The organism is Pseudomonas sp. CNPSo 3701 (genome assembly GCF_028674975.1).
GTDB lineage: Bacteria > Pseudomonadota > Gammaproteobacteria > Pseudomonadales > Pseudomonadaceae > Aquipseudomonas > Aquipseudomonas straminea.
This window is the reverse complement of the sequence record NZ_JAQZSI010000001.1, coordinates 852,066-967,408: the sequence shown is the minus strand read 5'-3', so window position 1 is coordinate 967,408 and position 115,343 is coordinate 852,066. Positions and strand designations below refer to the sequence as shown.

97 protein-coding genes and 4 tRNA genes (2 of these 101 cut by a window edge) are annotated in these 115,343 nt (G+C 62.3%); 51 read left to right on the top strand and 50 right to left on the bottom strand.

All coding sequences use genetic code 11. The features are described 5' to 3' along the window. The 6 genes from PVA39_RS04365 to rtcR form a co-directional block, all read right to left on the bottom strand. On the bottom strand, positions 1-463 hold the 5' end (the start) of the coding sequence (locus tag PVA39_RS04365; protein WP_274122991.1) for a TonB-dependent receptor. The gene continues 1,760 nt to the left of window position 1, outside the view; 463 of the gene's 2,223 nt are visible here — the first part of the coding sequence; the start codon lies at positions 461-463; its stop codon lies beyond the left edge, outside the window. Positions 464-606: 143 nt separating this feature from the next. After that, the gene (locus PVA39_RS04360) at positions 607-1,701 is read right to left on the bottom strand and encodes an alpha-hydroxy acid oxidase (RefSeq protein ID WP_274122990.1); all 1,095 of its coding nucleotides are present in this window, start codon (positions 1,699-1,701) and stop codon (positions 607-609) included. 2 nt (positions 1,702-1,703) lie between these two features. Continuing rightward, positions 1,704-2,384, bottom strand: a complete 681-nt coding sequence (locus tag PVA39_RS04355; RefSeq protein WP_274122989.1) for a Fe2+-dependent dioxygenase — start codon at positions 2,382-2,384, stop codon at positions 1,704-1,706. Between the two features lie 149 nt (positions 2,385-2,533). Then, positions 2,534-2,998, bottom strand: a complete 465-nt coding sequence (locus PVA39_RS04350) for a hypothetical protein (protein ID WP_274122988.1) — start codon at positions 2,996-2,998, stop codon at positions 2,534-2,536. A 134-nt stretch (positions 2,999-3,132) separates the two neighbouring features. After that, a complete protein-coding gene (gene gdhA, locus PVA39_RS04345) occupies positions 3,133-4,467 on the bottom strand; it encodes an NADP-specific glutamate dehydrogenase (protein WP_274122987.1) in 1,335 nt (444 codons plus the stop codon). A 194-nt stretch (positions 4,468-4,661) separates the two neighbouring features. Then, the gene (gene rtcR, locus PVA39_RS04340) at positions 4,662-6,266 is read right to left on the bottom strand and encodes an RNA repair transcriptional activator RtcR (RefSeq protein ID WP_274122986.1); all 1,605 of its coding nucleotides are present in this window, start codon (positions 6,264-6,266) and stop codon (positions 4,662-4,664) included. A gap of 275 nt (positions 6,267-6,541) precedes the next feature. Between rtcR and PVA39_RS04335 the strand changes: the two genes are divergently transcribed. The 6 genes from PVA39_RS04335 to rtcA all read left to right on the top strand — a co-directional run bounded on the left by PVA39_RS04335 (position 6,542) and on the right by rtcA (position 12,112). Then, complete coding sequence (locus tag PVA39_RS04335) at positions 6,542-6,931, top strand: zinc-ribbon domain-containing protein (protein WP_274122985.1); 390 nt, start codon at positions 6,542-6,544, stop codon at positions 6,929-6,931. A 4-nt stretch (positions 6,932-6,935) separates the two neighbouring features. Then, complete coding sequence (locus PVA39_RS04330; protein ID WP_274122984.1) at positions 6,936-8,162, top strand: RtcB family protein; 1,227 nt, start codon at positions 6,936-6,938, stop codon at positions 8,160-8,162. A 5-nt stretch (positions 8,163-8,167) separates the two neighbouring features. After that, complete coding sequence (locus tag PVA39_RS04325) at positions 8,168-9,520, top strand: HEAT repeat domain-containing protein (RefSeq protein WP_274122983.1); 1,353 nt, start codon at positions 8,168-8,170, stop codon at positions 9,518-9,520. 47 nt (positions 9,521-9,567) lie between these two features. Beyond that, positions 9,568-10,146 carry a hypothetical protein gene (locus tag PVA39_RS04320; RefSeq protein WP_274122982.1) on the top strand — a complete coding sequence of 193 codons (579 nt, stop codon included), beginning with the start codon at positions 9,568-9,570 and terminating at the stop codon, positions 10,144-10,146. 16 nt (positions 10,147-10,162) lie between these two features. Next, complete coding sequence (locus PVA39_RS04315) at positions 10,163-10,951, top strand: nucleotidyltransferase domain-containing protein (protein WP_274122981.1); 789 nt, start codon at positions 10,163-10,165, stop codon at positions 10,949-10,951. Positions 10,952-11,086: 135 nt separating this feature from the next. Beyond that, positions 11,087-12,112: an RNA 3'-terminal phosphate cyclase gene (gene rtcA, locus PVA39_RS04310; RefSeq protein ID WP_274122980.1), complete on the top strand. Its 1,026-nt coding sequence runs from the start codon at positions 11,087-11,089 to the stop codon at positions 12,110-12,112. A gap of 328 nt (positions 12,113-12,440) precedes the next feature. On the opposite strand, the gene ettA is transcribed toward rtcA, so the two are convergent. Continuing rightward, positions 12,441-14,105 (bottom strand): energy-dependent translational throttle protein EttA, encoded by a 1,665-nt coding sequence (gene ettA, locus PVA39_RS04305; RefSeq protein WP_093499824.1) that lies wholly within the window; start codon positions 14,103-14,105, stop codon positions 12,441-12,443. Positions 14,106-14,497: 392 nt separating this feature from the next. On the opposite strand from ettA, the gene PVA39_RS04300 reads away from it, so the two are divergent. After that, positions 14,498-18,667 carry a sensor domain-containing protein gene (locus PVA39_RS04300; RefSeq protein ID WP_274122979.1) on the top strand — a complete coding sequence of 1,390 codons (4,170 nt, stop codon included), beginning with the start codon at positions 14,498-14,500 and terminating at the stop codon, positions 18,665-18,667. Positions 18,668-19,023: 356 nt separating this feature from the next. Further along, positions 19,024-20,277 carry a serine hydroxymethyltransferase gene (gene glyA, locus PVA39_RS04295; RefSeq protein WP_274122978.1) on the top strand — a complete coding sequence of 418 codons (1,254 nt, stop codon included), beginning with the start codon at positions 19,024-19,026 and terminating at the stop codon, positions 20,275-20,277. Between the two features lie 308 nt (positions 20,278-20,585). Here the strand turns inward: glyA and PVA39_RS04290 are convergent, their stop codons facing one another. Further along, entirely contained in the window at positions 20,586-20,969 is a 384-nt protein-coding gene (locus tag PVA39_RS04290; RefSeq protein WP_093499829.1) for a hypothetical protein, read from the bottom strand. A 187-nt stretch (positions 20,970-21,156) separates the two neighbouring features. On the opposite strand from PVA39_RS04290, the gene PVA39_RS04285 reads away from it, so the two are divergent. Then, positions 21,157-22,788: a hybrid sensor histidine kinase/response regulator gene (locus PVA39_RS04285; protein WP_274122977.1), complete on the top strand. Its 1,632-nt coding sequence runs from the start codon at positions 21,157-21,159 to the stop codon at positions 22,786-22,788. A 148-nt stretch (positions 22,789-22,936) separates the two neighbouring features. Here PVA39_RS04285 and PVA39_RS04280 read toward each other — a convergent pair whose 3' ends face one another. The 5 genes from PVA39_RS04280 to PVA39_RS04260 all read right to left on the bottom strand — a co-directional run bounded on the left by PVA39_RS04280 (position 22,937) and on the right by PVA39_RS04260 (position 27,216). Further along, a complete protein-coding gene (locus tag PVA39_RS04280) occupies positions 22,937-23,590 on the bottom strand; it encodes a LuxR C-terminal-related transcriptional regulator (protein WP_274122976.1) in 654 nt (217 codons plus the stop codon). Positions 23,591-23,756: 166 nt separating this feature from the next. Then, complete coding sequence (locus PVA39_RS04275; RefSeq protein ID WP_274122975.1) at positions 23,757-24,356, bottom strand: acyltransferase; 600 nt, start codon at positions 24,354-24,356, stop codon at positions 23,757-23,759. A 126-nt stretch (positions 24,357-24,482) separates the two neighbouring features. Further along, entirely contained in the window at positions 24,483-25,445 is a 963-nt protein-coding gene (gene egtD / locus PVA39_RS04270) for an L-histidine N(alpha)-methyltransferase (protein WP_274122974.1), read from the bottom strand. 2 nt (positions 25,446-25,447) lie between these two features. After that, positions 25,448-26,731 (bottom strand): ergothioneine biosynthesis protein EgtB, encoded by a 1,284-nt coding sequence (egtB, locus tag PVA39_RS04265; protein WP_274122973.1) that lies wholly within the window; start codon positions 26,729-26,731, stop codon positions 25,448-25,450. 296 nt (positions 26,732-27,027) lie between these two features. Then, complete coding sequence (locus PVA39_RS04260; protein ID WP_274122972.1) at positions 27,028-27,216, bottom strand: hypothetical protein; 189 nt, start codon at positions 27,214-27,216, stop codon at positions 27,028-27,030. Between the two features lie 382 nt (positions 27,217-27,598). Between PVA39_RS04260 and PVA39_RS04255 the strand changes: the two genes are divergently transcribed. Beyond that, the gene (locus PVA39_RS04255; RefSeq protein WP_274122971.1) at positions 27,599-29,668 is read left to right on the top strand and encodes a hypothetical protein; all 2,070 of its coding nucleotides are present in this window, start codon (positions 27,599-27,601) and stop codon (positions 29,666-29,668) included. 89 nt (positions 29,669-29,757) lie between these two features. Here the strand turns inward: PVA39_RS04255 and PVA39_RS04250 are convergent, their stop codons facing one another. After that, positions 29,758-30,528, bottom strand: coding sequence for a nuclease-related domain-containing protein (locus tag PVA39_RS04250; RefSeq protein WP_274122970.1), 771 nt, complete (start codon positions 30,526-30,528; stop codon positions 29,758-29,760). A gap of 800 nt (positions 30,529-31,328) precedes the next feature. Here PVA39_RS04250 and PVA39_RS04245 point away from each other — a divergent pair. Genes PVA39_RS04245 through PVA39_RS04210 form a run of 8 tightly spaced genes read left to right on the top strand, consistent with a single transcriptional unit; the run spans position 31,329 to position 39,153 of the window. Then, positions 31,329-32,567, top strand: a complete 1,239-nt coding sequence (locus tag PVA39_RS04245; protein ID WP_274122968.1) for an urea ABC transporter substrate-binding protein — start codon at positions 31,329-31,331, stop codon at positions 32,565-32,567. Positions 32,568-32,577: 10 nt separating this feature from the next. Beyond that, positions 32,578-33,447 (top strand): ABC transporter permease subunit, encoded by an 870-nt coding sequence (locus PVA39_RS04240; protein ID WP_274122967.1) that lies wholly within the window; start codon positions 32,578-32,580, stop codon positions 33,445-33,447. After that, entirely contained in the window at positions 33,447-34,472 is a 1,026-nt protein-coding gene (locus PVA39_RS04235) for an ABC transporter permease subunit (protein ID WP_274122966.1), read from the top strand. The genes PVA39_RS04240 and PVA39_RS04235 overlap by 1 nt, the downstream gene beginning before the upstream one ends. Next, entirely contained in the window at positions 34,469-35,191 is a 723-nt protein-coding gene (locus PVA39_RS04230) for an ATP-binding cassette domain-containing protein (protein ID WP_013792829.1), read from the top strand. The genes PVA39_RS04235 and PVA39_RS04230 overlap by 4 nt, the downstream gene beginning before the upstream one ends. After that, on the top strand, positions 35,184-35,888 hold the full coding sequence (locus PVA39_RS04225) for an ABC transporter ATP-binding protein (RefSeq protein WP_013792830.1): 705 nt from the start codon (positions 35,184-35,186) through the stop codon (positions 35,886-35,888). Before PVA39_RS04230 ends, PVA39_RS04225 begins: the two co-directional genes overlap by 8 nt. Positions 35,889-35,898: 10 nt before the next feature. After that, the gene (locus PVA39_RS04220; RefSeq protein WP_274122965.1) at positions 35,899-37,413 is read left to right on the top strand and encodes an amidase; all 1,515 of its coding nucleotides are present in this window, start codon (positions 35,899-35,901) and stop codon (positions 37,411-37,413) included. Next, entirely contained in the window at positions 37,410-38,534 is a 1,125-nt protein-coding gene (locus PVA39_RS04215; RefSeq protein WP_274122964.1) for a transporter substrate-binding domain-containing protein, read from the top strand. Before PVA39_RS04220 ends, PVA39_RS04215 begins: the two co-directional genes overlap by 4 nt. A 16-nt stretch (positions 38,535-38,550) precedes the next feature. Continuing rightward, entirely contained in the window at positions 38,551-39,153 is a 603-nt protein-coding gene (locus PVA39_RS04210; RefSeq protein ID WP_274122963.1) for an ANTAR domain-containing response regulator, read from the top strand. Between the two features lie 501 nt (positions 39,154-39,654). Here the strand turns inward: PVA39_RS04210 and PVA39_RS04205 are convergent. The 8 genes from PVA39_RS04205 to PVA39_RS04170 form a co-directional block, all read right to left on the bottom strand. Beyond that, positions 39,655-40,548, bottom strand: a complete 894-nt coding sequence (locus tag PVA39_RS04205) for a DMT family transporter (RefSeq protein ID WP_274122962.1) — start codon at positions 40,546-40,548, stop codon at positions 39,655-39,657. Positions 40,549-40,634: 86 nt separating this feature from the next. After that, a complete protein-coding gene (locus tag PVA39_RS04200; protein ID WP_274122961.1) occupies positions 40,635-42,014 on the bottom strand; it encodes a glutamine synthetase family protein in 1,380 nt (459 codons plus the stop codon). A 27-nt stretch (positions 42,015-42,041) separates the two neighbouring features. Next, the gene (locus tag PVA39_RS04195; RefSeq protein ID WP_274122960.1) at positions 42,042-43,421 is read right to left on the bottom strand and encodes an aspartate aminotransferase family protein; all 1,380 of its coding nucleotides are present in this window, start codon (positions 43,419-43,421) and stop codon (positions 42,042-42,044) included. A gap of 132 nt (positions 43,422-43,553) precedes the next feature. Continuing rightward, complete coding sequence (locus PVA39_RS04190; protein WP_274122959.1) at positions 43,554-44,993, bottom strand: aldehyde dehydrogenase family protein; 1,440 nt, start codon at positions 44,991-44,993, stop codon at positions 43,554-43,556. 33 nt (positions 44,994-45,026) lie between these two features. Beyond that, complete coding sequence (locus PVA39_RS04185) at positions 45,027-45,785, bottom strand: SDR family NAD(P)-dependent oxidoreductase (RefSeq protein WP_274122958.1); 759 nt, start codon at positions 45,783-45,785, stop codon at positions 45,027-45,029. A 35-nt stretch (positions 45,786-45,820) separates the two neighbouring features. Continuing rightward, a complete protein-coding gene (locus tag PVA39_RS04180; RefSeq protein ID WP_274122956.1) occupies positions 45,821-47,227 on the bottom strand; it encodes an aminotransferase in 1,407 nt (468 codons plus the stop codon). Further along, positions 47,224-47,952 (bottom strand): aspartate/glutamate racemase family protein, encoded by a 729-nt coding sequence (locus tag PVA39_RS04175; protein ID WP_274122955.1) that lies wholly within the window; start codon positions 47,950-47,952, stop codon positions 47,224-47,226. Before PVA39_RS04175 ends, PVA39_RS04180 begins: the two co-directional genes overlap by 4 nt. Further along, positions 47,939-48,955 (bottom strand): 3-hydroxyacyl-CoA dehydrogenase NAD-binding domain-containing protein, encoded by a 1,017-nt coding sequence (locus PVA39_RS04170; RefSeq protein WP_274122954.1) that lies wholly within the window; start codon positions 48,953-48,955, stop codon positions 47,939-47,941. The genes PVA39_RS04175 and PVA39_RS04170 overlap by 14 nt, the downstream gene beginning before the upstream one ends. 76 nt (positions 48,956-49,031) lie before the next feature. On the opposite strand from PVA39_RS04170, the gene PVA39_RS04165 reads away from it, so the two are divergent. Next, positions 49,032-49,721 carry a GntR family transcriptional regulator gene (locus PVA39_RS04165; protein ID WP_274122953.1) on the top strand — a complete coding sequence of 230 codons (690 nt, stop codon included), beginning with the start codon at positions 49,032-49,034 and terminating at the stop codon, positions 49,719-49,721. 337 nt (positions 49,722-50,058) lie between these two features. On the opposite strand, the gene PVA39_RS04160 is transcribed toward PVA39_RS04165, so the two are convergent. Both PVA39_RS04160 and PVA39_RS04155 read right to left on the bottom strand, forming a co-directional pair. Beyond that, positions 50,059-51,327, bottom strand: a complete 1,269-nt coding sequence (locus PVA39_RS04160; protein ID WP_274122952.1) for an SLC13 family permease — start codon at positions 51,325-51,327, stop codon at positions 50,059-50,061. Positions 51,328-51,443: 116 nt separating this feature from the next. After that, positions 51,444-52,502 (bottom strand): tartrate dehydrogenase, encoded by a 1,059-nt coding sequence (locus tag PVA39_RS04155; protein ID WP_274122951.1) that lies wholly within the window; start codon positions 52,500-52,502, stop codon positions 51,444-51,446. Positions 52,503-52,630: 128 nt separating this feature from the next. Between PVA39_RS04155 and PVA39_RS04150 the strand changes: the two genes are divergently transcribed. Beyond that, entirely contained in the window at positions 52,631-53,548 is a 918-nt protein-coding gene (locus tag PVA39_RS04150; protein ID WP_274122950.1) for a LysR family transcriptional regulator, read from the top strand. Between the two features lie 141 nt (positions 53,549-53,689). Here PVA39_RS04150 and PVA39_RS04145 read toward each other — a convergent pair whose 3' ends face one another. The 3 genes from PVA39_RS04145 to PVA39_RS04135 form a co-directional block, all read right to left on the bottom strand. After that, entirely contained in the window at positions 53,690-54,115 is a 426-nt protein-coding gene (locus PVA39_RS04145) for a hypothetical protein (RefSeq protein WP_274122949.1), read from the bottom strand. Positions 54,116-54,178: 63 nt separating this feature from the next. After that, a complete protein-coding gene (locus PVA39_RS04140) occupies positions 54,179-54,421 on the bottom strand; it encodes an MBL fold metallo-hydrolase (RefSeq protein ID WP_274122948.1) in 243 nt (80 codons plus the stop codon). 349 nt (positions 54,422-54,770) lie between these two features. Further along, positions 54,771-54,847: transfer RNA gene (locus PVA39_RS04135), tRNA-Ile, on the bottom strand. 283 nt (positions 54,848-55,130) lie between these two features. Here PVA39_RS04135 and PVA39_RS04130 point away from each other — a divergent pair. From PVA39_RS04130 to argE, 5 genes are all read left to right on the top strand, one after another. Further along, complete coding sequence (locus PVA39_RS04130) at positions 55,131-56,618, top strand: sensor domain-containing diguanylate cyclase (RefSeq protein WP_274122947.1); 1,488 nt, start codon at positions 55,131-55,133, stop codon at positions 56,616-56,618. A gap of 165 nt (positions 56,619-56,783) precedes the next feature. Next, positions 56,784-58,085 (top strand): flavin-containing monooxygenase, encoded by a 1,302-nt coding sequence (locus PVA39_RS04125; RefSeq protein WP_274122946.1) that lies wholly within the window; start codon positions 56,784-56,786, stop codon positions 58,083-58,085. Then, entirely contained in the window at positions 58,085-58,510 is a 426-nt protein-coding gene (locus PVA39_RS04120; RefSeq protein ID WP_070884426.1) for a RidA family protein, read from the top strand. The genes PVA39_RS04125 and PVA39_RS04120 overlap by 1 nt, the downstream gene beginning before the upstream one ends. 10 nt (positions 58,511-58,520) lie before the next feature. After that, a complete protein-coding gene (locus PVA39_RS04115; RefSeq protein ID WP_274122944.1) occupies positions 58,521-59,198 on the top strand; it encodes a DUF1028 domain-containing protein in 678 nt (225 codons plus the stop codon). After that, on the top strand, positions 59,191-60,354 hold the full coding sequence (argE, locus tag PVA39_RS04110) for an acetylornithine deacetylase (protein ID WP_274122943.1): 1,164 nt from the start codon (positions 59,191-59,193) through the stop codon (positions 60,352-60,354). Before PVA39_RS04115 ends, argE begins: the two co-directional genes overlap by 8 nt. Positions 60,355-60,566: 212 nt before the next feature. Here argE and PVA39_RS04105 read toward each other — a convergent pair whose 3' ends face one another. Further along, positions 60,567-61,490 carry a LysR family transcriptional regulator gene (locus PVA39_RS04105; protein WP_274122942.1) on the bottom strand — a complete coding sequence of 308 codons (924 nt, stop codon included), beginning with the start codon at positions 61,488-61,490 and terminating at the stop codon, positions 60,567-60,569. A 556-nt stretch (positions 61,491-62,046) separates the two neighbouring features. Between PVA39_RS04105 and PVA39_RS04100 the strand changes: the two genes are divergently transcribed. Then, positions 62,047-63,099, top strand: a complete 1,053-nt coding sequence (locus PVA39_RS04100) for an ABC transporter substrate-binding protein (RefSeq protein ID WP_274122941.1) — start codon at positions 62,047-62,049, stop codon at positions 63,097-63,099. Between the two features lie 60 nt (positions 63,100-63,159). Here PVA39_RS04100 and PVA39_RS04095 read toward each other — a convergent pair whose 3' ends face one another. From PVA39_RS04095 to PVA39_RS04080, 4 genes are all read right to left on the bottom strand, one after another. Continuing rightward, positions 63,160-64,008 (bottom strand): ureidoglycolate lyase, encoded by an 849-nt coding sequence (locus PVA39_RS04095; protein WP_274122940.1) that lies wholly within the window; start codon positions 64,006-64,008, stop codon positions 63,160-63,162. Positions 64,009-64,036: 28 nt separating this feature from the next. Continuing rightward, a complete protein-coding gene (locus PVA39_RS04090) occupies positions 64,037-64,780 on the bottom strand; it encodes an SDR family oxidoreductase (protein WP_274122939.1) in 744 nt (247 codons plus the stop codon). Continuing rightward, positions 64,777-66,171, bottom strand: coding sequence for an MFS transporter (locus PVA39_RS04085; RefSeq protein WP_274122938.1), 1,395 nt, complete (start codon positions 66,169-66,171; stop codon positions 64,777-64,779). Before PVA39_RS04085 ends, PVA39_RS04090 begins: the two co-directional genes overlap by 4 nt. A 257-nt stretch (positions 66,172-66,428) precedes the next feature. After that, positions 66,429-67,370 carry a LysR family transcriptional regulator gene (locus PVA39_RS04080; protein WP_027909883.1) on the bottom strand — a complete coding sequence of 314 codons (942 nt, stop codon included), beginning with the start codon at positions 67,368-67,370 and terminating at the stop codon, positions 66,429-66,431. A gap of 115 nt (positions 67,371-67,485) precedes the next feature. On the opposite strand from PVA39_RS04080, the gene PVA39_RS04075 reads away from it, so the two are divergent. Continuing rightward, positions 67,486-68,664, top strand: coding sequence for a fumarylacetoacetate hydrolase family protein (locus PVA39_RS04075; protein ID WP_274123415.1), 1,179 nt, complete (start codon positions 67,486-67,488; stop codon positions 68,662-68,664). Positions 68,665-68,718: 54 nt separating this feature from the next. Further along, positions 68,719-70,503, top strand: coding sequence for an IlvD/Edd family dehydratase (locus PVA39_RS04070; RefSeq protein ID WP_274122937.1), 1,785 nt, complete (start codon positions 68,719-68,721; stop codon positions 70,501-70,503). Positions 70,504-70,576: 73 nt separating this feature from the next. Here the strand turns inward: PVA39_RS04070 and PVA39_RS04065 are convergent, their stop codons facing one another. Together PVA39_RS04065 and PVA39_RS04060 are read right to left on the bottom strand one after the other, a co-directional pair. Beyond that, entirely contained in the window at positions 70,577-71,989 is a 1,413-nt protein-coding gene (locus tag PVA39_RS04065) for an amino acid permease (protein WP_274122936.1), read from the bottom strand. A gap of 1,033 nt (positions 71,990-73,022) precedes the next feature. Further along, the gene (locus PVA39_RS04060) at positions 73,023-74,972 is read right to left on the bottom strand and encodes a DNA topoisomerase III (protein WP_274122935.1); all 1,950 of its coding nucleotides are present in this window, start codon (positions 74,970-74,972) and stop codon (positions 73,023-73,025) included. Positions 74,973-75,110: 138 nt separating this feature from the next. On the opposite strand from PVA39_RS04060, the gene PVA39_RS04055 reads away from it, so the two are divergent. The 4 genes from PVA39_RS04055 to PVA39_RS04040 all read left to right on the top strand — a co-directional run bounded on the left by PVA39_RS04055 (position 75,111) and on the right by PVA39_RS04040 (position 80,571). Further along, complete coding sequence (locus PVA39_RS04055) at positions 75,111-75,353, top strand: exodeoxyribonuclease VII small subunit (protein ID WP_013792851.1); 243 nt, start codon at positions 75,111-75,113, stop codon at positions 75,351-75,353. After that, the gene (gene ispA, locus PVA39_RS04050; protein ID WP_274122934.1) at positions 75,350-76,237 is read left to right on the top strand and encodes a (2E,6E)-farnesyl diphosphate synthase; all 888 of its coding nucleotides are present in this window, start codon (positions 75,350-75,352) and stop codon (positions 76,235-76,237) included. Before PVA39_RS04055 ends, ispA begins: the two co-directional genes overlap by 4 nt. Before the next feature lie 119 nt (positions 76,238-76,356). Beyond that, entirely contained in the window at positions 76,357-78,243 is a 1,887-nt protein-coding gene (gene dxs, locus PVA39_RS04045) for a 1-deoxy-D-xylulose-5-phosphate synthase (RefSeq protein ID WP_274122933.1), read from the top strand. A gap of 99 nt (positions 78,244-78,342) precedes the next feature. Further along, entirely contained in the window at positions 78,343-80,571 is a 2,229-nt protein-coding gene (locus tag PVA39_RS04040) for a methyl-accepting chemotaxis protein (protein WP_274122932.1), read from the top strand. A gap of 117 nt (positions 80,572-80,688) precedes the next feature. Here PVA39_RS04040 and PVA39_RS04035 read toward each other — a convergent pair whose 3' ends face one another. From PVA39_RS04035 to PVA39_RS04020, 4 genes are all read right to left on the bottom strand, one after another. Continuing rightward, on the bottom strand, positions 80,689-81,699 hold the full coding sequence (locus PVA39_RS04035; protein WP_147174758.1) for an AI-2E family transporter: 1,011 nt from the start codon (positions 81,697-81,699) through the stop codon (positions 80,689-80,691). Positions 81,700-81,844: 145 nt separating this feature from the next. Next, positions 81,845-82,258 (bottom strand): MFS transporter, encoded by a 414-nt coding sequence (locus tag PVA39_RS04030; protein ID WP_274122930.1) that lies wholly within the window; start codon positions 82,256-82,258, stop codon positions 81,845-81,847. Continuing rightward, positions 82,255-82,872: a GTP cyclohydrolase II gene (ribA, locus tag PVA39_RS04025; protein WP_274122929.1), complete on the bottom strand. Its 618-nt coding sequence runs from the start codon at positions 82,870-82,872 to the stop codon at positions 82,255-82,257. The genes PVA39_RS04030 and ribA overlap by 4 nt, the downstream gene beginning before the upstream one ends. A gap of 111 nt (positions 82,873-82,983) precedes the next feature. Further along, positions 82,984-83,412, bottom strand: coding sequence for a DUF192 domain-containing protein (locus PVA39_RS04020; protein ID WP_274122928.1), 429 nt, complete (start codon positions 83,410-83,412; stop codon positions 82,984-82,986). A 165-nt stretch (positions 83,413-83,577) separates the two neighbouring features. Here PVA39_RS04020 and PVA39_RS04015 point away from each other — a divergent pair, with 165 nt between their 5' ends. Continuing rightward, entirely contained in the window at positions 83,578-85,161 is a 1,584-nt protein-coding gene (locus tag PVA39_RS04015; protein ID WP_274122927.1) for a peptide chain release factor 3, read from the top strand. 85 nt (positions 85,162-85,246) lie between these two features. On the opposite strand, the gene PVA39_RS04010 is transcribed toward PVA39_RS04015, so the two are convergent. From PVA39_RS04010 to PVA39_RS03995, 4 genes are all read right to left on the bottom strand, one after another. Continuing rightward, complete coding sequence (locus PVA39_RS04010; RefSeq protein ID WP_274122926.1) at positions 85,247-87,652, bottom strand: membrane-bound PQQ-dependent dehydrogenase, glucose/quinate/shikimate family; 2,406 nt, start codon at positions 87,650-87,652, stop codon at positions 85,247-85,249. Between the two features lie 296 nt (positions 87,653-87,948). Next, complete coding sequence (locus PVA39_RS04005) at positions 87,949-88,404, bottom strand: pilin (RefSeq protein WP_274122925.1); 456 nt, start codon at positions 88,402-88,404, stop codon at positions 87,949-87,951. A gap of 75 nt (positions 88,405-88,479) precedes the next feature. After that, a complete protein-coding gene (locus PVA39_RS04000) occupies positions 88,480-89,925 on the bottom strand; it encodes an O-antigen ligase family protein (protein WP_274122924.1) in 1,446 nt (481 codons plus the stop codon). Positions 89,926-89,935: 10 nt separating this feature from the next. Further along, the gene (locus tag PVA39_RS03995; protein WP_274122923.1) at positions 89,936-90,379 is read right to left on the bottom strand and encodes a pilin; all 444 of its coding nucleotides are present in this window, start codon (positions 90,377-90,379) and stop codon (positions 89,936-89,938) included. A 260-nt stretch (positions 90,380-90,639) separates the two neighbouring features. Between PVA39_RS03995 and pilB the strand changes: the two genes are divergently transcribed. The 7 genes from pilB (at position 90,640) to PVA39_RS03960 (ending at position 97,471) form a co-directional block, all read left to right on the top strand. Further along, on the top strand, positions 90,640-92,340 hold the full coding sequence (pilB, locus tag PVA39_RS03990; protein ID WP_274122922.1) for a type IV-A pilus assembly ATPase PilB: 1,701 nt from the start codon (positions 90,640-90,642) through the stop codon (positions 92,338-92,340). Between the two features lie 2 nt (positions 92,341-92,342). Further along, positions 92,343-93,566: a type II secretion system F family protein gene (locus PVA39_RS03985; protein WP_274122921.1), complete on the top strand. Its 1,224-nt coding sequence runs from the start codon at positions 92,343-92,345 to the stop codon at positions 93,564-93,566. 3 nt (positions 93,567-93,569) lie between these two features. Beyond that, the gene (locus PVA39_RS03980) at positions 93,570-94,442 is read left to right on the top strand and encodes a prepilin peptidase (protein ID WP_274122920.1); all 873 of its coding nucleotides are present in this window, start codon (positions 93,570-93,572) and stop codon (positions 94,440-94,442) included. Between the two features lie 116 nt (positions 94,443-94,558). Further along, the gene (coaE, locus tag PVA39_RS03975) at positions 94,559-95,167 is read left to right on the top strand and encodes a dephospho-CoA kinase (RefSeq protein WP_274122919.1); all 609 of its coding nucleotides are present in this window, start codon (positions 94,559-94,561) and stop codon (positions 95,165-95,167) included. After that, positions 95,164-95,364, top strand: coding sequence for a DNA gyrase inhibitor YacG (gene yacG / locus PVA39_RS03970; RefSeq protein WP_013792874.1), 201 nt, complete (start codon positions 95,164-95,166; stop codon positions 95,362-95,364). The genes coaE and yacG overlap by 4 nt, the downstream gene beginning before the upstream one ends. Positions 95,365-95,399: 35 nt before the next feature. Beyond that, a complete protein-coding gene (locus tag PVA39_RS03965; protein ID WP_274122918.1) occupies positions 95,400-95,927 on the top strand; it encodes an MOSC domain-containing protein in 528 nt (175 codons plus the stop codon). A 245-nt stretch (positions 95,928-96,172) separates the two neighbouring features. After that, positions 96,173-97,471 carry an NAD(P)/FAD-dependent oxidoreductase gene (locus PVA39_RS03960; protein WP_274122917.1) on the top strand — a complete coding sequence of 433 codons (1,299 nt, stop codon included), beginning with the start codon at positions 96,173-96,175 and terminating at the stop codon, positions 97,469-97,471. A 144-nt stretch (positions 97,472-97,615) separates the two neighbouring features. On the opposite strand, the gene PVA39_RS03955 is transcribed toward PVA39_RS03960, so the two are convergent. The 3 genes from PVA39_RS03955 to PVA39_RS03945 all read right to left on the bottom strand — a co-directional run bounded on the left by PVA39_RS03955 (position 97,616) and on the right by PVA39_RS03945 (position 97,858). Then, positions 97,616-97,691: transfer RNA gene (locus PVA39_RS03955), tRNA-Lys, on the bottom strand. A gap of 5 nt (positions 97,692-97,696) precedes the next feature. Next, a tRNA-Pro gene (locus tag PVA39_RS03950) sits at positions 97,697-97,773 on the bottom strand. Between the two features lie 9 nt (positions 97,774-97,782). Continuing rightward, positions 97,783-97,858, bottom strand: a tRNA-Asn gene (locus PVA39_RS03945). 190 nt (positions 97,859-98,048) lie between these two features. On the opposite strand from PVA39_RS03945, the gene PVA39_RS03940 reads away from it, so the two are divergent. From PVA39_RS03940 to PVA39_RS03915, 6 genes are all read left to right on the top strand, one after another. Next, entirely contained in the window at positions 98,049-100,304 is a 2,256-nt protein-coding gene (locus PVA39_RS03940; protein ID WP_274122916.1) for a DUF1631 domain-containing protein, read from the top strand. A 9-nt stretch (positions 100,305-100,313) separates the two neighbouring features. Then, complete coding sequence (locus PVA39_RS03935; protein ID WP_274122915.1) at positions 100,314-100,646, top strand: PilZ domain-containing protein; 333 nt, start codon at positions 100,314-100,316, stop codon at positions 100,644-100,646. 165 nt (positions 100,647-100,811) lie between these two features. After that, positions 100,812-101,645 carry a formate dehydrogenase accessory sulfurtransferase FdhD gene (gene fdhD, locus PVA39_RS03930; RefSeq protein WP_274123414.1) on the top strand — a complete coding sequence of 278 codons (834 nt, stop codon included), beginning with the start codon at positions 100,812-100,814 and terminating at the stop codon, positions 101,643-101,645. Beyond that, entirely contained in the window at positions 101,642-103,963 is a 2,322-nt protein-coding gene (locus tag PVA39_RS03925) for an FdhF/YdeP family oxidoreductase (protein ID WP_274122914.1), read from the top strand. The genes fdhD and PVA39_RS03925 overlap by 4 nt, the downstream gene beginning before the upstream one ends. Before the next feature lie 310 nt (positions 103,964-104,273). Beyond that, positions 104,274-104,993, top strand: coding sequence for a TorF family putative porin (locus PVA39_RS03920; RefSeq protein ID WP_147174743.1), 720 nt, complete (start codon positions 104,274-104,276; stop codon positions 104,991-104,993). 204 nt (positions 104,994-105,197) lie between these two features. After that, the gene (locus PVA39_RS03915) at positions 105,198-105,629 is read left to right on the top strand and encodes a glycine zipper domain-containing protein (protein ID WP_147174742.1); all 432 of its coding nucleotides are present in this window, start codon (positions 105,198-105,200) and stop codon (positions 105,627-105,629) included. Between the two features lie 42 nt (positions 105,630-105,671). On the opposite strand, the gene PVA39_RS03910 is transcribed toward PVA39_RS03915, so the two are convergent. Together PVA39_RS03910 and PVA39_RS03905 are read right to left on the bottom strand one after the other, a co-directional pair. After that, positions 105,672-106,106 carry an acyl-CoA thioesterase gene (locus PVA39_RS03910; RefSeq protein WP_274122913.1) on the bottom strand — a complete coding sequence of 145 codons (435 nt, stop codon included), beginning with the start codon at positions 106,104-106,106 and terminating at the stop codon, positions 105,672-105,674. Between the two features lie 71 nt (positions 106,107-106,177). After that, the gene (locus PVA39_RS03905; protein WP_274122912.1) at positions 106,178-107,341 is read right to left on the bottom strand and encodes an iron-containing alcohol dehydrogenase; all 1,164 of its coding nucleotides are present in this window, start codon (positions 107,339-107,341) and stop codon (positions 106,178-106,180) included. A 412-nt stretch (positions 107,342-107,753) separates the two neighbouring features. Between PVA39_RS03905 and PVA39_RS03900 the strand changes: the two genes are divergently transcribed. Further along, positions 107,754-108,257, top strand: a complete 504-nt coding sequence (locus PVA39_RS03900) for a hypothetical protein (protein ID WP_274122911.1) — start codon at positions 107,754-107,756, stop codon at positions 108,255-108,257. A 118-nt stretch (positions 108,258-108,375) separates the two neighbouring features. On the opposite strand, the gene PVA39_RS03895 is transcribed toward PVA39_RS03900, so the two are convergent. After that, positions 108,376-108,795: an HPF/RaiA family ribosome-associated protein gene (locus PVA39_RS03895; protein ID WP_093499922.1), complete on the bottom strand. Its 420-nt coding sequence runs from the start codon at positions 108,793-108,795 to the stop codon at positions 108,376-108,378. Between the two features lie 106 nt (positions 108,796-108,901). Further along, positions 108,902-109,504 (bottom strand): nitroreductase family protein, encoded by a 603-nt coding sequence (locus PVA39_RS03890; protein WP_093499924.1) that lies wholly within the window; start codon positions 109,502-109,504, stop codon positions 108,902-108,904. Positions 109,505-109,710: 206 nt separating this feature from the next. On the opposite strand from PVA39_RS03890, the gene PVA39_RS03885 reads away from it, so the two are divergent. The 4 genes from PVA39_RS03885 to PVA39_RS03870 are packed head-to-tail and all read left to right on the top strand — an operon-like array spanning position 109,711 to position 113,161. Then, positions 109,711-110,841, top strand: coding sequence for an ABC transporter permease (locus PVA39_RS03885; RefSeq protein WP_274122910.1), 1,131 nt, complete (start codon positions 109,711-109,713; stop codon positions 110,839-110,841). Further along, on the top strand, positions 110,838-111,617 hold the full coding sequence (locus tag PVA39_RS03880) for an ABC transporter ATP-binding protein (RefSeq protein WP_274122909.1): 780 nt from the start codon (positions 110,838-110,840) through the stop codon (positions 111,615-111,617). Before PVA39_RS03885 ends, PVA39_RS03880 begins: the two co-directional genes overlap by 4 nt. Then, positions 111,618-112,535 (top strand): MlaD family protein, encoded by a 918-nt coding sequence (locus PVA39_RS03875; protein ID WP_274122908.1) that lies wholly within the window; start codon positions 111,618-111,620, stop codon positions 112,533-112,535. Further along, complete coding sequence (locus PVA39_RS03870; protein ID WP_274122907.1) at positions 112,532-113,161, top strand: ABC-type transport auxiliary lipoprotein family protein; 630 nt, start codon at positions 112,532-112,534, stop codon at positions 113,159-113,161. The genes PVA39_RS03875 and PVA39_RS03870 overlap by 4 nt, the downstream gene beginning before the upstream one ends. Before the next feature lie 166 nt (positions 113,162-113,327). On the opposite strand, the gene clpB is transcribed toward PVA39_RS03870, so the two are convergent. Continuing rightward, positions 113,328-115,343, bottom strand: the 3' portion of a protein-coding gene (gene clpB, locus PVA39_RS03865; protein ID WP_274122906.1) for an ATP-dependent chaperone ClpB. The gene runs 549 nt beyond the window's last position; 2,016 of the gene's 2,565 nt are visible here — the last part of the coding sequence; the start codon falls outside the window, past its right edge; it ends in the stop codon at positions 113,328-113,330.

The following is a 115,343-nucleotide window of genomic DNA, read 5'->3' as shown; positions in this document are numbered from 1 at the left end:
CCACCTGGTCGATGTTGAAGGTGTCGGTACGGCTGGTCTGGGCGCTGTCGCGCAGGCCGTCGATCTGCATGTTGGCATTGGCGCTGAAACCGCGGATGTTGATGCTGTCGCCCGAACCACCACCGCCCTCGCCGGCATTGAAGGTGATACCCGATACGTTGGACAGCACCTGGCGCAGGCTCAGGGCCTGTTGCTCTTCGATGACCTTCTTGGGTACCACGGTGATGGTCTGCGGAGTATCGAGCAGCGGCGCCGTTATCTTCGCGGAAGCGGACTGTTCGACCTTGGAGCTTTCTGCTTCCTGGGCCTGGATCTGTATGTCCCCCAGCTGCAGCGAACCGGTCCGCGCAGTGGTTTCGGCAGCCAGGCTGGCAAGGCTACAGGATGCCAGTGCCAGGCCGATGGCCGAGGCGAGCAGGCAGGGTTGTGGACGACGTGTCAGCGCTTTTTTTGTGTGTTGCATGGTATGTCTCCCCAGAAAGCCGGGAAGAATAATTGATAATTATTATCATGCAACAACAATAATCATTCATATCCGTATGTATAGCGGCCGCGCTTCGACCTGCCAGCTCCAGCACCAATTTCTTCGAATGAAATGCCCCGCGGTCAGCGGGCCAGCACGCGCTTGTCGATGGCCGCCAGGTCGCGACACCCTGTCAGGGCCATCGCCACCTCCAGCTCGGCGCGCAGCAGTTGAATGACATGCGCCACCCCCGCCGCGCCGGCTGCCGCCAGCCCATGGATGTAAGGCCTGCCAATCAGCACCGCATCGGCGCCGAGAGCGAGGGCCTTGAGAATGTCGGTACCGCGACGAATGCCGCCGTCGAACAACAGCGGCAGGCGCCCCTGCAGCGCATTGGCAATCGGCTCCAGGCAGTCGAGGCTGGCCGCCATGCCGTCGAGCGTGCGGCCACCGTGATTGGACACGATCAGCCCGTCCGCGCCCTGCTCCAGCGCTTCGCGGGCGTCCTCCAGTTCGGTCACGCCCTTTAGCAACAACGGCAAGCGGGTGATCGAGCGCAGCCAGCGAATGTCCGCCCAGGTTGGCGCCGCGGCGAGCAGGCTACCGCCCATCAGCAGAGCGCCATTGCTTGCCGTCGGCTGCGCGGCGGGCGCGCGCATGCCCTGCAGATTGACCGCCTGCACGTCGGCCGGCAGCACGAAGCCGGCACGTTGCTCGCGGTTGCGCACGCCGTTGACCGGCGCATCCACGGTCAGTACCAACGCGCGATAGCCGGCCGCTTCGGCGCGCCTCACTAAAGCTTCGGTGAAGTCACGATCAGGCTGGACGTACAACTGGAACCACAGCGGATTGCTGGCCGCAGCGGCGATGTCCTCGAGGCTCGTGCTGGCCTGGGTGCTGACGATCATCCCGGCCTGCAGAGCATCGGCGGCCATCACCGTGGCCAGTTCGCCGTCCGGGTGGGCGAGCTTCTGGAAGGCCACCGGCGCCAGCAGAATCGGAAAATCGTGGGTCACCCCGAACAATTCCCGGCGCGTGTGCCCACCGCTCAGGTCGCGCAATACCCGGCTGCGCAAACGCAGGCGCTGGAACGCCTCCAGATTGGCCTGAAGAGTCAGCTCATCGGCCACACCACCGTTGACGTAGGCCCAGGCCTGCTCGCTCATGCGCGCCTGGGCGTAGGGTTGGTAATCGCTGACCGAGGCGATGCTCGGGGGAATCTGCTGCAGCTTCTCCATGCTCAGGTGTTCGCCCAGTGCCGCAGCAGGTTGTGGTACACGCCGGTCAGGCGAACCACCTCGGGGCTTTCCGGCAACTGCTGGCTGATGCCCTGGATGGCCTGATCCAGCTCGAACAGCATGCTGCGCTGGCCATCCTCGCGCACCAGGCTCTGGATCCAGAAGAACGAGGCGAAGCGTACGCCACGGGTCACCGGCATCACCCGGTGCAGGCTGGTGCCGGGATACAGCACCAGGTGCCCGGCCGGCAGCTTGATGCTGTGGCTGCCGTAGGTGTCCTCGATCACCAGTTCGCCGCCGACGTACTCATCCGGCTCGCTGAAGAACAGGGTGGCCGACAGGTCGCTGCGCACCCGGTGCGGCGTGCCGGGCACGCTAAAAATGGCGTTGTCCACATGATTGCCATAGGTGCCGCCGCCGGCATAGCGGTTGAAACGCGGTGGCAACACCTTGAGCGGCAGCGCGGCGGCGACGAAGCGCGGGTTGGCACCCAGGCAATCGACGATGAAATCGCCGATCTGTACCGCCAGCGGATCATCCTGGGCCAGTTGCTGGTTGTCCTTGGCGCGCTGGGCGACATGCCCGGCCGTGCCGCGACCATCCTGCCAGGCCCCCTGCTCCAGCGCGACACGGCACTGGCGCAGCTGCTCGGGCGCCAGCACATCGGGGATGGTCAACATCATGAACGGACTCTCGCGAACGCCTAGTAGAGAATGATTCTAAGGCGCAACAAGTAGGCGAGAGAAGCCAGCCCGTGAAAAATAAAACACCTGCACCGAATCCAGAGCAGGCGTAGCGGTATCAAGGAAGGAAAAACAGCGCTCTCGGTGGCTCAGCGCAAACGCCACATTTCGAACGGCCTGGCCAACACGAACAGATCGCGAGCGACGCTTTCCGGGTACTGGTCGAGCGGCGGCGCATCGGGCAGGTACAGCGCGGCGGCGTCGAGGGTCGACAGCGAGAACTCCAGCTCCATACCGCCGGCCTGGAACAGCGCGATGATCGCTTCGACTTCCGCCGCACAGCTGCAATTGACCCGGCGCCCGGCGTAGAAGACGTTGAGCTGGTCGCAGACCTTTTCGGCAGCCAGGCCGGTGGCCTCGGCTTCGAGCAGCGACAGGCCGAGATCTTCCTCACAGGCCGCATCCAGGGTGATGGGGCTGACCGTCGGTTTGACGATGGCGGACATGCTCCTGCCTGGCACCGCGGCACCGACTTCGATGGGGAAAGGCCCCTGCACGCTCTGGTAGAAGCGAACGGCCATGGCGCCTTCGAGCATTCCTGGGATCTGTTTCACGACTCCACTCTCATCATCGACTCAACGAGCGCGGCACCATCCTGCGCCGCAACGGGACGGCATTGTCGGCGCCTGATGTTTAAGCAATGTGACAGTGGCAGCGCAGCCGAATTGCCCGGCTGCGCATGCGGGCGTCAGACCACGCCCTGGGCCAGCATGGCGTCGGCCACCTTGACGAAGCCGGCAATATTGGCGCCCTTGACGTAGTTGATGCCGCCATTCTCGTCGCCGTGACGCACGCAAGCGTTGTGGATGGACTGCATGATGCCGTGCAGCTTCTCGTCCACCTCGCCTTCGCTCCAGTGCAGGCGCATGGCGTTCTGCGACATTTCCAGGCCGCTGACCGCCACGCCACCGGCGTTGGAGGCCTTGCCCGGGGCGAACAGGGTGCCGTGCTCGATGAACAGGTCCACCGCATCCAGCGTGGTCGGCATGTTGGCGCCCTCGGCCACGCACACGCAGCCATTGCCGAGCAGCGCGCGGGCGTCGTCGAGGTTCAGCTCGTTCTGGGTCGCGCAGGGCAGTGCGATGTCGCACGCCAGGCCCCAGGGGCGCTGGCCGGCCTGGAAGCGCAACGCACCGCCGTCGAGTTCGCTCAGGCGGCCACGCTTCTGGTTCTTCAGCGCCATCACGTCCTGCCAATGCTGCTCGCTGAAGCCCTCTTCGACATACAGCGTGCCTTCGGAATCGGAGAAGGAAATCACCTTGCCACCCAGATCCATCACCTTGCGCGCCGCATACTGCGCCACGTTGCCGGAGCCCGAGATGGCCACGCGCTGACCGTCGAAGTTGCGCCCGCGGGTCTTGAGCATTTCTTCGGCGAAGTACACACAGCCGTAGCCGGTGGCTTCCGGGCGGATCAGGCTGCCGCCGTAAGTCAGGCCCTTGCCGGTCAGCACCGAGGTGAACTCGTTGGCCAGGCGCTTGTACTGGCCGAACAGGTAACCGATCTCGCGGCCACCGACGCCGATGTCACCGGCCGGCACATCCAGGTTGGCGCCGATGTGGCGGTAAAGCTCGGTCATGAACGATTGGCAGAAACGCATCACCTCGGCGTCGCTCTTGCCCTTGGGGTCGAAGTCCGCACCGCCCTTGCCGCCGCCCATGGGCAGCGAGGTCAGGGAATTCTTCAGGGTCTGCTCGAAGGCCAGGAACTTGAGCACGCTCAGGTTTACCGAGGGGTGAAAACGCAGGCCGCCCTTGTACGGGCCGATGGCGCTGTTCATCTGGATGCGGAAGCCACGGTTGACCTGCACGCGCCCGGCATCGTCGACCCACGGCACGCGGAACAGCACGGCACGCTCCGGCTCGACCATACGCTCCACGATGCCCGCCTCCAGATAACGCGGATTGGCCTGCAGGAACGGCCACAGGCTACGCAGCACCTCCTCCACCGCCTGGTGGAATTCGGGCTGATGAGGATCGCGTTGTTTCAGGCCTTCGAGGAAATGATCGACGGACATGCTCATGCAGGCTCCCTGGCGTCTTGCTGCGCCGCGCAATGAAAAGTGGCGGGACTCTAGCAAGAACGCCACGCCCTTAAAAAGGGCAAAATGACGCCTTTATGAAACTTTTTGGTGCTTTGCTATAAATACACCTTCAAAAACAGGGCTTTCAACAGCCCTCATGACGCACCAAACAAGCCTCATCGCGCACCATAAAATCACCCCTCGCGAATGGACTGCCAGCTCAAGCCGAAACGCGCCAGGTACTTGCGCAGGCGATCCGCGTCGTTGGGCTGGGCCTTGGCCTGGCGACTGATGTCGAACAAACGCCTGCCCGCCTCGGACAGGCTGCCCGCCTGTCGACAGATATCGATCACCGCCTGCAGTTGCAGACGGTCGAACAGGTCGATATCACCTGCGGCCTCGCCCAGCAGAGTCGCCAGGTCATCCTCCGCTCCCGAAACGCCCCAGGCGCGCCGCAGCCGCTCGATCTCTTCCTGTACCTGACCCTCGTCGATGCGCCCGCTGTCGGCCAGGGTCGCCATGCGCGTGATCGAGGCCGACAGCTCGCGGAAGTTGCCCTGCCAGGCGGCTTCGCCGGAGCTGGCGAAGGCCAGGTAGCGGCGCCGCGCCTCCAGGTTGAAGCGCACCATTCGCCCTTGTTCGCGCGCATGGCGCTCGAGCTCGAAATCGATGTTCGGCTCGATGTCTTCGCGGCGCCCGGCCAGGCCCGGCAGCTCGAAGGTCCACAGATTGATGCGCGCATACAGGTCTTCACGAAACAGCCCTTCGGCGACCCGGGCGCGCAAGTCGCGATGGGTGCCGGCGATCAGCAGGAAATCGCTGCTCACCTCCTTGTCCGCGCCCATGGGAAAGAAGCGCTTTTCCTCGACGGCCTTGAGCAGCATGGCCTGCTCGTCCAGGCCCAGTTCACCGATCTCGTCGAGAAACAGCATGCCGCCATCGGCGGCGCGCAGCAGGCCGTCGCGGGCGTTCTGCGCACCGGTGAAGGCACCCTTGATATGACCGAACAACGCCGACATGGCGCCGTCGCCGCGCAGGGTCGCGCAATTGACCTCGACGAAGCGGCCATCGACCAGATGACGGCTGCGCTTGAGCTCGTAAACGCGCCGGGCCAGGAACGACTTGCCCGCTCCGGTCGGGCCGATCAGCAGCATCGGTGCCGAGGAACGCACGGCGACCCGCTCGATCTGCTCGATGGAGCGGTTGAACGCCGCGTTGCGCGTGGCGATGCCGGACTTGAGAAACGCCAGCCCCTCCAACCGCTCATGCTGGAAGCGCGTGGCGATACGGTCATAGCGCGACAGGTCGAGGTCGATCAGCGCATGGGTGCCGGTGACCTGCGCCTGTTCATCACGTTTGCGCGCCGGCGAGGTCTGCACCAAGCGCGCCGGCAGGTAGCGCGCCTCGGTGAGCAGGAACCAGCAGATCTGCGCCACATGGGTCCCGGTGGTGATGTGCACCAGGTAGTCCTCACGCTCGGTATCGAAGGTATAGCCGCTGGTGAAGTCATGCAGCGCGCCATACACCTCCTCGAAATCCCAGGGGTTACGCAGGTGCATCGGCTTCAGGCGCACCTCGGTTTCCGGGGATATCTGCTCGATGTCGGCGCGGATGCGCTCGGCCAGGCTGATATCCCGTGCGTCGGTGCCGTGGATCAGCTCCAGGCGATCGATCAGCAAATCCGGCTGCTGACACAGCCCGATACTCGGCCGCCATTTGTTCCAGCGATTGGCGCCTTTGCCGACCCGATCCAGAGTGGCCCCGATAAAGCCGATGGCGACGGTTTTCTTTGCTCTCATAGTTTATCCATAGAGATAAATCCTGATAACAGAATATCAAAAACTCAGACCAGACCAGCTCACGATCACTTCATGAGAATCCTTAAATAGATAAAAATATATAAATATCAATAACTTAAAAATAAATAACTGCATCCGCAAAAAACTGGCACAGCTATCGCTATATCCATACTGAGCGAATCACTGATGCAGCCTGCAGAAAGCTGAATCGGCAAGAAACACGGGAACGCTTTAGCAGGCCTGGAAAGAACCTGCGCAGCGCAGGAGAAGACGCCGTGAAAAGCAACAAGCAACGCCGCCGGGAAATCCGCGAGGCACGCGCAAAACGCAAGCTGCGCCAGGCTGCATCGGCCAGCTGGCCTGCGAGCCAGATGCCGCCACCCGGCAGCATTGCGGTCAACCGCGCCAGCCTCGCGCCTTACTACAGCTATGACGAACCACTTTTCGTCCAGCGCGGTTGGTACCAGGACCTGCCATTCACCTGCCGCGATTGCGGCGCTGGGCAGATCTGGACGGCAGCTCAGCAGCGCTGGTGGTACGAGGTGTGTAAAGGGCAGGTATTTTCCACGGCAATACGCTGCCGTGCCTGCCGATTGAACAAAAGGATTCGCGATGGCCGGGAACGTCCCGACGCCGACCGGGCCATAACGCAAACAGGAGCATGACGAGATGAACGAGAAAACCTACAACCTGCTGGAAGTCGCCAATGGCAAGCCGATCAAACTGTGGACGCAAGGCGTTCCGGTCGAGGAAGACGCCAAGCAGCAGTTGATGAACACCGCGAAGATGCCCTTCATCTTCAAACACCTGGCCGTGATGCCGGACGTGCACCTGGGCAAGGGGTCGACCATCGGCAGCGTGATTCCCACGGTCGGCGCGATCATCCCGGCAGCGGTCGGGGTGGATATCGGGTGCGGGATGATCGCCGCGCGCACCTCGCTGATGGCTCACGACCTGCCGGACAACCTGGCCGGCCTGCGCGCCGCCATCGAGAAGGCCGTACCCCACGGGCGTAGCAATACCCGTGGAGGTCGCGACCGGGGCGCCTGGGAAAACGTGCCGGAGATGGCCGACCATGCCTGGTCGGCGCTGAGCGAGCGCTTCAAGACGATCACCGACAAGTACCCGTGGCTGGAGAAGACCAACAACCGCAAGCACCTGGGAACCCTGGGAACCGGCAACCACTTCGTCGAGGTGTGCCTGGACGAAGCGAACCGGGTCTGGTTCATGCTGCACAGCGGATCGCGCGGCGTGGGTAACGCCATCGGCAACCTGTTCATCGAACTGGCCCAGGCCGATATGCGCCAGCACATCGCCAACCTGCCGGACCGTGACCTGGCCTACTTCGAGGAAGGCAGCCAGCACTTCGCCGACTACGTGGAAGCGGTGGGCTGGGCCCAGGACTTCGCCAAGCAGAACCGCGCGCTGATGATGCACGCGGTGATCAAGGCGGCCCGCGGGGTGATCGCCAAGCCGTTCGAGGTGGCCCTGGAAGCGGTGAACTGCCACCACAACTACGTGCAGAAGGAACGTCACTTCGGTGAAGAGGTGCTGGTAACGCGTAAAGGCGCGGTGTCGGCGAAGAAAGGCGAACTGGGCATCATCCCCGGCTCAATGGGTGCCAAGAGCTTCATCGTGCGCGGCCTGGGTAACGAGGAGGCGTTCTGCTCCTGCAGCCACGGCGCCGGTCGCACCATGAGCCGTACCAAGGCGAAGAAGCTGTTCACCGTGGAAGACCAGATCAAGGCCACGGCCCACGTCGAGTGCCGCAAGGACGCCGACGTGATCGACGAAATCCCGATGGCCTACAAGGACATCGACCAGGTCATGGACGCCCAGCGCGAGCTGGTGGAAGTGGTGCACACCCTGCGTCAGGTGGTGTGCGTGAAAGGATAGCGATTATGAAATATCTGAAAGAGTGGCTGCAGCGGTTGAGAAGCCGCCCGGTCTCCGGCGACTACTGGGAAGACCGTCGCCATCACGAAGCATTGGAAGCCCTCGCTGACTGTAAGGGTGAAGGCGACTGGCTCACGCTGAGCTGTCATGGCAACGGTTTCGTGCGCGAGGTGGCGGTGCGTGAACTGAGTGAGTTGCCTTCACCAGACGCCCTGGCTGCCTTGCTCGAACGAGTCAACGATTGGGTACCGCAGGTGCGTCAATTGGCCAATGCTGGTTTGCAGCGCTATTTCACGTCCGAGCAGGCGCCAGCGTTGCTGCATGCCCTACAACCGCTGATGGCGCTTGCCGAACGCCAGCGCGCCGACCACGGCCAGACACTTGGGGCAGCCCGTACCGTGTTGCAGGGTACCGAAGTACGCGATGCGGTGCTGACGGCATTCCTCGCGCAACAAGGCAAAAGCGCTCGATTTCTGTTCGACCTGCTGCTGGAGGCGAGCGATGAGCCGACCGAACTGCTCGGCAAGGCATTGGCTCACCGTGAGATGACGGTGCGCCAGATGGCGGTTTCGGCCTGCCAGAAGCTGCCCGTGGAACAGGCCGTGCCGCTGTTGCAGCACGCACTGGCCACGCCCGGCGCCAGCGTGCGGGTCAAAGCCCTGCATGCGCTGCTGAGCAAGCTCGACGACCCACGCGAGATGCTACGTGGCGCCCTGCTGGACGCCTCGCCCGCGGTGCGCAGCCTGGCTCGCTGGGCGGCGCCGCGCTGGCAGCTCGACGCACGGGAAGTGCTCGCAAAGCGACTGGACGCCGCCCTGCCAACGTCCAAGCGCGAATGGCTGGGCGTACTTGGCCTGGCCAGCGAACTGCAGGTCAGTCTGGATGAGCGCTGGCGCGCTGCGGCGCTACGCTCGCCCATGGCCAGCGTACGCCTGGCTGCGCTGATGAGCCCCGGCGACGAGTACCTGAGCGAGCAGTTGGTGATGCTGGACGATCCGGCCGACAAGGTTTTCGCCAAAGCCTGCGAACGTCTGAGCTGCCAGCCCTGGGATGCATTGCAAGCTGAGCTCGACGGCCGCCTGGATCGTGACTGGCAGAGCCTGCCGGACCACCGCCGGGCCGCCCTGATGGCGCTGCGGCCACGCTGGCAACAACTGGCCTACCTGCTGCGTCGCCTGGATAGCGATATCCAGCAGCGCGACTACTGGCTGGTCTGGATCGCCAACTGGTGCCAGCAGCAATACCTGATGGTCGACCCGAGCACCGCGCCAGCCGAACGCCGCAGGTTGCTTGCCTGGGTTAGCGAATTGCAGGACAGCGGCGCCCTGCCGCCAGGTTGCGTGACGCGCCTGACGTGAAAAAACCGCCTGTTCGAGGCATGCGAATAACGGGATGAGGTGAGGCCATGCTGCAAACGATGCAAAGCCAGCGACTCGATGAACTGCGCACCCGCCTGGAAGAGGCGGGCTGCATGTTCGATTTCGTGGTGACCATGCTCGACCCGACCGCCACACCTGGCGAGGCGGAGCATCGGCAGGCCCTGGAGTTGCTGTTCGAGACCATCCAGGCGCGCGCTCGGATCTGGCAACAGAACCTGATCGCCCAGGATGCTAGTTACGCAAACCACCGCTGGTCCGAATTGACGGCGGATCTGGCTCAGGCACGCCCGCAGCCGCTCACGGCCGATGCCATTCGGGAGCTGGCCAGCGAAGATGGTTCGCTGTGCCGCAACTTCCGCGACCCGCCCTACGGCACCCAGCTGCAAGTGGCGGACTTCCGCGAATGGCTGCACATGCTGCGGCTGTATCCCGATGAACAGCTGCAGGTGCTCGATTGGGTCGGCGATGCGCAAGAAGATCCGCAGCGCAGCGCCTGGAGCGACTATTTCGACGACGGCAAGGAATGGTGGGGCATCTGGTGCCTCACCCTGTACAACCCGCGACGTCGGACATTGTCCGCGCTGGCCGCCAGCGCGACAGACTAAACAAGGATGCAAAGACATGGACATGCAACAACGCCACCCACTCAGCGACGCCATGCGCGCGCGGGTGCTGGCTGAACTCGAACGGGTCGAGCGCGAGCGCAACGTGAAGGTGCTGTATGCCTGCGAGTCGGGCAGCCGCGCCTGGGGCTTCGCCTCGACGGATAGCGATTACGACGTGCGCTTCGTCTACGTGGAAAAACCGGACTGGTTCGTCCAGGTAGATGAAGGCCGCGACATGATCGAGCGCCCGCTGGACGACGAGTTGGACGTCAGCGGCTGGGAGTTGCGCAAGACCCTCGGCCTGCTGCGCAAATCCAACCCTACGCTGCTGGAATGGCTCGACTCGCCCCTGGTGTACCGACAGGAAGATCAAGCCACGGCGCGCCTGCGCGAGCTGGCCGAGCATTTCTACAGCCCGCCGGCGGCGCGCAATCACTACCTGTCGATGGCCAGGAAGAACTTTCGCGGCTACCTGCAGGACGAGACGGTGCGCTTCAAGAAGTACTTCTATGTACTGCGCCCGCTGCTCGCCGTACTGTGGATAGACCAGGGTCGTGGCCGGCCGCCGATGACCTTCGCCGATCTGTTGCAGACGGTTGACGATGCGCCGCTGCTGGCCGAAGTGGACGAGTTACTGGCCCTCAAGCGCAGCGCCGACGAGTCCGCCTACGGCCCGCGCCGCCCTGCCCTGCACGCCTTTATCGAGGCGCAGCTGGAGCGGCCGGTGCCGGCGCTGCCGCGTACCCAGGCGGACAGCGGCCTGCTTGACGCCTACCTGCGCGAAATGGTCAGCCGCTACGCCTGAGCCACGTTCGTAGCCCGGGTCGAGCGCAGCGACACCCGGGACGATCTCCCGACCTACTACAGAGAGGGACGCGGAGCGTCCCGATGGGCGTTCCCACGCAGAGCGTGGGAACGATCAACGATCAAAGGATTCACCATGAACAAGGATATTCTCGAGTTCGACGGCGCCATCGGCGGCGGGCAGGTGCTGCGTACGGCGCTGAGCCTGTCGATGATCACCGGCACGCCGTTTCGCATCACCAACATTCGCGCCAGGCGTAGTCGCCCGGGTCTGCTGCGCCAGCACCTGACCGCCGTGCTCGCCGCCGCCGAAATCAGCGGCGCCGAGGTCGAGGGCGCCGAACTGCACGCCACCCGCCTGGTGTTTCGCCCCGGCCCGATCCACGGTGGCGAGTACCGTTTCGCCATCGGCTCGGCGGGTAGCTGCACCCTGGCACTACAAACCGTTCTGCCAGCCTTGCTGCAGGCCGCCGAACCTAGCCGTGTACAGATCAGCGGCGGCACCCACAACCCGGCCGCGCCGCCGTTCGACTTCCTCGACCGAGCCTGGCTGCCGCTGCTACGGCGTATGGGCGGCCGGGTCGAGTTGCAGCTGCATCGCCATGGCTTCGTACCAGCCGGTGGCGGCGCGCTGGAAGCCTTCATCCAGCCGTCGTCGCTGATGCCCCTGCACCTGCCCGAGCGGGGCGCACTGCTGGAACAACGTGCCGACGTGCTGCTGGCCGGCATTCCCGGCCACGTGGGCGAACGTGAACTGGCGCGGGTCGGCAAGCGCCTGCTTTGGCCGGACGCCGACCTGCACTGCACTTGGCTGGACCAAGAGCACGGCCCGGGCAACATCCTGACCCTCACGGTGGCCTGCGAGCAGCTCACCGAGCAGTTCTGCGCCTTCGGCCAGAACGGCGTACGTGCCGAGGCGGTGGCCGACCGCGCCATCGAGCCGTTGCGCCGGTGGCTTGCCAGCGGCGCGGCAGTGGCCGAGCACCTGGCCGACCAGTTGCTGCTACCGATGGCGCTGGCCGGCAGCGGCAGCTTCACTACCACGCACCTGAGCGAGCATCTGCAGAGCAATATTCAGGTGATCGAAGCCTTCTGTCCGGTGGCGGTTCGTTGCACGCCGGCGGGCAAGGCGTTGCGGGTTGAAGTCGGCGGCAGGGCCTGACGATCATTTTTATGTGAGAGCTGGTGGGCTGAAGCCCACCCTACATGGGGCGCGCGAAATGTAGGATGGGCGCCAGCCCATCAATTGACTGCACTCGGAAGGTGAAAACGGGCGCTGACCTGCTTTTGTGGGAGCGGGCGCGGACGCTTAGTCCATGCCCGTGATCTTTCGCGGGCAAGGCCCACTCCCACAGGGCAGACTCCAATGCCTGGCGCTCACTCTGCGGCCGCTGCACTTCAGATTGAATCGAAAGGCCGGAACAGGCTCCAGGCTCGAAATGTACGCATAAAAAAACGGAGCCCTGAGGCTCCGTTTTCCATAGCAGCGCTTACTGCGCCAGCTTCTTGTGCCGTACCCGATGCGGCTGGGCGGCGGCGTCGCCGAGGCGCTTCTTGCGGTCGGCTTCGTACTCGGTGTAGTTGCCTTCGAAGAAGATCACGCCGTCATCCTCGTAAGAGAGGATGTGGGTCGCCACGCGGTCCAGGAACCAGCGATCGTGAGAGATCACGATGGCTGCGCCAGGGAAGTCCAGCAGCGCTTCTTCCAGCGAACGCAGGGTTTCCACGTCGAGGTCGTTGGACGGTTCGTCGAGCAGCAGGACGTTGGCGCCCTCCTTCAGGGTCAGGGCCAGGTGCAGACGGCCACGCTCACCACCGGAGAGGTCCTTGACGAACTTCTGCTGGTCGGCGCCCTTGAAGTTGAAGCGGCCTACGTAACCGCGGGACGGAACTTCGTAGTTGCCGATCTTGATCATGTCCAGGCCATCGGACACCGCTTCCCAGACGGTCTTGCTGCCGTCGAGGTCTTCGCGACTCTGGTCGACGCAGGCCAGTTGCACGGTTTCACCGATCTCGATGCTGCCCGAGTCCGGGGTTTCCTTGCCCATCAGCATGCGGAATAGGGTCGACTTACCGGCACCGTTACCGCCGATCACGCCGACGATGGCGCCCTTGGGTACGCTGAACGACAGGTCTTCGACCAGTACGCGGTCGCCGTAGCCCTTGGTGACGTTCTTGAACTCGATGACCTTGTCGCCCAGGCGCGGGCCGGCCGGGATGTAGATCTCGTTGGTCTCGGCGCGTTTCTGGAATTCCTGGGACTGCATTTCCTCGAAGCGCTGCAAGCGAGCCTTGGATTTCGACTGGCGGGCCTTGGCGCCTTTGCGCACCCACTCCAGCTCTTCCTTCATGGCCTTCTCGTGGGCCGACTGCTGCTTGGACTCCTGGGCCAGACGGTCGGATTTCGCTTCCAGCCAGCCGGAATAGTTGCCCTCGTACGGAATGCCCGCGCCGCGGTCGAGTTCCAGGATCCAGCCGGCGACGTTGTCGAGGAAGTAACGGTCGTGGGTGATCGCCACCACGGTGCCCGGGAAGTCGTGCAGGAAGCGCTCCAGCCAGGCCACCGAGTCGGCGTCCAGGTGGTTGGTCGGCTCGTCGAGCAGCAGCATGTCGGGGGCCGACAGCAGCAGGCGGCACAGGGCCACGCGGCGCTTCTCGCCACCGGACAGGTGCTCGATCTTCGCATCCCAGGCTGGCAAGCGCAGGGCGTCGGCGGCGACTTCCAGCTGACGCTCCAGGTTGTGGCCGTCGCTGGCCTGCAGGATGGCCTCGAGCTTGGCCTGCTCGGCAGCCAGCTTGTCGAAGTCGGCATCCGGCTCGGCATAGGCGGCGTAGACTTCGTCGAGGCGCGCCTGGGCGTCCTTGACCACGCTGACCGCTTCCTCGACCACTTCACGCACGGTCTTGCTCGGGTCCAGCTGCGGCTCCTGGGGCAGGTAACCGACGTTGATGTCCGGCATCGGCCGGGCTTCACCGTCGAATTCCTTGTCCACGCCCGCCATGATGCGCAGCAGGGTCGATTTACCGGCGCCGTTGAGGCCCAGCACACCGATCTTGGCGCCCGGGAAGAACGACAGGGAGATGTTCTTGAGGATCTCGCGCTTCGGCGGCACGACCTTGCTCAGCCGATGCATGGTGTAGACGTATTGAGCCAAAATTCAGACCTCACTAATAAATGGCGACGATGGCGCGCACCCTATGCCAAGACGCCGCCTCACGCAAACGGATAAATGCCGCACTGGCTGGGGCGTCGAGCTGCAACGCGCAACGGCATGCACGGCAATGACCGGCACAGACTACAGTACAGCGATGACCGGGTATTTTCGGCGATCTGCACGCGACTAGGAAGAGCCTCCAATGCAGGACATTCGTCGCTTTGGCTGGCACTTAGCCACATTTATGGCATGCTAGCCGACTTGGGAAGCGGACGTCCCTGTTTAACCTTTATTAGCGCATAACCTGCTTACCCGACCTCGCCGTTGCAGGACGTCATCACGTGTCAGCTGCCGAAACCATTCGCCCTCAACGCGATACCACGATCACGCCCATGCGTCGCTCCCTCAAAGGCGCCCTGGTGGTGCTGGTGCTCGGCCTGCTGGTACTGCTGTTCTGGCAGCTGCAATTCGAATTTCGTCAGCTCAAGGACAACCAGCGCGCCCTCAGCCTAGCGGTCAGCGAACAACTGGCCAAGCAGCTGAGCCTGAACATGGCGTCGATGGCCAATGCCGGCTCCGCCGTACTGCAGGCCACCCGCGGGCCAGCCGATTCCTTTGAACAGCAACAGCGCTACCTGGACAACCTGCGCGTGGTGTTTCCCACCCTGCAGCGCCTCGCACATCTGGATGCCAGCGGCCAACCGCGCCCCGGCAGCCCCATGCCGCCGGCCGAACAGGCGCTGCTGGCCGAGCTGATCGCGCGCCTCGGCCAGCACCGCTACTACTACATCTTCGACCCCATCGACGGCGGCCACCTCGATCTGATGCTGCGCGAGGCCGATGGCTACTGGGTGGTGCGGCTGCATGCCGGCGCTCTGGGCAACTGGCTGCCCCACACCCCTCAGCAGGATGTTTCCTGGCAGTTGGAAGACATTACCAACCAACGCGTGATCGCCGACTCACGCAGTGCCATGAGCCCCGAACGCAGCTTCCCACCGATCACCGCGGCCAACCAGGCGCAAACCATCGTGCTGCAGGACCTGCCAGGCTCCGACTGGCAATTGCGTGCCATGTACGACGAGAACAAGGCACAGGCCCAGGTGCTGCCGGAAATGGCCGGCAAGATCCTGCTGTTCAGCCTGTGCAGCCTGCTCACCCTGTTCGCCCTCTATCGCCTGGTGCGTGAACAGGGCCAGCTGCACGCGCTCAACGCCGCCTCACGGCGCTCCCTGCACCAGGCTGCCAGCGCTCTGGGCGCCATTGAGGAGCGGGTGCTGGTCACCGACGTCACCGGCCGGCTGACCTACCTCAACCCCCAGGCCGAAACCATGTTCGGCGTAAGCGCCCCGGACGCCGGCCAGTGGCACCTGTTCGAACTGCTGCCGAGCCTCAATCCGCTGCTGCTGCACGCCACCGCCTTTCGCAATGACGAAGGCCCCGACCTGGTGGAAATCCGCCTGCACAACCAGAGCCGGCTGTTCACCGTCACCCGCAGCGACCTGCGCGACGCGTCGCGCCTGCTGGGCTTCGTATGGGTGCTGCGCGACGTCACCGAGCAGCAGCAGGCGACCCGCGTGCTGCAGGAAACCCGTCGCCGCTATCAGGACATCTTCGATGGCACCGGCACCGCGCTATGCGTGCTGGATCTGGCCGGTCTCTACCATTACCTGCGTGACCAGGGCCTGAAGAGCGGCGCCGACCTGACACCCTGGCTGGAGGCCAACCCGCAGCGCCATGGCGAGCTGCTGCAGCACATGCGCTTTACCGAGACCAACCAGATCGCCCTGCGCCTGCTTGGCGTCAGCAACACCGAGCAGGCGTGGGAGCAGCTGATCAACCGCGGTTCGGTGCGCGCCCAGGGCTTCCGCGCTCAGCTCAGCGCCGCCCTGCTCGACGGTGGCGGCCATCTGGAACTGGAAAGCCATATCGAAGGCGACAACGGCATCACCCGCCACCTGTGGCTGGTGATGCGCCTGCCGGAAAGCCCCGAAGATCTGCACGCCGTCGCCCTGAGCATCAGCGACATCAGCAGCCGCAAACGCATGGAGCTGTCGCTGGTCGAGCGCGAGCGCTTCTGGGCCGAGGTGGTGCGTGCGGTACCGGACACCCTGTATGTCACCGACCTGACCACACAGACGATTCTGTTCAGCAACCACGACATCGCCAGCCGCCTGGGCTACGAAGACGGCAGGCTGAGCAACCAGATCGACCAGTGGTGGAAACAGGTCATCCATCCCGATGATCATGAGCAACTCGAACGTGCGCGCAATATGCAACGCGTGCTTGCCAACGGCGTACCGCTCGAGTCCCAGGCCCGCGTACGCCACCGAGACGGCTCCTGGCGCTGGTTCAGCATCAGCGAGCAAGCCCTGGCCCGTGATGCCAATGGCTGGGTCAGCCGCCTGATCAGCGTGGCCCGCGATATTACCGGGCAGATCGCCCGCAACGAATCGCTGCGCGAGAACGAGCACCGTTACCGCATGCTCGCCGAAAGCATCAGCGATGTGATTTTCTCCACCGACAGCCAGCTGAACCTCGATTACGTCAGCCCCTCGGTGCAGACCGTGCTGGGCTACCCGCCCGCCTGGGTGCAGGCCCATGGTTTCGGCAGCCTGGCTACCAACCCGCAGCAACTCGGCGCGGTCTACGCGCTGCTCGGGCGCATCCGCAGCGCCCTTGGCGTGCATCAGCAAATGCACGAGCTGCGCCAGACCCTCACACCGCAACTGTTCATCGTCGACTTCCTGCGTGCCGACGGCCGCAAGATTCCCATGGAGCTGCGCCTGGTGCCAATGTGGGACGACAACGGCAAGTTCGAAGGCCTGCTCGGCGTGGGCCGCGACGTGGCCCAACAACGCCGTGCCGAGAAAGACCTGCGCATGGCCGCGACGGTCTTCGAGCACTCTACGGCGGCGATTCTGGTCACCGACCCGGCGGGCTACATCGTGCAGGTCAACAACGCCTTCAGCCGGGTCAGCGGCTACAACGCCGAGCAGGTGCTCGACCAGTTACCGGGCATGCTCACGGCCGACAGTCAGCAGAGCACCCACCTGCATTACGTGCTTACCCAGCTGCGCCAGCGCGGCACCTGGGAGGGCGAAATCTGGCTCAAACGCCGCGATGGCGAGAACTTCCCGGCGTGGGTCGGCATCACCGCTGTCCATGACGAGGAAGGCGACCTGGTCAGCTACGTGTGCTTCTTCAGCGACATCAGCGAGCGCAAGGCCAGCGAACAGCGCATCCATCGCCTGGCCTACTACGACGCCCTGACCCAGTTGCCCAACCGCACGCTGTTCCAGGATCGTCTGCACACCGCTCTGCAGCACGCCGAACGGCACCGCGAGTGGGTGGTGCTGATGTTCCTCGATCTGGACCGCTTCAAGCCGATCAACGATTCCCTCGGCCACGCCGCCGGCGACCGCATGCTCAAGGACGTGGCCGTACGCCTGGCCGCCTGCGTCGGCGAGGACGACACCGTGGCGCGCATGGGCGGCGACGAATTCACCCTGCTGCTGCGCTCCAGCGCCAGCCGCGATGCGGCCCTGCACCGCGCCATCCACGTCGCCGAACAGATTCTCGACAGCCTGGCCCAGGCCTTCGTGCTCGAAGGCCGCGAGTTCTTCGTCACCGCCAGTATCGGCATCGCCCTCGGCCCGCAGGACGGCAACGAGCCGAGCCAGCTGATGAAGAACGCCGACACCGCCATGTACCACGCCAAGGAGCGCGGCAAGAACAACTTCCAGTTCTATCAGGCGGCCATGAACGCCAGCGCCCTGGAACGTCTGGAGCTCGAAGGCGACCTGCGCCACGCCCTGGAACAGGGCGAATTCCTGCTTCACTACCAGCCGCAGTTTTCCGGCAACGGCAAGCGCCTGACCGGAGTCGAGGCGCTGCTGCGCTGGCAGCACCCCAAGCGCGGCCTGGTGTCGCCCAGTGCGTTCATCCCGGTGCTCGAAGAACTCGGCCTGGTGGTACAGGTCGGCGACTGGGTGCTGACCGAGGCGTGCCGTCAGCTGAACATCTGGCACCACAACAAGATCCGCGTGCCCAAGGTGTCGGTGAATCTCTCGGCGCGCCAGTTCAGCGACGGTGACCTGCGCCAGCGCATCGAACGCATCCTCGTCGAGAGCCGTATTCCCGCCGCGTGCCTGGAGCTGGAGCTGACCGAAAGCATCCTCATGCAGGACGTTGGCGCCGCGCTGCAGACCCTCACCGACCTGAAGAACCTCGGGGTATGCATCGCCATCGACGATTTCGGCACTGGGTACTCGTCGCTCAATTACCTCAAGCAATTCCCCATCGACGTACTGAAGATCGACCGCAGCTTCGTCGACGGCCTGCCCCACGGCGAGCAGGACGGGCAAATCGCCCGCGCCATCATCGCCATGGCCCACAGCCTGAACATGTCGGTGATCGCCGAGGGCGTGGAAACCCAGGAACAGCTCGATTTCCTGCGCACCTACGACTGCGACGAGGTGCAGGGCTACCTGCTGGGCCGGCCCATGCCCGCCCACCGCTTCGAGGCGCAGTTCTGCGGGCGCAGCCTGTTCATGCTCGAGTGACGGCACGGCAAGCGGCGTCGAGAACCTGCTCACGATCTTTTTAGGCGACATTACAGAGGCTGCTACTAGGCAGAAGCGGCCGTTCGCGTAACCCGTAGGAGGGGGGTAAGCCCCGCGCGTTTTTTCAAGGCAAACAAAGAGCTCGGGGCTGAAGCCCCTCCTACAAATACTCCGTTCACCGACCGCTCCCGCCACTTTGCAATCAAAGCGCTGAAGTCGAGCCGAAAGATCGTGAACAGGCGCAGCGTGAGCGCCACTTGTCCCGCTCATGACCACGCCTCATATGCCTGGCCAGCCTGGATGCGGTAGAATCCGCCCCCTCTTTACTCCGCCCAGCTGACTTTCAGGGGATTGCCATGTTCAGCCGTGATTTGACCATTGCCAAGTACGACGCCGAGCTCTTCGACGCCATGCAGCAAGAAGCTCTGCGCCAGGAAGAGCACATCGAGCTGATCGCCTCGGAAAACTACACCAGCCCAGCGGTGATGGAAGCCCAGGGCAGTGTGCTGACCAACAAGTACGCCGAGGGCTACCCGGGCAAGCGTTACTACGGTGGTTGCGAGCACGTCGACGTGGTCGAGCAACTGGCCATCGACCGCGCCAAGCAGCTGTTCGGCGCCGACTACGCCAACGTCCAGCCGCACGCTGGCTCGCAAGCCAACGCGGCGGTGTACCTGGCCCTGCTCAGCGCCGGTGACACCATCCTGGGCATGAGCCTGGCCCACGGCGGCCACCTGACCCACGGTGCCAGCGTTTCCTCCTCCGGCAAGCTGTACAACGCCGTGCAGTACGGCATCGACGGCAACGGCCTGATCGACTACGACGAAATCGAGCGCCTGGCCGTCGAGCACAAGCCGAAGATGATCGTTGCCGGTTTCTCGGCCTACTCCCAGGTGCTGGACTTCGCACGCTTCCGCGCCATCGCCGACAAGGTAGGTGCCTATCTCTTTGTTGATATGGCGCATGTTGCGGGCCTGGTTGCCGCTGGTGTGTACCCGAACCCGGTGCCGTTCGCCGACGTGGTCACCACCACCACCCACAAGACCCTGCGCGGCCCGCGCGGCGGCCTGATCCTGGCGAAGAAGAACGAAGAGATCGAGAAGAAGCTCAACTCCGCGGTCTTCCCGGGTGCCCAGGGCGGTCCGCTGGAGCACGTCATCGCCGCCAAGGCGATCTGCTTCAAGGAAGCGCTGCAGCCTGAGTTCAAGGCTTACCAGCAGCAGGTGGTGAAGAACGCCCAGGCGATGGCCGAAGTGTTCATCGAGCGCGGCTTCGACGTGGTGTCCGGCGGCACCCAGAACCACCTGTTCCTGCTCTCGCTGATCAAGCAGGACATCTCCGGTAAGGACGCCGACGCCGCGCTGAGCAAGGCCTACATCACCGTCAACAAGAACTCGGTGCCTAACGACCCGCGTTCGCCGTTCGTGACCTCGGGCCTGCGCTTCGGTACCCCGGCCGTCACCACCCGCGGCTTCAAGGAAACCGAGTGCCGCGAGCTGGCTGGCTGGATCTGCGACATCCTCGCCGACCTGAACAATGACGCGGTGATCGACGCCGTGCGCGAGAAGGTCAAGGCCATCTGCGCCAAACTGCCGGTTTACGGCAAGTAAGCGCCAGCGCTGCGATAGAGAGCCCGGCTGATGCCGGGCTTTTTTATGCCTGCGGGAAAATGTGCTGGCGACAAGCCCACTCCCGCGTAGCCCCCCGCCCGGAGGCGAATGCTGGCCACGCCGCAATACCGCTACGTGCCAACCATCGCTTCGCGCCGCAGGCGGCGCTCCCACAAAAAAGCGGCCACCCCACCATTGCGCAGGAGCCACGACCCGGGGCGAATGGCGGCCACAACGAAAAAACCGCGCAACGGCGCGGTTTTTTCGGCGGGTCTTTCCAACGGGGTTGCGCAGCTAGGCCGCTTCCATCAACGCGATGCTGCAGCCGGTGCAGCCGCCGCCGTGCACGGCGACCCGGCACCCAGGCCAGCGGTCATGCTCTCGACGTTGTTGAGCACGTTGTTGCCCTGGTTGACGCGCTGGGCCTTCTCGGCGGCGTCGACGCGCTGGGCATAGGTGGTGGAGGTGCCTTGCAGGCTCTGCTGGGTTTCCAGCACCGAGTTGGCGATGCTCAGCAGGCTACGCCCCGAGGCGATCAGGCTGTCCGACGTGCTCGGCGTGCACGGCGCGGCGCCGTTGGCCACCTGGGAGCTGTGCAGGCCCTGGCTTTGCGTGTTCTGTGGCAGGCAGCCGGCGAGCGTCGCCAGCATTGGCACGACGAGCAGAGCTCCAATCGTTCCGTTGATGTTCATCTAGAATCCCTCGGTCACTGGGCTCCGGCCCGTGCCGAAGCGATGGCGGGATTCTAGGAAGCGGGTTGGCACACCGAAATAGCACAGGTGTGCTAGAGGCACTTTGCTCCCTGGCTCGCGCCTTGCACACCCACACCGCCGCGGCCTAAGGTGGCCGGATATCCGCATTAGCACACAGGGAACCGTCATGCTGGCCAGCGCCTCGCCCACCTACGACGTCGAACGCGCCCAGGCCGTGGTGCGCCTGATCATCGCCCCCATCGCGCTCGGCTATACCCTGCTGATGCACCTGCGCTCGGCCATCGACAACGTCCTGGCCGGCTCGATCATGGTGCTCGGGGCGCTGTTCATGACCGCCTCCCTGGCCCTATGGATCGACATCCGCCGGCGCCCAGGACACTACCCGGTTCGCCGCGTGCTGACCATGCTCAACGACTACGCCTGCATCACCGTGGCCATCGCCTTTGGCGGCGAGCCGATGCTGCCGATCTACGCGATTCTGATCTGGGTGACCGTGGGCTATGGCCTGCGCTACGGCTCCAGCTACCTACTGCTGGCGACCATTCTCGCCACCCTGTCGCTGGCGATCATCGCCAGCGTCTCGGCCTACTGGCAGTCGCAGCCCTACCTGATCATCACCCTGCTACTCACCACCCTGATGGTGCCGGCCTACATGAACGCCCTGCTCAAGCGCTCGCGCCTGGCCGCCGAAGCCGAGCAGGCCGCCAACCGCGCCAAGTCGCAGTTCCTCGCCCAGGCCAGCCACGACCTGCGCCAGCCCATCCACTCCATCAGCCTGTTCACCGCCTGCCTGCGCGACAGCAGCCTAGATGGCGAGCAGCACCGCCTGGTGGAGAACATCGACAAGTCCCTGAACAGTGTCGCCCGGCTGTTCCGTACGATTCTGGACATGTACTCGCTGGACAGCGGCAAGGTGGTCGCCCATATGGAGCCGCTGCCGCTAAGAGGCCTGCTACGCCAGCTGATCCAGCAAAACACCGAGGCGGCGCGCTGGGCCGGCGTGGAGATCCGTCTGCACTGCCCGGACGTGTACGTGCATGCCGACCAGAGCCTGCTGACCACCATGCTGCAGAACCTGCTCACCAACGCCCTCAAGTACGCGCCCGGTCAGCCGGTGCTGATCGGTTGCCGGCGGCGCGGCACGGCGCTCTCCATCGAGCTGTACGACAAGGGCCGCGGCATCGCCGAGGCGCATCTGGAAAACATCTTCGAGGAGTTCTACCGCGTGAGGCAGACCCGCGACAGCGACGTGGAAGGCATGGGCCTGGGGCTCACCATCGTGCGCCGCCTGGGCAAACTGATGGACCTGCAAGTGCGCATCCGCTCGGTGGAAGGCAAAGGCACCCTGGCGGCCATCGACGGCCTGCAGCTGGCCAGCGCGCCGGTTCAGCAGGCGACAGCGCAAGCGTCCAAGCCGCAGGCGCCGAGCATGCTCAACGGCCTGCGCATCTGCCTGATCGAGGATGACCACAACGTGCTGCTGGCCACCGCCACCTTGCTGAAGAAATGGGGCTGTGTGGTCGACACCTACACCTCGCTGCCCGACGTGGCGGCGGATATCGACCTGGTGGTGACCGACTTCGACCTCGGCCTGGAAGCCTCCGGCGCCGACTGCATCGCCCACGTGCGCGCCCTCGCCGCCCGCCAGGTGCCGGCCATCATCATGACCGGCCACGATGTGCGCCGCGTGCAGGAAGCGGTGGGTGACGACCAGATACCGATTCTGTCCAAACCCGTACAGCCGGCCGAACTGCGCTCGCTGCTGGTGGCGCTGAAGCTCAAGGCCCAGGCGGCCTAGGACGCCTAGGCTCCGTACGAAAAGTTGCCGAGCTAAGGTCAGGCAAGGCGAAATGGCTCGAAGAAGCGCAGTTTACGTGTTGTAAATGAGCATTCTGAGAGACATTTCAACGCAGCATCACAGAGCGCAGGCACTTTCCGTAGAGAGCCTAGCGCAGCCCGGCCTTGGCACCCATGGCCGCTGCAGCCGCACGGCTGCCCACATCCAGCGTGCGCATCAGTGCCGACACATGGATACGCACGGTAAAGGGCGAGATATCCAGCTCGCGGGCGATTTCCTTGTTGGCCAGGCCGCGCACCAGCAGGCGCAGCACGTCCTGCTGCCGTGGAGTGAGCTGCTCCAGCAGGTGCCGCGCCTCGGCGAAGGCCGGCACCCCAGCCGGCCCCAGGGTCAGCACGAAATCACCGTCACGCACCGCCTGCAGCGCCTCGGCGATCTCGTCGGGCGGCGTCGCCTTGCCGATAAAGCCATCGGCACCGGCCGCCATCACCTCGTCGATCAACTCGCGGTTGTCGACCATCGACACGATCACGATGGAGCTGCGCGTGAAGCGCTGGCGCAACGCGCCGATGGCCTCCGGCGACTGCCCGGGGAACAGCAGGTCGAGCATGAACAGGCTCGGCGGTGCGCCGGCAACGGCCAGGGCCAGCACCTCGTCCATATCGCCGGCTTCGAGGATGCAGGCGTGGGGGAACACCCGCTGCGCGATGCGGCTCAGCCCCTCACGGAACACCGGATGATCATCGGCCACGATGATGCGCTCTTGTGGCGGGCGTTCGAGGATGGGGGAAGTGTCGTTCATGGGCTCAGACTAAGGTCATCCAACCGCGCGTGCCAGCACTGGTTCACAGACTGAAGCGATGAGGCGACGGATCGCTCGCAACGAGCGCGCGCCGAAAGCACAAAAGGATGCCTTCGCCCCCAGTGAAACCTGGCGAACCCCATGAGTGGTTCGCCAGATTGCCGCGTTACCAGCCCATATTGAAATGGATGCCAGGGCTGAAGCTGAACGTCGGGTCAGCGACGATCAGTTCGTCCTTACCCTTTTCCCTGGCCACCCGCACGTTGAAGGATTGTGGCTCGGTGATCTTCTCCAGCGAGGCACGGCTGGCCGCCTGAATGATCTGCGGGTTCTTCACCCACTCATCGACGTTGGCCGGGGCCACGGTGAAGCTCACGGTCCAGGCGCCAGAAAGGGCCGGCGGCAGATCGCTCTCGGCCTCTTCGTCGATGACCTTGATATCGCTTAGCTGGTAGCTGTCCGTGTAGCAGAACCCGGAGCGCTCGGCGTCGTATTCGGCCTGGCCCTTGTCCGTCAGCTGGTAGCCATCGGCGCTCTGGGCGATGAAGCCGATGTCTTCGAACGGCCGGGTGATCGCGCCGTTCTTGCTGGCCATGTCGGGCGGAATCGGGAAGCTCTTGAACAGCGTCGAGGTGGCGCAACCTTTGCGGGAAATACTGTCGGCCAGCGTTTTGGAAATTTCCGACTCCGACGGCGCGCTTTGCCCACAGGCGGAGATCAGGGCAGACAGGGTGACGAGGGTTATCAAACGTTGCAAAGCTGGCATCCTTTTCGAGGGGTGTGCAATCGGCGCGGCGCCTGAAGAGGTTCAGGTCTGCCACGCCGATGCTACAGACACCATCGCACTGCAATTGTTACCAAGATTTGCTGCGGGGTTATTGACCGCGCGCCCTCACTCGCGCCGCAGAAAATGCACGCTGAACAGCTGGGCGGGGTCGCGCCACATGGCCACCGAGGCGAAGTCGCACTCGCTTGCCAACGCCCGGAAGGTGCCGGGTGTGTACTTGTAGGAATTCTCCGTGTGCAGGGTTTCGCCGGCAGCGAAGTCGAACACGCGGTCTTCGATACGCACCCGCTGCTTCTCGCGGCTGACCAGGTGCATCTCGATGCGCGAGGCCTGCTCGTTGTAGAACGCCCGGTGCTCGAAGCGCTGCGGGTCGATGTCGCTGTCCAGTTCGGTGCGGATGCGCTCGAGCAGGTTGAGGTTGAACAGCGCGGTGACCCCGGCCGCGTCGTTGTAGGCGCGCTCCAGCACCTGGCGGTCCTTGACCAGATCCACGCCGATCAGCAAGCCACTGCCGGCCGGCAGCGCCTGGTGCAGATTACGCAGAAAGGCGCGCGCCTCGATCGGGTCGAAATTGCCGATGCTCGACCCCGGAAAGAACGCCAATGGCCGTTGCCCCAAAGCCTCGGCGGGCAGTTTCAACGGCTGGCTGAAATCGGCGCACAGCGCGTGCACGTCCAGCCAGCGGTAGTCGGCGGCCAAACGCCGCGTGCAGATATCCAGGAATTCGCGGGAGATATCGATGCCCAGGTAACGCGCCGGGCGCAGGGCTTCGAGCAGCAGGCGAATCTTGCGGCTGGCGCCACTGCCCAGTTCCACCAGGCTGGCGTTGCGCCCGGCCAGTTCGGCGATGGCGTCCGCCGCCAGGCGCAGGATGGTTTCCTCGGTGCGCGTCGGGTAGTACTCCGGCTGCTGGCAGATCAACTCGAACAGTTGCGAGCCGCGGTGATCGTAGAAGAACTTCGGCGACATCGCCTTCGGGCTGGCCGCGAAGCCGCGCAGGGCCTCGTCACGCAGCGCCTGCTGTTCGAGGTTCTGGGGTTGTTCGTGGGTACGGATTGCCAGTGCCATGCTCAGAGCTCCTTGGCCAGACGCAGGCCGGAAAACTGCCAGCGCATGGTGGGGTAGAAGAAGTTGCGATAGGTGGGGCGCACGTGGTCTTCCGGCGTGGCGCAGCTGCCGCCGCGCAATACCATCTGCCCGGACATGAACTTGCCGTTGTACTCGCCCAGGCTGCCGCCCAATGGACGAAAGCCGGGGTACGGCCGGTAGGCGCTGGCGGTCCATTCCCACACATCACCATACAGCTGCTGCAGGCCATCAACGGCCCCCGCCGCTACCGGCTGCAGGTGATCGTTCTCGACGAAGTTGCCCCACACAGGCTCGTCCTGGGCGGCGATTTCCCATTCTTCCTCGCGCGGCAATCGCGCCTGGGCCCAGGTGGCGAAGGCCTCGGCCTCGAAGTAGCTGAGGTGGCAGACTGGCGCAGCCAGATCCAGATCCCGGGGCCCGCCGAGGGTCAGCTCCAGCCAGTCGTCACCCTCGCGCTGCCAGTACAGCGGTGCCTGCCAGCCAGCGCGCTGGATGTGGTCCCAACCGTCCGCCAGCCACAGCGCCGTGCTGCGGTAACCGCCATCGCGGATGAACTCCAGATACTCGCCATTGCTCACCGGTCGATTGGCCAGCTGAAAGGCCTCGGCAAACACCCGGTGCTGCGGCCGCTCGCAATCGAAGGCAAAGCCCTCGCCGCTAAAACCGACCTGGCGCAGCCCGGCGGGAAACTCGATCCAGCGCAGTTCGCTGGCTGCCGCGCCGCCCGGTTTGAGGTCATGGCGATAAACCGGCCGCAGCGGGTTCTGCGCCAGGATGTGCTTGATATCCATCAACAGCAGCTCCTGATGCTGCTGCTCGTGCTCCAGCCCCAGCTCGATGCGCTGCAACACCTCGTCGGGCAACTCAGCACCGCGCTGGCCGAACAGCTGCTCCATGGCCAGATCGACATGGCTGCGATAGGCATACACCTCGCTCACCGTCGGCCGCGACAACAACCCCCGCCGCGCCCGCTCGAAGGGCGTGCCGTGGGTCTTGTAGTAGGAGTTGAAAAGATGGTCGTAGCGCTCGTCCAGCGGGCGATAGCCCGGCAGGAACGGCTGCAGCACGAAGGCCTCGAAGAACCAGGTGACATGGGCCAGATGCCACTTCGGCGGGCTCACGTCCGGCATGCTCTGGATCACATGATCCTCGGCCTCCAGCGGCTCGCAAAGCCGCTCACTGGCGGCGCGTACACGCTGGTAACGCTGCCAGAGCTGTTCGACGTGCAGTGGTGAAGTGGCGATCCTGCTGGTGCGGTCTCGCATAACACGCATCCTGTGCCGGCGCCGCGAAACGCGACGGTTCTAGAGCCGACTGGATAGAGATGGGAAAGGTTCAGGGAAAGTGGCTGGGTGGTGCGGGTTTGAGATACGGCTCAGAACGATAAGCACAAAAAGCCGCGCAGTGCGCGGCTTTGAAGGTGGTGGTCCACACGGGCTCGAACTGTGGACCAAAGGATTATGAGTTGCTGGGTTGCTGGATGGTGGTGTCAGCAGTGAGCGCAGCGGGAATAGAGTCGCCAAGCAGCTAGAAATAGCTTCCAGCTGCCCGGGAGGAAGGGCTAGCGACGATTGCTGTTGAAGCCGAGCCGCGACAGACGCTCCTCGACAGCTATCTGCATCAGGACCCGGACCTCATCCAGGGAGGTCGGATTGTAAGCTTCATCGATGCCGTTGGAATTGATAGCCTCACCCCAAGATCCGTTTACGATGACCCCAACTCCCTCGGTGTTGCTGCGTCCGTCGTCCATAACGAAGAACCGCTTTTCCATCTTTGAAATTTCGAAGTGAAGCGGTGAGGAGCCAAGAAAGTCCAGGACCAGAGCACCGAGCGTGATTTCATCCGGCGTGCATTTTCATCATAGTGATCTGGGCGGTAGATCCCGCAGACCACACGATTGGACGTGGTGGGCAGTACGCTTTTCACCATCGCAGATTTGATCGTTCCCAGGTGAGCAAATCGTCCTGGTGCTAGTTCATAAGCAGTCGCCTCGGTACTGTGGATCTCACTGACGGGCGATGGCGAGAGGGGGCTGGCTTGTAGTAAAGATTGTTAGTTGGTTTTACAGGGAGAGTGTCATGGTGTACGCGTAAACTTCATGACTCGTTTGTTCTAGCTAACTTGGTGCCAAAGTGAAGCAGTCTATAAGTCCAGTTGTATCTCTAGCACGGAATAAAAAACTTACTCATCCGACTGAGCGGAAGCCATTCAATACGGAGCAATGGCTTGACGCTTACAAAAAGCACAGCAACGGTAATCCTATTGATAAATCGTTGTGTGAAGGAGCTGGGTGGCTAGCAACGCATTTCTCCAGAGTGCGTGCAACGCGAGATTATTATAAATTACATTCTGGCGACAGTATATCTGGCAAGGAACTATTGCATGCGCACTTAGCAGGTGCAAATTTTTCATTTGCGCTGTTGGCTAAGAAACAAATGCGTGATCTTCCGCCCGAAGCTGTGCCAACAATGGAAAAGTTCTTGGATTACAGAACTGATCTTACACTGAGTGGGGTCGAGGTTAACGCAAACCAATTGAATATGTTCAGGCTGGATAGTTTATGTTCCCCTATCTATGAGGTCCTGCACGAGCGCAAGGATTTGGATGTATCAGTACATGGCGATGCGGAGCCATCTTCAGGCTTGCCAAAACTAGACTTCATGGTGAATGAATTTCGTTGTTCCCAGCTGTATCACAATGGGGTGGTAATGTGGCAGCAATTGCTTTACGGGGACGCGATATTTGCTTATGACTTGCAGCGTAACAGAATTCTTATGTCACAGTTGAATGACATAGGAAAAATGAAGGCTATTTGTGATTACCGTAGGGAGCATCATCACGCGGCAATGGCGCTAGAAACACAAGGTGCTGCACATAACCTGCTGCTTTGGCTTGGTTTGAATTATCCAAAAAAGTTGTTGAAATCCGATGGTTTGTCGGGAGTTTCTATAGTCACAGCCGAAGACCTTGGAGATGACGCGGACCGCTTTATTAAATATAAATGGGCGGAGCCTTATTTTGTCCTTGAACCTCATCTTTTCGAGCTGGCAAAAATTCAGTGTTCTAAAAACGTTGAGGGTCAAGGTTATTCTGTACGTGATGTGCTTGTAGTATGGTTTCATTTAGCGGTGCTAGCTCGGCAGAGTGTCCAGGCTTCTACTGAAGAAAATCCAGATAGCTGGGGCCAGTTGCTCCAACATTGCACGTGGTTTGATCGTGAAGGCCTTGTTGTTGCACTGTCAATTGTGACTGAGATGTCAGAGCAGAGTATCGGGGCGATTATTGGCTTTATGACGTTTGAAGCTAAGGAAAGGCAGGATGATCTTTGGACGAAGCCTATCCTTAAAGTGGGTGGGGAGGTTACGTTTTCGGTATCTGCATTGCTTAGTGCAAACCTGCGCAGAAATGTAGATACTTGGATTAGGCTTGTTGACCCCAAGTCACATTTGAGAGGCAAGCATTTTGAGAAGCACTTAGAGAGTGTAATGGAGGAGTGCAGGTCCGCAAATGAAATCATGCGCTCTAACTTGAGCTGGACTGGTTCTCTAATGCTGAAGTACGATGGAGAGCAAGCGCGAGAAGAAATTGATCTGACATTCAGTTTTGGTAACACTCTAGTGGTTGCAGAGCTTCGCAGTCGTCGCACACCAATCACACCGCTTGACTATCACAATGCGCTCTACGAAGACGGAGGGATTTTCACAAAGGTCGAGCAGGCCGAAAGGAAGGCCGCGCACGTTCGTAAGCATCTAGCTGATTTTTGTCGGGACTACTATCCGAGACTGAGCGAGAATTTAGATGCTGTCATGGTATATCCGTTAGTTATTGTAAATGATCAGTTTCACGCGGGCTTTCCATGCGGTGATACTCCGGTTTTAGATGAGCATCTATTGAAGCATTTCTTGAAGGACGGTATGGCTAAATTCTGTGGCTCGCATCACGATCCTTCTAATTATCGTTTTGGAGTCGTGCTCTACGAAAATATAGAAGAGGCGGAGCGCAATTTCTTAAGCTATGCGATGCGACCAACCATAATTGAAACGTATCAGGCCTCTGTTGAGCAAAAGAGCACTCTCTATTCTTTGATGCCCGGTGAGCCGGGAATCAACTGGTTAAGTTATGAGGTCAAGGAATCAAGCAGCGAGAAGCAACTGAGGATCCTAAAGAACGTCAGCGTCGGTAAATTTATCCAACGATACTGAACCGGGAAGCACCCAAGCGGAGGCTGACCTCCGTTTGGGTTAATACCTGGAAAAATGGGACAGATTTATTTTCTGCACAAGAAATCCTTTCAAAGACTCTGCATGGTTTTGCATCTGGGGAAGGTTGAGCAGCCCCAAAACTGCTGCCCCGCTTTCGCTCCTGATTTCACAGTACGAATCAGCAGCGCACTGCCACATTTCGGACACTGCCTCTCGGCTGTCGGATCACTTCTGCGTTTAAGGTTTTGCACATGCTCGCGGTGGGTGGCGAGTGTCGGCGCGCGGCGGCCGGTTTGCAGGGCTTGCAGCATCGCGTCGACTTCAGCCTCGCTGAAGACCGCCTGCTGGAACGACTTGATATAGCGGATAAAGCCGATGCCCTGAGTCACGTTGGCCGGCACTTCGGTCTTGAAGGTGCTGCCGCCGATAAAGGTGATCACCGATTGCAAATGCTCGGGGCTGACGCCAAGGGTGGCTTCCAGGGCTTTGAGGTGCTTGTAGTTCTGCCTCAGTGGGTTCTGGAATTTAAAGGTGCGCTTGTAGAGCTTCTGCGTCCACTGCGCCTGCCTTTCGGTGCCGAAGATCCAGCCGCTCATGTTCTTCGTTTCCAGCACGAAGATACCGTAGGGCGAGAGGAAGACGTGATCGATCTGCGTGGTGCCGTCCGGCGTGTTCAGGGTGACGTTGTGCAGGCGGCGGTAGGTGCGCTCATCGAGTTGCCTGTGCGCGAAGAAGCGCACCAGCAGTTCGCCGATATGGCCTTTGGCCCATGGCGATTTGAGCAGGCCGATCAGCAGGGCCGCGGGGATGAACCAGGCCAGCATGCCCCAGACCTGGCCGATAATCGGGCTGTAATCCATTTTCTTCCTTGAGCCGAGCGACTTGCAGAGCGCCCGGTTGCAGGGCGTGCAGGTGTGCCGAAATCCAATAGCCTGGCACTGACCCGAATAATGGCTAATTGCCGCCAATGACTCAAGAGGATGCGACCATAGTTCTAGGGCAAACGGCTCTGGCTCTACCGCGGCGTGAGCCGATTAGGCGTGTTATTCGGCTCATCTGGTGAGCCGAATAAGCCAGCGCGTGCAGCAACAGCGAGGGGCGTCAGGTGCTGTGCCACCTCAGCACGGCCTGACCCAAGCGTGCGCTCGGCCAATCGCCAGGCCGCCTCTGATCGCTGACGATCTTGCAGCGTGAATCAGCCATTGGGTCGTTCATCACGTTGGCAAACAACGATGCCGTCTCAAGAGATACATTTGGAAACACGCGGCAGAAAAACTGCCCCGATGTTGTGCAGAAGACTGTGTCGACTCTACACAGACGCCCCTTTCCAGGGCGGGCGGGGGATCCTGGAATCCGCAAAAAACCAGGCCAATCATTCACTTACAGAAATTGGCCGGCAAATTGCTTCATCGAAAAGCCGCTTCTCGCGGTATTCGTTTCCCCCCTTCCAGTGCGAGGGGTGGCCCAGCCTCAACGACGCGGCTGGCGCCTTCAAGTGAAGCGACTCATACATCCAGCCGACAGCGCCGTCGGCCTCTGAAATCCGGTCTCCCTTCTCACCGGCATTTCTTTTCAGACCTCCGCCCCTTTCGCCGCCCCGTCCTGGTACTGGCTACCGGACTGTGGCCGTCGTGCAGGTCTGTTTTCAGGAGTATCCCAAATGGCTATGAATCGTCGTGCTTTCCTGCGTACGTCCGCGATCTCCGCTGCTGCGTTTTCCACCTTGAGCCTGAAGAGTTTCTCGGCGTTCGCCGCTGAAGACGCGATCAATATCGCCTCGCTCTACGACAACTCCGGTGGCCTGGACATCTACGGGAAGCCCATCGTCGACGCCCTCACCTTCGCCGTCGAAGAGCTCAACGGCGCCGGCGGCCTGCTTGGTCGCCCGCTGAACCTGATCAAGTACGACACCCAGTCGAACATGCAGCTCTACGCGCAGTACGCCCAGCAGGCCGCGCTGAAGGACCGCGCGGCGGTGGTGCATGCCGGTATCACCTCGGCCTCGCGTGAAGTGGTACGCCCGGTACTCGGTCGCTACAAGACCCTGTACTTCTACAACAACCAGTACGAGGGTGGCGTGTGTGACCGCAATGTTTTCGCCACCGGCGTCACACCGGGCCAGACCGTGGAAAAGCTGGTGTCCCACGTCACCAAGAAATGGGGCAAGAAGGTCTACATCGTCGCGGCCGACTACAACTACGGACAGATCGTCACGGCCTGGGTGAAGAAGTATGTGGAACAGGCTGGTGGCGAAAGCGTGGGCATCGAGTTCTTCCCGCTGGATGTCACCAACTTCGGCGCGACCATCTCGAAGATCCAGGAAGCCAAGCCGGACTTCGTCTGGTCGGCCCTGGTGGGTGGCGCCCATATGTCGTTCTACCGTCAATGGAAAGCCGCCGGCATGAGCGGCAAGTTGCCGATCGCCTCGACCACCTTCGCCGGTGGCAACGAGCACATCGTGCTCTCGCCGGAGGAGTGCAACGGCATCCTCATCTGCCAGAACTACGTGCAGGAACTGGCCACTCCGCAGAACCAGGCCTTCGTCGAGCGTTTCCACAAGCGCTTCGGTGCCGACTACCCCTACATCACCGAGCTGGCGATGGGTGCCTACCAGGGCATGATGCTCTGGGCCGAAGGCGTGCGGCAGGCAGGCTCGATCGAGCGCATGGCGGTGACCGAGGCCCTGGAAAAAGGCATCAGCCTGGAGCTGCCCAGCGGCAAGGTCAGCGTCGATCCGGCCACTCATCACTGCGTGCTCGACGTGCACATCGCCGAGGTGCGCGACCGCCGCCTGGAAGTGGTGGAAAGCTTCGCCCAGCAAGCACCGTCGGATACCGCCGCCGTGTGCGACCTGGTGAAGAACCCGCGTGACGCCAAACAATACAGCATCGTGCAGTAAGGGGGCTGTCATGGATTGGGCAGCCATTTTTTCCCTGCAAATCGTGGGCGCCATCGCCACGCTGGTGCTCCTGAGCATCGGCCTGGCGGTGGTGTTCGGGATGATGAAGATCATCAACCTGGCCCACGGTGAATTCATGATGCTCGGCGGTTACGTCGCCGTGCTCGCCACTCACCATCTGCATGTGCCGATCTGGATCTCGATTCTGGTATTGGCGCCGCTGAGCGTGGGCGTGTTCGGCATGCTGGTGGAGCGCCTGCTGGTGCGTCACCTGTATGGCCGAATGATCGACACCATGCTCGCCACCTGGGGCCTGAGCCTGGCCCTGACCGGCGCAGCCACCATGCTGTTCGGCAACACGACAGTGGGCATCAGCTCGCCGTTGCCGGGCATCAGCATCGGGGCTTATCAAACCAGTGGCTACGGCCTGTTCGTGATTGCCGTGGCAGTAGCCGTGCTGCTGGGCATGTGGGCCTTGCTGCGCTTCACCCACTTCGGCCTGTGCGCCCGCGCCACCATGCAAAACGCCAAGATGGCGGCAGCGCTGGGCGCCAATCCGGGGCGCATCTACAGCCTGACGTTCGGTCTCGGCGCGGCGCTGGCCGGCCTGGGCGGCGCTGTTCTGGTCCCGCTCACCGGGGTGATTCCCACACTCGGCGCCAGTTACATCGCCAAGGCCTTCATTACCGTGATCGGCGGCGGCAGTGCGGTCATTACCGGCACCCTCAGCGCCGCGGGCGGCTTCGGCGTGATCAGCCAGGTAGTGACCTTCTTCAGTACGCCGGTATTCGGTGAAGTGGCGCTGCTGTTGGCAGCCATCGTGTTGATCCGCGTATTGCCCCAGGGCATTACCGGTCGTTTCTTTCGGAGGGCGTTCTGATGTCTGTTGATATCCGTACCCTGCTGCCCGTACTCGGCTGCGCGTTGGCGGCCGTGCTGGTGGCGATCCTGCCGCAGTGGCTGGACCTGTTCACCCTGCTGTCCCTGACCATCTACCTGGTGATGGCGCTGTTGGCCCTGAGCCTGGCCTTCATCTGGGGCTTTGGCGGCATTCTGTGCTTCGGCCAGGCGGCGTTCTTCGGCCTCGGGGCCTACGCCTATGCCATCGGCGTGATCAACCTGGGCGACAGCACCTGGCCGGTAGTACTGGCCATCGCGGTGCCGGCGCTGGTAGCGGCGGCCATGGGCTACTTCATGTTCTATGGCGGCATCAGCGATGTCTATCTAGGTGTGATTACCCTGGCGTTCACCCTGATTCTGTTCAACGTGATGAACTCCACGTCCGGTTCCGAGTACCACATCGGCAGTGCCCTGCTCGGTGGTTTCAACGGCATTCCGGCGATTCCCACCCTCAACGTTCCGTTCAACCCCGAGCGGGTGCTGGAACCGGAAACCCTGTTCCAGGTGATCGGCGGTGCTTTGATCCTCTGTTATCTGGGGCTGCGCGTACTGCTTGCCAGCCGCTTCGGCAAGGTGGTGGTGGCGATCCGCGAGAATGAACAACGCGCCGGGCTGCTGGGCTATGACACGCGGCTGCACAAGCTCATCGTGTTCAGCCTCGGCGGAGGCATCGCCGGGCTGGCAGGCTGCCTGTTCGCCAACTGGGGAGCCTTCGTCAGCCCCGGCGTATTCGGGCTGGCACAGTCGGCGCAGATCATCATCTGGGTAATCGTCGGCGGGCGCGGCACCTTGTTCGGCCCCATCCTGGCGTGCATCGGCATCCAGGCCCTGATGGCCCAGCTGGGTGAGCAGCAGCACGTGGACTCGGGCTTCGTGCTGGGCCTGATCCTGCTGGCCTTCGTCATGCTGCTGCCACGCGGTTTGATGCCGACCTTGAGCAGCGGCGTAGCGCGCGCTTTCCAACGTCGCCCACGACCGGCCACCACCCAGGAGCGCGCACTATGAACCTGCTGCAAACTCAAGGTCTGGGCGTCAGCTTCGGCGGCGTGCACGCGGTGAAAGAGGTGGACTTCACACTGGAGCGCGGCGAACTGCGCTGCCTGATCGGCCCCAACGGCGCCGGCAAAAGTACCTTTTTCAAGATGCTCAGCGGCCAACTCAAACCCACCCGAGGCGTGTGCCACTTCAAGGGCCAGCGTATTTCCGGGCTGGCACCACACAAGGTTGCCCAGTTGGGAATTGGTATCAAGACTCAGGCTCCCAGTGTGTTCGACGGCCTGGACGTGCTGGAAAACCTTCGCCTGGCCGCCAGCCGCAAACAATCCCCGAGCGCCGCCCGTGACACCGCCGAGGAAACCTTGCAGCGCATCGGCCTCAGCGAACTACGCACGAGCCTGGTGGGGAACCTGGCCCATGGCCAACGCCAATGGGTAGAGCTGGGCATGATTCTCGCCTCACGCCCGGAACTGGTCCTGCTGGACGAACCCGCCGCCGGCATGACGTACCAGGAAGTGCGCAAGACCGCTGCGCTGATCAAGGAAATCAACCTCCACAGCACCGTGGTGGTGGTCGAGCACGACATGGAGTTCATCCGCCTGATCGCCGGCACCGTCACCGTGTTCAACCAGGGCGCGATCCTGGCCCAGGGCAGTTTCGCCGAGGTGACCCAAGACCCGGCCGTTCGCGAAGCGTATCTGGGCAAGCAGGAGATCAAACATGCTTGAAGTGATCGGTTTATCCTCCGGCTACGGCCGTATTCCCGTACTGCGCGACATTCGTCTGAGCTGCGCCGCCAACACCTGCGTGGGCGTGCTGGGCCGCAATGGCATGGGCAAGACCACCCTGCTGCGCGCGCTGATGGGCGAACTGCCCGCGATGGCCGGCACCCTGCACTTCGCCGGTGAAGACTTGAGCAGCGCCGCCGCCCATCAGCGTGCCCGTGCCGGTATCGGCTACGTGCCGCAGGGCCGGCAGATCTTTCCGTTCCTGAGCGTGCGGGAAAACCTGCGCATGGGCTGCGTGAAGGACTTCGCCAAGGCAGACGCCACCATCGAGCGCATCCTCGCGTACTTCCCACGCCTGCACCGCCTGCTCGACCAACCGGGCGGCGCACTATCCGGCGGTGAGCAACAATTGCTGGCCCTGGCCCGCTGCCTGTGCGGCGAGCCAAAAATCATTCTGCTGGACGAACCCACCGAAGGCATCCAGCCCTCGATCTGCGACGAAATAATCGAAACCCTGCAGCGCTTGCGGGTGGAACAGAACCTGGCGGTGATCCTGGTGGAACAGGACATCGAATTTCTCAGCGCCCTGTCCGACCGCATCCTGATCATCGAGAACGGCAAGCTGGTGGACGAGGTCGACCCGGCCCACACCAGCGCCGAGGCCATCGCTGAGCGCTTCATGGGCTTTCATGCATAAGGAACCTGTCATGTCTATTCAACGCCCTACCCTGGCCGACCTCACCGAAGTCGGCCATAGCCTTGGCCTGCAAATGAGCGAGCCGCTGCTTACCGAATACGCGCACATCCTCGAAGCCGTGTGGCAGGACTACGACCGCCTCGACGCCATCTCCACACCGCCCGCGCCGCCGCGTTACCCGCGCGGCCCCGGCCAGATACCCGCAGACAACCGCTACAACGCCTGGTACGTGCGCACCGAAATCCAGGGCGCCGCAACCGGCAAACTGGCCGGCAAGCGTGTGGCACTCAAGGACAATATCTGCCTGGCCGGCGTGCCGATGATGAACGGTGCCTCGACCCTGCACGGCTACGTGCCGGATATCGACGCCACCGTCGCCACCCGCGTGCTGGACGCGGGTGGACAGATCCTCGGCAAGGCTCACTGCGAGTTCTTCTGCGTGTCGGGCAGCAGCCACACCAATGCCACCGGCGCGGTGCACAACCCACGTAACCCGGGCCACTCCACCGGCGGTTCATCGTCGGGCTGTGCGGCGCTGATCGCCGCGGGCGAAGTGGACCTGGGCATCGGCACCGACCAGGGCGGCTCCGTGCGTATTCCCGCGGCCTACTCCGGCATCTATGGCATGAAGCCGACCCACGGCCTGATCCCGTACACCGGCATCATGCCCATCGAAATGACCCTGGACCATGCTGGGGTGATGAGCGCCAACCTGGCTGACAATGCGCTGCTGCTGGAGGTATTGGCCGGCGCCGATGGCCTCGATCCGCGTCAGGATCGCGTGGTGCCCACCGAGGCCTACACCCAGGCCCTGGGCAAAGGCTGCAAAGGCCTGCGCATCGCGGTGGTACGCGAAGGCTTCGGCCATGCCAACTCCGAAGCCGATGTGGACGCCGCGGTGCGTCGTGCGGCGGCACTCTTCGAGGGCCTGGGAGCGCAGGTGCAAGACGTCTCGATCCCGCTGCACGCCCTGGGCCACGCGATCTGGACGCCAATTGCGGTGGAGGGCACCACCCAGTTGCTGCAAGGCTACAACTACGGCTCGAACTGGAAGGGCCTCTACGTACAGAGCCTGATGAACGCGCAGCAGAACTGGCAAAACGAGTCCGGGCAATTTCCCCACGACTTGAAAACCTGCCTGTTGGCCGGTGAATACGCCTACAAGCGCTTTGGCGGCCAGTACTATGCCAAGGCCCAGAATGCTGCCCGGCAATTGCGCGCGGCCTACGACCAAAACCTGCAGGATTTCGACGTGCTGCTGATGCCCACGGTACCGCTCAAGGCGCCCAAGCTACCCAGCGCCGATGCCTCGGCCAGCGAGTGGGTGCAGCGAGCCCTGGAAATGAACGCCAACACCGCGCCATTCGATGTTACCGGCCATCCGGCCCTGTCGATCCCTTGCGGGCTCGCCAGTGGCCTGCCGGTGGGCATGATGCTGGTGGCGCGCGATTACGCCGAAGCCACGCTGTATCAGGTGGCGCACGCGTTCGAACAACATATCGACTGGGAAAGCCTGACGTCATGAGCCCCCCCGACTTCAAAGTCGGCCTGCTGTTTTCCGAGTGCAGCCTTACCGCTGCCTCGGAGATCACCCAGGCCAATGCCACCCATCTGGCCATCGCCGAGGTCAACGATGCTGGCGGCATCCACGGTCGGCCCCTGGTGCCCGTGGACGGCCGTCCCGGTGCCGAGCCGGCCGACTACCGTGACAGTGCCGTGCGCCTGTGTGACGAACACCAGGTGCAGGTGCTGTTCGGCACGCACATGTCCAGCACCCGCAAGACCGTACTACCGGTGGTGGAAAGCCGTCGCCGCCTGCTGTTCTACCCGACGCTGTACGAAGGCTTCGAGTACTCGCCGTGGTGCTATTACACCGGCTCGGCCCCGAACCAGAACTCGGTGCAACTGGCTCGCTACGTACTGGAACACTTCGGCAACCGCGTGCTGTTCGTCGGCGGCTCGTATGTGTACCCGTTCGAATCCAACCGCATCATGCGCGAGCTGTTCGAGCAGGCCGGCGGCGAGGTGGTGGACGAAATCTACCTGCCATTCCACGCCACGCCCGAAGACTTTCAACGGGTCATGCATCAGGCCCGGGCCACTGCGCCGGATGCGATCTACTCGACCATCGTCGGCAGCGATATTCCGGCCCTGCACCGTGCCTATCGCCAGGCCGGTTTCGACCCGGCACGCATGCCGATCGTCAGCCTGGCCACCAACGAGGTCGACGTACTGCGCATGAGCGCCGAGGAGGCTGAGGGGCATGTGTCCGCGGCGCCGTGGTTCTCCACCCTGCAAACGCCTGCCAGCCAGGCATTCGTAACCCGCTACCGGGCGCGCTTCGGCAACGAGGCGCCACTCACGGCGGGCGCCGAGGCGGCGTACTTCCAGGTGCACCTGTTCGCCGAAGCGGCGCGTCGGGCGCAGGATCCATCCATCGAAGCGCTGCGCCAGGCCTTGGCCGGGGCACAGTTCGACGCCCCTCAGGGCCGCGTGCAGATCGACGCAGAGACTCAACACACCTGGCTGTGGCCACGCATCGCCCGCCTCGACCATCAGCGCCGTTTCGAGCTGATGGTGCAGAGCGAGCAACCGGTCAAACCCAGCCCCTACATGATCGACTACCAACTGGACGGGCAGCCATGAGCGGCGGGAGGGCGAGATGAGCAGCGCACCTTCGCTGTTACGGGAACTCAAGGGCCTGCGTGTTCTGGTGATCCACCCGGTGGACGCCGAGGCGCGCGTGGTGCTCGACCAGTTGCAGCGCATCGGCTGCATCGTCGAACAATGTTGGCCGGTGCCCGAACGCTTGCCGGACGATACCGACGTAGTGCTGCTCGCCGTGGAGCTAAGCCAGCGCCTGAACACCCAGTCGCTGGTGGAAGGGCTGAGCGAACAGGCGCCGCCGATTATCGCCGTGGTGGGCTACGAGAACCCCTCGATGCTGCAACTGGTACTGGAAACCCAGCCAGCAGCGGTCATCGAGCGCCCACTGCGGCCATTCGGCCTGTTGACCCAGCTGTTGATGGCCCGCGCTGCCTGGCGTGCGCGCATCGACATGCTGGCGCAACTGCGCAAACTGCAGACCCGGCAACCGGCTGTTTCCAAGATATCCATGGCCAAGGCCCTGCTCATGGCCCGCCATCGCATCGGCGAAAACGACGCCCATCGTCGTCTGCAACGCGATGCCATGGCCAGCCGCAGCAGCATGGAGGCGGTGGCTCAAAGCATTATCGATGCCGGCCTGCCACCCACATCGGAGTGAGCAGAGGGTGCACGCAAGCCTTCGATTTTCAGTAGTTCCGCCCACTGGGTATGCAGCAGTGATGATCGCGCACACCGTTGGGCGAAATACTCGCCGTTATGCATCGGCAGGACCGCTCTGCGCACCACGGCTGAAACGAATGGCGTCTTGAGGGGTGCTGCCAGCTGAAACGTGCCAGAGGCGACTGGCTTACCAGATCTGTGGCGATTTGGCGCCCTTGGCCATGAAGCCAATCAGGACGTCGCTGCTCCAGAACGCATAAAGCCGCGCAATGCGCGGCTTTGAAGGTGGTGGGCCCACACGGACTCGAACCGTGGACCAAAGGATTCTGAAGCACCAAAAGTTGTGTTTCTCGTCGTCGCCTTGTGTATCGCGTAAAGGTCCTCATATTGAAATTCACATTGTTTTCAGGGGCGTGGTTTCCCCTTGAGTCTGGTCATCGCTGAGCATGACCTTTAAAGCGATGACCAGGCAAACAAGCAAAATGACGGGCGCAGACCGCTAGAGCACTGGCTTATTACAATTGAAGGTTGCTGGCAGCGAGGAACGCCTCCAGCCGAACTCACTTACAAAGATCCCTAGCAAGATCAGCAAGGCCCCAATGATATTTATCAAGGACAGCCGGACATCTGCCAGCCAATATCCAAACACCCCAGCAAACACCGGCTCACATATAAGAATCAATGCAACCTTTTCAGCTGGAAGCCTCATTTGCGCACGCACTTGGATCACATATCCAAGGCCAGTCGCCAGGATTGCCACAATGAGGATGCTAACAATAGAAGACCGACCTTCGGGCATTGCCAGACTTCCCTCATACAAGCTCCACGCCGCCGAGAGGATGCCGACGGTCAATAGCTGTAGAAACGTAGAAGCGATTGCAACGGGCATCCTTACAAATAGAGAGACAGCGACAATATGCATGGCAAACGCAACGGCACACCCCAAAATCAGGACATCGCCGAAGTTAACGCTAAACCCATCAAGGCTCAGCATTGCCAGACCTACCACAGCAATCGCGATCCCCGCAGACTGATGTTTTCTCACTCGTCCCTTGGCAATCACATATAGAATAATCGGCGTAAATACTGTGCATAACCCAGTAATGAATCCAGCATTGGAAGGTGTTGTAATTGCAACGCCAGCGGTCTGCAATGCGAACGCCATGAACAACACACATCCAATACCTATGCCTGACATCCAGTCAGCTTTTCTCATCCTGTAAAAAGACTGAATGGAAAATGGCAGCACGGCCACTGCAGCCAATAGAAACATGTAGGCATTTAGCGCAGACGCATTCATCTCTAACAACAAGTCATGCTTTGCAGCAAAGCTCCATCCCCAGATGGCTGTAACCGCTATCATCGCGATTGACCAAAATAAATCACGACTCATGTCTTTATCTCAGAAACGATTGAAGTGAGGCTCGCCACTTTGTGACGAGACGCAGATATTCGCCGCGCCACTAAAAGCGCTGCGGTTTATACAGTGAATCCGTAGAGATCCCACTCGACCTCGGTCACTATCGGTGCAAGGCGCTGGTACTCCGCCCGCTTGATGGCGACGAAGCCCTGGTGGATCGACGCCCCGAGTACGTCGCGCATGAATGGCGATGCCTCTAGTCGATCGATGGCATCCAGCCAACTGCGTGGCAGATCGGCGACGTGATCACTGTCATAGCTGTTGCCCTGAGCTGCCGGCCCCGGGTCAATGCCCATCTCGATTCCACGCAAAGCCCCAGCGAGGGTGACTGCAGCCACCAGGTAGGGATTGGCATCCACTCCCGCGACCCGGTGCTCGAAATGCCTGGCATGCCCGGAGGTATTGGGTACCCGGATGGCCACGGTACGGTTCTCGAAGCCCCAGGTGTCGGAGGCCGGCGAGTAGGACACGGAGGCGAAGCGGCGCCAGGAATTGAGGAACGGTGCCAACACCAGCATAGTGTCGCCGATGGTGTGTCGCACCCCGCCGATAGCATTCAGCAGCAACGGGTTTAGTTCTCCCTGCGCAGTATCCGCGAAGAGATTTTCGCCGTCGCGGCTGTTCAGAGAGAGATGTAAATGCATGCCAGAGCCAGCCTCCTGGCCAAAGGGTTTGGCCATGAAGCAGGCTTCCATGCCAAAGCGCCTGGCGGCCGAACGAACCAGTCGCTTGGCGATCACCAGGTCATCGGCGGCGCGCAGCAGATCGCGATAGCGGATGGTGAGCTCATATTGGCCCACCGCATACTCGGAGATCACCGACTCCAGCGGCAGGCCGAGATGTGCTGCGCCTTCGTAGATCATCTCGAAGAACGGCGCCATTTCGTCGAGCTCATCTACCGACATGGTGTTGCGGTTCAACGAACGCCTTCCGCTCAAGGCGTAACGCGCCGGCTGTGGAAGCCCTCTTGCATCACGCTCCTTATCGACCAGATAGAACTCCAGCTCGAAGGCTCCCATGGGCGTGTAGCCTTGCGCTTTCGCCATCTCGACCCAGCGCACCAGCGCATGCCGCGGATCGGCGCTGAACGCCGAGCCATCCCCCTCGAACATGGTCACCAGTACCAGGCCGCGCCCCGTATGGGGAACGAAACCGAGCGTTCCCGGAATCGGCCAGCAGCGCTTGTCTCCACCGCCGTCGTACAGCACCACGCCGGAGCCATCCACGTCGTCGCCCGCGACGTCCTGGCCGAACATCGAGGCAGGAATCGGTCGTCCTGTGGTGTAGAGCGCCTCGAGTTCGTGACGTCGAATGATCTTGCCACGACCAATGCCATGACAGTCATTGAGCACAAGATCGATCCCCTGTACGTCAGGGTACTTCTCGAGAAATACCCGAAGCTCATCCAACTCTGCCCCTGCGGGCGACTTGATATTCATTTGAATTCACTCATGGGTGAGGACGGATCAGTTCACCAAGCCCTGGCGCCGCGCATGGGCGTGGGTCAGATCGAGCACCTTGACCACCGTAGAGATCAGCTCATCGGCTTCCGCATGACTCAGCGTCAATGGCGGGGCAATGACCATGCGCTGGCCGACTGCACGCATCACCAAACCGTTCTGGAACGAGAAGTCACGGGCGATCAGGCCGATATTTGCCTCGCCAGGGAAGCTGGCACGAGCAGCCTTGTCCGGAGTCAGCTGAAGCGAACCGATCAGGCCAACCATGTTGGCATCGCCAACGAGCGGATGGTCATTCAAAGCTCGCCAGCGGCTTTGCAGGTATGGGCCAATATCGTCACGCACGCGCTCGACAAGCTTCTCACCCTGCAGGATGTCCAAGGTAGCAAGCGCGGCGGCGCAAGCCGCTGGGTGACCGGAATAGGTGTAGCCGTGGGCGAACTCGTCGCCTTTCTCCAATAGCGCTGCTGCGATACGGTCGGATACCGCTACCGCGCCCATCGGCACATAACCGGAGGTGATGCCCTTGGCCATGGTGAGGAAATCCGGCTGGCTGCCCATCAGCTCGCAGCCGAACCACTCGCCGGTACGCCCGAAGCCACAGATGACTTCGTCGGAAACCAGCAACACGTCACGTTCCTTGAGACCAGCGGAGAGCTCCGGCCAGTATGTAGCCGGCGGAATGATGACACCACCGGCGCCCTGGATAGGCTCAGCGAACATCGCGGCCACCTTGTGGGCGCCAATCTGATCGATCAGTTTCAAGGTTTCGCGCGCCACATGCCGACCGAAGTCAAGCGGGTCCATCTCACCGCCCTCCCCCCACCAGAACGGCTGCGGCGCGTGGACGATACCGGGGATGGGCATGCCGCCCTGGCGGTGCATGGAACCGAAACCACCGATCGAGGCCGCGGCGACCGTCGAACCGTGATAACCGTTATGGCGACCGATATAGATCTGCTTCTCCGGCTTGCCCTCCAGCTCCCAGTAATAACGCGCGAGGCGGAAGATGGTGTCGTTGGACTCGGAACCCGAACCAGTGAAGAAGAAGCGGTTGAACTGCGCCGGCGTCACTTCTGCCAAACGCCGAGACAGCTCCACCACCGGCGGGTGGGTGGTATTGAAGAAGGTGTTGTAGAACGTCAGATCGCGCAGTTGCTTGGCAACGGCATCAGCGATTTCGTTGCGACCATGACCGACCGCGACGCACCAGAGGCCACTCATGCCATCGAGAATTCGATTGCCCTCGCTATCGCGCAAGTAGACGCCCTTGGCCGACTCGATGACGCGTACGCCGCGCTCATTGAGTTCACGGGTGTTGGTGAAAGGGTGCAGGTGGTGTTGCGCATCGATGGTTTGCCAGGTGCGGGTATCGTGTTTGTTCATGACTGTTCTCACTGCTTGCGGTGAAATTGAAGAACTCTTGCCGACGGACGCGCTGAGGCGCGTAGCGAAAGGCTGCAGGCATGTTGTCGGGCGGGCGGCTCTGGCCCGCAAAAGCGTGGAGCGATCATGGTCTTACCCTGAGAATTGGTAGGCAGTCTTGCTCAGGGTGTAGAACTCGGCGGCGGCACGGCCTTGCTCTCGTGGGCCGAAGCTGCTGGCCTTGGTTCCCCCAAAAGGCACGTGATAATCGACTCCCGCTGTTGCGACGTTGATCATCACCATGCCGCTCTGAACCTGGCGACGGAATTCGCGTGCATGCTTCAGGCTACGCGTGCAGATACCGGCGGACAGCCCGAACGCGGTGCCATTGGCGACCTGCAGCGCCTCGTCGAAGTCATCGACCCGGATCACGCTCGCGCAAGGACCGAAGATTTCCTCCTGGCTTACTTGCATGTCAGCACCGGCTCCCAGGAACAAAGCTGGGCGCTGATAATGGCCACGGGTGCGCAACTCGATATGCTCCCCACCGATCACCTCACAGCCCTCGGCAGCCGCGAGTCGGACGTAGCGCAGATTGCTGGCCAGTTGCTCGGCCGATACCACGGGGCCGATCTGGCTATCGCTGGCCAGTGCATGACCAACCTTCAAGGAAGCCATGCGCTTGGCCAGGGCGTCGACGAAGGCGTCATGGATCGAGGCTTGCACGATCAGCCGCGAAGAGGCGGTACAGCGCTGCCCGGTGGAGTGAAAAGATCCATTGAGGCTTGCTTCCACCGCTACCTCGAGGTCAGCATCCTCCAGAATGACCATGGGGTTCTTGCCGCCCATTTCCAGTTGCACCCGCTTAAGGTCCACCGCCGCACGTTGGGCGATGCGCCTGCCGGTAGGCACCGAGCCAGTGAACGACAGCCCCCGCACGTGCGGGTTGTCGACCAACGCGGCGCCCACACTCGCCCCAGGCCCCATGACCAGGTTGAACACGCCAGCTGGGCAGCCCGCCTCACGGATGATGCTTGCCAGCAGGTGAGCGGTACCGGGAGTCAACTCTGCCGGCTTGAGCACCACGCTATTGCCATAGGCCAGTGCCGGCGCCACCTTCCAGGCTGGGATGGCGATTGGAAAGTTCCAGGGGGTGATCAGGCCGACCACACCGATGGGCTCTCGCCGTGTCTCGATGTCGATATCAGAGCGCACCGATGCGATCGACTCCCCCGCCAGGCGCAAAGCTTCGCCTGCATAGAAGCGAAATATCTGCACGGCACGGCGCGTCTCAGCCAGCGCTTCGCTGAGAATCTTGCCTTCTTCGCGCGCCAGCATCGTGGCAATTTCCTGCTCACGCTTGGCGATGCCCTGGGCGATGCGTTCGAGCAATTCAGCTCTGACCTGAGGCGTGCTGTAACGCCACTCCTGCTGCGCCTCGGCGGCGGCGGCACAGGCGTCAGCTACTTCATCCGGGCTGGCGATCGCGTAATGTCCGATCAGGTCATCAAGATCGGAAGGGTTGCGATTCTCCAGACTACCGGCGCCCTCCCACCAGGCGCCTGCGATCAAATTACGCTCGATATGCGACATCTGCGAAATTCCTGAATGACTCAAAGAGGTGGCTCACTGCGCTGATGTGCCGCCATCTACAGGCACCAGCGCACCGGTCATGAAGCTGGCATCCCGCGAGGCAACGAACGCCACTGCCTTGGCCACCTCCTCGACCTGCGCGACGCGCCCCATGGGGATGCTCGCGGCGAGGGTCCGCACCTTCCAGTCACGGTCATCGCCCTCGTAGGCCAGATCGAGCATGGGGGTATCTGTATCCGACGGGCACACTGCATTGACGCGCACGCCCTGCTTCGCATAGTCCAGCGCCATGCACCGCGTCAGTTGGGTAAGGGCTGCTTTGGACACGCAATAAGCGGTGGCGCCCTGCGCACCCATCAAGGCCCAGTCCGAGGCGACATTGACAATCGACCCCTCCCCCTGTTTGAGCATGACCGGCAACACGGCCCGCGACAGGCGCATCGCTGCCGACAGGTTCAGATCGAGCACCTGGGCCCATTGCTCGTCAGTGCACTCCAACACGGTGCCGTTGATCAGCAACCCGGCGTTATTCACCAACACATCGATACGCCCATAGGCATCGAGACTGGCTTTGACGATCCGCTCGGGCGCCTGCCGGTCGGTGAGATCCTCAGCCACGAATACCGCCCGCGCGCCTTTGGCGAGCAGCCGCTCGACCAGCGATTGTCCTTTTTCTCGATCACGTCCGATGAGAACCAGGTCAGCGCCACGCGCCGCCAACTCCTCGGCCACCGCCCGACCTATACCCGAGGTAGCACCCGTTACCAGGCAGACCTGCTTATCGAATGACATAGCTTTGCTCCTCAACCGAAATACGGATTCTTTGTTCAACGTGCGGCCAAATCCGCCAACTCTGGATGTGCCGCTTTCAGGGCTCGCGCATAAGCGTCGGCGGCACGATCAATGTCGTCGGTGGTGACGGTCAGTGGTGGCGAGAAGGAGTTGACGTGACCGAACGGCAGCGCGCGAGTCAGCACGCCGGCACTCTTGGCATGCCGGGCAACGACACGGTGCGGCGCCTGGTTGGCCTCAAACATGCGGCGAGCACCGCGCTCGGCGACGAACTCGACACCGACCATCAGGCCGACGCCACGGATATCGCCGACATAAGGGTCGTCACCAATGCGCTGGCGTAACGCCTGGATCAGGTAGTCGCCCATGCGAGCGGCGTTCTCCACCAGCGATTCCTGCTCCAGGATGTCCAGGTTGGCCAGCGCGACTGCGCAACCGACCGGATGCCCGGAGTAGGTGAAACCGTGCATGAAGGTGCCAACCTCCGCCGAGGTGGTCTCGAGCACCGACCAGATGCGCTGCGAAACCAGCGACGCGGACAGTGGGAAATAGGCGCTGGTCAGCCCCTTGGCCAAGGACACGATGTCCGGGCGCAGGCCATAGGCGCCGGTACCGAACCAATGCCCGGTACGGCCGAACCCGGTGATCACTTCGTCGACGATGAGCAGAATGTCATGGCGATCGAGCACCGCCTGCACCTGCTCGAAATAACCGGCTGGCGGCAGCACCACACCACCGGTTCCCATCACCGGTTCGGCAATGAAAGCCGCGATGCTGTGCGCGCCCTCCCGGACGATCAGCGCTTCGAGGTCGGCAACCATACGCTGGGTGAAAGCTGCTTCACTCTCACCAGGCTGGGCGAAGGCGAAATGGTGCGGGCAGGACGTATGCAATACGCCCTCCAATGGCAGGTCGAAGGCCTTGTGATAGGAGACGATGCCAGTCAGGCTGCCGCTGGCGCAGGTGACGCCGTGATAGCTGCCAATGCGCGAGATGATCTTCTTCTTGGTCGGCAGGCCACGCAGATTGTTGTAGTAACGCACCAGCTTGACGGCGGTATCGTTGGCGTCCGAACCCGAGGTGCCGAAAAACACTCGCGCCATCTGCGGCGCCGCCGCTTTCTCACGGAACAGGTTGAGCAGCCGGTCGGCCAGACGAATGCTCGATTCCGAGCCCGCCGAGCCGAACAGATGCTGGAAGCTCAGGCGCTTCATCGCATCGCTGGCAGCATCGGCCAGTGCGGCACGCCCATAGCCGACGTTCACGCACCACAGCCCGGCGCCCATGTCGAGCCACTCCCCGCCCTGGCCATCGTAGAGGCGCACGCCTTCGGCATGGCTGTAGATCGCCGGGCCATCACGCAGGTGATCGGCGATCGAAGTAAGCGGATGTAGCAAACTGCGACGATCCATCTGCGAAAGTTCGCTGGCACTGATGTTCATGGCATGATCCTGTGTGAAGACAGAGAAGCATGGGAGGCGCTGTTGAATTCCAATCGGCGGCGCAGCGCTTCGACGGCGCAACCGGGTGTGGTCAGAACGGGAACCGCGAAGACGCCCTGCACCGCGGCAGCGGCACGGGCCAGGGAAAACTGACCGAGCACGACGACATCCAGATCAGCGAACGCAGCGCAGGCGCTGACCACCAATTGGTCGTGGCCCTCACCATCGCCGGCCTTCAGCGCGGCCAAAGCGCCCTTGGCCAGGATCGGCACCACCTCGACGGCGCGCCCGCGCTGACGCGCCATGGCCTGCAGTTCGTCGCGCAGCGAAGCTAAGGATGGCTCATAGGTAACGACCAGGCCGATGCGCGAGCCATGCTCCAGGGCCTGCTCGAACGCTGCTTCGTTGGGGCGCAGTACCGGCACCGGCAACAGGGCTTTCAAGGCATCGATGGCCGGGCCGAATGCCGAGCAGGTGAACAGAATCGCCTGGGTCGCACCGGCCTTGCCCTGATGGGCCAGGCTGTAGCGGGCCAGGGTTTCGAAGCGGGTCGTCATCGACTCGTCGAGACGCCCTGCTGCCGCCAGATCAATGGCCAGCGAGGTATCGAGCAGGTCGAAGCAGAACGCCTCCGGCCAGACCTCGGCGAAGGCGCGACGCGCAGGCAAGACGGATTCCTCGAGCGCATGGATCAGGGCAATGCGTACAACGTCACTCTGGCTCATGACCGACCTCCCGAGCGCGCAGGGCATTGATCAGGCCGGTATCGCGACGTGCCTCGAGCTCAGCAATCGAGCGGCCTTCGGCCTCGCGTTCGATGCCCTCGACCAGCGCGCGGCAGACCGCCTCATCCAGGCGCGGCGCCCCCAACGATGCCCAGCGACGTTCCTGGCTGGGGCCTAGATGGCGAAGATAATGGGCGATGCCGTCCTGCCCGCCACCAAGGTGGTAGGTCATATGCGCGCCGGTCACCGACCAGCGCAGGCCTGGCCCGTGCACCAGCGCCGCATCGACCTCGGCGACATCAGCGATACCCTCGGCAACGATGTGCACCGCCTCACGCCAGAGTGCCGAGGCCAGCCGGTTGGCAATATGGCCGACGGCATCCTTCTTCAGCCGTACCGGGTGGCGACCGACACTGCGGTACAGCGCTTCTGCCTTGTCCAGCACAATAGCGTCGATACCGTACAGCTCGACCAGTGGCACAAGATGTGGGGGGTTGAACGGGTGCGCAGTAATCAGGCGGCGCGGCTCACGCATGCCAGGTGCGAGTTCGGACCAGGTCAGTGCCGAAGTGCTAGAGGCGATGATGGCCTGCGCAGGCAGCAGAGCTTCCATATCGGCATACAGAGCCTGCTTGAGCGCGATGTTTTCCGGCGCGTTTTCCTGCACCAGCGTGGCGCCCTGTAGGGCATCACCTAGACCGCTGGCCAAGCGCAATTGGCCCCGTTGCGCAGGATCCAACCCCAGACTTTCAAGCTGTGCCAACGGCCTGACAAGACGCCCAACGAAACCTCTCAACACGGCGTCACTAGGATCCCAGGCCTGGACGTCAAAGCCATGAGCCAAGAAAAGCGCAGCCCAGCTTTCGCCAATCAAGCCACAGCCAATCACCGCAACCAGACTCTTGCGCTCAGCCACCGACCACCTCCTATTCGCAGGCCCAGCGCGCCAGAGAGGCTCCGCTTTGAGGCAACCCAAAATGCGATCGCAGATCACAAATCGCATATTATGTTTGCGGTCGAAACAAAGCAAGCCCGCCTGCTAGACTCCCGTCAGCAAGCACATAGTCTTGGAGTCCTGAGTGAAAGAAGCGAATACGCTGGGTTTGGATACGATCGAAGCGACCCCTCTGCACGAGATCGTCTATCAACGCTTGATGCGCGCGCTAATGGCCGGGCAGATTCACCCTGGGCAGAAACTGACTTCACGCAAGATCGCCCGAGAACTTGGTACCAGCGACATGCCGGTACGAGCGGCGTTGATGAAGCTGCAATCGCTGCGAGCGCTGGCGCAGTTGCCCAACGGTTCGATGACTCTGCCTGTGATGACGCGCCAGCGCTTTAGCGACCTGATGAATACTCGCCAGATCTGCGAGGGAGCCGCCACCGAGCAGGCTACGCAGCACCTTACCGCCAGTGAACTGAAAGCCATCAAGAAAGGTGCTACGGCCCTGACCCAGGCAGCTCGCAATCGAGATATTGATGACTATCTGCTGCGCAACTACGAGTTCAAATTCCTGATCTACCAGGCCAGCCATTCCGAGTCGCTAATGTTTCTGATCGAGACACTCTGGCTACAGATAGGTCCGTTCCTGCGACAATTTGGTAGCCATTTCGATGGAGATCTCGGGCAAATACTTCAAATCGATTTCCACGAGGAAACGGTAGATGCACTTGAAAGAGGTGATGCTGCAGTGGCCGCAGCCGCGATCAGACGAGACATCGCAGAAGGTGCCGCCTTTTTGCTGGAAAACGGTCAATTCAGCACCTGACTGCGTAGGTCTAACAATTCGAGCAACCTGGTAACCCCCGTCACCTTGAGTCAACGCGTGCCACAAAGTCATGCATTCGGGCGCTTACAAGAATGCCCGATTTGCTAAACGTGCAGGAAGCTCGGCGGACCTGACCGAGACTGACGTTGACCTTAAAATCAAGGCAAGCCGGCAACGCAAAAGTGACTTAGAGCAATTCCCAATAGCGAAATCGAACCACGCCAATACAATCAGCTCAACCGAATCAACGAAAAGCCAAAAAAGATAAACGACCCGCTGGCAATAGCTCCCAGCGGGTCGTTAGTGGCACATTTGCTGAATGTGTCACTTTCCGTCCTCAACCTGGGAAGAACGGGAAGAACAACAGCAATAGAGGAATAGCAATGGCGCCCGCCACCAGGATCAGTGGCAGCCCGCACTTCACATAATCGGAGAACTTGTAACCACCGGCCGAAAGCACCATCAAGTTGGCCGGCATGCCAATAGGGGTGGCATAGGCGCAGGAGCCCCCGATCACGATTGCCATCAGTACTGCCCTTGGATCAGCCCCAAGATTACTCGCAATGGACATGCCGATCGGCACTAGCAAGGCAGTGGTCGCGGTATTGGACATGAAATTGGTCAGCACACAAGAGATGAAGAAAACAACCATCAGCAACACCACCGGAGATGCATCGCTACCGAGCAGATCCATGATGTTTTTTGCCACACTGGCGCCCGCTCCGGTCTGCTCCAAGGCGCTAGCCAGAGCCAGGGTGCCGCCAAAGATAAAGATGGTTTGCGTATCGATGGATTGATATGCCTGTTTCTCGCTCATTACCCCGACGAGCACCAACACGACGGCTCCGATGCAAGCGGTAATATGCAGCGGAATACCGATCATGCTCTCGAAAATCATGCCGAGGATGGTCGAGACCATCACCACGAGTGCGGTGATTTGCTTCCACTTCGGTACCGCACTGAAGTCACGGCCATCTGCCGCCCCCTGCAAGTGCTGATTCGAACCAGCAGGTAGCAACTTATGACCGAACAGAGCGAAATACAGAATACCGCCGACTAGCAACGGCAATCCCACCTTGGCATATTCGAAAAAACCGAACTCGAGACCGATATTCTGCAATGCGCTCTGGGCGATGAGGTTCCCGGGCGCACCAATCAGTGACAGGTTGCCCCCCATCGCCGCCGCAAATACAAGTGGCATAAGCAGGCGCGAGCGCGAGAAACCGGACTTCGCTGCGATACCAATGACCACTGGGATCAGCACGGCAGCTGTGCCGGTGTTGGAGAGAAAACCCGACAACGCACCGACGATGATCATGATAGCCACGATCAACTGCCGCTCAGTCTTGGCGAAACGTGTGACCAGGCCACCGATACGGTTGGCCATCCCAGTCTCGAACAATGCACCGCCGACAATAAACATCCCGACGAAGAGAATAACGTTGGTGTTGATGAAGCCATTGAAGGCGCTCTTGGCATCCAGCACGCCAGTCAAGACCAGCCCCAGGCAGACGATGACGGAGGTCAAGGCCAGGGGGATCTTTTCCCAAACGAACATGACGGTTGCAAACAGCAAAAAAAGCAGGGTGATTTCGATAGGACTCATCGCGAGTGAACTCCAGCTCATTATTTTTGTAATGCCAGTTCCACGACTGCGCTCTCGGGTGCATACGCACCCGAGAGCAATCACAGCCTGATGGGGGAGTAAATACGATCAGCAAATCAGCCAGAGATGGCGTCGAGCACAGCGCCGGTAACCTGTCGGGTAGTCGCTGTGCCACCCAAGTCAGGCGTGTGCAGACCACTGGCGGTGACCTTTTCGATGGCACTCATCAAATGCTCGCTGGCACCTTTCTCACCCAGATGCTCGAGCATCATCGCTGCAGTCCAGAAGGTCGCGATCGGATTGGCGATACCCTTGCCAGTAATATCGAATGCAGAACCATGGATAGGCTCGAACATCGAGGGGAAGCTGCCATCGGGATTGAGGTTGGCGGTGGGGGCGATACCCAGGCTGCCAGAGAGTGCGGCGGCGAGATCGGAGAGGATGTCGGCGTGCAGGTTGGTTGCCACGATGACGTCGAGCTTTTCCGGTTTGAGCACCATGGTCGTGGTCACCGCATCGACCAGTTCACGGTGAGTGGTGACGTCCGGATAGTCCACCGCGACTTCAGCGAACACCTCATCCCATAACACCATGCCATGACGCTGGGCGTTGGACTTGGTCACCAGCGTCAGGTGCTTGGCAGGCCGGCTGCGCGCGAGCTCGAAGGCAAAGCGATGGATGCGCTCGACCCCCACCCGAGTGAAGGTGGAAACCTCGGTAGCCACTTCGATTGGCAGGCCCTGATGCACACGCCCGCCACTGCCAGAATATTCGCCTTCTGAGTTCTCGCGCACGATCACCCAATCGATGGCGCTGCCATTGACCAGTGGGCTCTTGATACCCGGCAGCACGCGTGCTGGACGGACGTTGGCGTACTGGTCGAAACCCTGGCAGATCGGCAGACGCAGGCCCCAAAGGGAAATGTGGTCGGCGACTTTCAGGCTGCCGACAGCGCCAAAGAAGATGGCATCGGCCTGTTTCAGCTCACCGAGTCCGCCTTGCGGAATGTAATGGCCGTGCTTGAGGTAGTACTCCGAATCCCAAGGGTAGTGAGTCACATCGAAAGCGAAGTTACCCTGCTGGCGCGCCAGTGCCTGCAGAACCTCTAGACCGGCCTCAATGACCTCAGTACCGATACCATCGCCGGGAATTGCTGCAATCTTGTAGGTTTTCATGCTGCGCTCCATTTTCTTTTTTGTTGTCGAAGAATACGGCCGCTATGCTGCGGTCGAGGGAGTATAAGCAGTGAAAACAAGCAGATTACCTGACCAAAAATAACAACTTTAATGAATTAGAGTTAATAGTGAGCAGACCCCAAGACCTGACCTTCTTTCATTTGCTAGCAATGCAGGGCAACTTAGCGGCTACAGCGCGTGAGCTTGGCATCACGCCTCCGGCCGTGAGCAAGCGCCTGGCAGCGCTTGAACAGCGGCTCGGCGTGAGACTGGTTAATCGCACCACCCGATCACTCGGTCTGACCCCGGAGGGGGAAATCTACTTTCGTCATGCCGGGCGCATTCTTGGTGACATCGAATCACTCGAAGAACTGGTCACCAGTTCGCGCCAGGCCCCCAAAGGCCTACTGCGCATCAACGCCTCACTGGGCTTCGGTCGACGTCACATTGGCCCGGCGCTTTCTGTATTTCTGGATCGCTATCCGGAGGTCGAGGCGCAACTGATACTCTCCGACCACCCCATGGATCTGGCCGCCAACGGCCTCGACTTGGTCATCCGCTTCGGAAGCCTGCCCGATGCTCGCTTCCACGCTCGACGAATCGCCAGCAATCGACGGCTGCTGTGCGCATCACCGCTCTACCTCGAGCGCCACGGTACCCCACAGCGCCTGCAGGAACTGTCACAACACAACTGCATCTTCTTGAGACAGAACGATAGTATTCACGGGGTATGGGAATTTCTCGAAGGCCAGCGCACGCGTAGCGTCAAGGTACGCAGCAACCTAAGCTGCAACGATGGAGAGGTCGCACTGAATTGGGCTCTGGAAGGCCGGGGAATTCTACTGCGGGCGGAATGGGATATCGCGCGTTACGTCCGTAGCGGGCGTCTGCGCCTTATACTCGAAGATACTCAGGCTGTACCGGCGGATGTCTATGCCATCTATTCCGAACAACACCACCTGTCAGCCAAGGTGCGCCATTTCATAGACTTTCTCGTCGAGCGCTTCCAGCGCATAGACCACTTGGACTCTGGCGAAGTCAGCTGACAATTGCAGCCGTCCTACTGAGCCGAATCTGGCGCGTTTCAACGACACGTTTATATCGCCAAGAAACACCGATGCAGCGCATACCCCAGACCTTTGGCCAAGGCTGACGGCATGGCGCCGTACACGAGCCAGCGATCGCTATCAGTGCTTCTTCGCGTCCAGTTGTAGAGCCTGGGCATAGGAACAGTCGCGCAGCAGCTCGAATGCGCCTTGAACCTCGACAGGCTCAACTACGAATGGATATGCCTGGCTGGGCTGACGCTGCTTGAGCATGGGCAAGCGTTCTCGCGCACCATCGCGAGCAGGATGGTTGGAAATGAAAATGTCGGCGCCCTGCGCCTTGGCCAGCCCCCGGAAGCGCTCAGCAGAAGCAGAGTAAGTGAGAATACGCTGACGATCCGGGCCGAAGTTGAGCCCCGTGCCGCCCCATAGGGCCACCTTGTGTTCGACGCCCTGGTCATACACCGAGAAGATCAGCGAGAGCGTGCCCGGCGTATGCCCTGGCGTGACATATAGCTGCACACGGGTATTGCCGAGGGCCAACAGATCACCATCCTTGACTGCCATGTCGCGCTTGGGCGGCTGTCCCCAACGCGGACTGCTGAACTCCAACTTGGGCTTTTCAAGCTCCTACCAATACTGCTCGCTCATCACCACACGCGACTTGAACTTCTCTACCAGATACGCCTGATCGCCATGTCCATGGGTGATCAGCAGGTAACGGATGTCGGCTGGATCAAGGCCGAGCTTGTGCAAGCCTGCATCGATATAGCGCTGGGCTTCATCAGCGTTGTTCAAGGCATCGATCAGGATCAACCCTTCGCAGGGTTTCAGCGCCCAACTCGCCACGCCGCCCGTACCGGCGAAATACAAGTGTCGAAAACCTGCACCGGTTCGACCGGCGCCTGTGACCAAGCACGCTCGCCTCGATCATTCGCACCATTCTCCTGGCGTGGTCGTAACTCGGCCATCTTCAGCGGTGTGGAAATATCACAGATATTGGCCAGGCGGGGATAAGCAGGGCGGCCTCCATGCCACGCTGCGCGTCCAACTTGGGATCCTGCTGCTCATCCAGGCAATAGCCTTCACATCGTGGTTGAGAGGCCGGATGAGCGGAAATGCCAAGCGTAACGAAGGGATATCTGAACGGTGACCAATTTTTTGTTCTGGCCACAAAAAAGAAAAAGCCAGCTCGAAGGCTGGCTTAACTCTCTGATTTTATTGGTGGGCCCACACGGACTCGAACCGTGGACCAAAGGATTATGAGTCCTCTGCTCTAACCAACTGAGCTATAGGCCCCCAGAAGGCTGGCGGAGTATACCGATGCACTTCGCCGAGTGCCAATCCGATGCGCCACGGCTTGCTGGAACGCCCGAAAGGGTTCATTGGATGACAAACGATTGCGCGCCCGCGCGCAGCAAAACCGCGTGCAATCCCCCCGCCGTTTTGTTCATAATTTGCACGACGTTCCTATCCCGCCGTGCCACCACGCTGACGATACGAGCCCAACCAGCCTAGCCGGGCCCGCACCTTGACGAGTCAGACCTCCAAGATCACTTACCTCAGACGCCTGGTCGCGATCATGACCAGTGTGGTGGGTTTGGCCGTGGTGGTGCTCACGTTCCTGCAGGTCGAATGGGACAGGCGTGAGTCGCTGCGCCAGCATGTCGCCGATATGGAGAACCTGTCGGCGGCACTGACCCGCCAGGCAGAATCGACCATTCGTGATGCCCATGCCGTGCTGCTTGGCATGCAGCGCAAGTTGCAGGTCTCCGGTTATGGCCCCGAGAGCCTGAACGAGGTGCTGGAGGTGGCGCGGGCGCAGTCGGCGATCCTGACAGACGTGCAGGGCTTCACGGTACTCGATGCCAATGGCCGGCCCCTGGTCACCACGGTGCGCAACCCGATCACCAGTTACTCTGCCCTGGATCGCGAGTACTTCCTCGTGCATCGCAATAATCAGGTCAGCGGCTTGTACATTGGCCCGCCGGTGAAGAGCCGCATGAGTGGCGAGTGGGTGATTTCCCTGTCCATGCGGCTGAGCGATGCCAGTGGCGAGTTTCACGGCGTAGTGATGGCGACGCTACTGGTCCAGCACTTCGTGGACTTTTACCAGACCATCGACCTGGGCAGCCAGGGTGTGATCGGCATGGCCAAGCGCGACGGCACCTTGTTGGTCAGGTCGAAGGATTCGGACCAACACGCCGGTCTGAACATGTCCAGCAGCCCACTGCTGCGCAAGGTGAACGAAGAAGGCGTGACGCGCGGCAGCCTGGTGCTCACGGCGATGATCGATGGCGTGAGGCGTATCTACGGCTTCGATACCAGCGATGAATACCCGATTCTGGTGGCTGCTTCACTCGGTGAAGAGGAGGCGATGGCCGCCTGGCGCAGCCGCTCGCTGCAGAACTGGTCGCTGGCTGCCGGTGTACTGGTCATCCTGTTTTCCATGGGCTGGCTGATCTGGCGTGCGCTCGGTCGCCAGGGCCGCATGGAAGCGCGCCTGCAGAGCATGCACCGGGATCTGGCGCTGGCCAACCATGCGCTGGAAATCATGGCCGGCGAGGATGCCCTGACCGGCCTGGCCAACCGCCGCCGCCTGGACGAAGCATTGCGTGCTGCCTTTCAGTCCGCGGCGGCCCAGGCTCAACCGCTGTCGTTCGTGCTGCTGGACGTGGACTACTTCAAGCGTTTCAACGACCAGTACGGTCATCCCGCCGGTGATGAAGCGCTCAAACAGGTGGCGGCGATACTCAAGCGCCACGCCAAGCGTGCTGCGGATACCACCGCGCGCTACGGCGGCGAAGAACTGGCGCTGATCCTGCCAGGCGCGGAAAGCACGGCAGCGATGGCCGTGGCCGAGCGTATCCGCGCTGACGTCGAGGCGTTGGCGATCGCCAACCAGGGTTCGCCCTACGCCAATCTCACCTTGAGCATTGGCGTCGCCTCTTGTACTCCCGGGCAGGCGATACAGACGCCCGCCGCCCTGGTCGCCGCAGCCGACGTCGCCCTCTATGCCGCCAAAAGTGCCGGCCGCAACCGCGTGAACCTCGCCGCACAGCCCGTCTGACAGGCACTGCAGCCATGCCCAGCTTTTTGCTGGGCAACGACTACAAAAACGCTAATTTCGCTATCCCCCACCTCTGAACACAATGGCCTCAACGCACGAACGGCTCGTGCCGGCCAGGGCCATCCCTGTGCATGGGCGCCGGGCCTCCTTCAGAGGGACGCAACGATGGCTGTCGAAACAACCCGAACAGACACCCTAGTGGTGGGCGCCGGCCAGGCCGGCGTGGCGATGAGCGAGCACCTGACCAAACTCGGTGTGCCGCACCTGGTGCTGGAGCGCGAGCGCATCGCCGAGCGCTGGCGCACCATGCGCTGGGATTCGCTGGTCGCCAACGGCCCGGCCTGGCATGACCGCTTCCCCGGGCTGGAATTCGACATCGACGACGACGCCTTTCCAGGCAAGGAACAGGTGGCGGCCTACTTCGAAGCCTATGCGCGCAGCTTCAATGCGCCGATCCGCACCGGCGTGGAAGTGCACAAGGTTCGCCGCAACGCCAATCGCCCCGGCTTTACCGTGGAAACCTCCGAAGGCGTGATCGAAGCCAATCGCGTGGTGGCCGCCACCGGCCCCTTCCAGCGCCCGGTGATTCCGGCCATCGCCCCGCAGGATGAACGCCTCACGCAGATCCATTCCGCCGAGTACCGCAACCCGCAGCAACTGCCCGCCGGCGCCGTACTGGTGGTGGGCGCCGGCTCCTCGGGCACGCAGATCGCCGATGAGCTGATGCAGTCTGGCCGTCAGGTTTACCTCTCCGTCGGCGCCCATGACCGGCCGCCGCGCAGCTACCGCAACCGGGACTTCTGCTGGTGGCTGGGCGTGCTTGGCGAGTGGGACCTGGAGACGCCAAAGGCCGGCCGCGAACACGTGACCATCGCGGTCAGCGGCGCCTATGGCGGCAAGACCATCGACTTCCGCCGCCTGGCTCACCAGGGCATGACGCTGGTCGGCCTGACCCGCTCGTTCGACAACGGCGTGGTGCAGTTCGCCGACGACCTGGCTGACAACATCCGCCGCGGCGACGAGAACTATCTGGCGCTGCTCGATGCGGCGGATGCCTATGTGAAACGCAACGGCCTCGACCTGCCGGAAGAACCCGAGGCGCGCATCATCCCGGCAGATCCCGCCTGCATGAGCGAGCCGCTGCGCGAGCTGGACCTGATCGCGGCCGGGGTGACGTCGATCATCTGGGCCACCGGTTTCGCCACCGACTTCAGCTGGCTGGAAGCCGATACCTTCGATGCCAACGGCAAGCCCCAGCACCAGCGCGGCGTGTCCCGCGAGCCGGGCATCTATTTCCTCGGCCTGCCGTGGCTGTCGCGCCGCGGTTCGTCGTTCATCTGGGGCGTGTGGCACGACGCCAAGCACGTCGCCGACCATATCGCCACGCAGCGCAAATACACCGCCTACCGCGATGCCGAGCAGCGCCAGGCCGCAGCCCCCGTCACCCGCCTGCAGGGAGTCAAGTGATGCCCACCCATACCCGTATCCGCATGTTCAACACCAAGGACACCTACCCCAACCAAGCCCTGGACAACGACCTCTGTCAGGCCGTGCGCGCCGGCAACACGGTGTACGTGCGCGGCCAGGTCGGTACCGACTTCGACGGCAACCTGGTCGGCCTCGGCGACCCGCAGGCGCAGACCGAGCAGGCGATGAAGAACCTCAAGCAGTTGCTCGAAGAAGCCGGCAGCGACCTGTCCCATATCGTCAAGACCACCACCTACATCATCGACCCGCGCTACCGCGAGCCGGTGTACAAGGAGGTCGGCAAATGGCTCAAGGGCGTGTTCCCGATTTCCACCGGGCTGGTGGTCTCGGCCCTGGGCCAGCCGCAGTGGCTGATGGAGATCGACGTGATCGCGGTGATCCCGGACGACTGGCCAGCCCAATAAGGAGGCGTGCATGACCTTTTCCATCGTCGGGCGCTGCCCGGAAACCGGCCAGCTGGGCATCGCCATCAGCTCGTCGAGCATCGCCGTCGGCGCCCGCTGCCCCTGGCTGCGTGCTGGCGTCGGCGCGGTGGCCACCCAGAACGTCACCCTGCCCGCTCTCGGCCCGCAGATTCTCGACCTGCTGGAGCAACAGGCGCTGGAACCAGGCGACGCCTTGCAGCGCGCCCTGGGCGCCAATGGCTGGAGCCAGTATCGCCAGGTGACAGTGATCGACAGCCAGGGCCGCACCGCCCTGTTCAGCGGCAAGGAAGCGCTGGGGCTGTATAACGCGGTAGCCGGTGAGCAGTGCGTGGCAGCCGGCAATCTGCTGGCGAGCGAGGCGGTGATCAAGGCCATGGTCGAGGCCTTCGAGAACGCCAGCGGGCAACTGGCCGACCGCCTACTCGCCGCCATGCACGGGGCTATGGCCGCCGGCGGCGAGGCCGGCCCGGTGCACTCGGCGGCGCTCAAGGTGGTGGGCGATCTGGTGTGGCCGATCATCGACCTGCGTGTCGACTGGGCGGACGAAGACCCCATCGGCCAGCTCGACGGCCTGTGGCAGGCCTACCGGCCGCAGATGCAGGATTACCTGACCCGCGCCCTCGACCCGACGGCGGCGCCAAGCTATGGAGTACCGGGCGATGAATGAGCCAACCAGCCGCGCCCTGCTCGAGCGGCTGATCGGCTTTGCCACGGTCAGCCGTAATTCCAACCTGGAGCTGATCGAATTCATCCGCGAGTACCTGGCGGGCTTTGGCGTGGACAGCGAGCTGTTCCATAACGCCGAAGGCACCAAGGCCAACCTGTTCGCCACCATCGGCCCGCAGGATCGCGGCGGCGTGGTGCTCTCCGGCCATACCGACGTGGTGCCGGTCGACGGCCAGGCCTGGACGGTCGAACCGTTCCAGCTGAGCGAGCATGACGGGCGCCTGTACGGCCGCGGCACCGCGGACATGAAAGGCTTCATCGCCTGCGTGCTGGCCGCGGTGCCGAGCCTCGTGCAACGCCCGCTGCAGGTGCCGGTGCACCTGGCGTTTTCCTACGACGAGGAAGTCGGTTGCCTGGGCGTGCGCTCAATGCTCGCCGAGCTGGAAAAACGCCCGCACAAACCCACCTTGTGTCTGATCGGCGAGCCGACCGAGCTCAAGCCCGTGCTCGGCCACAAGGGCAAGCTGGCGATGCGCTGCGAAGTGCACGGCGCGGCCTGTCACTCGGCCTACGCGCCCTATGGCGTGAACGCCATCGAATACGCGGCGCGGCTGATCGGCCACCTGGGCGAGATCGGCGCACGCCTGGCCCAGCCCGAGCGCCACGATGCGCGCTTCGATCCGCCCTTCTCTACCGTGCAGACCGGCGTGATCAAGGGTGGCCGCGCCCTGAACATCGTGCCGGCTGAATGCGAATTCGATTTCGAGGTGCGCGCCTTGCCGGGCTTCGACGCGCAGCGCGTTCCGGACGAGCTGCAGCGCTACGCCGCCGAGCAATTGCTGCCGAAGATGCAGGCGGTGAGCGCCGCCAGCGATATCCGCCTACACCCCCTGAGCGCCTACCCGGGCCTCGCCACACCGCCGGACAGCGAAGCGGCGCGGTTGCTGGCCAGGCTCTGCGGCTCGACCGATTTCGGCACCGTGGCCTTCGGCACCGAAGGCGGCCTGTTCGACGGTGCCGGCATCCCCACCGTAGTCTGCGGCCCCGGCAGCATGGACCAGGGCCACAAACCCGACGAGTTCGTCAGCGTGGAACAGCTCCAGGGTTGTGATGCGCTGCTCCAGCGATTGGCGGATTACCTCTGCGAGCCGAGCTGAACCGCAACCTGTAGCCCGATGTTGAGCAACGCGATACCCAGGGCATGTTCCCTGGGTGTCGCTGCGCTCGACCCAGGCTACGACCAATGTGGGAGCGCGCCATGCGCGCGAAAAAATCGCGGGCATGGCCCGCTCCCACAGGTGTAGATGCTGATATGAGTAGCTCGTAGGATGGGTGAACCCCATCAACGCACGATGGGGTCCGCCCCATCCTACGCCCCACCCCGCTCACTCAATTGCCCCAACCGCTCCCGGCAGAAATCCACGAACAGCTGCGCCGGTTTGGTCAGTTGCCCGCGTTTGAGGCGCGCCGCCACCAACCCGGAGGTGGCCACCGGCTCGGCGATGTCCACGGTGATCACGCGCTTGCCGTCGTAGGTGCATTCGGAGTGCGGCTTGGTGACCAGCAGGGAGAAACCGAAGCCCTGGCCAACCATGCCGCGCACCATTTCGATGGACGGTGAGCTGAAGACGATATTGGGCGTCAGCCCCAGTTCGTGGAACAGGCTGACGAAGTAGGTTCGGCTGGGTTGCACGTCGAGCAGGATCATCGGCTCCAGGCACAGGTCGCGCAGCGACACTTGGGCCTGGCCGGCGAAGCGATGCTGCTCGGGCAGCAGCACATAGGGTTTCTGCGGTGGCATCAGCGGCTCGGTGGCGATGGTGCCGTCGAGGTCGTGCTCGTAGAGAAACGCCAGGTCGAACGAGCCGGCGGTCAGGCCCTGCACCAATTCCTGCTGCTCGCCATCGCGAATGCGGATGTCCACGCCCGGATAGCGCTCGCGAAAACCGGCGATCAGTTGCGGCAGGTACAGCGGCGCGACGGTTTCGAAGCAGCCGATGTCGATCTGCCCGGCGACGATATCGTTGTCGGCCAGGGCGTTCTGTTCGAACTCGCGGGCCATGCGCAGCAGTTGCTGGGCCTTCTCGTAGAAGCGTGCGCCGCTGGGCGTCAGCGACACGCCCTGGGCGTGATGACGGATGAACAGCTGCACGCCGAAGCTTTCTTCCAGCCCCTTGATGGCCGTGGAAATGGACGGCTGGGCGATGTACAGCTGGCGCGACGCCTCGGCCACGCTGCCCGCTTCCACCGTGGTGACGAAGTACTTGAGTTGCCGCAGGGTATAGGAAGCCACGTGTCCGATCTCAGCGTGATAACTGCTAGGGTCTGTTGGCGTTTCACGCACGGCCGCGCCGGAGCCCGTTTTGGCGCGAGGCAAGGCACGAGCCGCGAAGTTTAGCTGGCTAAATGAGCCGGCGAGAAACGCAGCATCGCGGTAAAACGGGCCCGGCCCTTCGGGTTGCGCGGGAAATCTCGCCATGCGTTGTTGGAGGACTTGGCAAGGGAACACCATTCCCTGCGTCCTCCGCCTAGCCTGGCGAGATTTCTCGCTGCAACGCGGCTCGCGCTGAAACGTCAACAGACCCTAACACCTTACTCCAACACGGCGCCCTGGCGGGGCTCTGCCTTGCAAAGGTTTTTCGTAAGTCCCGAGCATATTTTTACTAATTTTCCTGCGCGCCGGACTGACGCACCATGGCCCTCACCTGAACGACAGTTCCCGCCCAGCCCGCACTCAGGGCGGCACAACAACAAAGATTCTGCTGACGCGTGACACAACGCGCAGCTTCGCCGCTTCGGCCCTACTGCCCCTGTTCCAACTAAAACGAAAAAACAGCGAGGGAGTTTCCATGTTCAAGCACTTGCGTCCATCCATCCGCACCGCCATCGGTCTGTCCCTGCTGGCTGGTGCCAGCAACGCGGCGCTGGCCGCCGACAGCCTCACGGTGATCTCCTTCGGCGGCGCCACCAAGGTCGCGCAGACCGCCGCCTACTTCAAACCCTTCGAGCAGAGCGGCGCCGCCCGCGTGGTGGCCGGCGAGTACAACGGCGAACTGTCCAAGGTCAAAGCCATGGTCGATGTCGGCCAGGTGACCTGGGATGTGGTCGAGGTGGAAAGTCCGGAGCTGCAGCGCGGCTGCGAAGAGGGCCTGTTCGAGCGCATCGACCCGGCCATTCTCGGCGATGCCAACCAATACATCCCTGGCACCGTGAGCGAGTGCGGCGTGGCCACCTATGTGTGGTCGATGGTGATGGCCTACAACGGCGACAAACTGAAAACCGCGCCCACCTCCTGGGCGGATTTCTGGGACCTGGAGAAATTCCCGGGCAAGCGCGGCCTGCGCAAGAGCGCCAAGTACACCCTGGAAGCCGCCCTGCTGGCCGACGGCGTGAGCCGCGAGGACCTGTACAAGGTGCTGGGCACGAAGGAAGGCGTCGACCGCGCCTTCAAGAAACTGGACGCCATCAAGGGTTCGATCCAGTGGTGGGAAGCCGGCGCGCAACCGCCGCAGTGGCTGCTGGCCGGTGACGTGACCCTGTCCGCCGCCTACAACGGCCGTATCGGCGTGGCCCAGAAGGAAGGCGCCAATCTGAAGATCTCCTGGAACGGCAGCCTGTACGATCCCGAGCACTGGGCCATCGTCAAGGGCAGCCCGAACAAGGCCCTGGCCGAGCGCTTCATCAAGTTCGCCAGCCAGGCGGGCACCCAGAAGGTGTTCTCAAGCCAGATATCCTACGGCCCGGTCCACAAGGAGACGCTGCCGCAACTGCCGGCCGATGTGCAGGCGCAATTGCCGACCGCCGAGGCCAATATGGCCGGCGCGCAACTGGTCGACGCCGAGTTCTGGATCGACCACGGCGAAGAGCTGGAGGAACGCTTCAACGCCTGGGCGGCGCGCTAAGCCTCAGCCTGAGTCGCCAAAAAGAAAGGAGCCTCGCGGCCCCTTTTTTTGGTCTCAGGCTCAGTCAGCCTGCACCGTGACCTGCTGCTGTTCACCCAGTCCGGCAATGCCCAGCCTGATGGTCTGCCCGGCGCGCAGGAATACCGGGTTGGGCTTGATGCCCAGGCCCACGCCCGGTGGCGTGCCGGTGGAGATCACGTCGCCCGGCTGCAGGCTCATGCAGCGGCTCAGGTAAGCGATCAGTTGCGGCAAGTTGAAGATCAGCGTGCGCGTGTTGCCCTGCTGGTAGCGGTGGCCGTCGACCTCCAGCCACATATCCAGATTGTGTGGGTCGGCGATTTCGTCACGGGTCACCAGCCACGGGCCGAGCGGGCCGAAGGTGTCGAAGCCCTTGCCCTTGTCCCAGCTGCCGCCGCGCTCGAGCTGCCACTCACGCTCGGACACGTCGTTGATCACGCAATAGCCGGCGACATGGTCCATGGCGTTGGCCTCGTCGATGTAGCGCCCGCCCTTGCCGATCACCACGCCCAGCTCCACTTCCCAGTCGGTCTTGGTCGAGCCGCGGGGAATCTCGACGGCGTCATTGGGGCCGCAGATGGCGCTGGTCCACTTGTTGAAGATGATCGGCTCCTTGGGCACGTCCATACCCGACTCGGCGGCGTGGTCGGCGTAGTTGAGGCCGATGCACACGAACTTGCCGACCTGGCCGACGCAGGCGCCAATGCGCGGGTTGCCAGTCACGACTGGCAGGCTGGCCACATCGATCTTCGTCAGCGCGGCGAGGCCCGCAGGCGTCAGCACGTCGCCGGCGATATCGGCCACATGCCCGGAGAGGTCACGAATCTGGTTGTCGGCGTCCAGCAGGCCTGGCTTCTCTGCGCCCTTGGCGCCGTAACGTAGCAGTTTCATGTTGGGTCCTTGTTCAGGTTCAAGACGATCAGATGCTCATACCGCCATCGATCACATGCAGCGCACCAGTGGTATAGGAAGACGCATCGGAGCCGAGATAAAGCACCAGCCGAGCAATTTCCTCGGCGCTGCCGAGGCGGCCCATGGGCTGGCGGGCGACGAATTGGCCGTACACCTGCTCCTCGGCCACGCCCTGCAGCGCCGCCTGTTCGGCGATGCGCGAACGCAGCGATGGCGAGTCGACGGTGCCCGGGCAGATGGCATTGCAGCGAATGCCCTGGGCGATGTAATCGGCGGCCACCGACTTGGTCAGGCCAACCACCGCGGCCTTGCTGGCGGTATAGGCGCAGCGGTTGGGCACGCCCTTGATGCTCGACGCCACCGAGGCCATGTTGATGATCGAGCCGCCGCCGCGGGCCAGCATGCCCGGCAGCGTAGCGCGAATCATCCGGTACATGGCGGTGACGTTGAGCTGCAGGGAGCGCTCCCAGGCCGCTTCGTCGCAGTCCAGAATGCTGCCGGCGTGGACGTAGCCTGCGCAGTTGAACAACACGTCCACCGCACCGACCTGCTCGCTGAGGGCGGCGATGGCCTCAGGTGAGGTGACGTCCAGCTGCAGGGCGGTAAGGCCCGGCTCATCCTGCAATGCGCCGATCGCGATATCGGTGGCGATCACCTCGGCACCCGCGGCCACGAAGGCCCGGGCGCTGGCCAGGCCGATGCCCTGGCCGGCGGCGGTGATCAGCACACGTTTACCGTGCAGCTCGTTCATGCTTTCTCCAGGGTCAGGTTGGTGGCCACAATGGTCTTAGGCTTGCTGGTGGGCGTGCCGAGCATGCTGCGCGGGATGGCCATGATCAGCGCGCCGCTGACGAACAGGCAGGCGGCCAGCACGTAGGTGCCGTTGTTGATGTCGCCGGTCATGGTTTCCGCCATCGCGGTGATCATCGAGCCGGTGAAGCCGGACAGGTTGCCGAACGAGTTGATGATGCCGATGCCGGCCGCCGCGGCGATGCCGGACAGCACGGTGCCGGGCAGCGTCCAGTAGATCGGCATCAGGCTGAGGATGCCGGAGGCCGCCACGCTCAGGAACAGTACCGAGAGCACGATGTTGTGGGCGAAGTAGGCGCTGAGCATCAGCCCGACGCCGCCGATGAAAGCAGGAATTGCGGCATGCAGACGGCGCTCGCCGGTGCGGTTGGAGTGGCGGGCATTGAGCAGCATCGCCACCGCGGCCACGCCGTAGGGAATGGCGGTCAGCAGGCCGATGTGCAGGCTGCTGGTGATGCCCGCGCTCTTGATGATCGACGGCATCCAGAACGCCAGGCCGTAGAAGCCGGTGTTGAAGGTCAAGAGGATAAGCACCAGCAGCCACACGCGCGGGTTGAGGAAGGCTTCGCTCAGGCGCGAGGCCTTGCCGGTGCTGTCCTGCTGCAGGTTGGCCTTGAGCAGGGTCTTCTCGGCGGAGGACAGCCACTTGGCCTTGTCGATGTTGTCGCACAGGCAGACGATCACCACGACGGCCATGACGATCGACGGCAGGCCTTCGATCAGCAGCATCCACTGCCAGCCGGACAGCCCGTGCACGCCCTGCATGGCGGTCATCAGCCAGCCCGAGAGCATGCCGCCGATGACCAGGCTGATCGGCAGTGCCAGCAGGAAGCCGGACATCACGCGGCTCTGCCGGTGGGTCGGGAACCAGTAGTTGAGGTACAGAATCACGCCCGGGAAGAAGCCGGCCTCGCAGATGCCTAGCAGAAAACGAAGGGTGTAAAACATGGTGCTCGACTGGATGCCGAAGAACTGCGCCAGCGGCACGGTGAAGGCCACGGCCATCGACACCAGCGCCCAGGTGAACATGATGCGGGCGATCCAGAAGCGCGCACCGAGGCGGTGCAGCAACAGGTTGCTCGGCACTTCGAACAGGAAATAGCCCCAGAAGAACATGCTCGCGCCCAGGGCGTAGACGGTGTTGCTGAACTGCAGGTCTTCGAGCATGTCCAGCTTGGCGAAGCCGATATTGACCCGGTCGAGATAGGCCGCCATGTAGCAAAGCAGCAGGATGGGCAGGATGCGCAAAATGACCTTGCGGTAGGTGCGGTCCTCGAAGGAACTGTCGTGGTCGCGTGCTGGCGCGGCCGATTGCTCGGTACGTGGTTGCATGGTGGTGACCCTTGGGCATGCGCGCATGCCTGATTGTTTTTATTGAAATGGGCTTCGCCGGGCGGCGCCTGGCGACACAGCAGTGATTACAGCGGTGAGGCTCCCTGACGGTGGATGGGCCACCCGGCAGCTTGCCGTGCCGGGCTCGACGGTCGGGTGCGTGCCCGACCGCAGTGGCGATGGCCGGTAATCTATGCCGCGGATCGATTCAATCCCAATGGCATTTGCTGATTAATCGATAACGTTGCGTTATCGAATCAGTCACGCTCGCGCTGCGCATTGGCGAGCAGGATGTCAGCGAATTCCCGGGCCGGGCCCAGCAGTTGATCGCCCTTGCGGGTGAGAATCCCGTAGTCCTGAGGCATCAGGTAGAACGGCGTATCGAGTTTCTTGAGCAGACCGCTGCCCAGGTGCTCCAGCACCATGGCCTCGGGCAGCATGCCGATCATCGGCCCGCCCTGCAGCACCTTGAGGAAGGTTTGCATGGAGATGGTTTCGATGGTGTTGCGCGGCACCTCCACCCGGGCCTTGGCGAACACTTCTTCCATGCGCCCGCGGATCGGCGTGCCCTTGGGGTAGAGAATCCACGGCCAGGTCACCAGTTGCTCCAGGGTCATGGGCCCGGCCTCGCACAGCGGGTGACGACTGTTGACCACGATGCAGAACGGCTCCGGCGCCAGAGGCTGGAAGTCATAGCGCTGCTGCTGGCTCTGTTCGGTGAAGCGGCCGATGGCCAGGTCCAGATTGCGCTCCTCCAACATTTCCATCAGGTGGTCGCTGGTCTGCTCCACCACTTCGATGGCCAGCAGTGGCCAGCGCTGCTTGATCTGCACGATGGCCTCGGGCAGCGCCACCGCCGTGGCGGCGAAGATGCCGCCGACCTTGAGATGGCCATGGCCGCCGGCACTGAGGTTGTTGATCTGCTCGACGAAGGTGCGTGCGTCATTGAGCGCCAGGTGCGCGTAACGCAGCACCTGGGCGCCCAGCGGCGTGGGCTGCATGCTGCGCGGCAGGCGCTCGAACACGGCGAAGCCGAGCAGGCTCTCGATCTCCTTGAGCATCTTGCTCAAGGCTGGCTGGCTGAGGTTCATCTGCTGCGCCGCCAGGTGCATGTTACGGGTGCGGCCCAGGGTATCGAGGAGCGTCAGGTGGCGGAATTTCAGCCAGTTGCAGAAGCTCGAGAACGACAGATCCGACATGGGCAGCTCCAGGCATTCAATAACGGCAGGTTATTGATAATTGAAAATATGCCATTGGAGTTTATCCACATCGACGCCTAGCGTGCAGCTTTCATGCACCCCGGAATTCATCGCCATGTCGATCCGCCTGACCCCTGAAAACACCCTGCCTACCGACGCTGCTACGGCCACGCTGATCGGCCGCGCCTGGGTTCCCGGCGCCATCGCCGGCCCTTCACCCATCGTGCTGCGCGCCGACGGCGTGTTCGATCTGTCCGCCCGCTTCGCCACCCTCAGCCAGTTGCTGGAACTCGATGATCCGCTGCAGGCGGTGCGCGACACGCCCGGCACCTTCGTCGGCAGCATCGAGGCGCTGCTGGCCAACACCGGCGCCCACGCCGACCCAAGCCAGGCGTATCTGCTGGCGCCCGCCGACCTGCAGGTGATCAAGGCCGCCGGGGTGACCTTCGCCGCCAGCATGATCGAGCGGGTGATCGAGGAAAAAGCCGCTGGCGACGCCGCCAAGGCGCAGAGCGTACGAGCCATCGTGCGTGAGGCCATCGGCGACAACCTGCGCGCCGTGCAGCCCGGCTCGCCCCAGGCGATGCGCCTCAAGGAGCTGCTGATCGAGCAGAACATGTGGTCGCAGTACCTGGAAGTCGGCATCGGCCCGGACGCGGAGATCTTTACCAAGGCGCCGATTCTGGCCGCCGTGGGCAGCGCCAGCGAGATCGGCATCCATCCGATTTCCCAGTGGAACAACCCGGAGCCGGAGGTGGTGCTGGCGGTCAACAGCCGCGGGCAGGTCCACGGTGCGACCCTGGGCAACGACGTCAACCTGCGCGACGTGGAAGGCCGCAGCGCTCTGCTGCTCAGCAAGGCCAAGGACAACAACGCCTCCTGCGCCATCGGCCCGTTCATTCGCCTGTTCGACGAACACTTCGACCTCGATAAAGTGCGCAACTGCGTGGTCGAGCTGCAGGTTGAAGGTACCGACGGCTACCGGCTCACCGGTTCCAGCTCCATGGACCAGATCAGCCGCGACCCGCAGAACCTGGCGAGCCAGACACTCAATGCCTCACATCAGTACCCTGACGGCTTCCTGCTGTTTCTCGGCACCCTGTTCGCGCCCACCGAGGACCGCGACCACCCCGGCAGCGGCTTTACCCATAAAATCGGCGACCGCGTGAGCATCAGCAGCCCGCGCCTCGGCGCCCTGCATAACCAGGTAACCACCAGCGACAAGGCCGCCCCCTGGACCTTTGGCATCACCGCGCTGATCAAGAACCTCAGCGCCCGTGGCCTGCTGGGCTAAACCTCGCCGTATTCCAGCGCCACGCGACTCATTCAAGAACAAGAGAAACGAATCATGACCGACCCCAAACGCCCCCTGCGCAGCCAGCAGTGGTTCGATGATCCCGACCACGCCGACATGACCGCCCTCTACGTCGAGCGCTACATGAACTACGGGCTGACCCGCGCCGAGCTGCAGTCGGGCCGGCCGATCATCGGCATCGCCCAGACTGGCAGCGACCTGACGCCCTGCAATCGCCATCATCTGGAGCTGGCCCAGCGGGTCAAGGCCGGCATCCGCGACGCCGGCGGCATTCCCATGGAATTTCCGGTGCACCCGATCGCCGAGCAGAGCCGCCGCCCCACCGCCGCGCTGGATCGCAACCTGGCCTACCTGGGCCTGGTGGAAATTCTGCATGGCTACCCGCTCGACGGCGTGGTGCTGACCACCGGCTGCGACAAGACCACCCCGGCCTGCCTGATGGCCGCGGCCACTACCGACCTGCCGGCCATCGTGCTGTCCGGCGGGCCGATGCTCGACGGACACCACAAGGGCGAGCTGATCGGCTCGGGCACCGTGCTCTGGCACGCGCGCAAATTGATGGCCGCGGGCGAGATCGACTACGAAGGCTTCATGGAAATGACCACCGCCGCCTCGCCGTCGGTGGGCCACTGCAACACCATGGGCACGGCCCTGTCGATGAACGCCCTGGCCGAAGCACTGGGCATGTCGCTGACCGGCTGCGCCAGCATTCCCGCGCCCTACCGCGAACGCGGGCAGATGGCCTATGCCACCGGCAAGCGCATCTGCGAGCTGGTGATGCAGGACGTGCGCCCTTCGCAGATCATGACCCGCGAAGCCTTCGAGAACGCAATCGCCGTGGCCTCGGCCCTCGGCGCCTCGAGCAACTGCCCGCCGCACCTGATCGCCATCGCCCGGCACATGGGCATCGAACTGAGCCTCGACGACTGGCAGCGCATCGGCGAGAGCGTGCCGCTGCTGGTCAACTGCATGCCGGCCGGCAAGTACCTGGGCGAGGGCTTCCACCACGCAGGCGGCGTGCCGGCGGTGATGCACGAGCTGCAGAAGGCCGGGCGCCTGCACGAGGGCTGCATGACGGTCAGCGGCCGGCGCATTGGCGAGATCGTTGCCGACAAAGTGACCGGCAACCGCGACGTGATCCTGCCCTACGACGAGCCGCTCAAGCACAGCGCCGGTTTCATCGTGCTCAGCGGCAACTTCTTCGATAGCGCGATCATGAAGATGTCGGTGGTCGGCGAAGCCTTCCGCAAGACCTACCTGGCCGAGCCTGGCAAGGAGAACTGCTTCGAAGCGCGGGCCATCGTCTTCGAGGGCCCCGAGGACTACCACGCGCGCATCAACGATCCGGCACTGGACATCGACGAACGCTGCATCCTGGTTATACGTGGCGCCGGCCCGGTGGGTTATCCGGGCAGCGCCGAGGTGGTCAACATGGACCCACCGGCGGCACTGATCAAACAGGGCGTAACCTCCCTGCCCTGCCTGGGCGATGGCCGGCAGAGCGGCACCTCGGCCAGCCCGTCGATCCTCAACATGTCGCCGGAAGCGGCGGTCGGCGGCGGCCTGGCGCTGCTGCAGACCAACGACGTGCTGCGCGTCGACCTCAACGCCCGCTCGGTGAACCTGCTGATCGACGACGAGGAGATGCAGCGTCGCCGCGCCGCCTGGAAGCCCAGCTACCCGAACTCGCAAACACCCTGGCAGGAACTGTACCGCCAGCTGGTCGGCCAGCTCTCCACCGGCGGCTGCCTGGAGCCGGCCACCCTGCACATGCGCATCATCGCGCGCAGCGGCGGCATGCCGCGGCACTCACACTGAGGGCCTTTCGGCCGAAACAAAAAAGGGGCGCGCCTTCGCAGGTACGCCCCTTTTTTCGATCGCCGGTTTGTGGTCAGTTCGCGAGCTTCTTCGCTGCCCGTTTATGAACCAGTACACCCAACGCAACCACCACGGCCGCTGCCGCACCGGTGGAGATGACCAGCACCTGATACTCCTCAACGAACGCCATGGTCACCAGGGAGCCGATGATGAACAGGATCACCAGGTAGGTCAGCCAGGGGAACAGCCACATTTTCAGGCGGATGTCCTTGCCCTCGGCTTCCAGCTTGCGGCGCATGCGCAGCTGCGAGAAGGCGATCACCAGGTACACCAAAAGGGCGATCATGCCGGTGGTGTTCATCAGTGTGTCGAGCACGTCTTTCGGGCGCAGGGTTTCACTGAAGTTGATCAGCGCCACGAAGATGGCCACCGAGCAGGAGGCGATGATCGCGAACACCGGCACGCCGGTCCCGGTACGGGTGATCTTCAGGAAGCGCGGCGCGTCGCCACGGGTAGACAGCGAGAACAGCATGCGCGAGGCGGTGTAGTGCGCCGATATCATGCAGCTGCTCACCGAGGTCAGCACCACGAAGTTCATCACAAGCTCGGCGTAGGGAATGCCCAGCAGTTCCAGGGTGCGGCGGTAGGAACCGTAGCCGGACTGCGCCATCATCGGGTCATTCCACGGCACCAGGCAGACGATCAGGAAGATCGAGCCGATATAGAACAGGCACACGCGCCAGACCACCGAGTTGGTCGCCTTGACGATCTGATTGGCTGGGTCCTTCGCCTCCGAGGCGGCGATGGTGACGATCTCGGCGCCCAGGAAAGCGAACATCACGCCGAGGATGGCCACCACCACCGACTCGATACCATTAGGCATGAAGCCCTGAGCGGTCAGGTTGCTGAAGCCGCGCGTCTCGCCCATCGGCCACAGGCTGAGCACGGCCAGGCTGCACACTGCCAGGAAGCAGATGATCGCCACCACCTTGATCAGCGCGAACCAGAACTCGAACTCGCCGTAATTCTTGACGTTGAAGAAGTTGATGCTGATCAGCACCAAAGTGGCGGCCAGCACGAAGACGTTGACGCTGACCTCCGGGAACCAGCCATTGAGTATGGTGCCCGCCACGTACGCTTCCCAGGCCATGAGGATGACCCAGAACCACCAGTACAACCAGCCGATGGTGAAGCCGGCCCAGCGGCCGATGGCGCGCTCGGCATAGGTTGAGAAGGAACCGGTGTCCGGTGACGAGGTGGCCATTTCCCCCAGCATGCGCATGATCAGCACGACCAGGATGCCGCCTGCCAGATAGGCCAGTACCGCAGCCGGCCCGGCGCTGTGGATCACGCTACCGGAGCCAACGAACAACGCCCCGCCGATCACGCCGGCGATCGACATCATGGTGAGGTGCCGGGGCTTCAATGACGCACTGAGCTTGCTCTCAGGCTCCTGCTTTGCCTGTTCGGCGGATACTGCATCCATAGAAGGACTACCTCTTATTGATTTTGCTGGAAACAGTTGAAGCCAGGCCGCTGCGCATACCGCCAGGCGGCGCGCCAGCAGGCTTCGCTGCGTGATCGCATTCCATGTGAGCGTTTCCGGATCCGGCGAACCGGTCTCGGGCAACAGTTCCTTGCCGAAATCCATCCGGTTGAAGCAGAGAAAGCTCCGTCAAAAACCCTGACTGCCGAGCCATTTACCGCCGCAGTGCTGCCTGCAAAAACGCCGGCGCACCGATTTGAATGTTCGTTTTACTCCACAACTCGCTCGAAACCAGGCCCTTTTCAGCGCGGCTTTTGCCGCTGAAACCAGCGCCACCAGCAGGTGGCAATCCCAGTAGAGACAGCCACTAACGGCATTAAATCCACCGCCACACAGGCGAATGAAACCCGTTCGTTAAATTCAACGGGGCCGGATGGTAACGGAAAATTTACATTTGGGAATACTCTGCTCGTGCAACGAACAGATGGGTGGCATTGCGAACATTGGCCTGCCGATGCCCAGAGCACGGCTGAGCTGTAAGGGCGAATGGCATTTCATCTACCACTGCCTGGCGATGGCAGAGGGAGACAAGGACAGTCGTAGGATGGGTGAAACCCATCGGACATTGATGGGTTTCACCCATCCTACCGAACTACGAACTGCCTTTGTAGGAGCGCGCCATGCGCGCGAATCGCGGGCATGGCCCGCTCCCACAATCCGCCCACCGCCTGCCTAATCAGCTCCGTAGGATGGGTGCAACCCATCGAAATCTGATGGGTTGCACCCATCCTACCGGACTATGCGTCCCCGCCCGCCCCTACATTCAACGTCATCCGTAGGGTGGACGACGCTTCATCCGTCCAGCGCCTGGCGGCGAGGGAGATCCTCTGATCAGATCGTTCCCACGCTCCGCGTGGGAACGCCAGCGGAGGACGCTCCGCGTCCAGTATCAAGCGACCCAACCAACCATAAAGCTGGCGCGGAGCGCCCAAGCCATGCACTCCCACGCCGGAGCGTGGGAGTCATCGGTCGCTTACTTCGACTTGGCCCTTGCGGCGCCAGCACCTGCACGCTTGGCCGGTGCAGCCCTCTTGCGTGGGGCCCCCTTGCGCTTGCCCTTCCACGCCGGCTTGCCGCCCGACGGCGGACCGCTGATGTTCAGTTGCAGCCCGCGGCAGCGCTCGATCTGCTTGCTCATCCAGGCCGACTGCTTGGCGACGAACTCTTCCAGCGGCATCTCACCGCTCTGCACCATATCCAGCGCCTGCTCCCAGATCGCCGTGGTGCCGGGGTCGGCGATGGCGCGGGGCACCGCATCGATCAGCCCGAAGGCTGCCGAGGTGGCGGCCAGGGTCTTGCCCTGCTTAGTCAGATAACCGCGATCGAGCAGGCCCTGGATGATGCCGGCGCGGGTGGCTTCGGTGCCGATGCCGGTGGTGTCCTTGAGCTTCTGTTTGAGGCGCGGGTCCTCGACCAGCCGCGCAACGTTCTTCATCGCCTGGATCAGATCACCCTCGGTGAATGGCTTGGGCGGCTGGGTGAATTGATCCTTGAGCGTCACCTCACGCACTGCGCACGACTGGCCTTCATGCAGTGCGGGCAAGGCCTGGGGCGCAGGCGCCTCACGGCCCTTGCTCGGTGCCAGGGCTTCGGGCAGCGCACGTCTCCAGCCCGGCTCGACGATCTGCTTGCCGACAGCGCGCAGGCTGTGGCCGGCGCAATCGAAATCCGCCTGGGTGCGATCGTATTCGTGGTTGGGCAGGAACTGCGCCAGGTAACGGGCGCGGATCAATTCATAGACCGCGCGCGGCCTGCCGTTCAAGCGGGCCAGGCCGCCGGCTGCCAGAGTCGGGATGATGCCGTGGTGCGCGCTGACCTTGGCATCGTTCCAGGCCCGCGAGCGGCGCTGCGCCTGGGTATGCGACAGCACCTCGCGCAGGCCCGGATCGGCCTGCCCCAGTGCGGCGAGAATGGCCGGCGCTTCGGCATGCTGGCTGAGCGGCAGGTAGCCGCAATCGCTGCGCGGATAGGTGATCAGCTTGTCGGTCTCGTAGAGTTTCTGGGCGATGTCCAGGGTTTCCTGGGCGCCGAGGCCGAGCCTCTTCGAACACACCTGCTGCAGCGTACCGAGATCGAACAGCAACGGCGGCGCTTCGCGCATGCGCTCGGTCTTGAGCTGTTCGAGCACGGCATGCTCGGCCCCCTGCATAGCCTCGGCGGCGCGCTGCGCCACCTCCTGTTTCAGGCAGCGGCCCTGCTCGTCGCAGTCGTCCTGGGGCGCGCGCCACCCAGCGGTGAACGGCGTGCCATTGCCATCGAGGGTGACATCGATGGCCCAGAACGGCACCGGCACGAAGTCGGCGATGCTGCGGTCGCGGTCCACCACCAGGCGCAGGGTCGGCGTTTGCACGCGGCCGACCGGCAATACGCCCTGATAACCGGACCTGCGCCCCAGCAGGGTAAACAGGCGGCTCATGTTCATGCCGATCAGCCAGTCGGCCCGCGAGCGACCGAGCGCCGACTGATAGAGGCTGTAGGTGCTGGCACCCGGCTTGAGCGCCGCCAGGGCCTTGCGGATCGAGGCATCGTCCAGCGCCGACAGCCACAAACGTTGGATCGGCCCACGATAGCGGCAATGCTCAATCAGCTCGCGGGCGATCATCTCGCCTTCGCGGTCGGCGTCGGTGGCGATCACCAGTTCGCTGGCCTCGCCGAGCAGGCGCTTGATAGCCTTGAACTGGGCGGCGGTCTTGGGCTTGATGCGCATCTTCCACTGCTGCGGGACGATGGGCAGGTCGTCCAGTACCCAGCGTTTAAAGCGCGCGTCGTAGGCATCCGGCGGCGCCGTTTCGAGCAGGTGGCCGATGCACCAGGTCACCGTCACGCCGCTGCCCAGCCAGCAGCCGTCGCCGCGCCGCGTGGCACCGAGCACGCTGGCGATGTCTTTGGCTTGGGAGGGCTTTTCGCAGAGAAACAGACGCATCGGCTAGGGCCAGCAGGAAATGGACAAGGGCAAGAATACTGTATATCCATACAAATCGCCCACCCGCGCTGATTTGCTCGCGAATGAGCCCTCTGCTAGTGTCGCGGCGACCGCGAACCCGCCTGAGACCTGCTGACCATGGCCCGCAAGAAAGCCGCGCTCGACTTCGAGCAATCCCTCACCGAACTGCAAACCATTGTCGAGCGCCTGGAGAATGGCGAACTGTCGCTGGAGGAGTCGCTGAGCGCCTTCGAACAAGGCATCGGCCTGACCCGCGAATGCCAGGCCGCCCTGACCCAGGCCGAGCAGAAGGTGCAGATCCTCCTGGAGCGCGACGGCGCCCTGGAAGCGGCGCCGTTCGAAACGGACGAGCCGCTATGATCGCCGCCTACCAGACGCGCTGCCAGAAGCAGGTCGACGCCGCCCTCGAGCCGCTGTTCACCGCGCCACGCGCCGAACTCGAACGCCTCTACGCCGCCATGCGCTACAGCGTGTTCAACGGCGGCAAGCGCGTGCGCCCACTGCTCGCCTATGCCGCCTGCGAAGCCCTCGGCGGCAGCGCGCAACAGGCCGATGGTGCGGCCTGTGCGGTAGAGCTGATCCACGCCTATTCCCTGGTGCATGACGACCTGCCGGCCATGGACGACGACGACCTGCGCCGCGGTCAACCGACCACCCATATCGCCTTTGACGAAGCCACCGCGATTCTCGCCGGCGATGGCCTGCAGAGCCTGGCTTTCGACGTGCTCGCCAACACCCGGCACAACCCGCACAGCGCCGAGATTCGCCTGAGCATGTTCCAGGCTCTGGCCCAGGCTGCAGGCCCGGCCGGCATGGTCGGTGGCCAGGCCATCGACCTCGGCTCTGTAGGCCATCAGTTGCAGCAGCCGGCGCTGGAAGTCATGCATCGCCACAAGACCGGCGCGCTGATCGAAGCCGCCGTGCGCCTCGGAGCCCTGGCCAGTGGCCGCGCCGACGAACAGACCCTGGCTGCGCTGAGCATCTACGCCCGCGCCGTCGGCCTGGCCTTCCAGGTGCAGGACGACATTCTCGACGTGGAAAGCGATACCGCGACGCTAGGCAAGACCCAGGGCAAGGACCAAGCGAACGACAAGCCGACCTACCCGGCGCTGCTCGGCATGGCCGCCGCCAAGAGCTACGCTCTGGAGCTGCGCGACCAGGCGCTGCAGGCCCTGCAGCCCTTCGACGAAGCCGCCGAGCCACTGCGCGAACTGGCTCGTTATATCGTCGAACGGCGCAACTGAAACGCTGTCTATCTGACATCGCTGCTGCGGCAACCGCGCCCAAGTCCTCCCTTGGGCACAGGTGATCGCATCAGGTAGACTGCTCCACTTATTTTCGAATTCTTATAACGACTCGCCTGATGCCGACGACTTTCCACGAGATTCCCCGCGAACGCCCGCTGACGCCGCTGCTCGACCGCGCCAACACGCCGGATGAATTGCGCCGCCTTGGCGAGGCCGAGCTGGAGACCCTGGCGGATGAACTGCGCCAGTACCTGCTCTACACGGTCGGCCAGACCGGCGGGCATTTCGGTGCCGGCCTCGGGGTGATCGAACTGACCGTCGCCCTGCACTACGTCTTCGACACGCCAGACGATCGCCTGGTGTGGGACGTCGGCCATCAGGCCTACCCGCACAAGATCCTCACTGGCCGCCGCGAGCGCATGGGCAGCCTGCGCCAGAAGGACGGCATCGCCGCCTTCCCGCGTCGTTCGGAAAGCGAGTACGACACCTTTGGCGTCGGCCATTCCAGCACCTCGATCAGCGCCGCATTGGGCATGGCCATCGCCGCCCAGCGCCAGGGCAGCAAACGCAAATCGGTGGCGGTGATCGGTGACGGCGCGCTGACCGCCGGCATGGCCTTCGAAGCACTCAACCACGCGGCCGACGTGAAGGCCAACATGCTCGTGGTGCTCAACGACAACGACATGTCGATCTCCAAGAACGTCGGCGGCCTGTCCAACTACCTGGCCAAGATTCTCTCCAGCCGCACCTACGCCAACGTGCGCGAGGGCAGCAAGAAAGTGCTGTCCAAGCTGCCCGGCGCCTGGGAAATCGCCCGCAAGACCGAAGAGCACGCCAAGGGCATGCTGGTTTCGGGCACCATGTTCGAAGAGCTGGGCTGGAACTACATCGGCCCCATCGATGGCCACGACCTGCCGACTCTATTGGCCACCCTGCGCAACATGCGCGATCTGGAGGGCCTGCAGTTCCTCCACGTGGTCACCAAGAAGGGCAAGGGCTTCGCGCCCGCCGAAGTCGACCCGATCGTCTACCACGCCATCACCAAGCTGGAGCCGATCAACGCGCCGGCCAAGGTGAAGAAACCGTCCGGCCCGAAATACTCCAGCGTGTTTGGCCAGTGGCTGTGCGAAATGGCCGCCCATGACGAAAGCCTGATGGCCATCACCCCTGCCATGAAGGAAGGCTCCGATCTGGTCGCCTTCAGCGAACGCCACCCGGATCGCTACTTCGACGTGGCCATCGCCGAACAGCACGCGGTAACCCTGGCAGCCGGCATGGCCTGCGAAGGCGCCAAGCCGGTGGTGGCGATCTATTCGACCTTCCTGCAGCGCGCCTACGACCAGCTGATCCACGACGTCGCGGTGCAGAACCTCGACGTGCTGTTCGCCATCGACCGCGCCGGCCTGGTCGGCGAAGACGGCCCGACCCACGCGGGCAGCTTCGACCTTTCCTATCTGCGCTGCATTCCCGGCATGCTGATCATGACGCCGAGCGATGAAAACGAGCTGCACCACATGCTCACCACCGGCTACCAGTTCGCTGGCCCGGCGGCGGTGCGCTACCCGCGCGGCAGTGGCCCCAATGCGCCCATCGACCGCGAACTCACGCCACTGCCGATCGGCAAGGGTGTGGTGCGTCGCCAGGGCAAGGGCGTGGCTCTGCTGGTGTTCGGCGTGCAGCTGGCCGAAGCTCTGCGCGTCGGCGAAACCCTGGACGCCACGGTGGTCGACATGCGCTTCGTCAAACCCCTCGACGAAGCGCTGGTCAGCGAACTGGCCGCCAGCCACGATCTGCTGGTGACCATCGAGGAGAACAGCGTGATGGGCGGCGCCGGCAGCGCGGTCAGCGAATTCCTCGCCGGCCAAGGCACCCTCAAACCGATGCTGCACCTGGGTCTGCCCGACTACTACGTCGAGCATGCCCGCCCCGACCAGATGCTCGCCGAGTGCGGCCTGGACGCGGCCGGCATTGAGAAGGCGATCCGCACCCGCCTGAAAGGCTAAAGACACGCAAGCTCCGGGCCGACGAACGGCTCATATTTTGCATCAATTTCTTGCCGAAATTGGGCATATGTAGACCATCGTTCGATGGCCGGAGTCTGTATGCAACTGCGTAGCCACAAGATGGACTTTCACGGCCGCGAACGTCGCTGGCTGCCCTGGTTCGGCAAGGCGGGTAAGCTGGCCATGCGCTGGTCCTGCCTGCTCAATGCGCGGCACATGCCCCGCGTTGAAAAAACCTTCGCCGGCCTGGCCCAGACCCGCGTCGACCTGCTCCTCAACTGGGCTCAGCAGCACTGGCAGGCCCTCGAAGTGCTGGGCAGCGGCCTGACCTCAGCCTGGCCTGCCATCGCTCCCGGCAGCCTGCAACGGGCCCTGGCCCACATGCCCGAAGCCTCCGAACTGTTCGTGGTCGACACCACCGGGCATATCGTCGCCTCCACCCATGCCCCGCGCCAGGGCGCCCGCTACGATGCCCAGGCCCTGGCCGCCGGGCTGCGCGCTCCGTTCCTGCTGGGCCCGTACAGCGACGAGCTGACCCTGCAACTGGGCGCCACCACCTCGAAGTTTCACGACGCCGTCACCCTGATGTTCCACCAGCCGCTGAGCCATGCCGGCCGGGTGGTCGGCTGCCTGTGCGCGCGGATTCCCAACGACGTGATGAGCGATCTGATCCAGCGCGAGGCCGGCCACGTCTATCGTGATTCCGGCGACAACTACCTGTTCATGGTGCAAAGCGCCTACAACCCTGCCATCGCCCAGGGCACCGCACTGTCGCGATCGCGCTTCGAGGACGACGCCTTCACCGGTGGCGACAACCTGAAACAGGGCATACCAACGCCGTTCGGCACGGTAGAGGTGCGCAAGCACACCGAATTCGAACTGCGCTTCACCGCCCCCGCCACCGGCGAGCTGCACCCGGGTGTGCGGGAAACCATTCGCCATGGCAGCAACCTGTTCGTGCTCTACCCCGGCTACCCGGATTATCGCCACGTACCAGTAGTGGGCGCCGGGCTGACCCTGCGTATGCCGGGCTCACCGGATACCTGGGGGCTGATGTGCGAAGGCGACCTGGAAGAGGTTTATCGCCAGCGCAGCCTGAGCTTCTCGCTGGCCAGCCAGTTGCTGGCCGGCCTGGCCTTGCTGGGTGGCCTGCAGTGGTGGCTGACGCAGCAGTTGCCCGAGCACGCTGCGCCCCTGACCTTCGCTGCCGCCGGCGGGCTGCTGCTGGCCTTCTGGGCCTTCAGCCTGCGCGCGCGGGCGCGCTCGCTACAGTCGCTATCGGACTTCTTTCTGGACACCGCAGAATGTGGCGCACCGCTGAGCAACCGCCTGGCGCTGGAACGCTTCACCAGCGACGAGGCCGGCATCCTGGCCGGCTGGGTGAACAGTTTCGTCGACAAGATGGACCACACCATGCAGGGCATCGTCACGGCCGGTAATGCCCTGCAGGGCACCTCCACCGGCCTGAGCGGTACCGCCAGTAATGCTAGCCAGTGCGCCGCCCAGGGCCAAGCCGCCGCGGTGTCCACCGCAAGGGCGATGCTCGACGTCAATCACAGCATCGGCGAAGTCGCCCAGCATATTCACGACAGCGAGCAAGCCTCCCGCCAGGCCCTGAACCTGACCCGCCACGGCGCAAGGGCGGTGCAGCACAATGCCGATGAAGTGGCCCTGCTGGCCAGCCGTATCGAGCAGTCGAGCCAGGCCCTCGAAGCGCTGAGCCGGCAGACCGAGCAAATCCAGCACATCAGCGAGGCCATTCGCGGCATTGCCGACCAGACCAACCTGCTGGCCCTCAATGCCGCCATCGAAGCGGCGCGTGCCGGCGACAGTGGTCGCGGTTTCGCGGTGGTCGCCGACGAGGTTCGCGGCCTGGCCAGACGCACCGCACAGGCCACCCAGGAGATCGCCACCACGCTCGGCAGTGTTCGCCAGCAGACCCTCGATACTCAAACGGCCATGCACAGCTGCCAGCAAGCCGCGCAGAGCAGCGTGGCGCGCTCGGGCGAGGCCAGCGAGGCACTGGGGCGAATCGAACAGGAAGTGGCCGGCATGCAGGATCGCCTCGGCCAGATCAGCGCGGCAATGAAGCTGCAGTTGAGTCAGGTGCAGGCAGTCAACGGCCAGGCCCAGGCGATCACCGGGGCCGCCGAACGCAGCAGCCAGAGCGCCAGCGAAACACTGCAGGCGGCTCAGTCACTGGCTCAGCTGGTGCTCGACCTGCACAAGACTGCCAGCCGCCTGAGCCGCCATGAAAATCTCGGCGGCAACAGCGCATCACCCCTCGGGCAACCAACAGCATTCAACCTCAACGTAACTGCGCACTAGCACTCCCGAAGATCGCCATGGCTCGTAGCCTGGCGTTGAGCGCAGCGATACCCAGGTCGATTCCCCGGGTATCGCGCTGCTCAACCCAGGCTACAACCAGCCACTGCAAAGCCAGGCCTACACCCAGCCCTGGGCCTTGAATTCACTCTTCACGTAGGCGTAATAGACCGGCGCCGCCACCAGGCCGGCGATGCCGAAGGCGGCCTCGAACACCAGCATGACCAGCAATAGCTCCCAGGCCCGCGCCTTGATCTGCCCGCCGACGATGCGCGCATTGAGGAAGTACTCGACCTTGTGGATGACGATCAGGTAGGCCAACGCCCCCAGCGCCACCCAGATCGACAGCGACAGGCCGACCACGAAGATCGCGGTGTTGGAGATCAGGTTGCCGACCACCGGCAGCAGGCCGGCCAGAAAGGTGATCAGGATCAGCGTCTTGGTCAGCGGCAGGTGCACACCGAACAGCGGCAGCACGCCAATCAGGAAGATCGCGGTAAAGGTGGTGTTGAGCAGGGAGATCTTGATCTGCGCGAAGACGATATTGCGAAACGCCTCGACGAAACGCTGCACGCGGGTCAACAAGGCGCCGGCAAGAGGCTTGAGCTGATCCGGCTCAGGCACGCTCTGCAGCGCGATCACCGCGCCGAGAATCATGCCGATCAGAATGGTCACGAACATGTGCACGGCGCCCTTGCCGAGCAGCTGCAGTTCGCTGATATGCCCGCGCAGCCAGTCGTGCAGCGCCACGCGGATGTCGTCGACGTTGGCCGGCAGGTAGGCCACCAGCGCTTCGGGCAACTGCTCGCGGGCGCGGTCGACCACACCGAGCAGTTTGCCCATCATCCGCCCCGGGTTATTGAGTTCGTGCATCAGCAGCGAAAAGCCGCCAGCAAAGATCAGCCCAAGCACGGCTATCACCAGCACGCTCAGCACGCCGACCGCCAGCACACGCCCCATATGGCCGGCCAGCAGGCGCTGCATCGGCCGCGCCAGGCGGTTGACCAGTTCGAATACCAGAAGACCTGCCAACAGGCTGGGCAGCAATTTCAGAGGGAAGACCAGCAGGAGCGCACCGCCAACGATCAGGGCGCTGGCTGGGGAAAACCAGGGGGATACGGGGGCTTTCATAACGTCTGCAATGAACCGGAAGGCGTTCAATCTGCCAGTTGCCGGCGCGCTTTACCAGTGTCATCGCACAACCTGAGCACAAGCCCTGACGGCGATCAACAGGCAGGCGGCAGCACTGGGTCAGTCGGCGCGCTGGCCGCGAAAGTCAGAGCTGCCTGGGAATGCGGTAGAGGTAGAGCACCACGACGCTGGCCAGCGCCAGCAGGATCTGCGGCACCGCTTCCAACCCGGCGAATACTGCCAGAGCGGCGATCCAGGCCGGCAGCCCCGCCGCTAGCAATGCCGGCCGCCGGCGCTCGGCCAGGGTCAACCAGGCGGCGGGCTCGTCAGTGGTATTCAGGGCTTTAGCCGTAGCGAACAGGGCACGCTTGTAGGCGCTGAACAGTGGCAGGCTGACGAACAGCGAGGCCAGCCCGGCGATGAACAGCGGCATGGCCATCACGCCGGGTTGGCGCCCGGCACCGAACAGCAGATTGATCACAAACAGCGGCGCCAGGGTCAGTGCCAGTTGCCGCCACCAGAGCAGGGCCAACCGGCGCTTGACCGCGGCGCGGGTCAAGGCCGCTCGACCTCGCCCTGATGCAGCTTGCCGAGCATGTGCCCGAGCTTGCCGGCCTTGGTGGCCAGGTATTTGCTGTTGTGCGGGTTGTGCCCCAGTTGCAGCGGTACGCGATTGGCTACCGGAATGCCCATATCGCCCAGCGCCTTGACCTTGCGCGGGTTGTTGGTCATCAGCTTGAGCGAGTTGATTCCCAGGTGCTTGAGCATCGGCAGGCAGATGGCGTAGTCGCGCATGTCGGCGCCAAAGCCCAGACGCTCGTTGGCTTCGACGGTGTCGGCGCCGCCATCCTGCAGCTCGTAGGCGCGGATCTTGTTGAGCAGGCCGATGCCGCGGCCTTCCTGACGCAGGTACAGCAGCACGCCACGGCCCTCCTCGGCGATGGCACGCAGGGCGCCTTCGAGCTGGAAGCCACAATCGCAGCGCAGACTGAACAGCGCATCACCGGTCAGACACTCGGAATGCAGGCGCCCCAGCACCGGCTCGCCATCGGCCACGTTGCCGAAGGTCAGCGCGACATGCTCCTTGCCCGTGGCCTCTTCGAGAAAACCATGCATGGTGAACACACCGAACGGCGTCGGCAGTTGGGAGGCGGCGACGAACACGACAGACACCGGATGCTCCTGATAGCGGAAAAGGATGGGGATTTGCGAGGGGTGATAGTGTAACAGCAGCGTCAAGAGCCGCGTCAGCCGAATTACCGATCAAAAGGATCGAGTGCCGCTTCAGCCTTCCCGTTCGCAGTCGATGGTCACCCGACTACCGACCACCACACCAAGGCCGGCGAATTCGCCCCTGGCGACCTCGATGATATAGCGCACCGGCTCGTCCGAGCCGTGGCGCTGCAGGCTGAAGGGGCGCATGTCGACCAGCTTGCGCACCGTGCCGCCGTTATCGATGAAGGCCGCCGACAACGCGACGCGGGTGTCCTTCATCCACAGCTCGCGCAGCCCGTCCTGGGGCCAGGCGAAGAGCATGCCGCCGCCAACGTCATCACGACCGGACAATCCGATGGTGCGCGCATCAGGTGTGGCCGCGAGCGGCAGATCGCGTGTCTGCCCCGCCGGGAATCCAACCCGGCACTCGGGTAACTGCGCCAGCGCCATGTTCGAGGCAAGGCCCAAGGCGACGGACAAAAGAGCGGAATGCTTCATGCCAATCCAATGCGAGAACAGAGCGCCGATCTTACGTCATTCGTCGCAGCGGTGACGCGACAGACGTGCGCAGCGGATGCCCCAGCGCCTGTGCATTTGCCGCTATAATCGCGCATTTTTCCGGGCCGCCCTGGCCCGCTCACGCTTTCAAGCAGGCACGCATCCATGACCACTCAGGCCGCCGAAGTCGCCAAGCGCCGTACCTTCGCGATCATTTCCCACCCCGACGCTGGTAAGACCACCATCACCGAAAAACTGCTGCTGATGGGCAAGGCGATCGAAGTGGCCGGTACGGTGAAGTCGCGCAAATCCGACCGCCACGCGACATCCGACTGGATGGAAATGGAGAAGCAACGCGGCATTTCCATCACCACCTCGGTGATGCAGTTCCCCTATCGCGAACACATGATCAACCTGCTCGACACCCCGGGCCACGAAGACTTTTCGGAAGATACCTACCGCACCCTGACCGCAGTGGATAGCGCGCTGATGGTGCTCGACGGCGGTAAAGGCGTCGAGCCACGCACCATCGCCCTGATGGACGTGTGCCGCCTGCGCGACACGCCCATCGTCAGCTTCGTCAACAAGCTCGACCGTGACATCCGCGACCCCATCGAACTGCTCGACGAGATCGAAGCGGTGCTGAAGATCAAGGCCGCGCCGATCACCTGGCCGATCGGCTGCTACCGCGACTTCAAGGGCGTGTATCACCTGGAAGGCGACTACATCATCGTCTACACCGCCGGCCACGGCCACGAGCGCACCGAAGCCAAGATCATCCACAAGCTGGATTCCGACGAGGCCCGCGCTCACCTGGGCGACGAGTACGAGCGCTTCGTGGAGCAGCTGGAGCTGGTGCAGGTCGCCTGCCACCCGTTCGACCAGGATGAGTTCGACAACGGCCAACTGACTCCGGTGTTCTTCGGCACCGCACTGGGCAACTTCGGTGTCGACCATGTGCTCGACGCCGTGGTCGACTGGGCGCCGCGCCCCCTGGCCCGCGTGGCCCACGAGCGTCCGGTGGAGCCGATCGAGGAGAAGTTCACCGGCTTCGTGTTCAAGATCCAGGCGAACATGGACCCCAAGCACCGCGACCGCGTGGCCTTCATGCGCATCTGCTCGGGCAAGTATGAAAAAGGCATGAAGATGCGCCATGTGCGCACCGGCAAGGATGTGCGCATCGGCGACGCCCTGACCTTCTTCTCCAGCGAGCGGGAAATGCTCGAGGAAGCCTGGGCCGGCGACATCATCGGCCTGCACAACCACGGCACCATCCAGATTGGCGACACCTTCACCGAAGGCGAAGCGCTGGGCTTCACCGGCATCCCGCACTTCGCGCCTGAGCTGTTCCGCCGCGTGCGCCTGAAGGACCCGCTGAAATCCAAGCAACTGCGCCAGGGCCTGCAGCAGCTCGCCGAGGAAGGTGCCACCCAGGTGTTCTTCCCCGAGCGCAGCAACGACATCATCCTCGGCGCCGTCGGCGTGCTGCAGTTCGACGTGGTCGCCAGCCGCCTGAAAGAGGAATACAAGGTCGAGTGCGGCTACGAGCCGATCACCGTGTGGTCGGCGCGCTGGATCGAGTGCGACGACAAGAAGAAGCTCGAGGAATTCTCCAACAAGGCCGTGGAAAACCTCGCGGTCGACGGCGGTGGCCACCTCACCTACCTGGCACCGACCCGCGTCAACCTGAGCCTGATGGAAGAGCGCTGGCCGGACGTGAAATTCCGCGCGACCCGCGAACACCACTGATAGCGCTTTTCATGCTCAATGAAAACGGCCTGAATGGGCCGTTTTTCATGGGCGTTTCATAGACGGGATCAAGCAGGCTCGCTGCTTACTTATCTTCAGGCAGCGCCCAAGCCGTCACCGAGTCGCCGATCTTGGTGCCGAACGAACCGTGCCCGCCGGCCATCTGCACCACGTACTGCCTGCCGGTCTTTTCGGACACGTAGGTCATCGGCGTGGCCTGGCCGCCCGCCGGCAAGCGGCCTTTCCACAACTCTTTGCCGGTCTTCAGATCATAGGCGCGCAGGTAGTAATCCAGCGTACCGCTCATGAAGGCCACGCCGCCGGCGGTGACGATCGGCCCGCCAAGTGCTGGGGTACCGACCGGGAACGGCAGGCCCAGTGGCGCACTGTCGCGGCTGGTGCCGTTCTTGTGCATCCACACCTTCTTCATGGTGCGCAGGTCGACAGCGGTCACGTAGCCCCATGGCGGCGACTGACACGGCAAGCCCAGCACCGAAAGGAACGGCTGCAAACGCACCATATACGGCGCCCCCAGGTTCGGTTGCAGGCCGGTTTCACCACCGCCCATTTGCTCGTCAGGGTCGACTTCACTGCGCTTGACCATCTGCGAGATGAACGCCAGATAGTTGGGCGCGCCGAACAGCAGCTGGCGGTTCGGATCCACCGCCACCGATGGCCAGTTGAACACGCCGACGTTGCCCGGATAGATCAGCGAGCCGCCCTGGGACGGCGGCGTGAAATCGCCCTCGTAGCGCAGCTTGCGGAACTGGATACGACACAGCATCTGGTCGATCGGCGTACCGCCCCACATATCGCGCTCGCGCAGCGGCTCTTGCGGCGCGTAGCTCAGCGCCGATGTCGGCTGAGTGGCCGCAGTGGTGTCGCCGTAGTCGGTGCCCTGGGGCACCGGTATCTCGTTGACCGGCACGATGGGCTTACCGATACGGCGGTCGAGCACATACAGATCGCCGCGCTTGGTTGGCTGGATAAGCGCCGGCACCTTGCCCTGCGGACCGTCGATATCCACCAGAGTCGGTTGCGATGGCAGGTCACGGTCCCAGAGATCATGATGCACGGTCTTGAATTCCCAGCGCACCTTGCCGGTCGCGAGGTCCAGCGCCAGTACCGTGTCGGTGAAACGCTCAGCCAGCTCATCGCGCGGGATAGACCACTGATCCGGCGTCTGGTTGCCAGTCGGGATATATACCAGCCCCAGCGCTTCGTCGGCCGTGGGGATCGTCCAAGAATTGGGCGTGCTGCGCACATAGGTTTCGCCCGGTGCCAGCGGTTCGGTGGCATCCGGCTTGCCCGGATCGAAATTCCACACCAGCTCACCGGTTTTCACGTCGTAGGCGCGAATCACGCCACCCGGCGAATCCACCGAGCCGTTATCGGTGATCGAGCCGCCCTGAATCACCAGCTTGCTGGTCACCACGGGTGGCGAGGTCGGCAGATAGACACCGAGCGCGCCCTCACCCAGACCGGCTTTGAGATCGACCGTACCGGCGTCACCGAAATCCTCACACGGTTGGCCGTCATTGACGTCCAGGGCGATCAGAGTGGCGTCGTTGGTCGGCAGGAACAGACGCTTCTCACAGCGCGCAGCGGGTTGATCAGGCTGCTCGACCGCATTGGCAGTGGCCGCCGCAGCCGCGCCATCGTGATAAGCCAGGCCACGGCAAGTCATGTGCTGATAGTACCCGGCATCACGATTGATGCTCGGATCGAACCGCCACCGCTCCTCGCCCGTGTCCGCATCCAGCGCAATCGCCACGCTGTGGGGCGTACAGATGAACAGGGTATTGCCGACTTTCAGCGGAGTGACCTGATTGGTCAGCTCATGAGGATCGCCCTCACCCGGCAAATCCCCGTTATGAAACTCCCAGGCCTTCTCCAGTTTGCCGGCATTTTCAGGGGTGATCAGATCAGCCGTCGAATAACGATCACTGTGCCTCGAACCACCATAAGCCGGCCACTCACTTGGCGAGCGCTGCGCAACAGCGCCAGCTGCGTCACCCTGCATCTGCGCATCACTGAATTCGCCATCGATGGAATGGTAATCCTGGGTCAGCGAATAACCGGCCATCAGCGCACCAGCCAGGATCCCCACGCCCAAAACGCCAGTCGCACCATCACGCCAGACGCCATTGCGGCCGACATGCCGATTGACGAAAGGCAGGAACAGCCAGAGGCCGAGGATGCACCAAAGATCGATACGCGGTGCCAGTTGCCACCAGTCGAAGCGGACTTCGTAGAGGGTCCAGGCCAGGGTGCCAAGCAGCAACAGGCCGTAGAGACCAATCGCCATTCGCCGCCGCGCGAACAGCAGGCCCGCCACGACAAGCAGGCTAATACCCGCCACAAGGTAATACCACGACCCACCCAGCACCACGAGATACCCGCCTCCACCGGCAATCGCCAGGCCAAACAGAAGCATCGCCAGCGAGGTAAGGGCAATGCGTAGGGGCCGACGGCCGTCTTCCATAGTCATGCGGGAACTCTCCATCCAATTTCATTCACAGCCAGCCAAAGCGAAGCCTTTTGAAACATCTGCTCAGTAATGGTCAGTGGAGAGGGGGGAGTGGTTTTGGTTCAGGTTTTTTCTGGCGTGGATTGGAAACGTTTGACTATTGCAGTAGAGTCGAAGTACTCGGTGACTTGTCACTCTCCCTTTGTCCGAGTGACCCGCCATACGACATAAAGCAAAAGAAGCAGAAGATTCTGCAATCAAACACGGACCGCGCCTTACCAATCATGCCTAAAATTCAAATTTAATCCACAATATCGCTACCAGCAATCAACTGGCCGATAACGGTCCTTCCACCCGGCCGCTAAAGAACCATTAATAGAACAGCGCCAAACACCGTCGATGCTGCGAACAGTGGATATGGAAACGCCTACTAAAGATGGACTCGCAGCACCTCCCATCATTAAAGAAAGACTGACAGTGCCTTCAGGATCATATGTCACGAAACTGGTAGAGGGCTCTGCCAGTCGCGGCTGCGTGAACCCTATCTCTTCATTGCTGACGGCCCTTTTACCAGATGCCATTCTTTCTTCGACTACTGCTCTGTAGCTTGCCACCTCAGCATAAAGAACCCGAACCTGAGTCGTATTGCCATAATCTTGATACACGGGAATCGCAATAGCAGCCAGCACTCCCACAATGGAAACTACGACTATAAACTCCACTATCGTGAAGCCTTTCATCAAGGCACGCCACTGTTTTAAATCATAGCGCATTAGACTATTCATTTACATTTCTCAACGGCTATTAAAACAGACCAGCATTAGTATACAACTCATACAGAACAATCTCTAAAACCACCACCTTATCGACATGGGGATCCAACCCTGCTGCCAGAATCTGGGTTTCCATCCAGTAACGTGCTCCTCTAAATAGTGCTGTTGCACAGATGGTAGTTTAGGCACATCAAATATCAAAATAGCGGCCAACAGCAAAGCACAGGGAAAGGCCAACATAACGCGCGAAAGGCACCAACCACGAATAAAGACTGGACCAGTCGACCACCGCGCAATGGCGACGCCGACCAATATGGCCAACCATGTCTGAGTATAAGGCATGACGAATACGCCATCGACTTGAGCCAAGACTAGCGCCCCCAATATTGCCACCCAAAGACAAGCGTCAGTCTCTGTGCTTTTATCCGAGCATAAGTAGTGAGTACCTCTCCACATACCTTTACAAATGAGCATGAGCATCAAAGCAGTTGCTGGAGTCCCCCACTCGGCTAGCCATTGCAAAACCATTTGATGAGGATGCGCTGCTATATCGTTGTGTAATGCTGCAAAATGCATTGGTCCTACACCGAACCAAGGATTATCCAATGCCATTAACCAAGCATCGGCCCAGAGGATGCCCCTGGCGGACAATCCCGCTCGAAGCCCATCGTGCACAATCGCTTTTTCTCCGACCCAAGAAGGAATTAAGACGAACAGAACCAAAAATAATGCGCCTCCCACGGAGGCAGCCACTATCTGAACTCCTAGGATGCGCCAAAACTTACGCGCAACCGAAAACAACAAAAAATTAGAAACGAGCAAAGCAACCCATACTCCTCGCCCACCAAGAGAGTATGAAATACACCACGAAATGGAAAGAACCATCAAAAACACAAAAGAAAAAATCCGTCTAGCGGATAAATTCTTCATCACCAGAGAAGCCAGCACAGGCATTACAAGCACTTGAAACTGCCCAAAAGACCGAGGATTACTAAAACCACTCACCAGCACATCTACATGGAGCATCTGAATACCTGTTATAAATGCTGCGAGGTAAGAAACAAGAAACTGAGCAGACAATACAACTGCCACTACAGCAAGCAGATAAAAAAAAGCGCTATCAACTCTGTAATCACAACAGAGTTTAGCGACACATAGCGCAAGAAGAAAACACCCTAAAAATACTACCCATTCCCGCAATGCCCATTCGGGAAAAGCCGAAAGACATGCAGACACCAAGCCAAGGACAACCACTCCCAAGACAAGAAGAAAATTTTGCGAAGAAAAAAAATTACAACCATTAAAAACCGACAACATACACACTAAAAAAAGAAGTATAACTTGCATAACTCGCTGCTGATCGTGCCACCCATAACCGACCCAAAAATTAGAAGTCACTGAAAACGAGAAAAAAACAAAAAAAACGAACACAAGAACCGTAAAGCAAGCTCTTCCAAAAACCCAAAATCTTATCAAAAGAACCCCCCAAAAAAATGCCCCGCATAAGCGGGGCATTTCCATAAAACTAAACTCAGCTTGCAGTGCAACCAGTTGGCAGGAACGAATCTTTCCAGCCGCTTGGGCGCGAGGCAACGTTACAGCTCCAAACGCCAGTAGCGCTACGGCCCATTTGAACGACTGCACCTTGAATAGCAGGATTACCTTTGAGAGTGCAGGTCAGGGCAGTCGCAGAGGCACCGCTAGTCGGAGCGCCTACAGTGACACTGCTGCAACGGTTAGTGGAAGTAGCCAGCCCCATGTTATCAGCGGTGTAGTAGGCAGTTGCCTTACCTTCGTTAACCGCTGACTCATAAGAAGTCTTGGCGCCTGCGATATCGGCCAGGCCTGTGGTAACCTGGGTTTTAGCAACGTAGTCCTGATAAGCAGGAATGGCGATGGCAGCCAGAATGCCGATAATCGCAACAACGATCATCAGTTCGATAAGGGTAAAACCCTTTTGCGCTTGAGCTTTCATGTAATTCTCCAGTCATTAAGTGTCAGGCAGACAAGCCTGGCGATAACATAGCAGAAGCCGTGCCAAGTCTTGAGCGCCGCCCTTTGGCCACAATTACTGCAAACGCCCTCACAAAATTACCACTCTCGTTGACGCCATGGCCATTACGCCAAACACATTGATGCGCATCTTGTGACACTTTGCGTCACCTTGGCATCGGCAATTTGGCAGCCCCCGGCATCTACGCTATAACGCACCCATCTATTGATGCTGAGGTGCCCATGAGCGAGAACATTCCCCTTTCCGGCCTGGCCAAGCAGGTGGTGCTAGCCGAGCTGCTGGACGAGAAGGCCGCTCAACAGGCGCAGGTACAAGCTAAGCGCAACAAACTCTCTCTTGTTCATTACCTGGCCCAGAACAAGCTGGTAAAAAGCCGCGCGCTGGCTGAGCTGACGGCGGATCAGTTCGGCATCGCCTATTTCGATCTGAGCGCGCTGGACAAGGAAAGCCAACCGAAGGATCTAGTCAGCGAGAAGCTGGTGCGCCAACACCGCGCGCTGCCCCTTTGGCGCCGGGGCAATAAGCTTTTCATCGGCATATCCGATCCCTCTAACCATCAAGTCGTTACCGACATTCAGTTCAGCACGGGACTTTCTACGGAAGCCCTGCTGGTGGAAGACGACAAGCTTGGCGATGCCATCGAAAAATTCTTCGATACAGGCCACAGCGGCCTTGAAGACCTGGGAGATGTGGACCTCGACGGACTGGAGACGGAGACTGTCGACGATGACAGGAAGCCAGACGGCGGCCAGGATGCCGATGATGCCCCCGTGGTGCGCTTCGTCAACAAGATGCTGCTCGATGCCATTAAAGGCGGCTCATCGGACCTGCATTTCGAACCCTACGAAAGAACCTACCGCGTTCGCTTTCGTACCGATGGCATCCTGCACGAAACGGCCCGCCCGCCGATTCAGCTGGCACCACGCATTTCCGCGCGCCTGAAGGTCATGGCCGGTCTGGATATATCCGAGCGACGCAAGCCGCAGGACGGCCGCATCAAGATGAAGATTTCCAAGAGCAAATCCATCGACTTCCGCGTAAACACTCTGCCAACGCTGTGGGGCGAGAAGATTGTGATGCGGATTCTGGACTCCGCCAGCGCACAGATGGGGATCGACGCTCTAGGCTACGAGGAAGACCAGAAAGAGCTATATCTCAACGCCCTCAAACAGCCTCAGGGCATGATCTTGGTCACCGGCCCCACCGGCTCCGGCAAGACGGTATCCCTTTATACCGGCCTGAATATCCTCAACACCCCGGATGTGAATATCTCCACGGCTGAAGACCCAGTGGAGATCAACCTGGAAGGCATCAATCAGGTGAACGTCAATCCCAAGCAGGGGATGGACTTTACCCAGGCGTTACGTGCATTCCTGCGCCAGGACCCGGACATCATCATGGTCGGCGAGATTCGCGACTTGGACACCGCCTCCATCGCCATCAAGGCCGCGCAAACTGGCCATATGGTGATGTCAACCCTGCACACCAACAGCGCAGCCGAGACCCTCACGCGCCTGCGCAACATGGGCGTGCCCTCGTTCAACATCGCCACCTCTGTGAACCTGATCATCGCCCAGCGCCTGGCGCGCAAGCTATGCGCGTCCTGCAAGAAGGAAGTAGATGTGCCTCGCGAGGTGCTGCTCGAAGAAGGCTTCCCGGAAAGCAAGATCGGTAGTTTCAAGATCTATGGTCCGGTTGGCTGTGAAAATTGCAAGAACGGTTACAAAGGCCGTGTCGGTATTTATGAAGTGGTTAAAAACACGCCGAGCCTGCAGCGGATTATCATGGAGGAAGGCAACTCCATCGATATTGCCGCGCAAATGCGCAAAGACGGCTTTAACGACCTGCGCACCTCGGCCCTTGTGAAGGCCATGCAAGGCGTGACCAGTCTTGAGGAAGTCAACCGAGTGACCAAGGATTAACCATGGCAGCAGCAGCAAAAGCGCCCAAGACCAGCACCTTCGTTTGGGAAGGCAAGGATCGCAAGGGCAGCATCGTCAAAGGCGAGCTCAGCGGCCAGAACCCGGCCTTGATCAAGGCGCAGTTGCGCAAACAGGGTATCAACCCGACTAAGGTCCGCAAGAAAGGCATGAGCCTGGGTGGCACCGGCAAGAAGATCAAACCGCTGGATATTGCCCTGTTTGCCCGCCAGATGGCCACCATGATGAAAGCAGGCGTGCCACTGCTGCAGTCTTTCGACATCATCGCTGACGGCGTGGAGAAACCCGCCATGCGTAAGTTGGTGGACGAACTGAAACAACACGTGGCCGCAGGTAACAGCTTTGCTGCAGCACTGCGCACCAAACCTGAGTACTTCGATAACCTTTTCTGCAACTTGGTAGAGGCTGGCGAGCAATCAGGCGCGCTGGAAACACTGCTTGACCGAGTAGCTACTTACAAGGAAAAGACGGAGGCACTTAAGGCAAAGATCAAGAAAGCGATGAACTATCCGATCGCAGTCATAGCTGTCGCCGTTATCGTCTCGTGTATCCTGCTAATCAAGGTAGTACCTCAGTTCGAGTCGGTATTTTCCAGCTTTGGCGCCGAACTTCCTGCATTCACTGTTTTTGTGATTGGCATTTCCAACACGCTACAGAATTGGTGGTACATCGTATTGCTAGGCGGTGCTGCGGCAGGCTATGCATTTATACAAGCCAAGCAACGTTCAGAGAAATTCCGCAATAGCCTAGATCGCGCCGTACTCAAAGCCCCGGTGATTGGCAACATCGTCTACAAATCATCGGTCGCAAGATACGCGCGTACGCTATCCACTACTTTTGCCGCTGGCGTACCACTGGTGGAGGCGCTGGACTCTGTGGCCGGGGCGACAGGCAACGTGGTTTTCCGTGATGCAGTCGCCAAGGTCAAGCAGGATGTCACAAGCGGTATGCAGCTGAACTTTTCCATGCGCTCAACCAACGCCTTCCCAGCCATGGCCGTTCAAATGACTGCGATTGGCGAGGAGTCCGGCGCGCTGGATACCATGCTCGACAAGGTTGCCAGCTACTACGAAGCCGAAGTAGACAACGCTGTGGATGGCCTCACAGCACTGATGGAGCCCCTCATCATGTCCGTGCTCGGCGTTCTGGTCGGCGGTCTGATCATCGCCATGTACTTGCCAATCTTCCAACTGGGCAACGTCGTTTAAGCTATGACCGTAATCGACCTCCTGGCCGGCAATACGCCGGCCTTTGTTTTCTGCGCGCTGATCGTCGGCCTGCTGGTCGGCAGCTTCCTCAACGTGGTGATTCACCGGCTGCCGAAGATGATGCTGCGCGACTGGCGCATCCAGGCGCGGGAAGTACTGGAGCTACCAGCCGAGTCTGCTGGTGAAACCTACAACCTGGTACTCCCCCACTCCAGTTGCCCACATTGCAACCATGAAATCCGGCCGTGGGAAAATATTCCGGTCATCAGCTACCTGTTCCTGCGCGGCAAGTGCGCCGGCTGTAAGGCGAAGATTAGTCTGCGCTATCCGCTAGTCGAACTCGCCTGCGGGCTGATTTCGGCCTACGTCGCCTGGCATTTTGGGTTTGGCTGGCAAGCGTCAGGCATGTTGGTGCTGGCCTGGGGGCTGCTGGCGATGAGCATGATCGATGCCGATCACCAGTTGCTGCCGGACGCGCTGGTGCTGCCGCTGCTGTGGCTGGGCTTGATCGCCAATAACTTCGGGCTGTTTACCAGCCTGGAAGATGCCCTGTGGGGCGCCGTTGCGGGCTACCTGAGCCTCTGGTCAGTGTTCTGGCTGTTCAAGCTAGTGACCGGCAAGGAAGGCATGGGTTATGGCGACTTCAAGCTGCTCGCCATGCTTGGCGCCTGGGGTGGCTGGCAGATTCTGCCGCTGACCATTCTGCTTTCTTCGGTGGTCGGTGCCGTGCTCGGGGTGATCATGCTGCGCTTGCGCGATGCCAGTACCAGCACACCGATTCCTTTCGGCCCTTACCTGGCTATTGCCGGCTTTATCGCGCTGCTGTGGGGCAAGCAGATTACCGCGGGTTACTTGCAATTCGCAGGTTTCAACTAAGGCGTCCCAACTTCCCCGGGTTATCGCTTCGCTCAACCCAGGCTACTGCCGACTGATTCGCCACACACGCCCGACTCCCTTACAATCCGCCCCTGATTTTCTGAGGGGCAACGACCATGAAACCCTGGACGCTCGGGCTCACCGGCGGCATCGGCAGTGGCAAAAGCGCCGTGGCCGCGCAATTCGCCGCACTGGGCGTGGATGTGGTCGATGCCGATCAGGCCGCTCGCTGGGTCGTCGAACCGGGCCGCCCTGCCCTGGCGGCCATAGCCGAGCACTTCGGCGAACAGGTGCTGCAAGCCGACGGTCAATTGAACCGCCCGGCACTGCGAGAGCTGATTTTCCAATCGCCTGCCGAACGGGGTTGGCTGGAAAGATTGCTGCATCCGTTGATCGCCGCAGAAACCGCGCAGTTTCTGGCCAATGCCAAGTCGCCCTACGCCATCACGGTCTCGCCGCTGCTGATCGAATCCGGCCAGTACAAGCTGACCCAGCGCATCCTGGTGGTGGACGTGCCCGAGCAGCTGCAAATCGAGCGCACCATGCAGCGTGATCGGTTGTCTGCCGAACAGGTGCGCGCCATCATGGCCGCCCAGGCCACTCGCGAAACACGTCTGAGCCATGGCGATGACGTACTGGTAAACGACCGTGACCTGACCTGGGTCAAACAGGAAGTCGAGCGCCTGCATGCCTTTTACCTGACCCTCAATGGAGGCCAACCATGACCGCTCCAACTCTCGTTGCCTGCCCGACCTGCGCAGCTCCCGTGGAATGGGGTCCGCAAAGCCCGAGCCGGCCTTTCTGTTCCGAACGCTGCAAGCTGATCGACCTGGGCGCCTGGGCATCGGAAGAGCATGCGATTCCCGGTAATCCGCTGGAGGACGATCTGTTCTCCGATGATTTGCCGCCCAGCCGGCACTGAGCCGCCCCAGCCCATCAAGACGGCGGAACCACACCTTGAGGCCTGACGCCTACCCAGCCAGCCCACTCCAGGAACTTATCGCCGCCGTGCCGCAACAGGGCCAGGTGCGCTGGATCGGCGTACGCCCCGAGCGCCTCGGCGACATGCTGATTCTCGACGCGGTCGAGGCGCGCCGCGAAGCGGGCCTGACCGGCGATCATGCGCGCCCCGGCCCGCGCAATGCGCGCCAGGTCACGCTGATCCAGTGGGAGCACCTGGCCGTGATCAGCGCCCTGCTCGGCCGCGACGCTGAGCACGCGATAAAGCCCGAGGATCTCAGGCGCAATATCGCCATCAGCGGTATCAATCTGTTCAGCCTCAAGGGCCGCCGCTTTCGCATCGGCCAGGCGCTCCTGGAAACTACTGGCTGGTGCCAGCCCTGCGCCAAGCTGGAACAGCGCCTGGGCCTCGGGACGTTTCAGGCCGTCCGTGGCCATGGCGGGATCACCGCACGAGTGATCAATAGCGGCATCATTCGCCTGGGCGACAGGCTCGAAGTCGAATCGCTGGAACACCTCGAATAGCAATACCATCGCACGCTCGCTGCTCAGCACGCTGTTAGAATGCATGCAACCCGCCGCTGACGAATTGAACCCAGGCGGCTGGCTTTCTGTCGATGAGTTGATGCAACGCACGCAACCTCGCTGCAGCACCACCCGTTTTCTGAAGCGCAGGCAACCGCCTGCGTGGATTGGCACATGAGTCGCCCGACGCTGGAGCACCGCTCGCCCGGACTCGCCAACGATTTCTTAGCCTTGTGAGACTCACCATGACCCATCGAATCGTCATTGTCGGCGGCGGCGCCGGCGGACTGGAGCTGGCTACCCGCCTGGGCCAAAAGCTCGGCAAGCGCGGTAAGGCGCACATCACCCTGGCCGATGCCAACCTCACCCATATCTGGAAACCGCTGCTGCATGAAGTGGCCGCCGGCTCGCTGAACTCCACGGAGAACGAGCTGAATTACGTGGCCCAGGCGAAGTGGAACCACTTCGAGTTCCAACTTGGCCGCATGAGCGGGCTGGACCGCGAACGCAAGACCATTCAGTTGGCCGCCACCCTGGACGAAGACAATCGCGAACTGGTGCCCGCCCGCGAGCTGCCCTATGACACGCTGGTGATTTCAGTGGGCAGCACCACCAACGATTTCGGTACCGAGGGGGCGGCCAACCACTGCATCTTCCTCGACACGCGCGAGCAAGCCGAGCGCTTCCACCGCAAGCTGCTCAGCCATTACCTGCGCGCCCACGCGGGCAAAGGCGATAACGTTCAGATCAGCGTCGCCATCGTCGGCGCCGGCGCCACCGGCGTGGAGCTGGCTGCCGAGCTGCACCACGCCGCACGCGAACTGGCGGCCTATGGTCTGGACCGCATTCGCCCGGAAAACATGCGCATCAGCCTGGTCGAAGCCGGGCCACGGGTATTGCCTGCCCTGCCAGAGCGCATCAGCGCGCCGGTGCACAAGACCTTGCAGGAGCTTGGCGTGAACGTCATGACTGGCGCAGCGGTGAAGGAAGTCACCGCCGACGGCCTGATACTGGCCAACGGCGAAACCATCTCCGCCAGCCTCAAAGTATGGGCCGCCGGTATCCGTGCGCCGGCGTTTCTCAAGGACCTGGACGGCCTGGAAAGCAACCGCATCAACCAGTTGGTCGTCACCAGCACCCTGCAAACCACGCGCGACGAGAACATCTTTGCCTTTGGCGACTGCGCCGCCTGCCCAATGGGGGACGGTAGCGAACGCAACGTGCCTCCACGTGCGCAGGCGGCCCATCAACAGGCCTCGCTGCTGGTCAAGTCGCTGACGCTGCGCCTGCAGAATCAGCCGCTGCCGAGCTACACCTACAAGGATTACGGCTCGCTGATCTCGCTATCGAGCTTCAGCGCCGTCGGCAATCTGATGGGCAACCTGATGGGAAGCGTGAAACTGGAAGGCTGGTTGGCGCGGATGTTCTACGTCTCGCTATATCGCATGCACCAGATAGCGCTATACGGCCCCTTCCGCACACTGTTGCTGATGCTCAGTGACCGCATCGGCCGCAGTACCGACCCGCGCCTGAAATTGCACTGACCCCCAGCGCATTGCCGGGCACCCTGCCCGGCAATGCCTACAGCTGCAACTGAGCAGCCACCAGGCAACGTCAAGCGGTTTATAGATGCCAGAAAGCAAAAAACCCGCCTTTTGGCGGGTTCTTTACTCAAGCCGAGTTTGAAATGGTGGGTCGTGTAGGATTCGAACCTACGACCAATTGGTTAAAAGCCAACTGCTCTACCAACTGAGCTAACGACCCAAATATGGTCGGGGTGAGGGGATTCGAACTCCTGACATCCTGCTCCCAAAGCAGGCGCGCTACCGGACTGCGCTACACCCCGAGGAAAGATTGGCTCCGCGACCTGGACTCGAACCAGGGACCCAATGATTAACAGTCATTTGCTCTACCGACTGAGCTATCGCGGAACTATGCTCTTTCTTTTCTCTGTTTGCGTTGCCGCTGCAGAGGCGCGCCATTTTACGGTTTCGCAAACTGCTGTCAACCCCCTAAATTGCTTTTATGACAATGCTTTGCGAACGGGTAGTCATTTGCTTTACCTTCGAGGCATACCTGCACAGCCTGATGCACCGCACCGGGCCTTATTCAGGATCTCAGATGAGCACTCAAGGCACGCCGCCATCCCCCGGCATTTCCAGCACGCTGGCCAGCAGAGGCATCCAGCCGCGCTTCAGCGAGTTGGGACAGAGCTGCCGCAAGCTGGTGCTCAATCACCTGGCGGATCATCTGACACGCACCTTTGCCCAGGTCGACGACACCCTCTTTCAATGTGCCGAGCAAGCGGAGAACAATCAGGTTCAGTCCATGTTCTTCGACAGCATGCGCGAAGTGCGCAGACTGCGGCCGCAGATCGAACGCCACTATCACCTGAACATTTCCAAAGGCATCGCCGATTTCCTCGACGGCAAGCTGGTCGCCAGCCAGCCCAAGGACGTTCCGGCCGAAGACCTGGCGCTGATCGACAATGAGGCCTACGAGGAAGCGCTGCAGGTCACCAACATGGCGCAGCGAGTTCAAACGCGTTGCGCACAGGCCCTGTTCGCGCTGGACAAGCGCCTGGCCCTGCTCAACAACGGCCAGCCTGTGCCTGCCGAGCTCAATCCATTTTCCCCGAAGAACATTGCTCACGCTCTGCTGACCGCACTACAACCGAGCCAATTGCCGCTGCGAATCAAGCTGGTGCTCTACGGCCTGTTCGACAAGCAGCTGATGCACGGGCTGGACGCGCTCTATGAAGCCCTTAATAGTCGACTGATCGAAGCAGGCGTGCTGCCCAACCTCAAATTCTCGGCAGCGCGCAATCCGCAGTCGCCTTCACCTGCCGCAAGCAGCCCCGCAGCCAATACGCCACAGGCCGCAGCTGTCGACTTGGCGGCGAACCCACCCGGCGATGCCGCGCAGTTAGCCGAAGGGCTCGACCACCTTCTCGCCGAATATCGCAAACAGCAGCACGCCATAGGCCCACTCTACGGTTCGCCAAGCATGGCCAGTTTTGCGCCGCCAGGTGCCAGGCGTAGCTACGAGGCAGGCGAGCTGCTCGACGCACTCAATCGGTTGCAACAGGCCTCCGCCGCCGACCTCATGCAACACCCGGATCGTCCGCTGCAGGTGACTGACCTGAAAACCGAGCTTCACCGCCAACTCGCCAGCCAGAGCGAGGCGCCCCAGCAGCACCGTGTCGGCAGCCATGAAACCGATGTCATCGACCTGGTCGGGATGATCTTCGACTTCATCCTCGATGACGAGAACCTGCCGCAACCCTATAAGGTCGCCCTCTCCCACCTGCACACGCCCTGCCTGAAAGTGGCGCTACTGGATCGCGCGCTATTCAGCCAGCCCCACCATCCAGCCCGCCGGCTGATCAATGCCATGGCCCAGGCCGGCGTACTCTATGGCGTCCAAGAGGACAGTTACGGCCTGCTGAGCAAAGTGCAGTGGATGGTGCGCCAGGTGGTTCAGCAGTTCAGTGGCGACCTGCGCCTGTTCGAGATACTGCTCGGTGAGTTCGACGAGTTCACCCGCGGTATCAAGCAGCGGGTGGAGCTTCAGGAGCGCCGCGCCGTGGAGACGGCCAAAGGCCGCGACAAGCTGCTCGGCGCCCGCCATAACGCCGCGCAGGCCATCGCCCAGGCACTGGCCAGGCGCTCGCCGCCGCCGATCATCCGCCAATTTCTGGAGCGCACCTGGATCGACGTGCTGGTATTCGTGCAGTTACGCCATGGCGCCAGCAGCCCTAAATGGCAGCGCGCCAGTGAAACAGCCGAGAACCTGGCGTGGAGCGGCACCCTGCTCGATGCCGCGCAACGTGATCGCCTGCAGCGCCTGCGCATTGAGATGCTCGATGAGTTGCGCAATGGCCTGATGCTGCTCGGCGGTTATCACGAAGATGATATTCGCCGCCTGCTGCAGGACCTGGTGGCCTGTCAGCACGCCGTCCAGGCCGGTCAGCCGCACCTGGCCTCCAAACTCAGTCTACCGCCAAGCCCCAACGCCCTCGGAGCCATGCTCGACGATGAGGCAGCGCTTCTCGCCACGGCACGCAAGCGCCAGCCAGCCGATCAGGGGCTGATCAGCCAACTTGAAAAGCTTGAGTTCGGCACCTGGTTCGACTTCATTCTGGGCGGCAAACGGCAAACCCTGAAGCTCTCCTGGTACAGCCCCACCACCCATAACTGCATGTTCGTCGACCGCAACGGCCAGCGCGCCGCGGTCAAATCGGTGGAACAACTGGCCGAGGAATTGCAGCAGGGTACGGCGCGGCGCAGTAAGCCCGAACGCGCGGCGCCGGTGGTCGACCGCGCTCTACAGGCCGTCTACCGTGTGCTCCAGCAACTGACCGGACGAACCACCTGAGGGCCTTCCATGGATGATCGTCGCCAACACCCTCGCTACACGGCCGCCGCGCTGCTCGAGCTCTATGAGCAGCACGGCGAAACCTGCCTGGGCCGCATCGCTGATCTGTCCAGCGAAGGCTTCATGCTCTGCAGCACTGCGCCGCAGCCCCCCGACATCTTGGTCGAATGCCGCCTGGTAGGCGATGACGTGGACGACCTGTGCTTTACCGCCGACTGCCTGTGGAGCCGTGAAGGCGAGGCGGACCAGCCGTCCTGGGCGGGCTATCACATCATCGACATAGACGCGCTCAATACCCAGAAGCTGCAGAAGCTTCTCAAGCAGCTGCAGGCTTGCAGCTAACCGCGCCACATCGCCAGAAGGGCGCCATAGAGCGCTTTCCGCGCATCCGATAAACGACATCGATCACAGTATCGGCAACAGCGATTAGACGCTTGCCCAGTAAACGCCTAGGCTTCTCTGTGTCAATCCGCCGCAGGGGAGCTTGCCGTGCCCCGGTCAGCCGAGATGTCCGCCATTTCCAGTCATAACGATGCTGCTGATCAGCAGCCGCAAGGTTATGCCTATGCCGAGCTTGGCAGCCCGGAAAACCAGGGTTCTGCCGTTCTGGCCCAGGAAAGCGCACTGGCCATCAGCTACAACGGCATCAGCCATGCCGTGATGATGGTGTCGCCTACGGCGGTCGAAGATTTCATTGCCGGGTTCAGCCTGAGCAGCGCGGTCGTCGACTCCATCGACGATATTTATGACATCCGTCTACACCACCTCGGCCCGGCCATCAGCGCCGAAGTGGAAATCAGCAGCCGCGCCTTCTGGGCGATGAAGCAGCAGCGCAGGCAACTGGCCGGCACCAGCGGTTGCGGCCTGTGTGGCGTGGAAGCGCTTGACCAGGCGTTGCCGCAGCTGGCCACTCTGGAGAAAGTCGAGCGACCCGACGCCGCGCACCTGGTCGATCTACGCGAGCGCATCGCCGCCGTACAGGACTTGGCGCGCCGCAGCGGCGCGCTGCATGCCGCGCTATATGTCGACGCAAGCGGCGAAATCAAAGCCTGCCGAGAAGACATAGGCCGGCACAACGCGCTGGACAAGCTGATCGGCGCGTTGCTGCGCGAGAAACACGATGTACGCCAGGGCTTTGCGGTGGTCACCAGTCGCTGCAGCCTGGAACTGATTCACAAGGCGGTCAGAGCCGGCATCGGCAACCTGGTCAGCCTGTCGGCACCGACCGCCCTGACCGTGCAATGGGCGCGCCGGCACAACCTCAACCTGATTCATTTGCCCCACCACAGCGCGCCGCGGGTCTACAGCCCTGCTCCGCCTGCAAGAGAAGAACAGCCATGAGCCTGCAATCCGTGAACCCGCGTTACAAACCCTACAAAGGCGCTGCCGCCGGTTGGGGTGCGCTGATCAGCGTCACCCAGTTCTGGCTGGACAGCAAACAGCCGTTCAAGAACCTGCGCGCGCTGCTCAAGACCAACCAGAACGGCGGTTTCGACTGCCCGGGTTGCGCGTGGGGCGACTCGCCGGAAGACGGCCGCATCAAGTTCTGCGAGAACGGCGCCAAGGCCGTCAACTGGGAAGCCACCAAGCGTCGCGTCGACGCCAAGTTCTTCGCCAAGTACTCCGTCAGCCAGTTGCGCGAGCAAAGCGACTACTGGCTGGAATATCAGGGCCGTCTGACCGAACCGATGCGCTATGACGCGGCCACCGACCGCTATGTGCCGACCTCCTGGGACGACGCCTTCAGCCTGATCGCCAAGCACCTGAAGAACCTCGAGACCCCCAACCAGGCCGAGTTCTACACCTCGGGTCGCGCCAGCAACGAGGCGGCGTTCCTCTATCAGCTGTTCGTGCGCGCCTATGGCACCAACAACTTCCCCGACTGTTCGAACATGTGCCACGAAGCCAGCGGCGTGGCGCTGATCCAGAGCGTCGGCATCGGCAAGGGCAGCGTGACCTTCGCCGACTTCGAACACGCCGATGCCATCTTCGTGCTTGGCCAGAACCCGGGCACCAATCACCCGCGCATGCTCGAGCCGCTGCGTGAGGCGGTCAAGCGTGGCGCCCAGGTCGTCGCCTTCAACCCGCTCAAGGAGCGTGGCCTGGAGCGCTTCCAGCACCCGCAGCACGCCCTGGAAATGCTCACCAATGGCTCCGAGCCGCTCAATACCGCCTTCTTCCGCCCAGCCCTGGGTGGCGACATGGCGGCGCTGCGCGGTATCGCCAAGTTCCTGCTGCAGTGGGAGCGCGAGGCGGTCGCCAAGGGCGAGAAACCTGTGTTCGACCACGCCTTCATCGCCGAACACACCGATGGCGTCGATGCCTACCTCGCCGTGCTCGACGAAACCTCCTGGGAATCGCTGGTCGAGCAGTCCGGCCTGAGCCTGGAGGAAATCGAGCAGGCGGCGCTGATGTACCGCCGCGCCGAGAAAGTGATCATGTGCTGGGCAATGGGCATCACCCAGCACGTCCACTCGGTGGCCACCATTCAGGAAATCGTCAACCTGCAATTGCTGCGCGGCAACCTCGGCCGTCCAGGCGCCGGCCTGTGCCCGGTTCGCGGTCACAGCAACGTGCAGGGCGACCGCACCATGGGCATCAACGATCGCCCGCCAGTGCTGCTGCTCGACAATATCGAGAAGCGCTTCCAGTTCAAGGTGCCCCGCGACAACGGCCACAACACCGTTGAAGCCATCAATGCCATGGTCGACGGCCAGGCCAAGGTGTTCATCGCCCTGGGCGGCAACTTCGCCCAGGCCACGCCGGACAGCCCGCGCACTCACCAGGCGCTGCAGAACTGCGACCTGACCGTGCAGATCAGCACCAAGCTCAACCGCAGCCACCTGACCACCGGCAAGGATGCGCTGATCCTGCCTTGCCTGGGCCGTACCGACATCGACATCCAGGCCAGCGGCCCGCAAGCGATCACCGTTGAAGACTCCTTCAGCATGATCCACGCCTCCTACGGCCAGCTGGAGCCGCTGTCCAAGGAGATGCGTTCGGAGCCGGCCATCGTCGCCGGTATCGCCAAGGCCACCCTGGGCAATCACCCGGTCGACTGGGACGCGATGATCGCCGACTACAGTCGCATCCGTGACCTGATCGCCGACACCATTCCCGGCTTCCAGGATTTCAATACCCGCGTCCAGCACCCGGGCGGTTTCTACCTGGGTAACTCGGCCGGCGCACGTCAGTGGAAAACCAACACCGGCAAGGCCAACTTCAAGTCCAACGCCCTGCTCGCCGACCTGCTACCACCCCAGGTGCGCAACAGTGGTCAGACGCCGGATCTGATCCTGCAGACCATGCGCTCCCACGACCAGTACAACACCACCATCTACGGTCTTGATGACCGTTACCGTGGCGTTCGCGGCCAACGTGACGTGCTGTTCGTCAACGAAGCCGATCTCACCCGCCTGGGTTACAAGCATGGGCAGAAGGTGGACATTACCTCACTGTGGGACGACGGCGTCGAGCGCAAGGTGGTTGGTTTCACCCTGCTGGCTTTCGACATCCCGGCTGGCCAGGCGGCTGCCTACTACCCGGAAGCCAACCCGCTGGTGCCGCTGCAGAGCGTTGGCATTGGTAGCCACACGCCGACCTCGAAGTTCGTCGCCATCCGCCTGCACGCTGCGCAGGAAACCACACGCATTCTGTAAACGCGGCCACACCGTCTTCACCTCGGGCTACCAGCCCGAGGTGAAGAGCTCTTAGCTCCCTTCCGAGGAAAAGCTGCAGTTCGTCGGAAATGCGGCACTTATCGACGAAACTTACCCTCTGATGTCCCTTTGCCGTTATCCACGTCGGTTAACGTGTTCCCAAGCGCTCAATCGAAGCGCGTAGTTGCGCCCAAGCCACGATGTGGCCCTTCGGGTTTCTGCCAAACGAGTGACAACCGTGCCATTGACTGCCAGGCCTCTCCGAGCCGCCCGGCATCAACGTCATTGGCCAGCAACGGGAGGGAATACCATGCGGTTTTCATCTGCCGTCCTGCTTGGGGCGGTGCTGCTCAGCCTGAACGCCCAGGCAGCGCTCATGGAGCGCGAATTGGGCGACTACGAACTGACGCTGGGCACCACGCCAAGCCGCAGCATGGCGCAAGGGCTGGTCAAACCCGAGAGCGGCGGCACCTTTCATGGCGGGCTCGACCTGAGCCACCCGAGCGGTTGGTATCTGGGCCAGTGGTCGCCCAGCCTGGGCATCAGCCCGGGCAGCAAGATGGAGATCAACAGCTACGTTGGCTACCGCCAGCAGTTCGTCGACTCGCTCGGTTATGAAGTCGGCACCATTCGTTACAGCCACCCTGGCTACAGTTATCTGGACAGCCAGGACCTGTACGCCGGCCTGACGTACGACAAGCGCCGCTTCGGCTTCTCCTTCAGCAATGACCCGAACCTCTTCAACAGCACGATGCTGGCCGATCTTGGCCGTGTGAAGCTGTTGGGCATGTCGGTGATCGTGCGCTACGGCAATCACCTGCTCGAAACACCCAAGCAGATAGCCGGCGGCGGGCGAGTCAGCTCGTTCAATGACTGGTCAATGAGCCTTTCGCGCCCATGGAAAGGCATCGACTTCGACTTTTCCTATTCGGACTCGACCCTGAGCGGCGACGCCTGCGCGGCCTATTCGGGCCACAACACCGAGTGCGAAGGCTGGTTCTCGATCAAAGCGTCGCGGTCCCTTTTCTAGACGCTTCGGCTGGCTAAAACCTCGGTAAGCAACTGAACCCTAAACACATCTTGATACATTCATCCATGTATCTTTAATAGCACTCAAGGGAATTTCGTACGCGCGCCCGCTCTAAGGAGATGTCATCGGCACTGTTCGATGGCCGTTGGAACCATGGCCATGCCATGGGCTACGCCCGCAAGGGTCATCTTCGAGGGTTACGCGATGCGTACATTCCTTAGCGCACTGGCCTTCAGTGCAATGATTTCTCCCCTGGCTTATGCCGATACCACCAAGACTGCCATTGGCAGCGGGGTTGGCGGCGCGCTGGGCAATATTGTCGGTCAGCAGCTGGGAGGCAGCACAGGCGCTGCAATCGGTGCAGGCCTGGGTGGCGCCGCCGGTGGTGCCATCAGTTCACGCAACAAGACCGAAGCAGCGCTGGGTGGTGGCCTGGGCGCGGCCGGCGGCTCGGTACTGGGCAATCAGTTTGGCGGCAGCACCGGATCGACCATCGGTGCAGGTCTGGGCGGCGCAGCTGGTGGCGCGCTGGCCAATGAGGTGGCGGACAGCAACCGCCATGAAACGCGCTATCGCGACGGCCATCGCCATGGCAAGAAGCACCACAAACGCCACCAAAAGCATCGTCACCGCTAATCATCACTTCATCATCAAGGGCGCTTCGGCGCCCTTGATCGTTCAGGCCGCCAGCAGACGCTCCATCGCCTGGCGCAACACCTGGGGAATAGTCACCGGCTGGTTGCTCTGACGGTCCACGAATACGTGCACGAAGCGCCCTGCTGCACAGGCCTGTTGCTGCCCCTCCCTAAAGACCGCGAGTTCGTACTGCACCGAGCTGTTGCCCAGCTTGCCGACCCGAAGGCCGACCTCTATGCGCTCGGGAAAGGCAATCGACTCGAAATAGTCGCAGCTCGAACTCACCACGAAACCCACCACCTCGCCACGTTGAATATCCAGGCCGCCAGCCTCGATCAGGTAGCTGTTCACCGCCGTATCGAAATAGCTGTAGTAGGTGACGTTGTTGACGTGGCCATACAGGTCGTTGTCGTGCCAGCGCGTGGTGATCGGCTGGAAGTGACGATAGTGCTCGCGCAGGTGCTGCGGCTGTTGCATCGATGCCACCTCGTAGAAAGACAGAAGCCGGCATGGTGCCGGCCTCCTGCCGAGGTGACAACTGCGCCCGGTTAGTAGGCGACCTGATAGATGGCCAGAGCATGGGCCAGGGTCATTTGCCGAGGATTGTTGACCAACAGCCGCTCATGCAGCATGGCGTCGGTGGCCAGACGCGGCAGCAAATCCTGCTCGACGCCCACATCGCGCAGCCGTGCGGGCAAGCCACTGCGCTCACTGAGATCGGCAAGTTCGATGATGAACTGCTCGGTATGGTCCGTGGCATCGCCAACGCGCAGGCGTTCGCCTAACAGCAGGGGCGCCAGCTCCTCGTAGAGCGGCGCCGCTACCGAAGCGTTGAAGCCCAATACATGGGGCAGCAGCACTGCCGCGCTGACGCCATGGGGTACCTGACAATGCCCGCCCAGTGGATACGCCAGCGCATGCACTGCCGCCAGCGGCGCATTGGCATAGGCCTGCCCGGCCAGGCAGGCGCCCAGCAGCATGGCTTGCCGCGCCTCGAGATTGGTGCCGTTATGCACCGCTTCGTCCAGGTTCGCGCCCAGTAGACTCAAGGCTTCACGGGCGAGCATGTCGGACAACGGGTTCTTGCGCCGCGCGCCTGTGTAGGCCTCCACCGCGTGGCCCATGGCCAACATGCCGCAGGCGGCAGTGACCGGCGCCGGTAGCTGCAGGGTGAGCTCGGCATCGAGCAAAGCAAGATCCGGCAACAGCCGTGCAGAAACAACCGCGACCCGCGTCGCATGCCTGGTAGTCACAACGGCGATGGGCGTGACTTCGGAACCGCTGCCGGCGGTGGTCGGCACCTGGATCAGCGGCAGACGCTGCCCCGCCACCTTGTCGACGCCGTAGAGATCACTCAGCGTTTGCCGACAATCAGGATGGGCCAATTGGGCGACCAGTTTGGCCACATCCAGCGAGCTGCCGCCGCCAAAGCCGATCACCAGATTGGCCTGAATCTCCCGGGCGAACTGCGCGGCCTTGTCGATCACGGTTTCCGGCGCCTGTGCCACCACGCCATCGAATATGTGCAGCGCCACCCCGCTCCTGGCGAAGGCGCTACGTACCGCTTCGCAGAAATCCTGCCGGGCCACGCCGGCGTCGGTCACCAGCACCACGGAGCGCGCGCCCCAGGCCTGACATAACGGCACGAGCCGCTGAACGGCTCCGGGTTCGCAGATGAGATGGGCGGCTGTGGCAAAGCTGAATGGCTGCATGGCGCGGTCCTCGTTCTGTGCGGCGCGCTGTCGCGCGCAAGAAAGACCGTGCCCCTGTCACCCTCGCATCGCAGCGTCCCGGCAAGGCCTCTGTTCATAGTAGGCCGTGCGCCCATATCTGCTCGGAAAAGCACGCAGCAGCTGCCATTCGTCGATTGGTTGGCCGCCGCCGATAAGCGCTCGGCTCAACGGGCGTCAGCACGCCTGCCATGTGGTTGCTTCAGGCGATATCGCGCAGCCCAGCAATCACGCGGCTTTCCAGCATATGCACGAAGATCGTCTCCGAAGACGACAATTACCCCCGTAAAAAGTGCTAGTCCATCCCGTTCTTGAGCTTATGACATATCCGCCTAAAGCCTGCCGCTGGCTCGATTTAGACTTCAGTCATCGAAGCGAAAGACGGAGGTGACTCATGCCCCTTTCCATCGACGGCATGAATATCGGCCAGTACAGCTATCGGCCACTTGGCAATACCAACAACGGTCTGCAGAGCAGTGCAATAGACCGGGCAACACCCGCGGCGCAGCGCTTGAGCGACGCTCAGGAACAGCTGCTGGAGCGCCGACGCCTGGATCAGGAGCGCCAGGAGCGGCTAAGCGAAGCCCGTGAAGAGCGGATCGCCCAACAGGAGGAGGCAGAGGAACGCGCATTGCAGGTGCGTCAGGAGCGCCAGGAAGCAGCCCGAGCGCTCGAGGAGCAGCAACGCGAACAGCGGCTTGAGGCACTTCAGGAGCAGCGTCAGGGAGTGCTCAACCCACTGTCCGCCGAAAGCCTGGCCCGCCAGCGCGTGCAGACGGAAGTAACCCCACCGGCGGCAAATACCGCACAGGTCAGCCCACGGCTCGCTGCCGAGGCAATTTCGACCTACCGCCAGACCGCATCGCCGGACTTTATCGGCCGCAGCCTGGTAGCTTGATAACCGCCTGAAAAAACCAGCCCCCGATCAGATCATTTGTTCGATCTGATCGGGGGCTGGTTTTTTATGAATGGTTTGCAGCGAGGGCGCTCATTGTGACGTGAACGCCCTGATTAGCTCACTCTTTGCCGAGGGCCTCCTGGCGCTCCAGGAATTCCTCCTGCAGCAGCGCATCGGCGTTTTCCGCCTCGCCTTCGAGCTGCTGTTGCAGATGACCAGTGCCGACCGGCTTGGTCTCGAGCTTGCCCACCAGATGTTCGAGAGCATGGCGCATCTTCTCGGCAGCACCGTCGATGGCCTGCTCCAGGGACTCGGCCTTGTGGGTCACGGACAGCGGCTGGTGCCCCTTGGGTCGCGCTTCGATCTGGCAGCGTTTATCATCGGCGCCACTCTTGCCGCCGTTCTCGTCGCTGATATGCACTTCCACCCGCGACAGGAATTCATCGTACCGGTCCAGTCGATCCGCCACGGATGCGCTCACCCATTCGTGTAGACGTGCGCTGCCTTCGATATGGTTGCTGTTCACATGAACTTGCATGGTCTTCCTCGCTTCTGACGGGTCTACGAGGTTGGAGGCAGGCGGGTGGGACTAGGTTCCTGCTGATTGCCGCCGCTGCCGGTGAATACGACAGCGGCGGTTATGATCAGAAGCGGTCGCGGATCACGGCTTCATCGAACGGTAGCTTACCGATGCGCGGCTTGGCCTCGACAGCCTTCTTGCCAACGGCAACCATCAGGCCAATCACGTGATTGTCCGGCAGGTTGATCAGCTTGGCTACGGCGTCGAAATCGAAGCCGTCCATGGGGCAGGAATCCAAGCCCTTGCCGCGGGCGGCGAGCATCAGGGTCTGCGCGACCAGGCCACAGCTGCGCATGGTTTCGTCGCGCTGCACCTGCGGCTTGCCGCGGTAATAGTTGTCGATGGCGCCGGCCATGAACTGCTGCACCTCGGCAGGCGCGCCTTCCCACACGCGACTCGCATTCTTTTCCCAGCTGTCGAGCTGGGCACAGATTACAACCAGCATCGAAGCATCGGTCATCTGTGCCTGATCCCAACCTACCGCACGAATCTGTTGACGCAGAGCTGGGTCGCTGACTTCCACCAGGCGCACGTGCTGCAGGTTGAAGGCCGTTGGTGCGAGCAGCGCCAGTTGCAGCAACTCGTTCTTTTCTTCAGCGCTCAGGGTAAAACCGGCGTCGTAGCCTTTGACGGCGCGGCGGCTGCGAATGGCTTCATCGATATGCATGGCAAACTCCACAGGATGGAAAACACAGCATGCTAGGCAAGCCGAGGCGCCAGCGCCACTGGAGCATTCCGATGCAATTCATCGCCTGTAACGATTTATCCGAACCCCTGCCGCGCCCTGCGAGTCGATTGACCAGAGCCAATCGGGTCCGCTGCGGCCTATTGCCGACTGTTCCACTGCAAGCACCGAGCGCTAAGCTGTCGACCATGACCCACTCGCCCTACATCAGCCTGCCCGCTGCCGACGCCGAAGCGCTGAAGGTAGGTGGAGACTGGACGCTCGCCCACTACGCCACGCTGCTGGCGCAGGTCGACAAAGCGCGGTCGGCACTGGGCGAGCACAGCCGCACCGACCTCAGCGACCTAAATGCCCTGGACACCGCCGGCGCCAGCCTGCTGGTCGAACTCATCGGTGCCAAGCGGCTGATCGCCCTGCTGCCCGACGGCGCGCTCAGCGAGGAACGCCGCGCCCTGCTGCACACCGTCGCCACCGCCATGCAGCACGACCAGCAGGGGGCCGAGCACCCGCCCCGCTCCAGCAGGCGTGAGTTCTTCGGGCATATCGGTGAGGTGGTCGAAGGCGTCTGGCACAAGGCCGTGGGCCTGCTCGGCTTCGTCGGCCTGACGCTCAGCACCATGTTGCTGATTCTGCTCAACCCGCGGCGCTGGCGCCTGACATCCCTGGCTTCGCACCTCGAGCAGATCGGCCTCAACGCGGTGCCGATCATTGCCCTACTGACCTTTTTGGTCGGCGCCGTGGTGGCCTTTCTGGGCGCTACCATTCTTCGCGACTTCGGCGCGACCATCTACACGGTCAATCTGGTGGCCTTCTCTTTCCTGCGCGAGTTCGGCGTGCTGCTGACCGCCATCCTCATGGCCGGCCGCACCGCAAGCGCCTTCACCGCGCAGATCGGCTCGATGAAGGCCAACGAGGAGATAGACGCGATCCGCACCCTGGGCCTCAACCCCATGGAGTTGCTGGTGCTACCGCGGGTTTTCGCCATGCTGATCGCCCTGCCACTGCTGACCTTTATCGCCATGGTCTGCGGCATGCTCGGCGGTGCCATGGTGTGCCTGATCACCCTGGATATTTCACCGTCGATGTTCCTGCACCTGCTGCAGGAGAACATCCCGCTCAATCACTTTCTGGTCGGCATGGGCAAGGCACCGATCTTCGCCTTCCTGATCGCGGTGATCGGCTGCCTGGAAGGCTTCAAGGTCACCGGCAGCGCGCAGTCGGTGGGCGAACGCACCACCTCCAGCGTGGTGCAGTCGATCTTCGTGGTCATCGTGGTCGATGCCGTGGCCGCGCTGTTTTTGATGGAGATGGGCTGGTGAAGGGCGAAGCGATCATCCAGGTCCGCGACCTGACCAATCAGTTCGGCCCGCAGGTGGTGCATCAGCACCTGGATCTGGACCTGTATCGCGGCGAAGTGCTCGGCGTGGTGGGCGGCTCGGGCACCGGCAAGTCGGTGCTGCTGCGCACCATCGTCGGCCTGCGCGAGCCCAACGCCGGCACCGTGCGGGTGTTCGGTGAGGATCTGCTGACGCTGCCCGCCGGGCGCCGCTCAGCGCTGGAACGGCGCTTCGGCGTGCTCTACCAGCGCGGCGCACTATTCTCCTCGCTCACCGTGCTGGAGAACATCGCGCTGCCGCTGATCGAGCATGCCGGGCTAAATCGCGCCGAGGCCGAGCGCCTCGCCAGATCCAAGGTGGCGCTGGTCGGCCTGCCCGGCCACGCCGGCGACAAGTACCCGACCGAGCTGTCCGGCGGCATGGTCAAGCGCGCCGCCCTGGCCCGCGCCCTGGCGCTGGAGCCGGACATCCTGTTTCTCGACGAGCCGACCGCCGGACTCGACCCGATAGGCGCAGCGGCCTTCGACCAGTTGATCCGCACCCTGCGCGACGCCTTGGGGCTCAGCGTATTTCTGGTCACCCACGACCTGGATACGCTCTACACCCTGTGCGACCGCGTCGCCGTGCTGTCGCAGAAGCGGGTGCTGGTGGCCGACACGCTTGACGTGGTCGCCGCCACCGACGATCCCTGGATACACGACTATTTCCATGGCCCGCGCGGACGCGCGGCCGAACAGGCTGCAGCGAGGATTAGCTGAATGGAACCACGGGCCCATCACGTCTTGATCGGCATGTTCACGGTGGCGGTCGTCAGCGCCATCCTGATATTTGCCCTTTGGCTAGGCAAATCCAGCGCCGACAAGCAATTCAACCACTATGAGGTGATCTTCACCGAAGCGGTCAACGGCCTTTCCCAGGGCAGCGCCGTACAATACAGCGGCATCCGCGTCGGTGACGTCACCAGCCTCACCCTGGACCCGCAGGACCCGCGCAAGGTGCACGCCAATATCCGCATCACCAGCGCCACGCCAATCAAGGAAGATACCCGCGCGCGCCTCACCATCACCAATATCACCGGCGGCGCGGTGATCCAGCTACACGGCGGCTCCCCCGAGAGCCCGGCGCTAAAAGCCAGCAACGGTCGCATACCGGTGATCATCGCCGACCGCTCGCCGCTGTCGCGGCTGATGGCCAATGGCGAAGACCTGATGGTCAGCGTGACGCGCCTGCTCGATCGCGCCAATGCCATGTTCTCCCGCGAGAACACCGAGAACATCGCCAAGACCCTGCGCAACCTGGAACAGATCACCGCCAGCGTTTCCGAACAACGCGAGGAACTGCGCGAAGCCCTGGCGCAAATGTCTGCCGCCGGCCGTGAAGCCAGCGCCCTGATGAACAACGCCAACAAGCTGTTCAGCGGCCCGGCGCAGAACACGCTGGAAAGCGCCGAGCGCCTGGCCGCCTCGCTGGAGCGCAGCAGCAGCAATATCGAACAGCTGCTGCAGGACAACCGCGCCGCCCTCGATGGCGGCATGCAGGGCATCGGCGAACTCGGCCCGGCGATCAACGAACTGCGCGACACCCTGGGCTCGCTGCGCTCGTTCTCGCGGCGCCTGGAAGAAGATCCGGCCGGTTATCTGCTGCGCAGCGACAGCATCAAGGAGTTTCAGCCATGAAGGTATTCGTCACTGCCGGCGCTCTATTGCTGACCGGCCTGCTCAGTGCCTGTTCGGTTCTGCCCAAGGGCGAGCCGCTCGAGGTGTATCTGCTGCCGAGCAACCTGCCGGTGCGTGCAGCCGGGAAGCAGCGGGAAAGCTGGTCGCTGCGGGTCAACCGCCCGCAGAGCAGCCAGTTGCTGGACAGCCCGCGCATCGCCGTACTGCCGCAAGGCGACCGCATAAGCGCCTACCAGGGCGCCCGCTGGAGCGACCGCGCGCCAGCGCTGTTCCGTGATCGGCTGATCGGCGCCCTCCTCGATGACGGCCGCGTCGGCGCCGTCAGTAGCGACGACAGTCGCCTGCAGGCCGACCTGGAATTGAGTAGCGATCTACGCGCCTTCCAGAGCGAATACCGCAATGGCCGGCCGGAGGTGCATATCCTGCTCGATGCTCGCCTGGTGCAGGCCGGTAACCAGCGCATCCTCGCCAGCCGTCGGTTCGAAGTGCGACAGATCGCTGGGGACACTGCTGTGGAATCAGTGGTTAAGACATTCGGCGCTGCCAATGACCAGTTGTCGCGCCAGCTGATCGATTGGGTAGTGCAAGAAGGCCGACGCAATGCGCCGGATAACAGCAAACCCTGAAAACTGTTGGTAGCGAGCATTAGAGCTGGCTCCTGTGGGAACGGGCCATGCCCGTGATTTTCGCGCGCATGGCGCGCTCCCACAGATCGATGACAGCTATCGCTGCACAATAAAAACGGCCGGTATGATCGCTCACACCGGCCGTTTTGTTGTGCTGCCATCCGCGTCAGACGAAGACGATCTCGTCGTTCTCGACCTTGCCCGTCACCGTGCTGCCCGGGCTGAACTGGCCAGACAGGATCAGCTGCGCCAGCGGGTTTTCGATCCAGCGCTGGATGGCGCGTTTCAATGGCCGCGCGCCGTACACCGGGTCATAGCCAACGGCGATCAGCTTGTCCATCGCCTCGTCGGAGAGCTCCAGGCTCAGGTCGCGTTCGGCCAGGCGCTGCAGCAAACGCGAAAGCTGAATGCGCGCGATGCCGGCGATCTGTTCACGGGCCAGGGGCTCGAACACCACCACCTCGTCGATGCGGTTCACGAACTCGGGGCGGAAGTGGTTGCCCACTGCATCCATCACCGCAGCACGCTGCGCCTCGCGGTCGCCAACCAGCTCCTGGATCTGCGCCGAGCCCAGGTTGGAGGTCATCACGATCACCGTGTTCTTGAAGTCCACAGTGCGGCCATGGCTGTCGGTCAGGCGGCCATCCTCGAGCACCTGCAGCAGCACGTTGAACACATCCGGGTGCGCCTTTTCGACCTCGTCCATCAGCACCACCGAGTAGGGTTTGCGACGCACCGCCTCGGTCAGGTAACCGCCCTCCTCGTAGCCCACATAGCCGGGCGGCGCACCGATCAGCCGCGCCACGGAGTGCTTCTCCATGAACTCGGACATATCGATACGCACCAGCGCGTCTTCGGTGTCGAACAAAAACTCGGCCAGCGCCTTGCACAGCTCGGTCTTGCCCACACCGGTCGGGCCGAGGAACAGGAACGAGCCGCTGGGTCGGTTCGGATCAGCCAGGCCGGCACGCGAACGGCGCACGGCGTTGGCTACCGCCACCACGGCTTCGTCCTGACCGATCACCCGCTGGTGCAGCAGGCCTTCCATCTTCAGCAGCTTGTCGCGCTCGCCTTCGAGCATCTTCGAGACCGGAATGCCGGTCCACTTTGAAACCACCTCGGCGATTTCCTCCTCGGTGACCTTGCTGCGCAGCAACTGGTTTTCCGTGGTGCCGTGCTGGTCGACCATCTGCAGGCTGCGCTCCAGATCGGGGATCACCCCGTACTGCAGCTCGGCCATGCGGTTGAGATCGCCCTTGCGGCGCGCCGCTTCGAGCTCGGTCTTGGCCTGCTCGATGCGTTGCTGGATCTGCGCCGAGCCCTGGACTTCGGCTTTTTCCGATTTCCAGATGTCTTCCAGATCGGCGTATTCCTTCTCCAGCTTGGCGATGTCGTCCTGCAACTTAACGAAGCGTTTCTTGGCCGCTTCGTCCTCTTCCTTCTTCAGCGCCTGGGCTTCAACCTTGAGCTGGATCAGGCGGCGATCCAGGCGGTCGAGCACCTCGGGCTTGGAGTCGATTTCCATGCGGATGCGGCTGGCGGCTTCGTCGATTAGGTCGATGGCCTTGTCCGGCAGTTGGCGATCGGTAATGTAGCGGTGGCTGAGCTTTGCCGCGGCAATGATCGCACCGTCGGTGATGGCCACCTTGTGGTGCACCTCGTAACGTTCCTTGAGGCCGCGCAGGATAGCGATGGTGTCTTCCTCGCTCGGCTCGTCGACCAGCACCTTCTGAAAGCGCCGCTCCAGGGCGGCGTCCTTCTCGATGAACTGGCGATACTCGTTCAGCGTGGTGGCACCCACGCAGTGCAACTCGCCACGGGCCAGGGACGGCTTGAGCATGTTGCCCGCGTCCATGGCGCCCTCGGCCTTGCCGGCGCCGACCATGGTGTGCAGCTCGTCGATGAATAGAATCACCCGACCTTCCTGTTTGGACAGTTCGTTGAGCACCGCCTTGAGGCGCTCCTCGAATTCGCCGCGGAACTTGGCGCCAGCGATCAACGCGCCCATATCCAGGGACAACAGGCGCTTATCCTTGAGGCCATCCGGCACTTCGCCATTGACGATGCGCTGGGCCAGGCCCTCGGCAATAGCGGTCTTGCCGACGCCGGGCTCACCGATCAGTACCGGGTTGTTCTTGGTACGGCGTTGCAGTACCTGAATGGTGCGGCGGATCTCGTCGTC

What these genes read in the sequence shown, in the direction of transcription:
- PVA39_RS04180 (WP_274122956.1), bottom strand. Translation starts at nt 47,227, where the DNA reads ATGAACATCAGTGCCAGCGAACTTTCGCAGATGGATCGTCGCAGTTTG.
- PVA39_RS04320 (WP_274122982.1), top strand. Translation starts at nt 9,568, where the DNA reads ATGCTGCAAACGATGCAAAGCCAGCGACTCGATGAACTGCGCACCCGC.
- PVA39_RS04290 (WP_093499829.1), bottom strand. Translation starts at nt 20,969, where the DNA reads ATGAACATCAACGGAACGATTGGAGCTCTGCTCGTCGTGCCAATGCTG.
- PVA39_RS04170 (WP_274122954.1), bottom strand. Translation starts at nt 48,955, where the DNA reads ATGCGATTTGTGATCTGCGATCGCATTTTGGGTTGCCTCAAAGCGGAG.
- PVA39_RS04080 (WP_027909883.1), bottom strand. Translation starts at nt 67,370, where the DNA reads ATGTCGGATCTGTCGTTCTCGAGCTTCTGCAACTGGCTGAAATTCCGC.
- PVA39_RS03960 (WP_274122917.1), top strand. Translation starts at nt 96,173, where the DNA reads ATGACCCATCGAATCGTCATTGTCGGCGGCGGCGCCGGCGGACTGGAG.
- PVA39_RS04235 (WP_274122966.1), top strand. Translation starts at nt 33,447, where the DNA reads ATGTCTGTTGATATCCGTACCCTGCTGCCCGTACTCGGCTGCGCGTTG.
- PVA39_RS04225 (WP_013792830.1), top strand. Translation starts at nt 35,184, where the DNA reads ATGCTTGAAGTGATCGGTTTATCCTCCGGCTACGGCCGTATTCCCGTA.
- yacG (WP_013792874.1), top strand. Translation starts at nt 95,164, where the DNA reads ATGACCGCTCCAACTCTCGTTGCCTGCCCGACCTGCGCAGCTCCCGTG.
- PVA39_RS03870 (WP_274122907.1), top strand. Translation starts at nt 112,532, where the DNA reads ATGAAGGTATTCGTCACTGCCGGCGCTCTATTGCTGACCGGCCTGCTC.
- PVA39_RS04325 (WP_274122983.1), top strand. Translation starts at nt 8,168, where the DNA reads ATGAAATATCTGAAAGAGTGGCTGCAGCGGTTGAGAAGCCGCCCGGTC.
- PVA39_RS04005 (WP_274122925.1), bottom strand. Translation starts at nt 88,404, where the DNA reads ATGCGCTATGATTTAAAACAGTGGCGTGCCTTGATGAAAGGCTTCACG.
- PVA39_RS03925 (WP_274122914.1), top strand. Translation starts at nt 101,642, where the DNA reads ATGAGCCTGCAATCCGTGAACCCGCGTTACAAACCCTACAAAGGCGCT.
- PVA39_RS04245 (WP_274122968.1), top strand. Translation starts at nt 31,329, where the DNA reads ATGGCTATGAATCGTCGTGCTTTCCTGCGTACGTCCGCGATCTCCGCT.
- PVA39_RS04315 (WP_274122981.1), top strand. Translation starts at nt 10,163, where the DNA reads ATGGACATGCAACAACGCCACCCACTCAGCGACGCCATGCGCGCGCGG.
- PVA39_RS03915 (WP_147174742.1), top strand. Translation starts at nt 105,198, where the DNA reads ATGCGTACATTCCTTAGCGCACTGGCCTTCAGTGCAATGATTTCTCCC.
- PVA39_RS04330 (WP_274122984.1), top strand. Translation starts at nt 6,936, where the DNA reads ATGAACGAGAAAACCTACAACCTGCTGGAAGTCGCCAATGGCAAGCCG.
- PVA39_RS04000 (WP_274122924.1), bottom strand. Translation starts at nt 89,925, where the DNA reads ATGGAAATGCCCCGCTTATGCGGGGCATTTTTTTGGGGGGTTCTTTTG.
- PVA39_RS03905 (WP_274122912.1), bottom strand. Translation starts at nt 107,341, where the DNA reads ATGCAGCCATTCAGCTTTGCCACAGCCGCCCATCTCATCTGCGAACCC.
- PVA39_RS04360 (WP_274122990.1), bottom strand. Translation starts at nt 1,701, where the DNA reads ATGGAGAAGCTGCAGCAGATTCCCCCGAGCATCGCCTCGGTCAGCGAT.
- PVA39_RS04195 (WP_274122960.1), bottom strand. Translation starts at nt 43,421, where the DNA reads ATGAACAAACACGATACCCGCACCTGGCAAACCATCGATGCGCAACAC.
- PVA39_RS04205 (WP_274122962.1), bottom strand. Translation starts at nt 40,548, where the DNA reads ATGAGTCGTGATTTATTTTGGTCAATCGCGATGATAGCGGTTACAGCC.
- PVA39_RS03980 (WP_274122920.1), top strand. Translation starts at nt 93,570, where the DNA reads ATGACCGTAATCGACCTCCTGGCCGGCAATACGCCGGCCTTTGTTTTC.
- PVA39_RS04220 (WP_274122965.1), top strand. Translation starts at nt 35,899, where the DNA reads ATGTCTATTCAACGCCCTACCCTGGCCGACCTCACCGAAGTCGGCCAT.
- PVA39_RS03920 (WP_147174743.1), top strand. Translation starts at nt 104,274, where the DNA reads ATGCGGTTTTCATCTGCCGTCCTGCTTGGGGCGGTGCTGCTCAGCCTG.
- ispA (WP_274122934.1), top strand. Translation starts at nt 75,350, where the DNA reads ATGATCGCCGCCTACCAGACGCGCTGCCAGAAGCAGGTCGACGCCGCC.
- PVA39_RS03885 (WP_274122910.1), top strand. Translation starts at nt 109,711, where the DNA reads ATGACCCACTCGCCCTACATCAGCCTGCCCGCTGCCGACGCCGAAGCG.
- PVA39_RS04115 (WP_274122944.1), top strand. Translation starts at nt 58,521, where the DNA reads ATGACCTTTTCCATCGTCGGGCGCTGCCCGGAAACCGGCCAGCTGGGC.
- PVA39_RS04020 (WP_274122928.1), bottom strand. Translation starts at nt 83,412, where the DNA reads ATGAAGCATTCCGCTCTTTTGTCCGTCGCCTTGGGCCTTGCCTCGAAC.
- PVA39_RS04015 (WP_274122927.1), top strand. Translation starts at nt 83,578, where the DNA reads ATGACCACTCAGGCCGCCGAAGTCGCCAAGCGCCGTACCTTCGCGATC.
- PVA39_RS03940 (WP_274122916.1), top strand. Translation starts at nt 98,049, where the DNA reads ATGAGCACTCAAGGCACGCCGCCATCCCCCGGCATTTCCAGCACGCTG.
- PVA39_RS04260 (WP_274122972.1), bottom strand. Translation starts at nt 27,216, where the DNA reads ATGGACGACGGACGCAGCAACACCGAGGGAGTTGGGGTCATCGTAAAC.
- egtB (WP_274122973.1), bottom strand. Translation starts at nt 26,731, where the DNA reads ATGCGAGACCGCACCAGCAGGATCGCCACTTCACCACTGCACGTCGAA.
- rtcA (WP_274122980.1), top strand. Translation starts at nt 11,087, where the DNA reads ATGAACAAGGATATTCTCGAGTTCGACGGCGCCATCGGCGGCGGGCAG.
- gdhA (WP_274122987.1), bottom strand. Translation starts at nt 4,467, where the DNA reads ATGAGCATGTCCGTCGATCATTTCCTCGAAGGCCTGAAACAACGCGAT.
- PVA39_RS04210 (WP_274122963.1), top strand. Translation starts at nt 38,551, where the DNA reads ATGAGCAGCGCACCTTCGCTGTTACGGGAACTCAAGGGCCTGCGTGTT.
- PVA39_RS04100 (WP_274122941.1), top strand. Translation starts at nt 62,047, where the DNA reads ATGTTCAAGCACTTGCGTCCATCCATCCGCACCGCCATCGGTCTGTCC.
- PVA39_RS03900 (WP_274122911.1), top strand. Translation starts at nt 107,754, where the DNA reads ATGCCCCTTTCCATCGACGGCATGAATATCGGCCAGTACAGCTATCGG.
- PVA39_RS04085 (WP_274122938.1), bottom strand. Translation starts at nt 66,171, where the DNA reads ATGCAACCACGTACCGAGCAATCGGCCGCGCCAGCACGCGACCACGAC.
- PVA39_RS04215 (WP_274122964.1), top strand. Translation starts at nt 37,410, where the DNA reads ATGAGCCCCCCCGACTTCAAAGTCGGCCTGCTGTTTTCCGAGTGCAGC.
- PVA39_RS04130 (WP_274122947.1), top strand. Translation starts at nt 55,131, where the DNA reads ATGACCAGTGTGGTGGGTTTGGCCGTGGTGGTGCTCACGTTCCTGCAG.
- PVA39_RS04120 (WP_070884426.1), top strand. Translation starts at nt 58,085, where the DNA reads ATGCCCACCCATACCCGTATCCGCATGTTCAACACCAAGGACACCTAC.
- PVA39_RS04070 (WP_274122937.1), top strand. Translation starts at nt 68,719, where the DNA reads ATGACCGACCCCAAACGCCCCCTGCGCAGCCAGCAGTGGTTCGATGAT.
- PVA39_RS04035 (WP_147174758.1), bottom strand. Translation starts at nt 81,699, where the DNA reads ATGAAAGCCCCCGTATCCCCCTGGTTTTCCCCAGCCAGCGCCCTGATC.
- PVA39_RS04250 (WP_274122970.1), bottom strand. Translation starts at nt 30,528, where the DNA reads ATGGATTACAGCCCGATTATCGGCCAGGTCTGGGGCATGCTGGCCTGG.
- PVA39_RS04300 (WP_274122979.1), top strand. Translation starts at nt 14,498, where the DNA reads ATGCGTCGCTCCCTCAAAGGCGCCCTGGTGGTGCTGGTGCTCGGCCTG.
- PVA39_RS04230 (WP_013792829.1), top strand. Translation starts at nt 34,469, where the DNA reads ATGAACCTGCTGCAAACTCAAGGTCTGGGCGTCAGCTTCGGCGGCGTG.
- PVA39_RS04280 (WP_274122976.1), bottom strand. Translation starts at nt 23,590, where the DNA reads ATGAACGACACTTCCCCCATCCTCGAACGCCCGCCACAAGAGCGCATC.
- PVA39_RS04155 (WP_274122951.1), bottom strand. Translation starts at nt 52,502, where the DNA reads ATGAAAACCTACAAGATTGCAGCAATTCCCGGCGATGGTATCGGTACT.
- PVA39_RS04095 (WP_274122940.1), bottom strand. Translation starts at nt 64,008, where the DNA reads ATGAAACTGCTACGTTACGGCGCCAAGGGCGCAGAGAAGCCAGGCCTG.
- PVA39_RS03935 (WP_274122915.1), top strand. Translation starts at nt 100,314, where the DNA reads ATGGATGATCGTCGCCAACACCCTCGCTACACGGCCGCCGCGCTGCTC.
- PVA39_RS04090 (WP_274122939.1), bottom strand. Translation starts at nt 64,780, where the DNA reads ATGAACGAGCTGCACGGTAAACGTGTGCTGATCACCGCCGCCGGCCAG.
- PVA39_RS04190 (WP_274122959.1), bottom strand. Translation starts at nt 44,993, where the DNA reads ATGTCGCATATCGAGCGTAATTTGATCGCAGGCGCCTGGTGGGAGGGC.
- PVA39_RS03910 (WP_274122913.1), bottom strand. Translation starts at nt 106,106, where the DNA reads ATGCAACAGCCGCAGCACCTGCGCGAGCACTATCGTCACTTCCAGCCG.
- argE (WP_274122943.1), top strand. Translation starts at nt 59,191, where the DNA reads ATGAATGAGCCAACCAGCCGCGCCCTGCTCGAGCGGCTGATCGGCTTT.
- PVA39_RS04185 (WP_274122958.1), bottom strand. Translation starts at nt 45,785, where the DNA reads ATGTCATTCGATAAGCAGGTCTGCCTGGTAACGGGTGCTACCTCGGGT.
- PVA39_RS03995 (WP_274122923.1), bottom strand. Translation starts at nt 90,379, where the DNA reads ATGAAAGCTCAAGCGCAAAAGGGTTTTACCCTTATCGAACTGATGATC.
- glyA (WP_274122978.1), top strand. Translation starts at nt 19,024, where the DNA reads ATGTTCAGCCGTGATTTGACCATTGCCAAGTACGACGCCGAGCTCTTC.
- egtD (WP_274122974.1), bottom strand. Translation starts at nt 25,445, where the DNA reads ATGGCACTGGCAATCCGTACCCACGAACAACCCCAGAACCTCGAACAG.
- pilB (WP_274122922.1), top strand. Translation starts at nt 90,640, where the DNA reads ATGAGCGAGAACATTCCCCTTTCCGGCCTGGCCAAGCAGGTGGTGCTA.
- PVA39_RS03895 (WP_093499922.1), bottom strand. Translation starts at nt 108,795, where the DNA reads ATGCAAGTTCATGTGAACAGCAACCATATCGAAGGCAGCGCACGTCTA.
- fdhD (WP_274123414.1), top strand. Translation starts at nt 100,812, where the DNA reads ATGTCCGCCATTTCCAGTCATAACGATGCTGCTGATCAGCAGCCGCAA.
- PVA39_RS04285 (WP_274122977.1), top strand. Translation starts at nt 21,157, where the DNA reads ATGCTGGCCAGCGCCTCGCCCACCTACGACGTCGAACGCGCCCAGGCC.
- PVA39_RS04145 (WP_274122949.1), bottom strand. Translation starts at nt 54,115, where the DNA reads ATGGCAGTCAAGGATGGTGATCTGTTGGCCCTCGGCAATACCCGTGTG.
- PVA39_RS04060 (WP_274122935.1), bottom strand. Translation starts at nt 74,972, where the DNA reads ATGCGTCTGTTTCTCTGCGAAAAGCCCTCCCAAGCCAAAGACATCGCC.
- PVA39_RS04065 (WP_274122936.1), bottom strand. Translation starts at nt 71,989, where the DNA reads ATGGATGCAGTATCCGCCGAACAGGCAAAGCAGGAGCCTGAGAGCAAG.
- PVA39_RS03890 (WP_093499924.1), bottom strand. Translation starts at nt 109,504, where the DNA reads ATGCATATCGATGAAGCCATTCGCAGCCGCCGCGCCGTCAAAGGCTAC.
- PVA39_RS04175 (WP_274122955.1), bottom strand. Translation starts at nt 47,952, where the DNA reads ATGAGCCAGAGTGACGTTGTACGCATTGCCCTGATCCATGCGCTCGAG.
- PVA39_RS03985 (WP_274122921.1), top strand. Translation starts at nt 92,343, where the DNA reads ATGGCAGCAGCAGCAAAAGCGCCCAAGACCAGCACCTTCGTTTGGGAA.
- PVA39_RS04125 (WP_274122946.1), top strand. Translation starts at nt 56,784, where the DNA reads ATGGCTGTCGAAACAACCCGAACAGACACCCTAGTGGTGGGCGCCGGC.
- PVA39_RS04160 (WP_274122952.1), bottom strand. Translation starts at nt 51,327, where the DNA reads ATGAGTCCTATCGAAATCACCCTGCTTTTTTTGCTGTTTGCAACCGTC.
- PVA39_RS04040 (WP_274122932.1), top strand. Translation starts at nt 78,343, where the DNA reads ATGCAACTGCGTAGCCACAAGATGGACTTTCACGGCCGCGAACGTCGC.
- PVA39_RS04055 (WP_013792851.1), top strand. Translation starts at nt 75,111, where the DNA reads ATGGCCCGCAAGAAAGCCGCGCTCGACTTCGAGCAATCCCTCACCGAA.
- PVA39_RS04240 (WP_274122967.1), top strand. Translation starts at nt 32,578, where the DNA reads ATGGATTGGGCAGCCATTTTTTCCCTGCAAATCGTGGGCGCCATCGCC.
- rtcR (WP_274122986.1), bottom strand. Translation starts at nt 6,266, where the DNA reads ATGAGAGCAAAGAAAACCGTCGCCATCGGCTTTATCGGGGCCACTCTG.
- coaE (WP_274122919.1), top strand. Translation starts at nt 94,559, where the DNA reads ATGAAACCCTGGACGCTCGGGCTCACCGGCGGCATCGGCAGTGGCAAA.
- PVA39_RS04355 (WP_274122989.1), bottom strand. Translation starts at nt 2,384, where the DNA reads ATGATGTTGACCATCCCCGATGTGCTGGCGCCCGAGCAGCTGCGCCAG.
- PVA39_RS04200 (WP_274122961.1), bottom strand. Translation starts at nt 42,014, where the DNA reads ATGAATATCAAGTCGCCCGCAGGGGCAGAGTTGGATGAGCTTCGGGTA.
- PVA39_RS04275 (WP_274122975.1), bottom strand. Translation starts at nt 24,356, where the DNA reads ATGCCAGCTTTGCAACGTTTGATAACCCTCGTCACCCTGTCTGCCCTG.
- PVA39_RS04075 (WP_274123415.1), top strand. Translation starts at nt 67,486, where the DNA reads ATGTCGATCCGCCTGACCCCTGAAAACACCCTGCCTACCGACGCTGCT.
- dxs (WP_274122933.1), top strand. Translation starts at nt 76,357, where the DNA reads ATGCCGACGACTTTCCACGAGATTCCCCGCGAACGCCCGCTGACGCCG.
- PVA39_RS04010 (WP_274122926.1), bottom strand. Translation starts at nt 87,652, where the DNA reads ATGACTATGGAAGACGGCCGTCGGCCCCTACGCATTGCCCTTACCTCG.
- PVA39_RS03875 (WP_274122908.1), top strand. Translation starts at nt 111,618, where the DNA reads ATGGAACCACGGGCCCATCACGTCTTGATCGGCATGTTCACGGTGGCG.